Here is a 115,343-nt window from a genome sequence, read left to right as displayed (position 1 = left end):
TTTGATGCGGCTTGGGGAGAATTGGATTTTTTACTTTTGGATTTGCCACCGGGTACTGGAGATATTCACTTATCGATTATGCAGTCTTTACCAATTACAGGAGCTGTGGTAGTGAGTACACCTCAAAATGTGGCTTTGGCCGACGCAAGAAAAGGAGTTGCGATGTTTCAGCAGGATAGTATCAGTGTTCCCGTGTTGGGAATTGTAGAAAATATGGCATATTTTACCCCAGAGGAGCTTCCTAACAATAAATATTATATCTTTGGAAAAGAGGGTGCTAAACACCTTGCAGAAGATATTGATGTGCCATTTTTAGGAGAAATACCATTGGTACAAAGTATTCGTGAAGCTGGAGATGTAGGTAGGCCCGCAGCGTTGCAAACGGCCACTCCAATAGAGAAAGCTTTTGAAGAATTAACCAGGAATGTGGTACAGGAAGTAGTGAATAGAAATGAAAGTTTACCACCTACCGAAGCGATTAAAATAACAACAATGGCAGGATGTTCTGCTGTAAAAAAATAGAAAATGACTTCTGAAGAATTAAGAGTTAATGTAGAAAAAGCACTAGATGAAATTCGCCCTTTTTTAGAAAGTGACGGAGGTAATATTTCATTAGTGGGTATTGAAGATGATAAAAGAGTTAAGGTTCAGCTTGAAGGAGCTTGTGTAGGTTGCAGTGTAAACCAAATGACACTAAAATCAGGAGTAGAGATGACCATTAAAAAATATGCACCTCAAATTGAAGAGGTAGTAAATATCGAATAGCATTATTGCTGTTTGTATTATAATCATATGCTCAAGAAGATTGTTTTTCTTGAGCATATGTTTTTTTAGATCTAATTTAAGAATAGATTCATATGAAAAAGTTTATTTGTACACCGATTTTTGGCTTTGCATTAATTTTTTTATTTACTGATTGTAAATCAAAAACGGAAGAAAGAGTTGATATTACAAATAAGCTATTTGAGAACAATAAACATCTAGAAGTTAAAAAAACAAATAAAAACACTACGTATACAGGTCTTATAACAAACTCTAATTATGGAACAAGTCATCATTATAGTTATAAACTTACAGTAAATAACGGAGATGTAAATTGGAGCGGAGGTACAGCAGAACCAAAACATCTACTATTTTGTAAGGACTCTATTTACATTCATTATCTCAAAGAAAAATACATTCCGATAAATGCTAAAGATTCCATAGAAAATAAAGTTGAAAAAGGGGGTTATTATGAGGTTCAGGATGTATTTGAAGTCTATGTAGATAAACGTTATTTTTTTAAATTCTTTGGAGATGACTATTGGTTAGAGATCTCGTCAGAAAGATATAATCTTCAAAAAGAATCCTGTACTGAATATAGCATCCCAAATGACAATGAGTTATCAATATCTAATACTATAATAGATTAATAACTATTTGGTTTTTTTAGACCAAATAAAGGATGTAACACTGGAATCTTTAAGATAATACAGTGATATATAATCCAACTTCCTCCAAACGTACCTATCACCAATATCATAAATTTTGGCAAGAATCCCCATTCAAGATTCATAATGTAATATCCGATGGTTATAGTGATCGTTTGATGTAAAATATAAAACGGATAGACTGCTCTATTACAATAAGCAAGTAGATTACTTTTTGTATTTAAAAATTTAGCTCCATATCCTAAAAAAACCAAAATCCAAGACCATAAATTGGCAACCTTAACCAATGCTTCAGTGCAATGAATAAGAAGACTATCTTTACCTTGTATCCATATGAAAAGCTGAATAGAGAAAGCAATAATTCCGATCAGCAGTGCTTTAGACTTTATACGATTCAGGCTTTTCCAAAAGGCTTCTCCTGAAGAGATGAGTATAAAACCAAAAAGGAAGAATGCCAAAGAGTTAATAAAATTGAACCAATCATTAATTAAGTCGTGTGTAATATCAAAAAAGGGTTCAATCGCGACCTCAAAAAGATATAGTGGTATTATAAATAAATAAAATCCATAAGGCTTTTGAATCTGTCGTTGCATCCAACTTGTAAATCCCGGAGCATTTCTTTTAATTTTTATAAATAAAGGAGAAAGAATTATAGAAAACACCAATAGGTATGGTAAAAACCAGAGATGATGCCAACTGATATTTCCTTCGGGATATACTCCGATAAATGCTTCTGTAGTGAAATACTCAACATAAGATCCGCTGAATTGATTATTAGCCAATCTTTCAAAATAAACCTGTGGAGGAACGATAAATAACATCCCAAATAATAATGGGATTAATAACCTTTTAATTCTTTCCCAATTAAATTGCCGGATATTTCTATACGACAATGCATAAAAGGTTCCCATACCCGAAATAACAAATAAAATTGGTAAACGCCATTGATTTAGAAATAACATAGGCCAGCGGATCCAATCGTAATTTACATTGTTTTTGATGTGCCATCCCCAGGGAACAAAAAACATTCCTACATGATAAAAAATGAGTAACCCAAATACAATAACTCGTAACCAATCTAGATCGTAACGACGAATTTTTTTATTCATAACTTTTGAAAATGTTGTTTTGTCAAAAGTGAAATAATTACCTTTTAATTAGATAGAAAATGAACCGAATTACGTCCGGAATTGTAATTTTGGACGTTTTTGAGATACTACTTGTTCGATTTTTGAAGTGTAACAAATGCTTTTGGGGACATTGTTACGTGTTTTTTAAAGGCACTGTAAAATGCTGATTTCGATTTAAATCCTACAGAGTTTCCAATTGCTTCAATAGTTAGATGTTTATAATTGGGATCTGTTAAACGATTCTTGGATGCTTCAATTCTGTATTGATTGATAAAATCATTAAAATTAAGACCGGTGGATGTATTAATTACTTGAGAGATATAATTGGAGTTTGAGTTTAGCTCTTCAGACAAACTTTTTAAGGAAGTAGAGCTCTGTAGGTAAAATTTGTTCTTCTCTACAAATTCTTTGATAGTATCCATTGAAATTTCCTGATTTTTGAACCTAGAAGTTTCATACTTATCTGCAATCCAAGAGTTTTCGAAAAAGCGAGATTCTGATAATAATACGATACTGGTAAAACTCACAATCATAGTATTAAGAATGAATATATAATGATCTCCACCATCATCCTCAAAATTTAAATACACAGTAAATATCAGCACGAAAAATATAAAAAGTCCGAGAGAGATGTTTTTAGAGAAATCAAACTTGTTAATACGTGTGTTCTCTGCGCTTGCTACTTTCTTTTTTGATCTGTTTTTTATAATGAGTCGAATGGATAATATACTGTATAAAACAAAACTTGCTAAAACCAACCATCTAAACTCGTCTTTAATCCATAGATAGCCATAATCAGTATCATCAGGAACATTTACTTTTTCTATGTCATCGTAATATGCTCCTAAATATGCATTGATTTTGATAGAGATAGGCTGAAGATAATACTGTATTTGCGTGATAGAATAAATTACAGAAGGTACCAAATGAATCCAGTGTTTTTTTAGTAGTAATGGTTTTCGTGTTAACAGGGTATAAACAAAAAAGTATATGGATGGTGCCAGTAATAGTACTAAAGATTCTGTACTATCATTAAGATGTGGTATATATTTTATTAAACCTGTATAGCATAAAAAGACATCAGTGGCGATAATAGATTGTATCAATAATGACCATCCATAGATTCTAAAGGAATTACTTTTATTCGAGGCACGAAGTAATATCACCAAACTTAGCAATAATCCTATAGCAATGCCCAGGCTTATGAAATAGGATACAAAATTATGCCGGATCGGAATCTGATCGAGTATATCTTGGATATTCTCCATTATTAAAACAAGTTATTCTATAATAAAATCGGTTAGTTTTTGAGGTCCTTCCAGAGGAACTCTTATAATTTTAAGAGTTCCATCTTCGGTAGTAGCGATTTGCCATTTGATGAGGGTAATGCTTCCGTTTTCAATTTCGATTCCGGTAATAGATCTTGGGTGGACACAACTCCCATCATTAAAAAGTGCTAACTCCCCTGCTTCAGGAAAACGAGGGCGATGTGTGTGACCAATAATAGTAAATTGGTTTTTATGGTTCGCGATCCACTTTTTCATTCGTCTCTCTACCTTAATCATTTCTGTATAATTCTTTGCAGGACTTGTAGGGTCAGAGATCCCTATTACTTGTAAAGGTCTCCATAAGAAACGAACTAAAAACCTATTAATTCTCCAGCCTACATAATTCATGAAATCTACTTGATGTCCGTGTATTAAGAAAATTTCTTGCTGAGTGTTTTTGTGTTTGAGAATAATCGCCTCGTGATATTCGATACCAGGAAATAGAGGAACATCTTTCCCTAATTTAGGGTCAAAGTAAAAAGACAGATGTTTTTTTACATATTTTGGGTCACGATACACCATGTCATGATTTCCCCAGATCATATGTAACCTGTTTTCTACGTGTAATTTCTGAAGTAATCCATACACATTTTTATGAGCTCTTAGGATAGTTTCGAAATGTAAGTTTTCCCAGAGTTCATCCCCATCTCCCAATTCGCAATATGTAAAACCTTCATTATAGTAATGTTTTAATGCGTGGAAGTAAATGTTTCGATTATTGGCAAAATCATCTGCAAAACTATTATCACCTCTATGGCAATCGCTAAACAAGATGAACTTAGAACGGTCATCAAAAGTAATGACTTTTGCATTTTTATAAGCACGATCCAGTCGGGATTGGGAGGACATATAGCATTCTTTTTGTATAAATATACAATACTATATGTTTTTTTGTGGATGCCGTTTGATAAAATAGCTTTAATGACTGAATGCCTGCTTCTTTTGTAAATGAAAATTACTTAAAATCATTAAAAATGTTACAATATATAACCACCAGGTTTGGTTATAATTAAGATAATACGCGATTAACAAAATAGACAAGCCAGAAGTGTATAGCAGGATATTGATCCAAGATCTGTTCTTATAATGTTTATACATCAAAATAATACTTCCCGATAAAAACATAATAAGAATAATATATTTCCATTTCGAATTGTATTCCAGTTGTTCGAATCCTATAAAGCTAAAGAACGAAGCATATGCTGCCCAGCAAAAGGCACATTTTGGGAATAAAAAAAACACAACAGCAGATAAAATATTCAACACGCTCATTTTCTTTGTGCGACTCCCAGTTTGTTTTTTTGAGCTACTGGTAGTACAAGAACAATAAGTTTTTTTAGAAAAGTACATTTGCTGCTGTGTTTTTAGGATTATACATGATGTAAGGCAAAAAAAGGGATATTACTAATGTGCAAAGCAAAGCAATCAAACGAGGAGCATACAGTACTTTGTAAAAACCTCATTTGGATTTTGATTATTAATCAGTTAGTTAGAGGGTTTTTTAGGTTTTCCTTCTTCCCATTGTGCTTTACGAAGAAGCCAGCTAAAATCTCCACTTAATTGATCTCCTGATACCGCTTTCCCATTTTTATATTCATAAATTCCTGCACTAGAGTGACATCCCATACAACTTTCTGTACCAAAAATGGTAATATCGCTCACCGGATTTGCTTCTATAAGATTAGCCGCTGATTGATTTCCTATTTGGAAAAAAGTTTCCATCGTGATATTGGTCAGTAATGCCAAGTTAGGATTTCCACCAGGTTTATTAACCACAGATTCTGGAACTTTGTATCCAGCCTCAGTATGATTTCCTGGAGGTACATCTTGATCTAGTGGATATTGAGTGTCGATCAACTGATAATACTGCCAAACACTATTTTGTTGTCTAAAATAGGTTTGCATTTTTTCATTTACTCTCTGTACTCGCACAGGGATGTCGACCATACGTTTAGCCTGAGTTTTCATAACATCACTATTGGCAAAATACTTATCTGTATTATTATTCGAAATGGTCCAAAAATCACCATGCGCTCCTTTATTATGAGTATAGGTTGTACCACCATTGGTTACGTCTATATTTACAGGACAGATCTCGCAGTTTGGATCTGTTAGTGAAGGAGGAATTACTGTTGTTTTCCCATCTTTTTCAATAACATTTTGATCTAGATTGTCAATATGTTCGAATGTAGACCAAACCCATTGCTTTCCAGTTGGTGTTTTTTGACTGATATGAAAACCAATCATTCCTAAATCTGTAGGGATTGAATCTAATTTACCGGTAGTTTGATTGATCAAATACCCTTCTTCTCTATAATATCTTTCTTTATGATCATTATCCGTAAGAACTTTCCATGCAAACTTGATTTCTATAGCACCAAGCTTATTGTCCTTGTAATCTCCTTTAGGAAAATTGGCAATACCACTTTCAGAAAATTTTGTTTGTCCATTTTTGTTATACAACTTATTAGTAACAATATAATCAAACTCCTCTTTGTTCATTAATACTTCATACACCACTACGTTACCGTTTTGGTCAAATAGTTTTCCTGCAAATGCCTGATCAACTTCATCAGCAATATCAAAGTTTTTTGGATGTGTGGGTGTTGCCGAAGAAAGAACTACTCGGGCATCCTCACTTAATTTGTCCTCTTGTATACCTAAGCCGGAAGCTGTTCTTGGGCTTCCCCACGGAGCGGGTGTTTTTCCATCCTTGCGATATACCTGGAAAGCTTCTTTCCAACCTAGCCAAGTAGGTTCTCCTTTATCTGTGAATTTTTCTGTAGGTTTTCCTTTTTCGTCCCTTGGCCACATAATTCCGATAAATGCTTGCCAGCTATATTCATTAAATTTCTCATTGAGCTTAAATATATTTTTTTTGTCTTTTAGTTTTTTTTGAATCACTGGATCTACGTCTACAGGAATGTCTGGTGAGAGTTTCACTGGTGCGGGTATTTTTTTGTAGTCATCAGTATTAACATTGACTTCTGCGGTATCATTATTTCCTTCAATCGTTACCTTATCATCACAAGAAAACAGTATAAACGAAATACATAAAATCAATGCGATCTGTTTCAAGTTTGAGTAGAAAAGTTGTAATGCGTGTTTCATGGTGTAGAAAATTTTAAGGTTAATTAGTTATCGTTTTTGTAGTGTGTCTTCTCTTCCAGAAAAGAGATGTAGTGTATCTATCTTCCTGAGTATAATACTCTTGTCTTTTCTTCATATATGCTCGATAATCTTGGGTAATGATGTGTTGATATTTTTGTAATCCGGTTTTATTTCCCTTTAAGTAATCTAAAGTAGCATATGCGGCAAATTGGCTTATAGCTAAGGATTTAAAAATTCCCAAAGACGAAATAGGGTCATAGCTTGAAGCTGCATCACCCACTGCAAGCCACGAATCTCCGGTTACAGCACTGAGGTATTGGGTATGAGCTGCGGTTATCTGAGGGTCTGAAAGTGTTGTCGTGTTTTTTATTCTGCTTTGCGTATATTTAGAATGGTTTAATAGGTAATTAAAGGTTTCTTTTTTTCCGAGTTTTAATTGATTTGCAATATCTGCATCGGTCATATAAGCAACTACGATAGTTCTATTAGGTAATGCGGCGCTATACCACCAACCAAATGGATCGGTTTCAACACAAGTTCCGCTACCGATTCCAGAACGATCTTTGTGACAATCTTTAGAATTGTAAAATTGATAAACCGCTACCATTTGATCTTCTTTAATTTTGACAGATTTCTGCAGATTGGAAAAAGCTGCTTTTTTACCGGTAGCATCTATCACAAAACCGGATTTTATGGATTGGTTATTTTGTGGAGATATAATTTCTAAAAACCAAGATCCACATTTCTTTTCCGATGATATAATGCTACTTTCAAAATAAAGTAAAACACCTTTTTTTTGTGCTTCTTTCATCATAAACTGATCAAAAGCTACTCGATCTAGATGCCAGCCATACCCAAAAGGAGAGTAGATATATTCATTATGATATAACTCTGAAGATCCCCAGGCAGCAGAGGTTCCGTATGATGTGTCAAATTTGCATTTTAAAAAAGAGTTCCATATCCCCAGCTTTTGTAATTGTTGAGAAGCGTGTGGTGGTAAGGTTTCTCCTATTCGATGTGTAGAGATGCAATTTGATTTGAAATCCGCTTTGCGTTCAAGAATAGCAATCCGAAGATTAGGAACTTCATTCTTTAATGCAATTGCAGTGGCGCATCCAGCTACTCCTGCACCGACAATTACAACATCATATATGAGACTGTTTTCGTTCATAAACTGGGATCTTGTTTTACGGCGATCCATTGGGCAACAACTCCGGCAGGAGCAGTTGATTTTCCATTTGGTCCTGTAGGATGAGGAATGGCTCTCACAATAGATCCAACAATTGCAGGACGTTGATCGACTCCATTCATCCAGTTGGGCACATAATATCCCAGATAGTTATAGATCCATTCGGCACCACCTACAATTCCTTTTCCTTGAAATTGTAAAGTAAATGGATTACCATATCCAATGGAACCACTTAGTTTTAGTTCCCATCCCGGACCGTATATCAAACCATCCAGAGTTTGCATAGGAGCTTCGTTGATTTTTATATTTCCTCTACCGAATTCTAAAGAATTAAAGTCTGCGTCTACATTCGGGTTGCTTAAGAAACTTCGATAGGTCCAAATTCCGACAAGAATTTCAGGGACCGAATTAGTTATTGCGCTCATACCGGTTAATTTTTATTGTTTTCTTTAGTAGATTCTCCAAAACTTTGTCCTAATAAACGGTCTCCCGGTTTTACAGGATCTCCTAGTGCTTCGTTATTACGCTCTATCTGGTAGAATTGTCTGGTGATTCCTTCTCCTTCTGAAATTAGAAATCCAAGATCTTTCCAGGCTTGTACCATTTGTAAATCTCCCGCTTTATTATTCGGTATTCCAGATGCCCAATATACCTGTGCCCCTTCTTTAGATTCTGGAACCACGATAGGCCTGTGAGCAGGCCACCAAGGGATGTTATATGCTATTTGCTGTTCTACAGGATCACCTGTTGATTCTGGATAAATATTATTCCATTTTTCATAAGTGATATTAATATTCTGAAACGTACATTCATGAAAATCCGCTTGCCAAGGAATTCCAATATATTTTGTCAAATCACCTGGTTCAAGACCCGCTGGTAGATTGGGGGCAGTACTACCATCTTTGCTAGCTATCGGTTTAGGAATACTTAACCCTCCAGCGATATAATCAGCGTGCTTAATTCTATAGGGTTCACTATAGATCGCAGGGTTATCTACGATCCACGAAAGCTCACCACCTGGACAAAAAGCACCTCCTAATACATTGCTCAATACGCCTCGATCAATTCCGATACCTGTTGTGGGAGGATTGGCCCAAGGATTTGTACATTTCTTATTACTTTCTCCCCATTCTGTGCATTCATTCACAAATTTTCCGTTGGCCCATTGTTTTAAAAAGAATAACTGTGTCTCTGTCATGGAAAGAAACTTTTGAGGAGCTGTATTACTTAGCGGATTATCACCACAAAGCATTGGCATAAGACGAGGTTTATTAGAAGTTGAATTATAATTTCCTTCTACCTCATAATCATTAAGTTGATTGGTTTGTCTCATAATTCCCAAGACGAATTGTCTCAATCGGTAATAAGGATCTTTTCCATTTTCTGGTGGGATGGAGAGTGTCTCATAGTTTAGGTTTCCTCCTGTTCCTCGATTATGAGGATCACCTCCACCAAAGAAGTCAAAAACGAAGGTGTATTTAAAGTCATCAGGTCTTCTTAGTTGAGGCCATAATTCTTTATAAAATTTTGGATAATAATCGGGATTGTATCGTGCTTCGTTTCTCCATATATCTAATTCTTCCTGTGTTCTGGGACTGTTATTTTCTCTGGTAAAAGGAGGTACACCAAACACCTGTGGGTCATATGCCATTTTACGAACAAAAAGATCATACATCTTTTCGTCCATAGTGATCATATCTTCCATTTCAGGGACATACCTTGGATATCCTACTACTACCCAGGCAGGAATCTGAACATCCATCGTACCGGCAGTTTTGGTTTTTATTTCCTTATCTCCATCATAAGTGATATCAGTAAATGTATATTCAATTTTAGCAGTTACAGGTCCATCAGAAATATCATCAAACCAACCATCATTATTCACAAAACTTTCTATAACAGGAGTTCTTGTAGATCCTGAATTTCCATTTCCCCCTAATACAATTAATCGTATATTTTTTTCCTGTTCATGAACTAGAAGACTACCTAATGTTTCAATAGAATTAGGTTGTATATCTGAAGGCGGGAACGTTTGTGGATAAGATACTTTTTTATATTTACTGGCATCCATCTTCTTACTTTCTGAACCAAATTTGGCAAAAGCACCTTTGTTGTTTTTAAGGTTTACCGTTAGAGGTCCAGGATCAATGATAAGTTGTCTTCTTAAATCGGGTTGAGTGACTTCGGGATTACGAAGCGGGTGATCTGGCGCATATCCCTGCTGTCCGTTGGTTTCCTGAAACTCGTACCACGAAGCTTTTTTATTTGCTAAGTGTACAGTCCAATCAATGTCGGTAACTTTTCCCTGAACCATTCTGGGAGCTGTTACCGCAGTTTGATATACAAAATTATAAGTACTTCCAATTTTAATTTCCTCTCCATCTGTATCGTCTTCATTTTTGTAAGCAAAGACTTTAAAACGGGCAGCTTGTTTTTTAATTTTAGAAAGATCGCCACTATCTTTAAAAGAGCTTACTCTAATTGGGTTTCCTTTAGAATCCTTTTGTTCTCTGCCCATCTCATCACAAGCTATTGGTAATGTTCCGGGTTGCTCTGGAGTCAAATAAAAATCATCATCAGTGTTACCAAGTCTTGCAATTCCGATACTTGGATGAATTTTGAAAGTCGTATATGTATTGTCCATTATGTGTTGCTTTAATTTAGTCCATGAAGTTTAAGGATACACCATCGATATATACAGCGTTATCTACCTGTTTTCCGTTAATACCCAAAATCACCAATTGTATAGTAATGTCTTTCGCACCATTATTTAAGACACGTTGTACTGCTTCTGTTGCATTGATCTTATAATTTCTAGGTTCGTGGTGATGTAATTGTCTAAAATCAAATTGTCTTGTTTTATCCAGTGGCAGATTACAATGTCCCGGGCCTCCATAACAGCTTCCGTGAAATGTGGAAATTTCTTCAACAAAGTGATCGTTTCCTGTTGTTTGGGTATCGATAGTCGCATCAGGGGAATTTAGGAATACTCTGATATGTGCGTTTTGAAGATTTCCTCTTTGAACTCTATGAATTTTAATTTCTGCTTTGCGGTGTGTATCTAATGTATTTGTTGAAACTTTAGTAGGTGCACTATTAAATTTTACCAATCCTACCTTGTTGGATACATCATAGAACACAGAATCTCTCATATAGGCATACCCTAGTTTTTGAATACTCATAGCATCTCGAACTGTCATTGACCATGGTGCTAAAACAGCATCCATTTCTTGTGGAGTTCCGGTGTGTAATTCTTGCCATCGTGCCCATATGCGGTCAACATTAGAATGATGTGCCCAAAATAGTGGATCAAAAGCGGTTATTCTATTGTCGGTCATCCACCCATACACTGGGTTTTCCTTGCTTTGTGGATCAGCAGTAAGCTTTAGTTTTTGATATATTTTTTTCCACTCATCACTACTATCGGGATAACAGGGGTTTGTACCACCAGAGAAGTTATGCATACCATTATGTACTTTTTCTAAAGATCCATAATGATGGTCATAAGAAGGTCCTCCTCCAAAATCCCCGAAATTATCCATGGAAAGGAGCAAGTTTATATCATCCTTTGTTGGATATTGTGATAATGGACCCATAGATCCAGGCCATCGATTCGGAAACCATAATGGATTGATTTCTTTCAAAATATCATAAATAGCACGTATTTTATCTGACCATACGGCGACATTATTTACATTGATAATTTCGTAAGGGATACCAGCTGCCTTTAAAAAACGTAAACCAGAATTGTATACAGATCCTTTTTTGACAATCTTTTCTAATGAAGAAATCTCTTTCTTAGTTAATATGGATTTCCCATCTGTAGTTTTTTTGTCTTTAAGCTTGTCCAGTCCTTTTTGGGTAAGGTAGCAACCATAGGCTTCGGGGAGTACCCCCAGATCATATTCCTTATTATTAAAAGTATTTTTGTTTTGATCTGCATAATCGCTCCAAGACCAGTACGGTAAAGAAATGTTTTTATCGTAATCTTGTAATTTTTGTTCGAAAAAGTAAAGGTATAATCTATGCCAGGTTGTAAATTGTTCCCATCCGTGCTGACAGGAGTTGGTATGAATCCTGGCCCAAAAATCGAAACTTCTTTCATCTTGCCAGAAATCAGTATATTGAAACATACAATTTAAGGCTTCTCTAAAAGTTTTTAATTCTTCAGGAGTAAGAGAGCTTACCTCTTTTCTTACAGTAAGTCCTTTATTATCTCTATGATCCTGATTGGTTTTATTCGTAGATACCTGGTGAAGTAGCTCTCCATTAGCCAATGCTAGATGATTATTGGAAGTAGTGACCTGAAGCAACTTTGAAGCATTTTTTTGCTCTTCTTCTAATGTCAATGGACAATCAGCATCGATCCAATTAGCAATAGTTTGTATTTGATCTGAAGAGGCGCTGGAGGCTGCATCCCATAATAGTTTTGGAAAAATACTGCCATCAAAGGGGTATAAACCTTTTAACCCTATGATGATAGCGGATTGATCACTTCTTTTTGGATGCGGAATGGTTCCTCCTCCACCCGATCCACCAGATGGCCAACAATCTCCAATGGAGGTACTGGTAGGAGGTTGTTCTACCGCAGATACAGCTGGTTGTAAAGAAGCCGTGTCAGAAGATTTTTCTTCAGATCCACAGCATCCGCTACTTTGTGTAGTTCGTTTGGAAGAAGATGTAGAAGCTGAATCTTTAGATCCACAACAACTGCTTAATTCCTGACTAGAATTAGGGTCTTCTTTTGGAGCGATTAGGCGTTGTCCATATAAGGAAGCATTCATAAAAGTTTCCGGATCCAACCAAAAAGCATGTAAACCTTGATAACTGGGAACTGTTTTTCCTTGTAGTGTATTGAGAATCTCTTTTACTTCTTCGTATTGAGAGTTTTTTTTCTTTTTACCAGACATAATATAGAGTTGTAAGTTTATTTGAGCCGTGCTTCTCAAAGCTACATATATCAGGGAATTTTTGGTATAGGTGTAAACACCTGTTTTCTTAATTTTTACTGTTTTTGTTGATCAATCCAGGTTTTTGAAGAAAATAGTTAAAACCCATTTACAAATCGAAAAACAGGGGTTTATACGCTTTTTTTTCTTTGAAATAATCACAGAACTTTGGGAGGAATCCCCTTTTTAGAACTCACAACTTTTAAAAACTAAATAACATGTCTATTTCAACCTTTAAAGAAATTTCGGATAATGATGATGTGGATATCGCAATTATAGGAGCAGGTATTTCTGGTCTGTATTGTGCATATCGATTAATTAATGATGCAAAGTATTCAGGAAAAAAAATTGCAATTTATGAACGTCTTAACCGCACTGGAGGTAGATTACAATCCGATTTGATACCTATTCGGGGAAATCATAAGGTTTCTGATAAAAATGAGATCACTAGTTTTTATGATCATATACACATTGATTTGGTTAAAGAGGAGCAAGGTGGAATGCGTTTTAACTATAATATGGATGAATTAATGACACTTAATGCTGCATTAAATATCTGTGATGAGATAGTACCTTTTCCGATGTCAAGTACAGATGACACCAATAGATTTTGCATTAGAGGACATAGTTTTTCATTAGCAGAAGCCAATGCAGGAGGAAATATAATATGGAGTCAATTATATGATCTCGCACCAGAAGAGGTAGGACTTAGTCCTGTGCAAATTATAACAAATGCCTATCATAGAATTTTAGAAGCTAATGACATCATTTTGGAAGAAGATCAGACTCCGGAATATTGGCAAAAATTCAGATTACATTTTAAATGGAATGGGATACCTATGAATGAATGGCAACTTTGGGGATTATTACGTGATATGGGATATTCTGAAGAATGTATAGAAATGCTTACCAATACGATTGGATTTGCAGGTCCCTTTAAGTCATTACCTAATGCTGGTGATGCTTGGCAGATTCTGGCAGATTTTCCAAAAGATCCAACCTATTATACTTTCAAATATGGTTTCAGCACACTACCCGATGCTATCAAAAAAGAATTAGAAGGAAAAGTTGATATTTATTTAAGTACCAATATAGATAGCATACACGGAGAAGAGAATGATTTTATTATGCATATTACCGAAACACCAAAGGGACAAAATTCCAGACCAAATGTTCCTTGTGGTGAGCATAAAAAAGTAAAAGCGAAACAAATCATATCTGCAATTGCAGCAACAGGGTTTAAATCTCTTTACTCTAAATCCCCGGCGCTTTACACCACGAATAAGAATCAAGACGGAATGAAATTGTGGAAAAGTATTCACGGAGTTTTAGGAATGAACTTGATGAAAATAAACTTTTACTTCAGAGAAGCATGGTGGTATACAGGATCAACCGGTAGACCAAATATAGAATTTGGACCTAACTTTACGGATTTACCAATAAACTCCATATATCCTTTCTATTCTGTAGAAGACTTGGAGGTTGACTCTAAGAAGGGTGCCGTTTCTATTATTAGCGGAGAAGAACCAGCAGCCCTCACTTTATATTGTGACTTTAATCATACTAATTTCTGGAAAGGATTACAAAATGTAGGGCCAAAGTTTACTTCGCCATTACAGGAAAAATATAATAATATGGAATCACCAACAGTCTTTGCAGCTTCACAAGCAGTGGTTGCAGAAGCAAGAAAACAAATGGGACTTCTATTTGGAGTCACTAATATTCCTGAACCTATTTTTACAAGTTATCGATTATGGAATGGTGAAGACGATTTCGAGCATGCGTATCATCAATGGCAACTTAATGTAAATGATAAAGAAACCATAGAATATCTGTCCAACCCTTTACCTGGATTTTACATGTGTAACGAAGCCATTTCTGATATGCAGGGTTGGGTAAACGGCTCTTTAAGATCGTGTAACTTGGCTTTGGATAAAATATCTAAAGGAACTATAAAACCTATGAATAACAATCCTTGTAAAAGTTCTGTTGCAACAAAAAATGTTGCTGATACAAAACCCTCTTTGCGGGTGGCAAGAGGGCATTGGGGATAATAATCTAAGTATTGAATACATAATATTTTAACTTTAAACTTATACAATCATGTCAACAAAAGATACTACCTATATTGGAAAAACTTCTGGAATCACACCGCCTGTTTTTCCTGATTCACTTATCAATGAACCAGTTCAGGCTAATCCAGCTCCTAATATTGACAATTTGGGGCCGCTTAGTCATTTGGTTGGAACTTGGACAAATCAAAATCTGGGATCAACAAATAGTGGAGGAACAGCTTCGCCATATTCTTATAATATTATGCCATTGCCAACTTCATCTGAGTCGAGTGGATACATTTTAAAGAATTTTAAATACTACGAAGAAATTACATTTTCTCCCATAAATGGTACAGCTCCAAATAGAGGTGGTGATTATATTCAAAATGCAAATGTGCTGTTCTACGAACAACGAATTTACTTTGCAGACGGACCTGCAAAAGACAGACTGGTTCACGCAGAAAATGGTTCCTGGTTGTTTTTAGTAACAGGTCCGCAGTCTGAAGCACCTTATGCCGGTACTCCGGTTGTGCCTCATAACGGACCGATTCCTGATCAATCTGTTACGACTAACGTAGCAAAACAAATTTCTGTGCCTCATGGAAATTCAATTCTTGCGCAAGGAGGAATTGTTGGATATCCTGGTTTTTTTCTTCAGAATGGTCCTGCTGCAATTAATGCTTATTCAGGAACAATAATCCCATCAGGAATAGATAGTACTCAGTATACAACACAAAGTATAGGTAATCCCTTTCCAACATTAAATAATAATCCTAATCAACCACTACAGGATGGTGCTGCAGCAAGTCCGTGTGTTCAATATATTCAGTGGAGCGTAGATACAGAAAATCCGAAAGCAAAAGGTTCTGTAACCAATATTCCATTTGAAAAACAGAAAGCAAATGTAGTAGATTACAATGCTACCTATTGGCTACAAGCACTAACACAAGGAGGAGCTTTTACTCAATTAGCGTACAATCAGACAATTTTTATGAACATTCCTATCAATGGTAAAATTGTAAAGTTTCCACATATTACGTGCAATACATTGACTAAAAAATAAAGAGTATAAAACAATGCTAGCTGAGAGGGGTAATTTGTTAAAGAAATTACCTGTAACGCTATCATTAAACAAAGAAAAGTTTATGATTGGTTATTGCTAGAGTTTGTTTCTGAAATCAGGTAAACAGATAAGTTATAGAAAACCGCATTTTGCGGTTTTTTTACTTCTAATAAGAATAAAAATATTTAAAAACTATAGGATGGTCCTCTCAATATAGCTCAGAAAACAAGAGATTCATAAATTTATTTTATGTTTTGTATTATAGATATAAATAAAAATATATTAAAAATTGTTCTCACTTTTGTACGCAGTTTAGTCAAAATTTTACCTAAAGTATTGTATAGTTTAATGATTAAAAGCGATAGTAAATAACTATCCTATTTAAATTAAAGTCCAATATTTTGATTTCATGTCTTGTAAAAATGCAAATAGCTAATAAAGTATTTCTAATAGGTTCATTTATCGTGCTATTATTTTTATACTCTTTACAATATTTTTTATTTATCACAGAATCAGTGTTATCAAGTTCAATAATGCTAAGTGCTATTATTTTAGATAAAATAGAAAATAGAGAGTATCAAGAACTAAAAACTCATTAAGAAAAGTAAACTAAAAACAATTAATAAAAACTAAAATTATGACACTTACAGATCAAAAAGTGAAATTAATGGATGGAACTTTTACGCCATCAGAAGCATCAGACATTCTTACCATGTTTATCGACAAAAAAATTAATTTTCATAAGCTTCAACGATTAAGCATTACTGAGCAAGATTGCAATGATGACACGCCGCATCTCTACAGTAGGATGGATGAACTATTAAAGGCAAAAGAGTCGATAAGAGAAACGATTATGGAGGCTAGACGAGAAGGCTTGGAGCTACAGATTGAAAGCGATATACATATTACGTTGGTCAAAAAATAGCTGGATAAAGGATCTCTGAATTTGTTAAAGCTTAAAAATAGGCAGTAATGTCCTCATTATGGATTTACATTTATTAATTGATAATTTAACTAATCCTGCGTTATTATTTTTTTTCCTTGGTATAATTGCAGTAAGGTTGAAAAGCGATTTAGAAATCCCTGTAAACTCTTCAAAATTTATTTCTCTCTACCTATTATTGTCTATTGGTTTTAAAGGAGGACAAGAACTATCACATAGCGAGTTGACCTTAGAAATAGTCTGGTCTCTCGTCTTTGGGGTAGTGTTAGCTTTAGTAGTGCCAATTTACACCTTTTTTATCCTGAGGCGTAAATATAGTATTGAGAATTCTGGAGCGATAGCTGCATCCTATGGTTCGGTAAGTGCGGTGACTTTTGTTACCGCACTTTCTTTTTTAGAAATAGAACAAATACCATTCGGGGGTCATATGGTTGCTGTAATGGCCATTATGGAAGCTCCTTCAATTATGATCGGAGTGCTTTTAATGTCCATTATGAACAAGAACAACAAAGATGCGATCCCATTAGGTAATGTGCTTAAACATGCATTGACGAATGGTAGTGTTTTACTTATTATGGGTAGTCTTGTAGTTGGTTTTTTGGCAAGCGAAGAACAAGCTGCTGGCATCAAACCTTTTACTACGGATATTTTTAAAGGTTTTCTTGCAGTCTTTCTGTTAGATATGGGAATTACCAGTGGGAAAAAGATTTCATCATTTCTGAAGAAGGGATGGTTTGCAGTATTATTTTCAATATTGATTCCGTTATTCAACGGTATAGTAGTTGCGCTTATCAGTATCACCTTTATAGAAAATATCGGGAACAGATTTTTGTTGGCAATTTTAGCGGCTAGTGCATCTTATATTGCGGTTCCTGCTGCGATGAGATTAGTGGCACCAAAAGCCAATCCAGGGCTATACATACCTATGGCACTAGCGATTACTTTTCCGTTTAATATTACGATAGGATTACCATTATATTTATGCTTGGTACAAATATTTGATTAGAAAAAAATTATATAAACGAACAGGTTCATAAAAGCTATTTTTTTGTACCTGTTCTTGCTAAATAATTTAAAGAAATAAGGGTTATTTTTTGTTCAGATACCTTCTTAATATACCTCCTTTAATTCTGTTTACATCATATTCCAGTATGAATGCATCCGGATCAATGGTGTCAATAATTCTGTTGATCTTTCTTATTTCGAATCTGTTGATAACTGTTTGGATGACTTCAAAATCTTGTGTGGTACCATTTTTACCATAACCATTTACACCCTGAAATACTGTCATCCCAGCTCCTAGCTTTTCTGTAATCGCATTTTTTAACTCCTTGGATTTTTTGGATACAATCATCACTCCTATAAAATCTTCAAATCCTTCTATGGTGAGATCCGTTATTTTTGCCGTCACTAAGAAGGTCAAAATAGAATACATAGCGGTTTCTTTAGAAACAATAACAGCAGTTATCGCAAAAAGTATAAAATTGAAGAACAAAATTACCTGACCAATACTAATTCCAAAAGCATTATTAATATAAATACCCAAGATTTCTGATCCGTCTAAAACGGCTCCGTTCTTTATGGTAATCCCTATTCCTAAACCAAGAAAAAGACCACCAAATATTGCTGTGAGCAGCTTATCGTTGGTTACTACATCAAAAGTTTCTAGTTCTATAGAAATGGCAAGGCCAATAATGGCTATTATAGACTTGATAACCATAATTTTTGATATAGAAAAGTACGCGAGAATCAAAAAAGGGATGCTTAATAGAACCAAAATAATGGAAGTATTAATATGCAAAGTAGAATTTAGAAGAATAGCAATACCGGTTACTCCACCATCCAGAAAACCATTGGGTAATAAAAATGCTTTTAACCCGATACTTGCTAACAGTACTCCAACAGAAATTTGGAAATATTCAGATAATCTTGAAACCAGTAATGTAGTCATTTTTATATTTTTATAGATAGTATAGCTCTCTCTTAGTTACAAAAATGAATAAAATTAGTCATATATTTTTATTTATATTAATGATAGTAATTATAATGAATCATTATAATATCAACATTCTTTTTTGATAAACAGAGGATTTTAAGATTGTTCTAAAAAATGAAATTTATCTTTAATGATTTCGTCCTTTTTATCCTCTACATATTTCAAGAATGCTTCTGCTACAAGTGAGAACTTTTTATTTTTTAACCAGATGAGATTCCAGATAGACTTTATAGGAAAACCTTGTACCGGGATAATTTGGAGACGTCCGGCCTCTAGATCATTTCGGATCCCTATTAAGGGCATTATGGAATATCCTAAACCTGCAATCACTGCTTGTTTTACAGCTTCGTTAGAAGTAAGTTCCATTTTCTTTTTAACTGGGATGTCATTTTCTTCTATATATTTCTCCATAGTATGTCTTGTTCCGGATCCCGGTTCTCTATAGATCAAAGGAAGTTCAGAAAAAATGGACTTATTATACTTTTTCTTGGTAAACTCTTCTGAAGTATTTCCAACCAAATACAATTGGTTTTCCATCAATTTTGTTTTCTCTATTTGTAAATTTTTCGGCAAAACCGAAACAAGCGAAAAATCAACAGTATTTTTTTCTAAACTTTCAATAACTCTTTCTTTATTTGTTACATCCAAAACCAGATCTACGCCTTGGTGTTGTTTCATAAAATCAGAAAGGAAATAAGGGATAATATATTTTCCTGTAGAAACGACAGAAATTTTTAAAACACCAGACAATTGGCCTTGATAGGCCATGGTTTTATAACTAATTTGATTTACCTCGTCCACAATTTTTTGAGCAGCAAGCGCAATTTCTTTACCAAAATCAGTAATGTAAAGTTTTCTGCCTATTACTTCGGTTAATGGGATAGGAAATTGATCCTGAAAGTTTTTTAGCTGTATGGATACGGCAGGTTGTGTTAGGTGCAAATCTTCAGAAGCTTTTGTAATACTTTCTTTTTCTGCGATTTTAAGAAAGATTTGTAATTGGTGGAGAGTATAATTCATAAAATATTTTAATGTTTATGATTACGAATATAAATAAAAATATATGAAAATAATAATGTAATTTAGAGAGAACAAAAAGATGAAATCTATTAGAAAAAATAGATTAATCAGAATTGATAAATATTGTTTTTTAAAAATATTAAGGTTTGGTTTATAGTAGTTTACATCAAAACTTAAGTCTTATAAGATTAAAAAAAAAGCAAAATATTTTCTGAAGAAACACTTGTGTAATATGAATATAAGTGATGATCACAGCTCGGCAAACGAGTACAAGGTAAGAAGTATTTTTAACTATTAAATTGAAATGATATGCAAACCGTATTTGAATATAAAAGTGTAAAAGCTAACAGATATCTAGAGACATTTGCCATCAAAAAGCTAATGAATCTTGCTAAAAAATATTCATTTATTATAAGAGCGGATATCTTTTTCAATAAGGAACAGAAGAACAATAAGAAAGGAAACGTTTGTGGAATCAGACTTAGTCTTCCGGGTCCCAGAATTTACGCATCTTCTGATGAATATAGTTTTGAAAATGCCATTAATAGCACGATAAAAGATCTTAGGGATCAGTTAGAAAGAAGAAAAGTAAAATTATATCATAATTTGAGTTAGCCGGTAAACTATCGAAGCCCGAGATAGTTTTCTGTTTATGATGTTTTCATAGTTGATTGTTTGAAAAGTAGCTGTTTTGCCAAGCAGCTACTTTTTTTTGGATACCTATACAAAATGTTTGGCACGAATATATTTTATTTCTTTCCATTAATCTGATTAACACTCTTGTTCTTTCTAAAAGCATTTTAGATTTCTGTCGGAAATGTTACAGTTATAGTATTTTTCCCCGGTACAATGTCGGAAATCTCTGCGCATTTGGCGGACTTGTTCTATATGAAGAGTAGCACTCTAAACTACCTTTGAAACCATAAAAGTCGAAGAATCTAAAGCGTGTATTATGGTAGATGTAGTGTTAAGTGTTTTAAAAGACAAACTCAATGAATATTTCAAAAATGTAGTGGGAACTACAGAGTCAAATATCATAGAGTTTATTAGTACTACTAATAACGATCCGGTCTCTTTTACGAACGATAAGATAACACCCTTTTTAATCAATATTTCAGAAGATAGGAAATTCAGAAATCCTGATCAATACGCAGGTGTCATACGAAATGGAATTCGCACGCAGACCAATCCTGAAATTCGAATAGAACTTTTGATTCTTTTTGTATCCAAATTCAGTAAGTACGATCAGGCGCTTAAGTTTTTATCACACGTCATTAGGTTCTTCCAGGTTAATAGGATTTTCAACCCGCTCAATTCCCCACAGTTATCTGATGAGAATATAGAGAAATTAGTGGTTGAACTAATTTCAATTCCCTTAGAAGAACAGAATCAGGTATGGCATTCATTGAACACCTCTTATTTACCTTCTGTATTATATAGAGTACGTCTGTTATCATTTATTGATGATCAGAGTATAGAGTTTGTTGGAGAACAAATATCAGGTGTGGAGCTAAAAATGAATGAAAAATAACTGGTGCAAATTGGATGCAAAATCTAAGGAGTCGAACAAAGAGAAAGTCAAATATTGAATTCAAACAAATTATGCCGTGGAGTATCGAGAAATTTTTGAAATAGAAGTCATTCACCCATATTTTTCGGTGATATCGACAGACCTGGTGCTTGTCGCAGATATTGAAACCGGAAAACGTCTTATAAATCTGGGATACGTTCTGAAAAAGACAGTGAACGGGGTAAAAGTTTTGGCTCCATTTCTTCCGGAAAGCAATGCGTTTAGAGATTTGGGCGAAGAGGATGACTTTACATTTTTCGTGTATCCCACCTCAGAGCATACAAAGGAAATCACAGATTTTTCTGAAGTAGCAAAAGGAAGTATGATCTCCTTTTCTAATAAAGGTCAACAACAAAACAATTCAGAATTAGGGGCTAGTACAGTACTACAAGAAGGGTTTTTCGGCGGCTATCCTGCTCTGGCAAGTATCGTTATCAAAGGCGCTGAGATTGACCTTTCCTCTTTGGATCAATCTGTTAAGTTTAAGGCCATATTTGGCGCAAAGTCCATAAAATGGAAGTATTACTTTGTCTCTAATGTTGAAGATCCCGATATCGCCATTGAGTCCAGAGATGACCAAATTAGTTTCAATGAAATTGTAGTGGACGAAAACACAACTGATCAGATTATAAATTCCATTCAATTAAACTTCCCAAATACACAAGTAAAAGTTTTTGAGTCTAAAGACTTAGTTCCCTATAGCAGAAAACCGATTAAAAATATAAAGCTATTGCAAAATGGGGATGTTCTTATCAATCATTTACCTAACCCTCGAGCAGAACAACAAGGAATCCAAATAATTAAAATTAAATAAGAAAAGGCATTTCGAGAGAATCTATAGATTTTTTGGAAAAGCACATTACAAACATTTAAAACTATTAGAATATGTCTAGATTTTTAACACCAGATGTGTACACTGAGGAAGTACCTCTATTACCACAATCTGTAGCAGAAGTTTCTACTGCGGTACCAGCTTTTATTGGATATACAGAAAAAGCAGTAAAAAATGGTAAAGATATGAGAAACAAAGCCGTTAGAGTGTCTACTTTATTGGAGTTTAAAGAAGCTTATGGAGGTGCACAATCTGCATCTTTTGAGGTAAGTGTTGTTGAAGGTGATACTTTAGGGAGTGTAACGGTCAGGGCTCCACAACACACATTGTATCATGCTATTGATCTTTATTTTAAAAATGGTGGAGGCGATTGTTATATTATTTCTGTTGGAAGTTACCAGGATGATTATAACAAAGCATCGTTCTTAAGAGGATTAGAAGCGTTAAGTAAAGAAGACGAACCTACGCTGATTATGCTTGGTGAAGCAACAAAATTAGAAGCTGCCGATTATCTTGAAGTATGCCAAAGTGCTTTGGCTCAATGTGAGGAATTAAAAGACAGGTTTTGCATTTTTGATATTAAAAAAGATGATGAAGATGGAACATCTTTTAGAGATGGAATAGGCACGAATAATCTAAAATATGGCGCAGTTTATACACCCTATCTGCAGACTACGCTCAATTATAAGTACAATGATGATGACGTACAAATCAGTAATACTTCTTCCACAACAGAATCTGGGTTTTTTCTGGTAGTTCATGATGGTATCCGAATTACCTATACAGGTAGTGTTTCAGATGATCCGAACTATAGAATCAACGGGGGTAGTGGAGATGCCCTGGAATTTTCGGTTTCTGCCAACAAACTGTTAACTATTTCAAAGGTTCCTGCAGAGGGGATATCAGCTGCCGATTTACTAACAGCTTGGAAGGCATTTGATGGGAAAGCAGGTTTTGATATAGAAGTCCTTGATACCAATGGGCTAGTTATTCAGACTTCAGGAACCGGAGGAAATCCATTAACAAAACAAACCAGTGGTGTAGGATCTTTTACCTTAGAGAGCATCAAAGGCACTCCTTTGTATAGCAGCATAAAAAGCGAGCTGGCCAAAGAAAGAATCATTTTACCACCAAGTGCAGCAGTAGCTGGTGCATATGCTACCACAGACAGAGAAAGGGGTGTGTGGAAAGCGCCAGCAAACGTGAGTTTAAATGCTGTGATCGGTCCTATCTCAAAAATTACTTCTAGAGATCAGGAAAAGCTAAATGTAGATACTACAAGTGGTAAATCCATCAATGCTATCCGCAGTTTTGTTGGAAAAGGAACTATGATTTGGGGAGCTCGTACCCTAGCAGGAAATGATAACGAATGGCGATATGTACCAGTACGAAGATTATTCAATATGATCGAAGAATCTACCAAGAAAGCATCTCAGTTTGCAGTTTTTGAATCAAACGATGCTGTGACTTGGTTGAAGATGAAGGCTATGATCGAAAGTTTTTTATATGGAGTTTGGCAGCAAGGTGGATTAGCTGGAGCTACCGAAGAACAAGCTTACTTTGTAAATATCGGATTGGGGAAAACCATGACACAGCAAGATATTTTGGAAGGAAAGATGATTGTAGAAATTGGACTGGCAGCTGTGCGTCCTGCAGAATTTATCATACTGAAATTCTCTCATAAACTACAAGAAGCATAATTAGTGTAGAAAATTTAATGAACAAGTAAAAAGTAAAACAATGGCTTTAACTAAAGAACAAATAAAGACAGATTACCCGTTAGTAACCTATAATTATAGGGTAGATATCAATGGAGTATCTATAAGTTTTTCAGAGGTGTCAGGTTTAGAACTATCCTTCGAGACCACAACATATAAGGAAAGCTTTGCTACAGGAGGAAAAGTAGGACCAAATATTATGTACATGCCTGGACAGATCCAACCCGTAAATATATCAATGAAAAAAGGATTGGTAAAAGGAAAGAGTATTCCCGTCTTTTATGATTGGATCAATGACATACAATTGAATCAAGTAGATAAAAGAGATATCGTAGTGCACCTTTTAGATGAGACGGGTAGTACTGTAGTGAGCTGGAAAGTTATAGATGCTTTTCCAACCAAATTGACCGCTCCTTCTTTTGATGCAAGCTCTAATGATGTAGCTATAGAATCTATGGATTTAATGGCATTTAGAGTAACTATGGAAGAAGCATAATAGATAAGTAAACTAAGTGCTATTCTAGGAAATAACACCAGAATGATAAGTCAGTATAAATTTAAAAAACCAAAGTATTGTGGCAATTGATAAACAGAAAATTAGCGAAACCTATCCGTTACCGGTATACAATTATCAAGTAACCATTAATGGAGTTGAAATCATGTCGTTTTCAGAAATTTCAGGTTTGGAGATTGATCACGATCATGTGTTGTATCGACACGGTTTTAGTTGGGCAGTCGGTGATCATTTGATCCGTGGACAAAGAAAGCCGATTAATATTTCTTTAAAAAGAGGGTTGATCAAACGTCGAAGTGATTTATATGATTGGATTACATCTGGCACAAAGAAAGACATTAGAATAGAACTTTGTGATGAAGCTGGGATGGGCATCGTAGTTTGGGAGGTTTCCCGAGCATTACCTTTCAAATTAGATGCTCCATCGTTTAGCGCTAGCAATAGCGAAGTAGCCATCGAGAGCCTGGATTTAATAGCTCATAATCTACGAGTAAAATACAATTAAAGAGTTACCATATGTTAGATGTTTTAAGAGCAATGAATTTTGCGGATAAAGAACCTACATTATCACACAGATTTGGAGTGTTCTTTCTATCAGGAGGTGTTATTCCTAATCCTATAGATCTTAGGTTTCAAAAAGTTAGTGGTATCAGTACCGAAGTACAACTGGACACGATAAACGAAGGAGGACAAAACCTACACTCACATCGCGTACCCAAAAAGATTAACTATAACAATTTAGTATTGGAACGAGGCTATGTGGCTAGTAGTTTAGATAATTTTGGACTCCCAGTACCAGGCTTAGGCTTTATAGGCTCTCCTCTAATAGCTGAGTTCAATACGACATTTTCATTTTTTAAGTTTAATCCGTGTAATGTGTTGGTCACATTATTTAACGAAGAAGGGATTCCGATTGGAGGATGGTTATTCCTCAAAGCATATCCGGTAAAATGGTCGGTGTCCGATTTGGATGCACAATCCAATACTGTAGCTATCGATACTATGGAGTTGGCATATACACGATTTCAAATTTTAAGAGTATAAAAATGGCAGTAGAGATCAAAGAAATTGTCATTAGAGCAATCATATCAGATGCTTCGCAGACAGATGAAGCTAGCTCATCTTTGAATACCAGAAAAGAACAATGCGATGTGGTACAGGAATGCGTGCATCAAGTACTAAAAATATTGAAAAAGAAAAACCTTAGATAGATCATGGCATTATTAAGTGAATTAAGTTTTAAACTACAAAAACTAAGAATTTTATCTTTCGATAATCAAGAAAGAACCACTGGTAAAAGTGAATTAGAGGTGATGTTTAATCCCGAGTCTGTACGACGAAGTTTCGTAAATAATTTCAATAAAGAAGCCAGTAATCCTCAAAATGAAGCTAATACAACGTTTACATATGGTAGTCTATCTACGGTAAGTATGAGTCTCATTTTTGATGGAACCGATGTAGATCAATATGGAGCTGAGATAGCGCTTAGATTGTTAAGAGGAACCCAAAAAAGTGTTGCAGAAAGAATAGATAATTTTCGAAAAGACATAGCAGAAATAAAAGGTAACATTCATGAACCACGCTATTTAGTTCTTAGTTGGGGAAAAACACTGAAGTTTAACTGTAGGCTATCCAGCTTAGATATAAATTACACATTGTTCGAAAGAAATGGAGATCCTTTACGGGCCGAACTTAATGTATCCTTCATTGGGGACGATACACCCAAAGCACAATTAGCCAAGTTGAATTTACAATCTCCTGATCTTACGCATTATCGTATGGTAAAAACAGGTGATCAATTACCATTGATGTGTCAGGAAATATATGGCACTCCCATGTACTATCCATTAGTAGCAAGTGCCAATAAACTCACAGATTTTAGAAATCTAACACCAGGTCAAGAAATTTATTTTCCACCCATAGAAAAATAAAAGATGTCATCAACTGTAGTAACAAGTACGATTAAAAGTAACGGCAAGATCCTTCCATTGGGATCGTATGAATTATTGTCGATAGATACCAGTAAAGAGTTTAATAAAATACCTGTGGCCGAACTCAAGCTATCTGATGGTTCCGTAGCAAATCAAAAGTTTACCACTTTAGAGAGCGATGCTTTTATACCAGGGGCTTTCATTGAAATCTTTTTACGGTACGAAGGAAATAATACCAATGAAGCTAAGATTTTTCAAGGTATCGTGATCAATCAGGAAATAGAACGCTCACCATACCGATCAGTACTTACAATAGAGCTTTGCGATCCGTCTATAAAAATGACCACTTTGCGTAAAAACAAAGTATTTCAGAATCAAACGGATAGTAAACTTATAAAAGAAATCATTAGTACCTACAAGGATGTAAAAGCTAAGAATATCGAAAATACTTCTTTGGCACATCCACAGATGGTTCAGTACTATGTTTCGGATTGGGATTTTATAGTATCAAGAGCAGAAGCGAATGGCCAATTAGTACAAGTTGATAATGGAAATGTTTCTGTTTTTACGCCACAAATTGGTAGTACAGATCATACCCTAACCTTTGGGATAGACCTGGCCCATTTTGATCTAAAAATTAGTAGTCGTCATCAATATAAGAAAGTACATTCATTTGGTTTGGATACAAAAAAGGATCAATTAGCACTTAGTGTTCCTAAAAAGGGTAAAGAGCAAATACTTACAAGTATTGATTATAAAACCTCACAACTGTCAGATGCGGTTGGTGCTGAAGAAACAAACTTGGTTCATGCGGTACCTACAGATCCATTAGAATTACAATCGTGGTCAGATGCGCAACTTGTAAAATCAAGACTTGCACTTGTACAAGGAACGATTAGGATTAATGGTAACGGAAAGGTAGAAGTAGGTCAGACCCTAAAAATCGAAAATGTAAGTCGATTTAATGGGGAACATATTATTACTGGGGTTCGACATGGATTTGTAATGGGTTCAGGATGGTATACTTACTTGCAGATTGGAATGGATGCCCATTGGTTTAGTGCCCAATCTGATATTATGGAGACACAAGCTGCAGGATTATTACCTGGGATTAATGGATTACAAATAGGAACAGTGCTGGGTCATATAGAAGATTCGAAACACGGATTCCGAATTAAAGTACATATCCCGGCTTTTGATCAAGAAGCAAAAACTACCGAAGTATTAGCTATGTATACCACCTTAGATGCCGGAATAGACCATGGTATTTTCTTCCCTCCAGAAAAAGGAGATCGTGTAGTGATTGGTTTTTTAAATGATGATCCCAGACAAGCAGTTGTTTTAGGAGCGATGCATAGCCATAAAGCACCACATACCGTAAAGAAAAAAAATACCTACAAGGGGATTTTTACCAAGTCTAATTATCAATTGCTTTTTGATGAAGGAAAAGAAACCGTAACACTTTCTACTGCAGATAAGGATCAGTCTAACGAGCAGCTATTAGCCATCAATCAGAAGGAGAAAACAATCACATTAGAAGATGCTCATGGTAATAGTATTCTAATGGGTAAAGATGGGATTAAAATAATGAGCGCTAAGGATTTTTCAATAGAGGCTGCGGGAGACTTTGATATCAATGCTAAAGGAAAAGTAAAAGTAAAAGGGAAAAAAGTGGATTTAATATAAGTGCTATGAATAATAAATTTTTAGGAAACGGATGGTCATTTCCTCCTGCTTTTGGAGTTGGAGGTGCTGAGGTCGAACTCACTTCAGGAGAAGAAGATATCAAGCAAAGTCTTCAGATTTTGTTATCAACATCACTAAAAGAACGGATTATGCATCCGGATTTTGGGTGTGACCTTACGCAATTTTTGTTTGAAGAGTTGGATCACAAATTTGCCAATGAGTTAAGCGGGATTGTATCGCGTTCCCTGTTGCTATACGAACCAAGAATTGAAGTAAATAATGTTTCAATAACAGATATAGATCCTGAAAATGGTATAGTGCATATCGATATCGATTATATAGTAAGAACAACAAATAATCGATTTAATCTCATCTATCCATTTTATATAAATGAAGCTTCTAGTATAGCATTTGATTTGTAATAAAATAGATAATTATTAAAACTAAATGAAAAATGGATCTAATAGTGATAGATGGAGATACGGTTAATTTTTTACCAGCTTTTGGAAGTGCCGTTGTTAGTGTACAACCAGGTAAGATAACGGCATCAGGAAAAACCACTGTCAAAGGTAAAAAAGTATGTGTAGCAGGAGACGAATCTAAAGTGGAAGTTAAAAATTGTTCTTATGTAGCACCTCCATTTATAATTCCTGGTCAGGGAACATTAACCATTAAAAAATTAGGTCCAGATCAATTAACAACAAAAAGTAAAAGTGGAAACAAAAGCATTATCATAAAGGGTAGCATTTTTATAGCGGAGTTTAAGGTTACTTCTCCAGCAAAACAACCACCTCCAGCAAATACACCAGATCCTTTACCTATGTATCCTGGACAAGGTAAACTAGTCCCCTCAAATGCAAAAATTAAAGCTACTTAAAATCTAAATAACCTAAAGTTGTAAAAAGAGATGAATACTATTCAGAATATAGATAACATACTTCTTAGAGACGGGACCAGTCAGAACGATCGCAATTCGGATGCTCTGAGTACTGATTATGTGGCTATCGAAGGACGTAGTTTAGAAGAATTGATTACAGAAGCACAACGATTAGCCAAAGAACTTCAGTTTTTTGATACACAAAATAGACCTACGGGTACTTGGGAATCATTTCTTATAGATGACCCCAATATTTTTAATCAAAATTCAATAGAAGGTAGAAAAATACAACAAAAACACTGGGCAAAAGAACTAGCAGCATATGTAGAAAACCCAGAATTGTCTTATAATAACGCCGAAAAGAAGGCGAAATTATCAAAGCCTCACGTAGTGTTGTTCATCACTTTTCTTAAGTTAATGAATCATGTAAAGTCTAAATTGAATGGACTTACCGAAAGGCATCTCGATTTTTACTATAGAAAGTATCTTCAATTAGACCCAAAACAATCAGTACCAGATATGGTGAATGTACTTTTGGAATTGGAGGAGAATACTCAATATCTCGAAGTACAAAAAGGAACCATATTACAGGCAGGAGAAGACACTGAAGGAAACGAATTACAGTATGTCACTAATGAAGATACGGTGATTAGTAAAGCTCAAATTGCACAATTAAAAAGTGTTTTTGTAGCTAAGCAAGTACGAACTATCCAAAATGTACATCAGGAGCGAAGAAAAACAAAGGATACTGCATTTGTAGACATGATGGAAATGGCATTAGGGCATCCAAATCCTGGTGACGCACTACCAGATTTTCCAGAAGAATCACAGATAGAAGATCTTTTTCAATTACAAGGAGCGGTAAAAAACGAGAATGCTGAGGCACTTGCTTATGTAAAAGATGCATTGTTTTTAGAAAGAGATGAGTTTGACAGGATTTTTTTAAAGCACCAAGAAGATAAAGAAGGAATTCCTATAGATTGGGAACCTGAGTACCAGCTATTAGAAAAAGCGTACGAAAGAAAAGTAATTCACCAGAGACAACAAGGTTTAAAAGAATTGCACAATACCAATGGATTTGATGCCCTGCTAAAGAAGGTCTATGGGAATCCAAATCCAGGAGATTCTTTGCCGTTATACAATGGAGAAACAACATCTTTAGAAAAAGTACTTGAAGATTTAGAGGCCTCAAATGAAAACTCTGAGCTAGCATTAGAATATGTGGAAGTAGAATTATTGTTAAGAAAACAAGATTTTATCCATCTCATGCAAACCAATAGTGATGGTGCTATTTCCGAAGAAGATAAAAATAAAGTATATCGTATTTTAGAATTTTCTGAACGTCAGCTGCGCTCTGTGGTTATTCCTTCTCCAGAAACAGAACAATTATCAGATATTTATGATACTTCCAATGCTAAAGGTTTTCTTTTTAGTCAGTATGATGAGGAAGAAGAAAGTAAAAGATTCAAAACTTTTGGGGATAGACTAACTGCTATTGCAGATAATTCCTTAAAACCATCAGAGATTGGATTTGCGATTAGTTCTCCAACCTTATTACTCAAAGACGGAAAACGTACTATTGAAGTATTGTTAGATCTGAATCTCAGCAGCCAAAAAATAAAAGATTTACGAGCTGTTTTTGATACAAAAGATCCTTTTCAAACCTATCTAAGCAGTGCAGAACAATGGTTTACGCCAGATGCGGTTCAGTATTCTTTCGGGAATTATGTAGGCAGTTCATCAGAGAATAATCTAAATGTTGAAATAAAGGATCAAACCATTACTCGATTAGATACGACTAATTTTAATGTAACTGATATAGGCGATTACATCGTAGATAACTCTCAAAAAATTTATGAGATCGTAGCCTTTAAGGGTGTAAAAATTGTAGAAGTGAAAGAAGTTGGTGTTATAGAAACGCCTATAGAAAATGCACAGAAATACAGCAAGGATCAAGTATACTTAAATGCTCTGAGAATCCAAATTCAGCTTCAGGATAATGATTTACCAATTATTTCATTTCCATCTTCGTCATCTTTTATAGCATCTGATCACCCTGTTATGATCTGTACATTACATTCTTCAATAGAAGGGCAAGATGATCAAAATCGTTTGGTAAGTAGCTATCAGCACTTAGTAGATGTAGCATTACAAAAAGCTCATATTCGAATAGATGTTCAGGATATGCAGCATAGTATCGTAGAGAACGATGAAGGAACAATCGATACCAACAAACCTTTTGAGCCTTTTGGCTTTCAACCCGAAATTGGAACTAGTTTTTATATTGCTAATGACGAAATATCGCAGAAACGCTTGCAAGATGTACAATTACATTTAGAATGGATCAAACAGCCCACATCTTTTGTGGATTATTACAAAAACTATTGGCTTATCCAAGCAGATCATACAGAGGAAGAACTCGCTGCACTAGATGATGCACAATTGGCTGAACTTATAGATCAAAAGTTAGGTTTTGATGCTGCTATCATTGAGAATGACCATGATTTTAAGGCGGATGTCTTTTTACGTGATCTCAACGCAGAATTGTTACTTTCTACCAAGATAGAAGATGAGCAAGGCAATGAAGTAACAGAAGGATTTCCGCTTTTTAATCAGGACAATCGGATATCTATCGATGATATACCCGCAAGGATAAAAAATACTAGTCCAGATTATGAATATAAAGAACGTTTTGGAATACAGAGGGACGAAGAAGAAGCATTACTTTGGGATCGCTATTTTAGAATAGAATTAACTCCAACAAACTTTCAGCATTCGATATTCAATACCTTATCTGTTAAGCAAGCAATATCGGAGAAGGTAGATATAAAAAGCTTAAAGATTAATCCACCATATCAGCCTAAGCTTAAAAAACTAGGAATCTCATATACGTCTTGTGATACTATTCTAGCAAAAACTGCCGTGGATAGTACGAATAAGATATTTCATATACATCCTTTTGGGTATGATGATATAACTCCTGGAGCAGAAAGTACGCTAATTCCTACGTATAAGGATGAAGGCTCATTATATCTGGGAATCGCTGAGTTAGACACCCCACAAGTACTTTCAATTTTATTTCAAATGGCAGAAGGTAGTGCAGATCCAGAAGTAGAAAAACCAATAGTGCAATGGAGTTATCTGCGAAATAACGAATGGATAGCATTGGCACCTTCTAATCTACTACAGGATGGTACGAATGGATTATTAAATACAGGGATCGTAAAAATCAGAATACCAGAAGATGCTACCCAAGGCGGTACGCTGATGCCATCGCATTTACATTGGATGAAGATAAGTACCTTTAAAAATATTGAAGGAGTCTCTGATACCATTGATATTTGTACTCAGGTGATCAGTGCTACACTGGCTAGCAAAACAGTAGCGCTAGCACATTTCGAAAATCCGTTACCGATAGATACGATTACAGAAGCGCTAAATCAAATACCTGAAGTAGCAAAAATCTCACAACCTTTTACTTCTAGTAAGGGGAAGCCGGCAGAAAAAGGAGATGCCTTATATAAACGAATCAGTGAACGTTTACGACACAAAAACAGAGCGCTAACGATGTGGGATTATGAACATATGATATTACATAAGTTCCCAGAGATCTATAAGGCAAAATGTCTTCCGGCTTCGGATCGTATCGGTGGTGTAGACGTGATTGTAGTTCCGGATATTAAAGGAAAATTACCATTTAATCCTTTTGCTCCAAAAGTAGCAGCTGATACACTTTTTAGAATTAATTCGTATTTAGAAAATCTGGCTCCGACCTATGCAGAGGTATCGGTTTCGAACCCTTCTTATTTACAAGTTTCTACAGAATGTGTTGTAAAATTTTATTCTGGATATGACGAAGTTTTTTATAAAGACAAGTTAATAGAAGAAATTAAACGCTTTATGTCCCCTTGGGCATACGGAGAAGATAGTGATATTCAAATCGGGGGATCACTTCATGCCAGTGTGATTATCAATTTCATTGCAGAACGTCCGTATATCGATTACGTAGCGAATCTCAAATTATTTCAAAGCGAAGATGGAAAAACATTTACGGATGTACGAAGTCTGAATGATGGTAAATCTATTGTCACGCCTTTACTACCGGATATGATTATGGTAGCTGCTCAAATACATGAGGTATATGTCGTAAACGAAAATGGATTCGAAGAAGACAGTTTTGAAGGAATTAATTATATGGAAATCAGTAAAGACTTTATCGTAAGATAAGATCTTAAAACTAAAGTAATAAATATATTCTTATGGAAATCAATAAAAGAAATAGAACAGAACTCAAAGAGTATTTTAAGATCAATGACAAACCTACACAAGAAGAGTTTTCAGATTTTATAGAAGCCAGTATTAATCAAGCGGAAGACGGGATCGCGAAAGTACAAGGTAATCCGTTGTCTATACAAGCTGAAGGAGAACGAGTAGGCACACAAGAAGTATTAGATCTATATGAGAGCTTCGCTGACGACAACCCACAATGGTCTGTAAACCTAAACCCTAGAGTGAATTCGGAGGAGCCTGCTAGTAATCAGCTAGGACTCAATATCAAGGACGCAACGGGGCAGAGTCGTTTGTTTATCAAATCAGGGCAAGGGAACGTGGGGATAGGAACGATTGAGCCAAGTGCCAAACTTACGCTAGAAGGGCAAAATACCTCGCCCTTATTATCTGTCATTGACACTACTGACCAACGTGATACTATTTTCGAAGTTTCTAAAAAAGAAGGAGTTGCTGTAAAAGGTATGTTGCAAGTAGAAGGAGAACTAAAAGCGACTAATATTTCGGATAATGAAGAGCTGGATAATGCTGCGACCAGTCATGGTAAACTCGCCACCCAAAAAGCAGTAAAAACATATGTAGATACACGAATGCCAAAAGGAGTGATTGTCATGTGGTCTGGAAATATTAGTAGTATTCCTATAGGATGGGCATTATGTGATGGAAATCAAGGTACTCCCAACTTATCAGGAAGATTTATTGTAGGATTTGAAAAAGATAACCCAGAGTACCAAATTGGAAATAAAGGAGGTAAAGAACAAGTAACGCTAACCACCGGGCAATTACCTGCTCACAGTCATACTGGGACCACTGATGAAAAAGGTGAACATTCACATAATTTTACGGGTGCTGCTAAAAGAGGTGATGGATCTGGTACAGGGAGTTCTAATGACTATTATAAGCCATTCGCTAGAACTACCGAAGCTTCAGGCAAACATAGGCATGGCTTTAATACTAATAATACTGGAAATAATCAACCTCATGAAAACCGTCCGCCATATTTCGTATTGGCATACATCATGAAATTATAACCATTTCAAAATCTATAGTAATAGCTACCTATCGTTTTGGAGAAATACAAACAACAATTACCTTTTACAATGACAAATACAATCACCATACCTAGAGAAGTACCACAAGGTAGCGCATTGAGCTATGAATTCCTAAGAGAAGAAGGAATGCAATTGATCCAAAAAATGGCAGGCGACACCTGGACCGATCATAACATTCATGATCCTGGCATTACGATTTTAGAACAACTGTGTTATGCAGTCACTGATCTGGCGTATCGTATGGAATTTGATATTCAGGATTTGATAGGAAATAACCACAAGAGTTTGTACAGTCCAGCGACCATATTAACTACAAATCCGGTAACCCTTATAGATATTCGTAAGATGGTGATTGATATAGAGGGCGTTAAAAATGCCTGGGTTGAAAAGGTAGTTCCTAAAAACAGTAGTGAACTTGGACCTGGTATTCCCAAAGGATTGTTTCGTGTATTTATAGAAAAGGATGCATTATTCGATATTCCTGGTAGTAAAATCATTACTGCTGTCCGTGAAAAATTATATAGCTGTCGTTCGATCTGTGAAGATTTTGAAGAAATCAAACTATTAGATACGCAAGAGGTACGATTACAAGGTAGTATCGAAATTGCTGATACCGTAGATGATATCCACGAATTGGTAGCCAATATGTTACATAGTGTGGGGGCTCATTTTTCACCACGTATTCCTTTCTACACCTTACAGCAACAGCTGGAAAAAGGGAAAACAACGGATGAGATTTTTGATGGTCCTAGATTACATCATGGTTTTATGGAAGATCAGGATATCGCCAAAGCCTATCGTAAAGAAGAAATACAAACGTCGGATGTGATTAAAGAAATAATGGATCAACCGGGTATATTGGTAATCGATAAATTGGCACTTGCTACCGGAACGAATACGGTAAAAAATTGGATCTTACCATTGGATACTTCCAAAACACCTATTTTGGATGTGGATGGTACCCTATCGCAATTATCATTTACGTCCAAAGGGCTTACCGTAAGTGTTGAAGCAGAACGTATCAAAGAGTTATATAATCAAAAAAGAACTGAAGAAGTTTCCGGATTAGGATCATTATTTGAAAAAGACATCATGCTACCTACATCGGATGCGCCTCGATTAGATCAATACTATCCGATTCAGAATCAATTTCCGATGAATTATGGTATCGGAGAAATAGGATTACCTGATTATGCTTCTGCTACCAGAAAAGCGCAGGCAAAACAATTGAGTGGCTATTTGTTGTTTTTCGAGCAAACTTTGGCTAATTATTTTTCGCAATTAGCAAGTTTCAAAAGACTAATGGGTTTTGATGGGGATGATACCAGTACATATTTTAATCAAAATTTATTGGATTGCGTTCCCGGAATGGCAGACTTACTTAGCAGTCCGGAGAGCTATACTTCGTATCTAGAGGAAATGACGGCCGATACGACTACAGGATTGTTAAGAAAAAATAAATTCTTGAATCATTTGTTAGCTCGATTTGCCGAGAAGTTTACTTCTTACGGAATGGTAGTAAAAGATACTGCCGATGATCAGGATGCTTCGGACAAAAAATTAATCAAAGATAAAGCACGATTTTTAAAAGAATATCCTGTGGTTAGTGGTTGCAAAGCAAAAGGATATCATATCAAAAGTGATCTTTGGGATACCAAAAATGTCTCTGGATTAGAAAAAAGAATTGCATTAAAAATAGGGGTCGAGGATTACAGCCGCAGAAATCTGGGAGATGGCGATGCAGCCGGATTGCATATGATAGAGCATGTACTATTGCGATCCAGAAAAAACTATCCCTATCCTTTTGTGGCCAGATACAATACAGCACCCATTACAAAATTTGAAATTGCTATTACCGAGGAGTTTACACGATGTATCATTGGTGATCATGATTTGCTATCAGGTGAAGAAGTAGTAATTACTAACAATGATCACTATAATGGTGTATATACAATACTGGCTGTTGGGGATGATTTTTTTGAGATCAAAGCACCTTTTCAGGAATCAGAATCGGGAGCCGTTTGGAAACGTACGAACGATATACGATATTATTTGCGATCGGCTGTGGTTCAAGGTTTTAGAGCAGCAACCAATACCAATCATACGTTTTGTCATATAGGAGCACATTCTTTAAAAGTTGGCGACCTTATAGAGATTACTAAAACAACCAATTATAATGGAGAGTATTCCATTATTTCGATATCCAACGATGGTTTCGAAATCGATGTGCCTTTTGTAGAGGAAGAGGAAATAGGAAGATGGATGTCCAATGATACTCCACAAGATCAGTATTCTTTACAGCTCACTTTTATACTTCCTTCGTGGATAGAAAGATATCAGGATAAGGATTTCAAAAAATTCATTGCCTTAACCATTCGAGAAGAAACTCCTGTGCATATCAGAACAAACATTCAATGGTTGGATCAAGAGGAGATGCAAGAATTTGATCATGCTTATCATCGTTTCCTTACTGAAATTCAAAACGGATAAAAGAACGGATTATGGCACAGCAAAAACACATAGTTAATAAACAGATATTAGAAATTCATGTATCAAAACATGCAGATACATCAAAGATACAGCATGAATTGAGTTTGCTGTGTAGAAATCAATTAACGACTGCGCTGGATCGTGTGCTTAACCAAGCGAATGTATCAGAATCATCGCTTCAGATTGAGCAGCTAACATTGGATTTAGGAAATGTGTCTTTACAAAATTTCGAAACTGCTTTTACCGAAAAATTACAGGAAGAACTCATAGAATATCAACAAGCCGATGTAGTTTCAGAATATCAAAAAAGTAACACGGCAGATGAAGAAACACCACTAAGAGCGATCATTCATTATCTAAAGACAGGCATATTACCTTGGTGGGCAAAACAAGGAAACAAAAATGATTTTCAGGTACAATTGGCACTATTGTTACAACAACCAAGTAATACATTTATAAGATTGCTAAAAGAGTTACCTTGGAATCTTACATATCTTCAACGCTTTGTATATGCGAGTACAGAAGACCAATTACTCACATCTTTTAAACTGCTTACAACACTTTCATCTACTCAGATTCTAAAGATTAAAAACAGTATTCTGGATAATATTCAAAAGAAATATACTTTAGAACGCAAAAAAACAACACATAGCTTTTGGAAAACAGCTTTCTTAAGAAATGCCATTGCCAATACCGATTCCGCATTCCTAAAACGATGCGCCAAAGAGGTGCTTCTAGATCTAGGTATTGATGATAAAGAAGATGCTTCAAAAGATAATAGTTGGTATGCACATCAGATTAAAAGATTAGTAAATTCTTGTACCTCATTATATGCACAAAATGCTATAGGGAAGGAATTTCTTAAACAAGTTTCATCTTTGGTAAATCATCCTTTTTTTGATCAGTTGCCTACCAAGAAGTTGAGAGAGACGAAGAAATTACTTATGGATTTATATAAAACGTCTAAGCAAACCATACAAACCAAGGATATTAATAATTTGTTGGAGCCTTTAGCATTGCATCTACAGGGATTACAAAAAGAATTGAAGCGTTTAGGATCAAAGTCTAAATCCATCATCGCAGAGCAGTTGTCTTCACCATTTGATGATACGGATTTTGTATCCATACAGAATGCAGGATTGGTATTGTTCAGGCCATTTTTAGAACGCTTTTTTGAGAATATAGGTGTCATGAAGGATAAGCATTTTATAGATGAAGCAGCGCGCAATAAGGCGATTTGCGTAATACAGTATCTATGTGATACCAAAGAAGAGGAATTGTTTGAAGGTGCCTTATTACTTAATAAAATACTATGTGGTTTGGATATGGATACGGTAGTATCCCCAATTGAATTATCAGTAGAAGAAAAAGAAATCGTTGAAGGATTGGTAAACGCTATGATAGCAAAAGTACCCAAATGGAAAAACCTATCTCCAGATGGATTGAGAACTTCTTATTTATGCAGGCAAGGCTCCCTGAGAACTAGAGATGGACATTGGTTATTGCAAGTACAAAGAGAAACACATGATATCACTTTAGAAAAATTACCATGGGGATTTCATACCATAAAATTACCGTGGATGCAGGAGATTCTGGTCGTAGAGTGGTTGTAAGTTGTAAATAGAAATATGAAAACAAGGGCTGAGGTTCTCGAAGTCCGGTTGAAAAGAAGTAAGGGAGTAAGGTAAAGGATGGAAATTATAAATGTGAGATGAAGAAGAACGATTGATTTTGGAGAGGTTTTATTGTCACACTGAACCTGTCGAAGTGTTGTCGAAAGTGTTGAGCAATGCAAAAAAGAAGGATCATCAGGATAATAGAAAATAGAAAATAGAAATATGAAATAACTAAAAGAGGGCTGAGGTTCTCGAAGTCCGATTTACAAACAAGAACCCTAGTAGAGTATAAAGAAATAACAATATGGAAAAATCAACAATCATAGAAACAAAAAATCATAATAAAATTATTACAAACGTAAATGGTAGTAATGCCCAAGTTTTGCAAGCTGAACTTGCATGGTTAAGTTTAGTATTACAGACTCGCTTAGAACTGCATTTCCAACAGGAAACACTATATGAATCTGTTGAAGAATTAACTCCTCCAGATATAAAGGGTAAGGAAGGAAGTTATACCAACTTTATCCAAGAATACAAACTCAACTTTGCTGAAAGACTACTGCTAATTCTAGCATTAGTTCCACATCTAAAACCCGAAGTATTAGATATTCTATTTACTAAAAATAAGGATTATGACAGAAGGTACAGTGAGTTTGGTGGAGTATTATTAGAAGGACATTTGGGCTTAATACCTACCGCAGAAACCGCGATGTTTTTATTGGCAGGAGATGACCTCCAAAAACGATTAATATATCATGGATTGGTCACTCAGTATTTTATAGGCATTCGACAAGGAATGATCAGTACGACACAGACTAAAGGAAACAGTCCTTTATTGAGCAGTATATGGATGATATCTAATGAATATGTAGCCTCCATACTAACGGGAATACCCTATCAAGCAGTATATAGCCCTGATTTTCCTGCGCAACAGTTACATACTAAGTTATCGTGGCAGGATCTCATCGTCTCTAGATCTACAGCACGTAGCTTGCAGGAAATCAGGGATTGGGTAACCCATGGGCAAACAGTTTTAGAAACTTTAGAACTCGGCAAGCGATTAAAACCTGGCTACAAAAGTTTGTTTTACGGATCACCAGGAACAGGTAAAAGTATGGCTGCCGCATTATTAGGAAAAAGTACAGGAAAACAGGTGTATAAAATAGATCTGAGTATGACGGTTTCTAAATACATAGGAGAAACCGAAAAAAACCTCGCCAAAGTATTTGATCAGGCACAACAACACGATTGGATTTTATTTTTTGATGAGGCAGACTCTTTATTTGGACAACGTACTCAGGTTAGTAGTGCTAATGACCGTTATGGAAATCAGGAAATCGGGTATTTGTTGCAGCGCATTGAAGATTTTCCGGGAGTAGTCATTCTTGCAAGTAATTTGAAAGATAATATAGATGAGGCATTTACTCGAAGATTTCAATCGATGATCGAATTTAAAATGCCGGGAGCAGAAGAACGCTATCAGTTATGGCAACAATCTTTTGCAGACAAACTACCATTGGATGCCAATGCAGACTTATGGAACATTGCAGAACACTATGATATTTCTGGTGGATTGATGATGAACGTGATACGTAAATGTACCCTGCAAGCAGTAACTAATGAAAAAGCAACCATCTCTCAACAAAACCTGGAAACAGCTATAAAGCAGGAGTTACAGAAAGAAGGAGTGATTATAAGTTAAAAAACGTCAGTTCGAGTGATCACCTGAAGTGTAATGGAAGGTGATTGTATCGAGAACCTTTTAAGGTACAAAGTAAAAGTATTTAGATAGTCACACTGAGCTGTCACACTGAGCTTGTCGAAGTGTTGTCGAAGTGCTGTCCAAGTAATAGAGAAGAGCTCAATATAAATACGATTATAAATTTTAATGAATGGATCAAAACATCCCTCCCTTTTCTTGCACTACAGCTCACCTATCACTAACGTGATATCGTCTTCGAAGGGAGGGAGCTCAAAAAGTCCCTCTTTGAAGAGGGATTTAGGGAGATGTTTTTGAAATTAGTCGTGATCTAACTCGGAAGATGCTAATAAATAATAGTTAACAGAGAAAACTATGAAAACACAAACAGATAAAACTCAAGAACAGCAGAACTCGATTACCCCGAGAGTTGCTAATCAATCTAGCAACGGAGGTACGGCACAATTAAAAGATAACCGTACCTCTTCTATTAGTCAAAGAAAATTACGATCTGGAATGGATAGTATGGATAATAGTAACAATCCGATCCAACGAAAAAATAAGACCGGTTTACCCGACAACTTAAAATCCGGAATCGAAAACCTCTCTGGGTATAGCATGGATGATGTAAAAGTACATTACAACTCCAGCAAACCAGCTCAATTACAAGCACATGCTTATGCCCAAGGAACAGATATCCACTTGGCACCAGGACAAGAAAAACACCTACCCCACGAGGCTTGGCACGTGGTGCAACAAAAACAAGGACGAGTAAAACCGACAAGGCAGCTAAAAAGTAAAGTAAATATCAATGACGATGCTGGGTTGGAAAAAGAGGCGGATGTGATGGGAAAGAAGGCTAATTTTTTGCTGGCGAAGCCTGTTACATATAACAGTCGAAATTTGAATATGGAAGGGATGTCAAACCATATACCGAATATAAGGTCGTTAAGCCAAGATATTCAGCCAATTCAGAGGGTGCCTATACCAGTTAATCATGGTGAGTTTGAACAAATTTATTTTGATAGTGATAATTATAAGTCGAGTACATACGATATCCGTAAAGCTAGTATTACAATAAAATTCACACCTGAAAATGATTTTGGTGCAGATGGAGATCGAATAAGTTTAGTACAGACGGTAAACGATACTATGACTTATGCTAGAAAGAATAAAGAACCTGAAGAAAATTGGAGAAAAAATAAAAGAGCAGAATTTGAAGGCAGGAGAACGGATGATGGATGGGCCATAGATCAACAAATCATTGATGAAAAAAGTCGCACGAAGGATAACATATTTATACCAAAAAACGAAAGACCAATAATAAATTTAGATCCGCGTTATGCTGAACAAAGAAAAACGATAGAAGCAACAAATTGGAAGGAGCCTTTAAGTGAAGAACTTAGAAGTGATAAGTTAAAGCAGAGAGGCGTGAAGCATTCCGGGCAAATTTTGCAAGGCGAAGTTCAATCTGCATTAAAATCAAATGGAGCATGGAGACATGCGCTCTTATCAGATGCTCCAAGCACTAGTTCTATAAAAGAAAAACAAGTGTCTGGTAGGATGCTCTTTGAAGTCGCTGCATTATACGAACCCCAAGACGGAGCCGCACAATGGTTAGGAACAGTTTCTTGGGGATGGGAGATCAGTGAAGAAGGAGATATAAGCTTAATACACCTAGAGCTAAAATCAGATGATGGATTAACAGCCGAATTTACGGATGCTAAAAATGAATGGAATGAGCAAACGATACTTGGAGAATCAACATTACCGCTACCATAATTAAAAAAAATTGCCGATGGCGCGGATTTGCAATCCGTGCTTCCAATACACATATATAAATTAATAGGAATTGAAAGTAATGAAAGCATCACTAGAAAACACCCAAGAGCCACAACAAAAAACTGTGCAACGTGTAGAACAAGAACTCGGTACTGGAGGTGAAGCTACCATTGTCGACAATCGACCAACAGTAGCAGTACAATGTAAGCTGAGGTCTGTAATGGGTGGTCTTGATAGTAGTAACAACTCGATCCAACGAAAAAATAATACTGGCTTACCAGACAACCTAAAATCAGGTATCGAAAACCTCTCTGGTTATAGTATGGATGATGTAAAAGTACATTATAACTCCAGCAAACCGGCCCAATTACAAGCCCATGCCTATGCACAAGGCACGGATATCCATCTGGCACCAGGGCAAGAAAAACATTTGCCTCATGAAGCTTGGCATGTAGTACAACAAAAACAAGGGAGGGTTCAACCTACGATGCAGTTTAAGGGTAAAGTAGCGATTAATGATGATGCAGGTTTGGAGAAAGAGGCCGATGTCATGGGTGAATTATCTAGTAAACAATCATTTAATCCTTATCAAGCAAAAATGTTAACATCAAGTTACCATGGGGACAGAGTTACTCAACTTAGATTTAGAGGAGGACCAAACACTGCAGGAAACGGGGTTACCGTTTATGATGTTCAAGGTAATGTTCAAGGAAGGCTTATTCCAGGAGCAGAATTTGATCTACACGATTTTAGAAATATTCGTAGTTTGGGTAGACTGCGTAAAATTGTAGCTATGAATCGTGAGGATTATGTTCCCATAGGAGCTTATAATAATAATGATAAATACGTAAAAGTAGCACACACAAGAAATGTTGGGGGTAATACTTATACAGCTGAAAAGGAAGCACATGATCAGGCAGCTAATACTATCACAAACAATATGGGGTTACAACATGGAAATACTAGATACGCAGTATCAGAAACCAATTTACCTCCTAATGAATATACACAAGCTTGTTATAATTTTGCCGTAGGCTCTTTCAATGCAATAAATGGAATAAAACATCTTCAAGCTGCAATACCAAGTTATATCGACATAAGGTGCGGAGGACTTGGAGGGGTGGTACTGAGTGGACCCAATACATTAAATCTTATGGATGTAAATTTTGCTAATGCTATTACTCCTGCAATTATGGCTCAAGTAGACCAAGAGATAGCAAATGCGGGTATAAATCTTGTAGTTGGAGCGAATGTACCAGGAGGATTGACAGCTGCACAAAGAAACGTACTATGGTTGCCATTACAAAAGTTGATCCTTCGACTTAGCGGGTTACGTCCTAATCCAGATGGTCAGTGGGCTATAGGCTTCAGGGGGCATAACAACGCTCTTGGAAGCGACCATGCCTGGATAGAGGCCTACAGTAATGCACACTTTGGCTATATCTCGTTTGATACCTTTCCTAATGCCACTATGAGGGTTAGCCGAAATAGGCATTCAGATCCTTTCATTGTTCCGAACGGTCAGCTTGAAAATAGAATAAGGATAACAGGCCCTACTGCTGCTCAAATGGCATTGATCAACCTTGCACCTAATCGTGGAGGATTAAATGAGGGGCATGTTTTACCTTAAATAGAATTTTGCTAAATAATTATTTAAAAAATCAAAGCAATAAAATTATGTAAAGCTGGCGCGAGTTTGTAACTCGTGTCCGTATAATGATGAAAACATCTAAGTAAGTACAAAATTTTACGAAGTTACAGATATTCGAAGAGGTCATTAACTTTAAAAAGCATTCTTACTGGGAGTCACTTTTAAAGAAATAAATCAGATGATTTTGATATAGATGTACAAAGTTTGTCTATCTGCGATATACTTTTTTAAAGCCCACAACTCCATCTAACAATAGGGTCTACCCTTTACCTAAGTACTTCCAAGTATTAAAACAATACTTCCAACAATCACTTTAATAGTTCGAAGAGATAGAGCAAGGGTGATAATCCCAAAAAGAAGCACTTTTAATGATCAATGTAATGCTTATATGAGATAGGTTTAGGGTTTTAGGGCTTCATCTTAGGGCATTAACGCCTTAACTAACTACTTAGAAGGATTAAAATGATCCTTCTAAGTAGTTCTTTATCCTTTCGAAACAGTTTGTAATGGGGTAAAGACTGGTAAAATTACCCTAGTATGGATCATAGTAATCCGTATTTGTACTTCTTTATAAACTATAAGCCTTATCAGTATGCCTATAGTCGGATTATTGTAGGATTGTCGTAATTTTCCCTCTATTTGCCGTTTTTGTGATAGCTGTTCGGTCTATGGCTGTACTACTTTTGTAGGAACATAAATCAGTATATCATGGAACATAAAACATCACTGTATTCACTAAGAAAAACAATAGGAATTTTAGGATTGGCATTGCCATTATTACTTCTGGCAGCACATCAGGATTTACTCTCTAGTATGAGTCATTATTATTATACCGCTGGGAGTGTATTTTTTATATTAACCTTATCCGCTTTTGGCTTGATTTTAATCAATTATAAAGGCTATCCCAAAAAAGAAGGAGAGTTGCTAAGCGATCGGTTTGTTACTACTGCCGCAGGTATTTGTATTTTAATTACCGTATTGATACCTACGAAATCAGAGAATCCATTGGGTCAATTATATTTCACAGGATCTCCATATTTGTTTGGGCACGAGTCTAATGGATTCCTAGGGGCTATCCATTTGTTAAGTGCCGCTTTATTCTTCATTTTGTTGGCTTATATGAGTTTTTTCAAATTTGTCTTAAATCACAATGCATCAGCATCCAGAAATCGATTGTTTAAACGATGTGGTATTATCGTTTGGGCATCTGTAGGAGCGTTGGTTGCTATTTTTGCACTAGAAGCCATTTTAGGAATTAATTTCGATGATATTATTCCAGCCTATACCTTTTGGTTAGAGTGGGTAGCGGTATATGCCTTTGCAGTCGCCTGGTTGGTAAAAGGGAAAATTCATAAAGATTTTGAAAAAATGATCAAGACTTTTAGTCCGGAAAATAGTTTCGAAAAGCGTTAAGATATTGTAAGAACTTTTTCATCTGTATAACTCCCTATATCCCTCTTTCATTTCAACAAAATCAATGACCTGAGGGACTTTTTATTCTCTCTCTTTGGATACGATATAATATTAATGATAGATTGATTGAAGACTTTTAAAAGATCTCTTCCTAAGAAGACGATATCAGGTTAGTGATAGGTGGGCTGTAAACTTTTAGAAGTTTCCTTCCTTTAAAGACGACATAACAATAGTTATGGGCGAGATGATGCGCAGGGCAAGGGATGGAAGTTTTCAAACTCATAAAATAGTTGTCGTAATATTCCCTCTATTTACCGTTTTTTTGATAGTGATTAGATAGAACTACCGGTAATTTTGGTGTCATAGTAATCGTAAATCCAATAAGGTATGAAAGCCATCAGTATAGCCAAGCACGAGAAAAATTTTTTTGATACCGGAAGAGACACCGCCGGTAAAGAATTTATCTTAACACCAAGTTCCGTGCCTATCAAAGGAAGTAACCAACAGATGTCCTATCTAAAATGTCGTACAAAGAATGGAGACACCTCTTTTTATGTAAAAGAAAAACATACCAAAAATCAGATTGTATTGCATTACACAGCCGGATATCTAAAAGGAGATGTAGCAGCTTTATCCAGACCCAATCACAGAGTATCCGTACCTTTTATCATCGCCAGAAATGGGACGATACTAAACATGTGGTCCTCGGCTTATTGGGCATATCACTTAGGTTCCAGTGCAGTAGGTGGTAATACCGCTGGCGGTAGGAGAACCATTGCGATCGAAATGTCTAATATTGGATTTCTTAAAAGAATAGGTGACAATCTGGTGACAGTATATAATGATAAAGATGTGTATTGTCATATCAGTGAGCCACAGTTTTATACAAAATTGGATATGCCGTTTCGAGGAGAGCAATACTTTGCTACGCACACAGCAAAGCAATACCAAAGCCTGGCTACCTTACTTCGATATTTAACCGCAGAGTATGATATCCCTGCAACCTTTTTACCAGAAGAAAAGCGATATGGAATCGTTGCCGAAGATGAGTTGGTAAACTTTAGGGGAATTACTTCACATTTAAATTACCGATCTTCCGGCAAATGGGATATTGGTCCTGCATTTGATTGGGATCAGATTATTAGAGCTTTATAGTACCTCGATCACCGTCGGAAAATTACCGCCATTTGCCGTTTTTGTGATAGCAAGAATGGAGTGATTCACTATAATTTTGAGTCAAAATAAACCCATCAAAATTCATTAAAACTCCCTAAAAATGAAACAAATAAAAATAATACTGTCGTTGATTACGGTCCTGTTTTATAGCTGTGCCAGCTACGGGCCTAAAAACAAAGACCTTTCATTGGTGTTGGCTAATACCCAAATAAGTCTTGTCAGTTTACAGGAAAAAATTAATGCTTCCAAGGAACCAAAGCTTAAAAAAGCATATGATCAGTTAGGTCTTATAAGTAAAGAACTATTTCCAGTATTGGAAAAATGCAACGACAAATATGCGTTGAGCCCTGAATATGTAGCTACGCTAAGAGAAACAGAGAGAACATTAAGATATCTGGTAAAAGAATATGAGACGGTATCCGATAAGGAATATATCATTAATACCATTTATAAAGATTATGATGCCAAATTACAGACTATTAAGAATACGGCAAAAAACGACGCAACTACAAAAATTAAAGTAATCGTAAATTCAAATGAAGAAGAAGGATTTTTTGTTTTCGGAAAATTGTCCTACGAGCAGGGACAGGATATTAAAAGATTTCGGTTTAACCAACCTACTCAGAATGCTGTTCAGGATTTTGTGCCTGGGTATTATCTATTTTGGCTAGAAAAGGATGGACGGGTTGGAGAACCCGAGCTACACCTCATTATGAGTAGTAGCGGAGAAGAAAAGAAAACTCTGGTATTACAAACCCCAAAACTGTAAGCCCATGTTAGTATCGAAATTAAAAGAAGTCTGGAAAGAAATTACGTTATTAAGTGCCTGGATAGGTGCCGTAGCCGGAGCTTTTGTGATCCCTTTGCCATCGTGGTATGCATCCGATGATAATACAGCTTTTTTGATGAAATTCGGAGTATTTATTGCCACAGCATTGGCTGGTTTTCTGATTTTGTATTCCTTAAAAAACAAAACAATTTCAGTATGGATGCGGTTGTCAGTATATTTCATTGCAATTTTAATTGGAACCTATGCAGCTTATCATTTTTCTCGGGAAGCCAATACGCTGCCCTATTTAGAAAAAGACATCGTTATTGGAGACGAATTTATAGATACCAATCCTTTTGAAGCGTTCGAAGCTACTCACGGATTTTTACCGGCGCGAAATGAACAGATGATGATCTTATTAGGAGATCCGGAAAAAGCCTGGACCAAAGAAAGCATTATGAACAACAGAGTGCAATTGATGGTATTACTTTTCTTATGCTATATGTTTTCTGCCGGATTTATTATCTCCTTTTGTAATCTGATGATTTTATACAAGGAAAAGTATACGATAAAAGTAGAGGAAAAAACGATATAAAAGCCTTTGTTCTTTAGTAAATTTTATTGTTGTTTTTATAAAATGCAGACGAGACGGATTGAGAAGTTGAAGCCTCATTTTAATTATTTAGCTAAGTTTTGTTGAAGCATATTTCTCTTATCATCTCGAGCCCTTCAAAATGGGCTTAGGATGTGCACAGTCGATAGAATTGTTCAATACCACTTAATCTATTTAAGCGATACTTGTGCAAACAGGTTTGACAGCCTTTTGGAATTGAATACTTATTTAAAATTCATATTAATTTAGCTCTAATAGAGAAATGCTTTCTGGTTTGTAATAACTGAATCCAAGTCCCATTAATTTTGTTTTAAAAAATTAAAGATTGAGTTCTCATTCTGGTTAAATAGGCAAAATCCGTATTCTTTTCATCGCTGATTTTTCACTTTCAAGGCTGTTTTTTCCTTCTCACCCACATTGTTTTGTCAGGCAATCATCGCTAGATCTACTTTAGCCAAAAAAAACAATAACCCTATAAACCCGTAAACATGAAAACGATTTTAAAATTAAGAGTGCTTTTTACAACGATTATCATTTTTATGAAAGAATTGCCTACAGCAGCTCATTATGCACAGCAAAGATGATTTGTGCAACAAAACTTATTGTCAAAAATAAACTGAATTATGAATGCACAAGATATGTCGGTTTTTTACCAACATTGTACGGTTTTGTCACACTTTGATTAAGTGCTTACCCGTAATTTTGACCTTCAAAACGAGGAATTTAAAATCTTTTTTTTCTCATTTATTGTGTTTTTTCGGCTTCAACCAGCTTTTTTTCGAATCACTAGTGAAGACATGAAATTGCACCGGTAAGCAAAAAATGTAAACTAAAATTATTTTAACAATGAAAACCAAACTACTAATTATTTTTACCTTGCTATGGTCGATAGCAGGTTTTTCACAAACCTTTCCCTTTGGAAATTTAAATTATGAGATCATTGATGCGGACCTTAAAACCGTTCGGATCATCGGAGGCTCTAATTTACTGAGTGATTTAAGAATCCCGGAAATCGTAGCGGATACCGTTAATTCAGGTGGGGTCTTTACTGTTACCGCAATCGGTAGAAATGCCTTTAGAGAAGAGGGACTTACCAGTGTTAGCATTCCCAATAGTGTAACTGTTATCCAAAGTGATGCTTTTTTTAACAATGAATTCATCAGTGTTACCCTGCCTAGTAGTGTCTTATTTATCGGTGATCGGGCTTTTGCTGAAAATACAGAGTTAGAAAGTATTATTTCGGAAGGAACAGTTCCTGCAACGATACAAGCCAATAGTTTCGGAAATCGATCGAATATGGATTTGTTTTTACCTGATGACACATTTGATCTTTATGCAAACGCCAATTGGAACGGTTTCCGGTCTGTAAATCCTATTTTTCCTTCTCTGCAATGTCAGAATGTAACCCTGCAATTAGATGAAAATGGAGAACTGGTACTAACAGAGGCAGTTATAAATTTGGGGTCTGAAAACAATGCCCCTACCAATATAGTCACGATTGTTCCCGATGTTTTAGACTGTTCTAATATCGGTGATAATGAAATTACGTTAACATTAACTAATGTGATCGGAAATACCACTAATTGTACTGCGATTGTAACCATAGAAGATACCCTTGCTCCAACCATCCAATGCAGGGATCTTAGCATACAATTAGATGATAACAACAGGGCTACCCTTGCTGTCGAGGATCTATTGATCGATAGTGTAGACAATTGTACTGTTGATACGATTAATATCGATCAAAGTGCGTTTGGCCTTGCCGATATAGGAGAGAATGAAGTAACTTTAACCATTACTGATACCAGTGGCAATGTTGCTTCCTGCGTGGCTACGGTAACGGTGACGGCCAACGATTTTCCTTTTGCAATTTGCCAGGAAATAGCGATAGTATTGGATGCATCAGGTCAGGTTACCATTTCGGGAATCGATGTAGATGGTGGGTCTACAGATGCCGTAGGGATTGACTCTTTTGCCGTAACTCCCGATACTTTTGATTGTTCTAATGTAGGTGATAATGAAGTGGTATTAACTGTAACCAACACTCGTGGAAATTCTTCAACCTGCACTGCGATTGTTACCGTTGAAGAGGAAACCCTTCCTACAATCAATTGTCCTGCAGATATTATACAAGATTGTGCTGGATTTATCACTTATCCCCAACCTACATTTTCTGACGATTGTTCAGCATTCCCCGAAGTTCCTGCCACGGTCGATGGATTTGCATTGCTTGGTGCTTTAGGGAATAGTACCTATTTTATTTCAGAAGATCCGGTATCTGCGGCACAAGCATTTGCGGATGCCGAAGAGCGCAGATTTGATATTGTTACAATCAACAACCAAGAAGAAAATGAATTTATTAGAGCGCAGATAGGTGCTTTGGGGTTAGGTGCTGTGCTCATTGGATATAATGACAGAATTACTGAAGGTGTGTTTGAATGGCAAAGTGGACAACCGGCAAGCTTTACGAATTTTAGAGAAGGAGAACCTAACAATGTAGGTGATGAAGATGTAGTAATATTAATCGCAGAGTCAGGATTATGGAATGACATACCACAAAATAATAGTAGTAGACTATACATTATAGAGTTTCATGATTATGCTTCCGGGGAGCCTGTTTTCATTTCCGGAATTCCTTCGGGTGGATTATTTACCAATGGCACCGTAGTGAATACCTTTTATGTAGAGGATAGATTCGGAAATGGCAGTACCTGTTCGTTTACTGTTCAGATCAATGATACTACCGCTCCCGATCTTTTTTGTGGGAGAGCTATTACGGTAGCTAATGATCCTGGAGTCTGTGAAGCTTCCGTTACAGTTCCTGCACCAAGCTTTATCGATGAATGTACAGGTGGGCTGATTCCAGATACGTTTAATGTGAAGTATGTTTTTAATTCTTTTTTAGGAGAATTACAAAACACACCAAGTACCTTGAAAAATGTTTCTACGAGTACCAAAGATGTTGAACTGGAACTCATCTTTAATGGAGATCATGATGCCATTGCAGAGAGTTTTGTTTTAGTAGGGCCGGATAGTTCTGTTGTTTTTAGCGGTTCGGATTTTGATCCTGTATGTGAGGATGTACGTCGTACTATCATTGTTCCACAAGATACCTGGAATAATTGGATTACGGTCTTTGGGAATGACCTTGTGTTTACCCTTCAGGGTGATACGGATGTAGACAGTGGTCAGTGTACTAGTGAAACGGGCGATTTTTATAGATTGCGTTTACCGGAGTTTGGCCAGATTTCACTTTCAAACGATTTTACAGGTACATTAGATGCCACCGCCCAGTATCCTGTAGGAATCACTACAGTTACCTGGACCGCAACGGACTTAACAGGGAATAGTGCTACCTGTACCCAGACCATTACTGTAAACGATACTGAAGCACCCAATGTACTTTGCCAAAATAGTACGATACGTTTAGATGCAACCGGGCAAGTAACCATTACTGCAGCAGATATTGATGCAGGCAGTACGGATAACTGCGCTATCGATATCATTTCGGTGAGTCCGGATACCTTTACCATCGATGAGTTGGGAGATAACGAGGTTACTTTAACCATTACAGACCCAAGTGGCAACGAAGCGAGCTGTACAGCTATTGTTACGGTAGTAAATGATAATTTTCCTGTAGCGGTTTGTCAGGATATCACGGTGCAATTAGATGAAAACGGCACTGTTACCATCGCCGCTGAAGATGTCGACGGAGGATCATCTGATTCCGTGGGTATCGACACCATAGCGGTAACTCCTAGTAGTTTTAATTGTTCCAATATCGGCGAAAACACGGTAACCTTAACGGTGACCAATACCTTGGGTAATTCCATAAGCTGCGAGGCCATCGTAACTGTTGAAGACGTTACACCACCTGTAATTACGTGTCCGTCCGATATCACTATTTCTAATGATACCGGATTATGTGAGGCGGAGGTTGTGGTTCCTTCGGTATCCGAAGTAGCAGATGCTTGTAGTAACCTATCCATCATGCCGGATACCGGGATGGTATCGTATTTATTTGATAATGAAGGGTTGATTGATACTCCGGCAGTTTTATCGGGGGTTAGCGCTGCAAGCGAGGATGTGATTTTGAAATTAAATTTTAGCGGGGATCATAATGCGTCCGGAGATGAATTCAGATTAAACGGTCCTGATAATAGCCTGATCTTTGGAGAAGCAGATATTGATCCCGTTTGTGTGCTGACCGAACGCTTGATTGTCATACCACAAGCTACCTGGAATACTTGGATTACTACCTTTGGAACCGATCTTACCTTTACGCTACTTCGAGATGTTAGTGTAGAAAGTGACCAATGTGATGTGAACGAAGATTTTTATAGATTACGGTTACCACAGTTTGGAAATATAAGTGTGATCAATGATTACACGGGGACTGCCGATGCCTCTGGGGTGTATACCCTGGGAAGTACCGAAATTCTCTGGACAGTAGAAGATCTGGCTGGTAATGTTACTACGTGTATCCAGACTATTACAGTGAATGAGGGAGCAACTTCCATTACCTGTCCTGCAGATCAAACTGTGGCATCAGATGAAGGAACTACGACATACTTGTTGCCAGACTATTTTGCAACCGGAGAAGTGACCGCTAAAGGGACTTGTGCCGATCCATTGGTAACTTTTACGCAAGATCCACTTCCCGGAACTCTAGTACAGGAAGGAACTTCTACAGTAACTCTTTGTGCTTCAGACGAACTAGGAAATGAAATTTGCTGTAGTTTTGAGCTTACCGTTGATCCAACGTTAAGTACAGAAGAATTTGAACTTTTTGCTGGAGTCTCCTTGTATCCAAATCCGGTAATTGATGTATTGCATGTAACAAACCCAGATAGAACTACTCTAAAGAGAATAGAAGTATATGATATCAACGGTAGATTGGTGCTAGCTTCTGCAAATGAAGGTGCCAATGAAAATCTTCAAATTGATGTAGCTAAATTAGAAAGTGGTCCTTATTTTGTAAGACTACAAGGTGAAGAAGGAAGTATTACAAAACAATTGATAAAAAGATAAAATAAAGGGAATTTGTAACAAAAAAAACAAATCAGGTAATATTAATTTACAGATGGGGATGAAGCTCTGAGTATTATATTCAGGGCTTTTTCTTGCAATGATTTTTTGTCGGAATATTACACGAATTGTCCGTTTTTGTCATAGCATAATCATAACTGTATGTATACTTTTGGAAAGAGGAAATGAAAGGAAATAAAAATGTAGTAGCAACAATTTTTTGAGAAAAATAGAAAGCTGGAAACAGTCATATTTTTGTAATCATCTAAATAATCAGTCAATGAACACTTTAAATATCAGTACCATACTTCAGATAGTAGCAGTAATCTTTTTGATCATTATTGGTTATATGACTTTTAATAGCAGCGAGAACTGGAAAGTGGTGACTTCAGAATTAGAGAAAGCCAACAAGGAGCTTCGAGTATCTAAAGATACGCTGGCAGTCACTAAAGGTCTTTTAGAGAATTCAAGAAAAGCATTTAAGCAAATGAAAGTCCAGAAAGATTTATTGATTCATCAACGAGATTCTTTGCTTTTTGCTTTCAAAAGAAAAAATGCAAAAGACTGGAATGAGTTACAAAATATCAAAGACTCTATACAAGTAAACAATAATCAATTAGCAAAAGATAGAATATTATTAGAAGGCCTTTTTGGAGGAAATCAATAGATAAAGCTTACGCAATAAAAAGTTATATTATGAATAAAATAATCACACTAGTCTTCATTTTGTTAATACCTAAACTTTTTGGTCAGGAGTTAGATTCTATTCAGGTAATCAAAATTCCTCTATCCTATGCCGATCATACCGGAGAACCATTTATGGTAAAAAAGGATAGTCTGTATATGTTTCAGACTGCTGATGTTTTTTTAGTAAATAAAAAATCATTTTTAGCTATTAAAAATGTATACCAAAGTACAATAGACCAGGATCGGATGACCAAGGAGTTGGTAGAGAAGTATACACAAACATTACGCAGAAATATGGATTTAGAGCGTAGACTAAGCTTCAATTTTACCAAAAGTGATAGCTTGGATCTGTTGGTGTATCAAAAAACACAAACGACATTAAACCATACACAAAAAGCACTAGATTATACGATCCATAGTTTAGACAAAGCAACCAATAGTCTGGAACTTGTAGAGAAGGGATCTAAAAGACAAAGAAGAAAGACTGTTTTCGAAAAAATACTAATTGGGGTTGCTGGTGTAGGCGCTGGAGTATTATTAGGTATTTCATTATAAATTGGAAGATAGAAAGACGATATGTAAATACGTTTTTATTGAATTAAAAAGCGAATTATTAGCAAATTTTCAAAACCTGTAGATTCTTACAGGTTTTAACAATATGTACAGGTATGATTAAAGAAATGATAAGTAGTTTTGTTTGCATTCTAAACAAGTTATTCCTGTAACCCTGATATTAATGAGTTTTTTTGAGGTTTCATTATATTCATACAACCATAAATTAGTTGGTAAAAAGTTAAGTATCTCCATCGCTATAGGAGTCTTATCTTGTATGAATATTTCATTTGCCACTCAGAAAACCCAAAAGATTGATAGCTTAAGAAACAAGGTTCAAAATTATACTTCGGAAGACACAACAAAAGTGAATCTGCTTAATGATATTGGCTATGAATATTGGATAGTAGATGCTAATGAATCTATAAATTTTGGCTCACAAGCACTACAGTTATCAGAAAAACTGTCCTATCCAAAAGGAATAGCAAGAGCTAATCGTGTTGTGGGAGTGGCCTATTGGGCTCAGGGTAACCTCACACAAGCTTTACTGTTTTTAAACAACTCTTTTAAAGCTTATCAGCATATACAGGATAAAAAAGGGATGGCTAATACTACACTCAATATTGGAATGGTGTATTCGGATCTCAAAGAATACAAAAAAGCTCAACAATATTATGAAGAGGCAATCAATGAATTTACTGCATTAGGTTTGAAGGGCAGAATAGCGACTACCTTTACGAAAATAGGAACAATGTTGGTTGAGCAAGGCAAATATGAAGAAGCTTTAAAATATTTAACCGACGCATTAAAAATGCATACAGATGCTAATTTTACCTATGGTATTGCAGAAGCTCATAATAAACTGGGAATTCTATATTTATATAAAGATGAAATAGAACAAGCCTATTATCATATTAAACGATCCAAAGAATTAGGGAGTAAAGTCAGTGATATCGATGGGTTAACGAATAATCTGATTATTCATGGCAAAATTCTAAGACTATCTGGAAAATTCGACGAGGCTGTCAAAGAGATTAGTAAGGGGTTAAAACTGGCCAAGGAAAATAATTTAAAGAAATATGAACTGTTTGCATATGAAGAATTAAAAGAGCTAAAGAAACAACAATCCAAACCCGAAGAAGCGTATTATTTTTATGATAAATATATAGTGCTTAGAGATTCTCTGTTCAATCTTGAAAAATCTAAACAAATCGCTTATATAGAATTCGCGAATGAACTCGAAAAGAAGGATAAAGAACTGGTGTTATTTAAAGCACAAGAGGAAAAAGATGATATTATTCAGCTTATTTTGGTGCTAAGTGTAATTATCATATCCATCAGTGGTTGCTTTATTTATATCATCTCTAGACAACAGGCTAAAAAAAGTAGTCAGTTAGCGATAAAAACAAATGAGCTGTTAGAATCAGCTCATGCCTTAACCCAGAAAGAGCTTGAAAATTCAGAATTAAAACAGAAGGAATTAAAACAGCAACTGGAATTTAAAAATAAAGAACTAAGTTCTTATACGCTTAACTTCATTAAGAAAAATGAAATAGTTCAACACATTCAACAAACCATACAGCAAATCAAAAAGTCTCCTTCTATAGAAAAAGCAAAATTGATTGCTGATTTAAATAAAATAGTTCGAAAAAATCTAAGTATCGATAAAGACTGGGAGGATTTTCAAAGGTTTTTTGAAGATGCACATCAAGGTTTTTATACCAAACTGAAATCGAAACATCCCGACCTTAGTACCAACGATTTAAAAATATGCTCCCTTATCCGATTGAATCTTAATGTAAAAGAAATGGCCGGTATTTTAGGGATCTCACCTGATAGTGCCAGAACAGCCAGATATCGACTTCGAAAGAAGCTACAACTAGCTCCCGAGCAAGAAATTCTCTCCTATTTGGTTCAGTTAGAACAGGAGGATGTCTAAATACAGTTGTTTTCGGGGAAATCGAAAATAAACACAATTAAACACCTGAATATCAGTTTTTTAATTATAAGTTGTCTACATATTGTATACGCTTTTTTAACAATTTTGAAATCTCGGTATACACTTTGTAAGCCTCATTTTGACGTGTTTAGAGTTGTTGCTTTTTAGCTTTGCCGAAGTAAGTTTTATTAACCATTTTAAAACGACAAGAATGAAAAAACCGAAGACAGCATATGCAAAGAGTGGAGATGTAAATATAGCCTATCAGGTATTTGGTTCTGGACCAGTAGACTTGGTATACATTCCCGGATGGGTTTCTAATATAGATCTAATGTGGTCTTGTCCAGAATTGGTTAATTTCTTCGAAGAATTAGGAAAATTTGCCAGAGTGATTCTTTTTGATAAAAGAGGAACAGGGTTGTCGGATAGAGTGGTAGAATTCGCAACACTCGAAGAGCGTATGGAAGATATCACAGCGGTAATGGATGCTGCAGGATCAGAAAAAGCGATTCTATTTGGACATTCTGAAGGTGGTAGCGTATCTGCATTATTTAGTGCAACGTATCCTGATCGGGTCATTTCGTTAATTGCCTTTGGGATCTTTGCCAAACGAAGATACTCAGAAGAGTATCCATGGGCACCCACAGACCAAGAGCGTCAGCAGATATATGATTTGATAGAGAATGAGTGGGGAAGTGGCGCTATGAAGCTGGAGTCTTTGGCTCCGTCTAAAGCAAATGATAAAGTGTTTATGGACTGGTTAGCAAATTATTTTAGGTCCGGAGCAAGTCCCAGAGCAGCTATGGTGTTGACCAAAATGAATACCCAAGTGGATATTATAGACATCCTAGGATTGATAAAAGTACCTACTTTATTGTTACAAAGAGTAGACGATATTGATGTAAAGATTGAAGAAGGAAGGTTTATTGCAGATCGTATTCCTGATTCAAAACTAATAGAGTTAGAAGGTAATGATCATTTATTCTGGGCAGGGGATACTCAAAAAGTATTAGAAGAGATAAAGTCGTTTGTTGATACCATAAAAATTGCTTCTCAACCTGTCTATGAAAGAAAGCTGTATACTTTTGTAGTAGGTCATTTAAAAGCAGCTGAAGCTTATCAATATTCCGTTCAAAATTTAGTTAAGAAGTTAGCAAATAAGTATAAAGGTAATTTAGTTATTGATACTAAAAAGTCGTTTACAATAACTTTTGAAGGACCGAGTAAGGCAATGTACTGCAGTACAGAACTTGTAGAGGCTGTTCAAAGCTTTAATGCTCAGGTTTCAATTGGTATTGATATTAAGGAATGTTCTGTGGTGGATTGTATTTGCGAAGAAACGGAAGATTTTGAGAAGCTGATAGCTAACCAATCAAATCCAAATCAGATTATACTTACACAAACAGTAAAAAACCTATTAATAGGTGTCGATATTGATTTTACACCAAACAAATCAGTATATAAAACAGAATTAGGAACTTCTATGCTTTTGTATACTGCTGCTAAAAAAGCAACATCAGAAATAATAACAATTACTAAAGATATACCCCAAATAAAAAATCCTATTGAAGATTCCTTTTTACAAATGGTGATTCAAAACATAAACAATCATTTAAGCAATGATTATTATGGGGTAAATATACTTTGTAGAGAGATAGGTGTAAGTGAGCGACAACTACAGCGAAAACTGAAAGCAATTACAAATAAATCTCCAAATCAATTGATTTCATCGATTCGCTTACATAAAGCCAAAGAACTGCTCATGAGCAAAGAGAGTACCGTGGCAGAAATTGCTTTTCAAACAGGGTTTTCTAGTCCTTCTTATTTTTCAAAATGTTTCAAAAAAGAATTCGCAGTAAGCCCTTCAGATTTAGTATATGAATAAGGATTTTTGTAATCAGTTACGAGCTAACAAAGTTTGGGAAACAAAAAAGCTTCTCTGTTAAGAGAAGCTTTTCATTCGGCTTGCACTGAGCTTGCCGAAGTGTGCGGGCGGGGAGACTCGAACTCCCACACCTCGCGGCACTAGATCCTAAGTCTAGCGTGTCTACCAATTCCACCACGCCCGCATTAAAACCTTTACAAAACTTAGGACTATTTGCAAAAGCGAGTGCAAATATACATAATATGTATAAAACTCAAAGAACTTAGATTATTTTTTTACAAAAAAAATGAATTACTCCCGAAGCCATTTTTTCATATGAGGAAAACTAGACTCTTCTGTATCTAAATAGGTGAGTCCCATCCATTGTAATAAGGGTAGCCCTATATAAACTTGATTACGATATTGATTAAGAATCCAATCACTTTCTCCTTTATATCCATCCGGATGAAAAACTATTTCAGCGGCTAAACCCATTTCCAAAATGGCGGCATAGGACCATAGCATAGCGGCTAATTCTTCTCCCTCTTTCGTTGTATTATTTTCAGTCACATTGTTATTCAGATGTATTCTTTCTTCGGGTATTGAAACGGCAATATGTCCGGCTTCGTGAAGAATGTCTCCTGGATGTGTAAGCTTATTCGCATCAACTAATATTGTACCCTTTTCAATTTTTATACCAGGCAAAAAAGTCTCAGTAGGTATTTCAGAAAACTGAATAGGAATTGGCAAAGACTCAAGAAATTGGAAAATTTTCTTTATAATATCTTCTTTTATTACACCTTCTCTCATTAGGATCTTGATCTTAATGAGAGAAGTATTTCTTTAGAAGCTTCCGTATTCATACGTTCTAATTCCTCAATCATCCTTAACGTAGTATTTTGATCATATTCTACAGTCCGTTTTTCGAATTCAAAATCATAACCGATTGTTGAAAATAATTGGTCAGACCATTCATTGCGGATACAATCCATAATCAAATGAATGCGATCTTCAGCTCCATTATTTTCCACTTTATGCGGTAAATTAAAATTTCCATACCAACATTCTCCTACTTGCATCGAAACTTTTTCATCATTGATATAAAAATGGACGTCTAAGTTTGTTGTAATTGGGATGTGTATTCTAAAGGTTCCGTCTTCATACCCCAAATTATGATCCGTATGTTCTTTTATCTTACTATTTGGCGAAAGGTTTAGTAAACGAATGGATTCCTTTTCACATCGAAAAGAATCAATAATTTCTTTGAAGTATGGGCAAGCATCTAATAAAGGAGTATTCTGAAACTTTTCTGAACCCGAAGCATGTGCGTAGATCTGATTAGGATCACCATTAAGTGATCTAAGCGCAATAGATTTCCAGGATCCTATATAATCTGATGTATTGTAATGAGGGCTGAATGTATGCGATGTACATACTTCTAAATCTTCCAAAAGAAGCTTTTCAGAGAATACAAAAGGAAGTTTAAGAAATGCATTTTTCATAAGATGTTAAGCTTGGTTCTAAAGGGATTAAATTACTGCATTTTTACTACTTTTAGACAAAATTAACTCAATCCAAATGCAAAATACTAAATCTTACGTTCAGGAACATAAAGATCGTTTTATTAACGAACTTGTTGAACTACTCAAAATACCATCTATTAGTGCAGACTCAGCATATGAAAAAGATGTTATCAAAACAGCTGATGAAGTCAAAAAAAGTCTGGAGAATGCGGGTTGTGACATTGTAGAAATATGCGAAACTCCCGGATATCCGATTGTGTATGGAGAAAAAATCATAAATCCTGATCTACCTACGGTTTTGGTATATGGTCATTATGATGTACAACCACCAGATCCAATTGACCTTTGGGATAGTCCTCCTTTTGAACCAGTCATCAAAAAAACAGAACTACATCCAGAAGGTGCAATTTTTGCTAGAGGTTCCTGTGATGATAAAGGTCAAATGTATATGCATGTCAAGGCAATGGAATTCATGACCAAAACAGATCAGCTTCCTTGTAATGTAAAATTTATGATAGAAGGAGAAGAAGAAGTAGGAAGCAATAGTCTAAGTTGGTTTGTAGAAAGAAATCAAGAGAAATTATCCAATGATGTTATCCTAATTAGCGATACGGGGATGATCGCTATAGATGTTCCGTCTATCACTACAGGATTAAGAGGATTAAGCTATGTAGAAGTTGAGGTTACTGGCCCAAATAGAGATTTGCATAGTGGGTTGTATGGAGGAGCCGTGGCTAATCCAATTAATATCCTGACTAAAATGATAGCCTCCTTACACGATGAGAATAATCATATTACGATTCCTGGTTTTTATGATAAAGTAGAAGAACTTTCTAAAGAAGAGCGTGCTGAAATGGCAAAAGCACCATTTTCTCTAGAAGCGTATAAAAAGTCATTAGATATTAAAGCGGTATACGGAGAAGAAGGGTATACAACTAATGAACGTAATTCTATTCGTCCTACACTGGATGTGAATGGCATTTGGGGCGGATATACCGGAGAAGGTGCCAAGACTGTGATTGCGAGTAAGGCGTATGCTAAAATTTCGATGCGTTTGGTGCCTAATCAGGATTGGAAAGAAATCACTGAGCTGTTCAAAAATCATTTCGAAAGTATTGCACCAGCAGCAGTAACGGTAAAAGTTACACCGCACCACGGTGGACAAGGATATGTAACACCAATAGATAGCATTGGGTACCAAGCAGCGAGCAAAGCTTATCAAGATACTTTTGGTAAAACTCCTATCCCTCAAAGAAGTGGAGGAAGTATTCCTATCGTTTCTTTATTCGAGAAAGAATTAAAAAGTAAAACCATTCTCATGGGATTCGGACTGGATAGTGATGCCATCCATTCGCCCAACGAGCATTTTGGTGTTTGGAACTACTTAAAAGGTATTGAAACGATTCCGTTATTTTATAAGTATTTCACGGAGCTGAATAAGAAAAATTAGGGCGTTACCTCAATTTTGATTGAGGTCGGGCTATCCGCTATATCTTATGTGTCAAGTACTCTGAGGTTCTCGAAGAGTACTTGACACATAAGGATGTCACTTCTATCCCTAACGCAAATAATATCACACAGACTTGTCAGGTTTTTTAAATTTGACAAGTCTTTTTTTATAGAAATATTTGGAATTATGATTTTTTATTCTACATTTGTAGAGTTAATTCTAATAATGTAGAGTAATGCAATTATCCAAAGCCGAAGAACAATTAATGAAATACCTCTGGAAACTAGAGAAAGCTTTTATGAAAGATTTACTAGATGCTTTTCCAGAGCCCAAGCCTGCTACTACTACTGTAGCTACTTTACTTAAAAGAATGACAGACAAAGGGTTTGTTGATTATACCTTATATGGAAAATCTAGAGAATATTTTCCTTTGATAAAAAAGACGGATTATTTTTCTAAACACGTAAATGGTTTGATCAAGAATTTTTTTAATGATTCTGCATCGCAGTTTGCATCTTTCTTTACTTCAGAAACGAACTTGTCGACATCAGAATTAGAAGAGCTTAAGAAGATTGTAGATCAGGAACTTTTAAAGAAACAAAAATGATAGCCTATATTATTAAATCATCACTTTGTTTAATGCTCTTATGGGCATTTTATAAGTTGCTTTTAGAAAAAGAGAATATCCATTTTATAAAACGGTTTTATCTTCTTTTTAGTCTGGGAATTTCATTCATTATCCCAATGATTACACTTACTTACGAAGTTGAGGTGATGGTTAGTCCAGAAATGATTTCAGAAAATACTATTCCGATGATAATGTCACCAGAAACCGTAGCGATAGTAGAACCTATCGATTATACCTCATTTATTCTTTGGAGTATATACGTAATGGGAGTTTTGGTGTTTGGTTTCCGATTCATCCAAAACATTACTGATATTTCTAAAAGAATTAGAACTAACGAACAATTGAAAGAGTCTTCACATATCAATGTATTGGTTTGCAGCGCTATAGTTCCACATACATTTCTCAGCTATATTTTTGTTCCTAAAAAGGATTTTCAGGATCATAATATTCCAGAAGAAGTATTACTTCATGAAAAAACTCACGTTTCCCAAAAACATACACTAGACATACTGTTTGTAGAGATACTGCAAGTAATCTTTTGGTTTAACCCAATCTTTATATTTATAAAACGATCAATAAAGTTAAACCACGAGTTTCTTGCGGATCAGAATGTATTGAAACAACGGTTTTCGATACAAAACTATGTTGATTTACTCCTTAATTATCCTAACAGCTCTAATCAAGCTATATTATCGAGTCCTATTAATTATTCATTAACTAAAAAACGATTACAGATGATGACAAAAGAGTTTTCTAAAAAAAGAGCGATGTTAAAGCTAATCACTTTAGCACCTATTTTATCACTATGCGTATTATTTTTTAATAACGAAATAGTGGCTAAAGAAGTAGAGCGACCAATGGAAGAAGTTATGTTTCCTGATATTGAAGAATTGAATACGCTCGAAAAATCTTCAATTATTGTTTTAAAAGATAAAGAAGAGAGCAGTTCCCTAAATCAAAAACAAAACAGTGTTCAAGAAGGGGTGACTAAGGAAATGGTAAAAGAATATAATGTCTGGGCAAAAGATTTACACGCTAAAATCAAAGGAAATAAACCGATTACCATTAGCGAGAGCGAGATTTATCGTATGATAAATATTTACAGGAACATGACTACTGAGCAGCGTAAAGGATCAGAGCAGTTCCCTGATATTCCACCGCCACCTCCTGTCCCAGAGGCACCAAAAGTAAAGAAAGGAGAAAAAAGTGATATTCCACCGCCACCTCCGCCACCAGAGGCTCCAAAAGTAAGCAAAGGAGAAAAAAGTGATATTCCACCACCACCTCCGCCACCTTCTAAGGCTCCTAAAGTTAAGAAAGGAGAGAAGAGTAATATTCCACCACCACCTCCACCTACAACGCCAAAAGGGAAAAATGGTACGGCAGAACAATCTAAAAAAGCTAAAAAGATTAAAACTAAAGATGGCTATGCAGAAATTCTTTTGTCAGAAAAAGAGGATTTGACAGAACAGGAAAAGGCAGAACTAAAAGAAAGAGTTCAAAATGAATTAGCGAGAGAGCGAGCAGAGGTTGAAAGGGTGCGTGCAGAAATTGAAAGGGAAAGAGTTCATCTGCAAAGAGAGGAGGCAATCGCTATGGTTGAAGAAATTAGACAAGAGCAAAAACAAGCTTCGCAACTGGCAATGCTCAATGCAGAAGAATCCAGACAAATTGCAGAAAAGGCGCGTGCAATTGCAATAGAAGCAGCAAGTAAGGTAAAAGATGATAATGGAGATCGTCAACAGGTGCTAGAAAATGCAAGAATAAGTAGAGAAGCAGCAGAAAAAGCTAGAGTTATGGCATTAATAGCATCTCGAGAAGCTCGGGCTAGATCCGAAAAAGAAATCAAAAAAGCCCAAAGTGAAGCGCTTAAAATAGAACGAGAGATTCGTAAAGCGGAGATGCAGGCAAGAAAAAAAGCCTTGGAGGCCGAAATGGAATCTAGAAAAGCAGTGAAAAAAGCCGAAATGCAAGCTCATAAAGCTCAAATGGAAGCAAGAAAAAGTGCTAGAGAAGCCGAAATGAGGGCTAGATTAGCATCTAGAAACCATTCTTCTGAAAAATTGATTGAAAGTATGGCTAAAAAAGATGCCGATTTTTATTACAACGGAAAAGAAATTTCGGCCAAAGAAGCACTTAAATTAGTAGAGGACTCTAATAACAACCTTTCCATCGATGCGTCTACAAAAAATGGGAAATCAAGAGTGAAACTTAAAGATTGATCGCAAGCTTTAGTGATTGATTAAATGTATTAATTGTTTAAAACCTCACCTCGGTGGGGTTTTTTGCGCAACATTTAGTTAGAAATCAACGTTATAAGTTTATTGTCGATCAAAAAACACCCTTAGATTATGTTAAAACGATTTTTTATAATGTGCTCTGGCGCAGATGCCGATATATTGGCAAATAGTTCCCAAGGAGAACAAAACAAGTATGCAGGTATCGGTGCAACGGTATTTTTTACAGCGCTTATGGCTTTTTTAGCAGCCAGTTATGCACTTTATACCGTATTTGATAATTATTTCACCGCCATTTTCTTTGGATTGGTATGGGGATTATTAATTTTTAATCTGGATAGATTTATTGTGTCTACCATAAAGAAAAAGGATAATTTTTTAGATGAATTTTTACAAGCATCTCCTAGAATTGTATTGGCTGTGATCATTGCGGTGGTTATCTCAAAACCATTAGAATTAAAGATTTTCGAGAAAGAAATCGATCAGGTACTTCTAGAACAAAAGAATGATTTGACATTAGCAAATCAAGAACAAATAGCAATACAATATACACCTATAGTAGAAGGTATTGATGAACAAATAGCGAGATTAAAAGAAGAGGTGAGTACTAAGGAAACAGCAGTAAATGAACTGTATGAAACCTATATTGCCGAAGCCGAAGGCAGAAAAGGAACTGAGATTGTAGGTAAGGGCCCTGTTTATAAAGAGAAAAGAGAAAAACATGATGCAATGCTGGCCGAACTGGTAGAGCTTAAGAAAACAAATGCCGAAAAGATCACAGATTTAGAAAAACAAAAAACCGAGCTTTCATCAGCTTATGAGAAACAAGTTGAGGCTTCTCAACCAATCATTGATAATTTTGACGGATTAATGGCGCGAGTAAACGCCCTTAATGAATTACCGTGGTTGCCTTCATTTTTTATCTTTTTATTGTTTTTGGCTATTGAAACTTCTCCTATTTTTGCTAAACTACTTTCTCCAAAAGGAGAATATGATTTTAAACTGGAAGATATAGAGGGAGAAGTAAGAACCTGGACTGCACAGAAGGCTGATCAACGCAAAATATTATTAACTACTGATCATACGATTAATGATAGAGTATACGGCGATATAGCAGAAGAAGATGAATTATATCAATACAAAAAGAAAATTGCAAGAGAGTTAATGCAGAAACAACAGGATGCTTTTTATAAGAGACAAACTGGAATTTTGTAAGTACTATTTATCATTCCGGCATAGGCCGGAGTGATAAACTAATGAGAAATTAAAACTTCCGATCAGGGTGGTAAACACCTAAATCCAATGATGGTTTTTTATCAGAAATAATTTCGGATACTAATTTTCCGGTAGAAGGTCCCATACTCCATCCTAACATTGCATGTCCTGTAGCAATGGTAAGATTTTTACATTTTTTTGATTTCCCGACGTAAGGCATCCCATCTGGAGACACAGGTCTCAGACCACAAGCAGCATCATTTTTTTCGGTCTCTGTAAGGGTAATATCCGGATAATAGTTATGAGTAGCTTTTGCTATTGCATCCACCCTTACTTTGTTGACTACGTGGTTGATTCCTGCAATTTCCATAGTTCCGGCAAAACGAGTAAATCCGTCCATCGGTGTAATCGCTACTTTGGCCTCTGCCAATATCGCCGGTATTGTAATTCCTAAGTCCCTTTTAGAATTAATTCGATATCCTTTTCCTGCTTCTAACAGTAGTCGAATCCCCAGTTTTTTACTTAATAATTTTGACCACGAACCGGCAGCCAGTACAAATTCATCTGCAATATAAGAATGAGAATTGCTGGCGACCGAAACGATTTTTTCATTGAGGACGGTAAAATCCTGTATTTTTTCATTTTTTATAAATGTTACTCCAGAAGACTGTAAATGATCTTTTATCTCTTCCATAAACGTTTGAGGTGTTGTATGTGCATCACATTCGTATAATACTGCTCCTTTAGCTTGTATTCGAGTGTTGGGTTCTAGTTGTTTTAGTTCGTTCATGGAAAGCTCTCTAACTGGTAATCCTTCTTTTCTGGCAATATCAGCAACGTTTACCTCTTCTTCTAGCATTTTTTCAGTTTGGCAAATCATAAGCAAACCTTTTTGCTCTAGCTGAAATTTAAAACTTTCTTGCCTTTTGATGTCATTATAAAGATCTCTTCCCAATAAGGTAATATCTTTGATCGCCGTAATACTGCGATTTACATTTTTGACAGAACACGATTTATTGAAAGCCCAAGACCATTGTAAGAAATCGATATCGAGTCTTGGTTTTATAAAAAGAGGACTACTTGGATTAAACATCCATTTGAGTCCTTTTTTCATAACTCCGGGCGCTGCCAATGGGATGATATGACTAGGAGTAATATATCCTGCATTGACATATGAGGCACCAAAATCCATAGAAGATTGATCTATGATCGTTACCTTATGACCTTCTTTCTGTAAAAAATATGCAGAACAAAGTCCGATGATTCCGCCTCCGATGATAACACAATTTTTCAATGTTTTAATGTATAAATGATAAAATGAATTAATTAAAGATCGTATTTTTTCTAGCTTTTGAAACTACTTTTAAAATTTCTTCGGCTTCCTTTATAAGCGGATTGATTACTTTTTCAGAAGCTAATCCTGAATCTTTTAGAACTTCTAACCAAAAGATGGTTTCATCAGCTTCTTCAGTAGTAATAGAAATTTTAACATAGAATTCTTTCTTTGACCGAGCAATACAAGATGCTCTGTAGTTTGCTGCAGTCGATGTAGCACTTTTTATGATTTGATAACCAATAACTTTGGTGGCTTCTGATTTATTTAGATTGTTATACAGCAAAATGATGTCTACGGATAATTTTTTAGTTCTATTCTTAAACTTTTTAATGAATTCTGCTTTCTCCATATATCATTTCTTGTATTGTATCATTCTTTCATTTTCACATTGTATCATTGATAACCTAGATAACCTGAAAACCATGCGCATAGGGATCGTCTATTTCATCAATAATAATAGTGTTGTATCCATATATCTTTGCCCAACCCTGAATACTGGGAATGATTGCTTTTTTGCCCATCAGCGCAGTCTCTTCTTCTATTCTTCCTATAAATTTAGAACCAATGAAACTTTCGTGGATAAATTCTTCTCCTTTTGTTAGTTTTCCTTTAGCATATAATTGTGCCATTCTTGCGGATGTTCCTGTTCCGCACGGTGAACGATCAATCGCTTTGTCTCCGTAAAAAACTGCGTTTCTTCCGGATGAACTAGGATCGATGGGATCTCCTGTCCAAAGGATATGACTCACATCTCTGATAGTTTTATTTTCTGGATGTATGAAATGATCAGGATATTTTTTATTGATTCTTTCTCGTATAACCTGCGCGTATTGGATTAATTTAGAAGCAGTAAAATCTTGTACTCCACTAAAGTTTTTCTGAGGATCTACAATCGCATAGTAATTACCCCCGTATGCGACATCAAAGGTAACTTCTCCAAGTTCAGGACAATCTACTGTTAGATATTCACTGGCTAAAAAAGACTTTACATTCTTTAATTTTACCCATTCTACTTTACCATCTTTTTGTAGATATTCGATTTCTACTAATCCGGCAGGAGCTTCCATTCTTATTTTTCCGGGGATCTTGGGTTGAATTAAACCTTCTTCGATTGCAATGGTAATGGTTCCGATAGTTCCGTGACCACACATAGGTAAACAACCGGATGTTTCTATAAATAAAATGGCAAAATCATTTTCTGACTGCTGAGGTTCAAATAGAAAGCTACCACTCATCATATCATGACCACGAGGTTCAAACATCAGCCCTGTTCGTATCCAATCATATTCTTTTAAGAAATGCTGTCGTTTTTCACTCATAGAATTTCCTTTGAGATCTGGGTGCCCCGTGGTTACAACTCTTACAGGATTGCCACAGGTATGAGCGTCTATACATTTAAAGGTCGTTCTGGACATGATCAAATTATATCAGTAGTAGGATTACCATTTACTAATCGGGATATTCCTAATGGATTCTCGTTTTTAAGTTCATCCGGTAATAAGAAATTTGGCCAACTTTGGTAACTAAAAGGTCGTACCCAACGTTTAATCGAATGAATTCCTACAGCGGTAAATCTGCTATCTGTTGATGCAGGATAAGGACCTCCATGTAGCATAGCAGGACAGACTTCTACTCCTGTTGGCACGCCATTATAAATAATTCTACCTACTCGGCTTTGAAGCGCGTCTATTACAGAAGTATACTTATTAATTTCTTCATCGTCTGCAAGAATAGTTCCGGTAAGCTGCCCTTCTAAATCACCCAGAATTGCTTCTAATTCGTTAATATTTTTGCACTGTACTACTAAAGAAAAAGGTCCAAATACTTCTTGGTGTAGTGTAGTGTTTTGCATAAATGTTTTTCCTTCTACAGTAGTCACTGCTTGTCTGGCGTAATTGACTGCCACATCATTTCCATACTCAGCAGTGATCTTCAATCCACTCTGTTGTGCCACTTGGGTTTTATTTTTCTCATAATTGCCACTGATATTAGGATGTAGCATACAAGACGGTTCTATTTTAACAATTTCATTAGAAAGAATGGTAATAAAGTTATCAAGAGCTTTTCCTTTGATTCCTAGGATCAAACCCGGATTGGTGCAAAATTGACCTGTTCCAAGTGTAATGGATTGGGCATATGTCTTAGCAAGACCTTCTCCTTTAGAAACTGTTGCTTTTGGCAAAAGAACCACCGGATTAATACTTCCCATTTCTGCAAAAACCGGAATCGGGTTAGGGCGTTGACTGGCTAAATCAAAAAGAGCTCGTCCTCCTTGAATACTTCCTGTAAACCCAACTGCCTTTATTTTAGGATGCTTAACTAATTGAACACCAACTTCTATTCCTGCACTGTTTAGGTTAGAAAATACACCGTTTGGCATTCCCGTTTTTTGCGCAGCTTTTATAATTGCAGAGGCAACAAGCTCTCCGGTTCCAGAATGCATAGGATGGGATTTTACAATTACCGGACATCCTGCTGCAAGCGCAGAGGTCGTATCTCCACCGGCGGTTGAGAACGCTAACGGAAAATTACTTGCACCAAAAACAACAACAGGACCTAAAGGAATCATCATTTTGCGAAGATCCTGTTTTGGAATGGGTTCCCTTTGTAGATCTGCAGTGTCGATTGTGGCTTCTACCCAAGAACCCTCTGCTACTAATTCTGCAAACATTCTTAATTGCCCAATTGTTCTGCCCCGTTCTCCTTTTGCTCTGCCTTCGGGCAATCCGGTTTCGGTGATATATGCTTCAATAAGAGTTTGATCTAAAGCTAAGATTTCATCAGCAATAGCATTTAGAAATGCCGCTTTTTTCACTCCCGATATTTTTTTGAAAGATTCGAATGCGTCAGAAGCTAATGATACCGCTTTGTTTATTTCTGCTGCTGTAGCCTCATAGAAAACAGTATTGTTTTCAATATTTAGTTTTGGATTAAAAGTTTTATAAGTTTTTGTTCCCTCAGAAGAAAGTTGATTTCCAATGTAGCTTTTACCAGTGATCATGGTGAATGGATTAGTGAGTTAGTTTTAAGATTGTTTAGTAAACTAAGGTTTTGTAATCTGGTAAAACAGGTCGTGTTTTTAGTCCATTTTCTATAATTTCCAAAACTTTTTTTCGTTCTTCTCCTATCAAAGGAAGTCTTGGTGCACGTACGTTTTCAGTTCCAATTCCGGTGGCAACTTCTGCCAGTTTAATGTTCTGTACTAATTTAGGGTTTATATCTAATTCTAGCAATGGTAAAAACCAACGATATATTGCTAGTGCTTCTTTAATTCTTCCTGCTTTTTGTAGTTCATAAATTGCAACCGTTTCTTCTGGAAAAGCACAAACTAACCCTGCTACCCATCCATCTGCTCCCATCAGTAAACTTTCTAATGCTAAAGTGTCAACTCCACAGAGGATTTTCAATCGATCTCCAAAACGATTTTTTATACGTGTAACATTAGAAATATCTCTAGTAGATTCTTTTACGGCCTGAATGTTATCTAATTCTAAAAGTTCATCGAACATATCTAAAGTTACTTCAATTTTATAATCCACCGGATTATTGTAGATCATAATAGGCAAGTCTGTGTTTTTAGCAATTTCCTTAAAATACGTCACCGTTTCTCTATCTCCTGCGTTGTAGCGCATCGGAGGAAGCATCATTAGTCCATTGGCTCCATCTTCTTGAGCTTTATGAACCGCTTCAATAGCACCTTTGGTACTTTGTTCTGCAATGTTAATTATCACCGGAACTCGATTTTTTGAAAGGCTTACAGTCGTTTTAACCAGCATACTTTTTTCGGTATTACTTAAAGTACTGGCTTCGCCTAAAGTGCCTCCAAGAATAATGCCGTGTACCCCAGCATGTATTTGAGCTTCGATATTTGTTGTAAACATTTCCAGATCTAAAGTGTCCTGATCTGTGAACTTTGTAGTAACCGCTGGCATAACGCCTTTCCAATCTATTGTCATTCCTTTTAATTTTAATTCAAATATATTGTCATTTTAAATGTGAGTATATCTAGAAATTATCTTATAGTAATACTATATTACCTCTTATTGTGTTTCTTTATTAAAATATGATTAATATTGAAGTATATATTGCTATAGATGAAAGTTTTACCCTTTAAAATACCTAAATCTTCTACAGATACGCTAATTGTTCAAGAAGATAATGAAATTGTCTTATATGATAAATTTCATCAACACGAGGAAATACAGATATCTATCATTATTTCAGGAGAAGGGAGCTTAATTGTAGGAGATACAATTACAGATTATAAGCCAAATGATATATTGGTTTTTGGAAGCAACGTTCCTCACGTTTTACAAAGTGCTGCTTCGGATTCTGAATCCTATATGATTTCACTTTTTTTTACTAGAGAATCTTTTGGGAATATGTTTTTTGATCTTCCTGAGTTTGAAGATTTTTCTAGTTTTTTTAAAAATTCCGCATATGGAATTAAGGTGCTTTCAAAAAAACAAAAACTAAAAAGAGAATTTCTTAAAATCGTTAAGAAAGAGGAAAGGTTAGACCGATTTACAGTTTTCCTCAAAATATTAAAACTACTAAAAACTGCTAAGATAGAAACGATATCTTCATTTATTTCAAAGAGAGCATATACGGACAATGAAGGAAAGCGTATGGCTACCGTTTTTCAGGCAGTGATGAATGAGTTTAACCGAGATTTTTCATTGAAAGAAGTAGCAGACTTGGCTAATATGACTCCAAATGCGTTTTGTCGTTATTTTAAACAACGTACAAATAAGACGTTTTTTCAGTTTTTAATCGAAGTTCGAATTGAGAATGTTTGTAGATTATTGTCAAAAGAAACGGAGATTACGATTTCTGAAGCTTCTTATAATAGTGGTTTCAAAAATTTATCCAATTTTAATCGAAAGTTTAAAGAAATAAAAGGGGTAACCCCTTCTGACTACAAAAAAAGGTTACACGATTCCCATTTTGTTTAATAGGAAAGAAGCATTCATATTTTGACAAATACCCGTTTTGAATTTATAATCAAAATATAATTCGTCGTTTAAAATTTGTGCATCAAAGAACCTGTTTTTCACCTGATCCAATTCTGAAGCTATTTCACATAAACTCAAATCGTGGGTTGCAATAATTCCTGTGGCTTTAGCCTGAACTAACTTCTCTACAAATTTGCGAGATCCTTCCGCCTTATCTTTACTGTTTGTTCCTTTTAAAATTTCATCAAGAATGATAAAGTATTCATCTTTTTCTAATGCATCAACGATCCTTTTAAGCTGGGTTAATTCTGAAAAAAAGTAGGAAGCATCATCACTAAGTGAATCAGATGTTCTCATACTTGTGATCAATTTTATGGGGCGATAGGAACAAGATTTTGCACAAATAGGAAGTCCAATATTAGACATTACAATCTGTAATGCTACAGTTCTTAGAAATGTGCTTTTACCCGCCATATTTGCTCCGGTGATGATAAAAAATTCTTTTTGATTAATCTTGATATCATTATCCACCCTTTTCTCAGGTTGTAGCATAGGATGCCCTAATTGATCAGCCTGAAGAATAACATCTGCAGAGGTCAATTGTGGAAAGATATAATCAGGATTATTAAAAGCAAAATTACCCAAGGAATTATAGGCATCAAAAAATGCAATAACCTCAAACCACTGATCTACTTTACTTTGATGGGAGGTAATCCATTTTTCGATTCGATAACACTGGATAATATCCCAAAGAATAAGACCATTGGCAAAAATACCAAACATCATATTGTTACGTTGATCAAAGGCACTTAAAATGCTAGCAAACTGTTTCAGTATATCTGAAGCTTTTTCTTGGGTATTGATTACGTCTTGTTGTTTTTGTTGAAGCAGTGCAGATTCAAAATCACTGTTTTCAATCTTGTCTACCAATTTGTAATATTGTTCGAAGGTATCTTTGACTTTATTGGCCTCATTATATAAAATGTTAATTTTTTTAAGTTGTGATCCGGTGATGCCCAGACCAATAAAAAACCACAATAGAAAGACCTGAAAGGTAATAACTTCAAGAAATAATAAAACTAACATCACCGCAGAAATTGTTGAAACAATTGCAGGAAGCCATCTCATTATTTTAGGAACAAAAGGAGTATAATTTTGTAACCATTTTTGAATCGTAGACACAGGAACAGAAACGTGAACCAGAGAAGCTATAGCACTAAATTGTTGACGCCATGCAGGAAGTTTGGAAAGGTTTTGAACAGCTTTTTGTTTGCGCTCGATCATTAGGATATCATTACTTCTTAATAATGTCGCGAGTTTATTTTTACCGGCTGCTGTTGTGGTTCGGTTTATATACTGAAAGAAGGACCGATTTCCGAAAAGATCAATATCATGACTATATGGATGCGAAGGATCTATATATTCTCTACCACTTGATAGTTTACTATAATCCCCATTAAAAACATCGAGTTCCAGTTGGTTGAGGTCGATTAATTTCTGAAGTTTATTTCTGGCATAAAATAGATTGCTATGACGATTAATCATAATGATAAAAAGGATAATACCTATCACAATACTCCCAATAATAATTTGTGTATTTGGATATCCAAAGTAAATCCCTGCCGCAATGGCTAGAAATAAAAAAAGTCGAATGGTACTGGAAATAGCAAGTTGTTTTTTTATCTTTTTTAAAGATAGATGATGAAGATCAATTTGCGATATATAAAATTCTTGTGGGTTTTTCATTGTATTTTATAAAATAGAAACAAGGATAGAGAAAAGATGTACTTTGGTATATTCTATTTACTTTTAAAATTAAAGGTTTTCTAATTCTGTTTTTGCTTTTTTGGTTAAACCGCTTACTACTAGGTCATAAGAATGATCTATTAATTCACATAACATATCAGTAGCCAAACTACCCGAAAAGTTAACAGTATTCCAATGTTTTTTGCTCATATGATATCCGGGCTCGATTTCCGGATGGAATTCTCTTAGTTCAACAGCTTTGTCAGGATCACATTTCAAGTTGACACTAAAAGGAACTCTGTTCAATCCGGTTAATGCAAACATTTTGCTCATTACTTTAAAAACCAACGTTGTTTCATCAAACGGAAACTCTTCAGTAACTCCTTTTTTTGATAAACAATAGTCCCTAAAAGTTTCTATATCCATACTTTATATTATTATTGACTTATCTTTCCCATAATCATATTTGGATCGGGTAGCGCATCAAATCCAAATTGTTGATATAATCCATGAGCATCTGCGGTGGCTAGCATCCAACGTTTAATCCTTTGCAATTCGGGATGTTCTAAAATCGTTTTTATTAGTATCTTCGAATATCCTTTTCCTCTGTGTTTTTCTATTATAAAAACATCCATTAAGTATCCAAATACAGTATAATCAGTTAACACTCTGGCAAAACCAATCTGCTGCTCATTCAAATAAACGCCAAAATTAAAACAGTGTTCTATACTGGTTATCACTTCTTCTTTTGTTCTTCCTTTTGCCCAATACGTATTGGTGAGGAACTGATGAATAAAGTCAATATCTAACTTTGAGTTTTCTGTAGAAATGGTAATGCTCATAGTTTAATTTATAAGCTTTTGATCAAGATCATTGTTTAATTCTAAAGCAGAATAGTCTAATGACCAGCCAATAGATTCTGCAACGGTTTCCATCAGTGAAATGACCGTAAGCAGTTCTCTTCCTGCAGATTCTATTAACCCACTCTCAGGGATTTTATCAATGATAAATTGTTTAGCTTCTTGGTTTATATCGGTAAGATCGTTAGAGGTCATAGGATTTAACCAACCCTCTTGTTTATCATAATATTTAAAGTCTGTTTCTATGGTGAGTAATTTTGGTCTCGGAAACTGAGTCAAGATAATTCGCTTATTTTTAGTATCGCTTTCCAGTTTTATTTTAGAAAGATCAAACCCTACATGAGCTTTTGCGTCGATAAGTATCAAGGCTTTTTTCTTTCCTCTTATAGTTTTGAAAAATTTTTCTTTAACACTTTCATAATGATAAATCTCTGCAAAATCACCCTCTACCGTGACCAGCTTACAGACACTTCTTATTTTTTCCATTAAAATGGTAGATTGTGTTTGTATACCCGCTCTTTTTTTTGCGGCATTGAATCTTGCAAAAACAAAATACGCCAAAACAGAACCTATCAATAATCCAACAAATAACAACTCCATATTAATTCTTTTTACCTATTTCACCAAGGTGTGTAAATTTAAAACCTTTTTCATACTTCAAACCATATCCCAAAATTCTATCAAAGGCAGCATGCGAAAATAAAATAATTCCGCATAGTTGTATATGCTCATTTGATGCATATATTCCAACACAGTACAAGAAAAAAGCTAAACCTTTATGATGAAAAATGTTGTAGGTAAGCGCACCAATTTTCTTGTTCACAAGATATCCTAACATTCCTACATCCGGCACCAAAAATAATACTAGAAATAACCACCAGGAAAAAGATAGTAGGCTGAATAGATAAATTCCTAATCCCAACATCGCCAGTTCTTCTAGTTGCAAAGTCGCTTTCATTACTGGTTTACTATTTTATAGAGTATCGGTTTACTGGGAGACGCATCATTTTCAAAGGATGCAATCTGAAGATTTAGGATGTACATACCGTCTTCTACTTCGCTATTTACAAAAATCATTTCGGTAATAGTTGCTTCAAATCTTGGCGATTCTGGATAGTTCCAGAAAGCTTTATGAGCTACTAATTTACCATCGTCTTTTTCTTTATCTACAGATGGTAAATCAATTAAAAGGTGCTTAATACCGAGTTCTCGAATAAATAGTGCAGCTTTTTCAGAAAGATATGACCAATTGGTATGAGAATATTGCTTGTTTAATTTTTCAATGGTATTAGGAAGTGTTCTTATAATTAGAGCTTCTGGATTAGATTGTATAGCTTCTTGGATTATGTCTTTCGTAATAACAAAATCTTCTCCTTGTTTTTCAGGTTGAACACTAATAAGTTCAGCAGTAAAAAAGAATTGTTTTAATGTTTGATTAATACTGTAGAACTCTTTGGTGATATGCCCGACACATTCTGTGTGTGTTCCGTGTCCGTGTGGATTAAAGTAGATGTTATTAAAGTTTGTAGAAGCACCTTCAGAAACTTTTCCTATCCAATCTCCATCCGTAACCGGTTCAATTTTTGGAGCCGGAATATACCAGGCATTCACATTTTCATCGGTCGCTCTTAGTGGGATTGATATATCAAGAGGCTGAGATAGATCAACTTTATATGTAACGTTTTTATAATGTATACTAGTAATCATTAAATTCTTAATCTACAGTTTTGACTACAAGAAGCAGATAATCTCCATCTGTATTTTCATAGTTTTTTATAACATCTTTTATTTCACCTGAATTTATATCTTTTTCTAAAGCATTTAGACCATTTTCTACTTCTGAAGCATTAGAAAGGGATGAGAAAGATGATATTCCATGCCTTACTTCAGCTTTAAAGTATAGTTTTGGATTATGTTTTCCTGAATATAGAAAAAGATCTTCTATATCGGGTTTAACAAAGTACTTTTCTGTCTTCTCTATGACCAATCCATTTTTATGTAAGCTCTTTTTGACAGCATCTAACGAAGGCATTTGATTCATTGAATCTTCTAACATTTTTGGAAAGTAATTGCATAACCAATAACCTTTCATTTGTTTTGGAGTAGCGGTGAAAATCACAATATTCCCTGCTGGTTTTAAAACTTTACGAAGCGATTTAAAACCTTGATCCAGACTATCCCAATGATGCAGCGTCAAACTTGCTACTATTCCGTCGATACTATTTTCTGAAAGCCCTAAAGTTTCAGCCTTTCCAATTTCCCAAAGTACATTATTGCTTGGGGTTTTAGCTTTTTCTAGCATCTCGGAAGAAGGATCAATACCTATAAAACGATATCCTTTTTTGTCAAATTGTTTTGTGTAATTGCCTGTACCGCATCCAATATCTAAATATGTTCTGTTGGTTGAAGGATTAAGAAGTGTATGTAATCTATTAAAAAGATAAGGATCTGCTTTACGAGTGGTATTATAATTGGTTCCTATGACATCATATTTTTCTTGCATGATCCTGATTTTGGTTTAGGAAATAGCTTACCCTAAATTTAACAAGAAAAGATCACTTGCGATACCATCACTTAAAAACTTTCCTTTTTTAGTAACAGCCAATATATCTCCATCAAGAAATAAAAGATGTTCATCAAGATGTTTCTGTGCTTGCTTCAACAAATATTCTTTATAGGTAAGTCCGAAATTATCTTCTATTTTTTGTAGAGAGACTCCCCAAATAGTTCTCAATCCGGTCATTACATACTCATTATATTTGTCTGTAGTTGTTAGCGTTTCAATCTCTCTTGGGAGTTTGTTTTCCTGAAGTGCTTTGATGTACTTTATATTGTTATTAATGTTCCAGCTGCGTTCTTTTCCGTTATAGGAATGTGCAGAAGGACCAATACCTAAATAATGTTTGCCTTGCCAATAGGCCGTGTTATTTTTGCTAAAATATCCGGGTTTTCCAAAATTAGAAAACTCGTAATATTCGAATCCGGCGTGTTCCATGGTTTCTACAAGAATGTCGAAATGTTCCTGAGCCAGTTCATCCTCTACCGGTGAGATAATTCCTTTTTCGATGAAAGACGATAATGCAGTATTTGGTTCTACTGTTAATGCATAGCTGGAGATATGCGGGACTTTGGTGTCCAAGGCTATCTGTAGATTTTCTTTCCATCGTTCTGAAGACATTCCCGGAATTCCATAAATCAGATCTATTGATATATTATCAAACTCACGAGTTGCTATAGACAAACAATCCAAAGCCTCCTGAGCATTGTGGGCGCGATTCATTAGTTTTAGGTCTTCCTCGAAAAAAGATTGAATGCCAATACTAAGACGATTTACTTCCGTGGCAGCTAGTGATTTTATATATGCTTCTGTCAAGTCATCAGGATTAGCTTCTACTGTGATTTCTACATCATCGGAAACAAGGTAGTTTTCGTAAATTGTATCAATGATAAATTTTAATGCAGAAACAGAGAAAATACTTGGAGTTCCACCACCAAAATAGATAGTTTCAATAACTTGGTAGTCATCAATTTCTGATCTTCGTAATTTGATTTCGTTACATAATGCAAAAACCATTTGATCTCTTTTCTTAGTTGAAGTAGAAAAGTGAAAGTCACAGTAGTGACAGGCTTGCTTACAAAATGGAATATGTATATAGATGCCGCTGATGATATTCGATTTTAGAATTATGAGACACGATTTCGATTCTCATATCAAAATTCGTAATTCTTAATTACTTTTTTACTCTTTTTTCATTCTGTTTTACAAAAGCTGCCCAACCAGTGTAATTTTTACCAACAATGTCTGCTCTGCCCATATTGTAGAAATGACAGACAGCCGCCGCCAATCCATCTGTGGAGTCTAGGTTTTTAGGAAGGGTTTTTAATTGCAAAAGACTTTGCAACATTTTTGCTACCTGTTCTTTACTGGCATTACCATTACCGGTGATTGCCATTTTGATTTTTTTTGGAGAATATTCTGTAATTGGAACCTCTCTGCTTAATCCCGCAGCCATTGCGACTCCCTGAGCACGGCCAAGTTTTAACATCGATTGTACATTTTTACCAAAAAAAGGAGCCTCAATAGCTATTTCATCCGGATGATAGGTGTCTATGAGTTCTACGGTTCGTTCAAAAATTAGTTTTAGCTTTAGATAATGATCATCATATTTGCCAAGCTGCAACTCGTTAAGTTGTAAAAAAGACATTTTTTTCTTCACCACCTTGATCAACCCGAATCCCATAATGGTAGTTCCTGGATCGATACCCAATATTATTTTTTCATTTTCCAACAAATCACGAATTTCTACAAAACTAAGGAATTAAGAATAAGAATTAGTCCTTAATTAATACGAATTACTAGTGGTAATTTATAGCGCGTATTCACAGGTGTACTTCTTGTATGGGCAGGCTCAACTTCAGGAAGTTGATCTATGCTTTCTTCTAAAATATCCTTAAAATCAGGAATTTGGGAGGTGATAATATCCGGAACCAAGAAATCTTCGAGAACAATGTCTCCTTCTTTGGTAATAAGCAAAGGAACCCAAATCGTATCGTTAATAGATTCTGTTACGGTTATCGTGTGATCTGTAAGATGATTGCTGATGTGTTTATTTATCAAGTTCTGAAAACAGTTCTTCTGCTCCTCTTCAGACGCATGTTTACAAGCTTCAAACAAAGGAGGTTCATCCACTTGGTTTTTATCAATTTCGTTCCACTTTTCTTTTAGGACCTCTTCTTGATTCTCTTTTTTAACAATTAAATGATCACAAGAACAAAATGTGAATATCAAAACATATATAAAATAGAACCTTTTAGTCATCGATAATTTTATTGGCTATTAAAACATTGAATGGTATTCATAAGCGCATAAAATTAAAGCTTTTTATTTAGAAGAAGAGAATAATCAGAAACGGAAGATCATATTTGATATGCCTGAAAGACTAATTTCTTTGCAAGTTTTGTTTATTCTCTTCTATTTCTTCTTCTAACGCTGCAACTCTTTTTTTGACGATAAAATTGAAATAATTTTTTTTATCAGTATCATCACCAAATTTTTCTAAGAATACGTTATAATATTTTAATTTGGCTTCTGGATCTTTATAGTAAGCATCGGCAAAAGTAGCTAACTGATATTGTGCCCTCATATAATTTGGATTTTCTTTTAGCGCCAGTTTTGCTTGTGCCATCGCTTTTTCCCATTTTTCTTGATGTCTGTAAACCATAGCGATGTTAAGAAGATCTTCTTCTATTGGTAGATCTTTTAAGGTCAAAGCCGCTCTATAACTATCCAAAGCTTTATCATAGTTTTTTACGGTAACGTATGCATCACCCAAACGAGTATATCTTAAAGGAATTTTATCATTGTATTGTAATGCCATCTGATATTGCTCTATAGCAAGATCATAATCGTAATTTTTATGATAGCACAAAGCCAAAGAAGCATGTATGAACTCATTACTATAGTTTAAAGAAAGTAACTTTTCGAAATAGGGTATAGCTTCTGGATAATACTTTCTAAGCAAATAGTTTTGTGCTAATACATTAAGCAATTCGGGATTTTCTGGATAAGATGATAATCCTTGGTTGGCTATGTCAGATACTACGTTGTATTTCCTTTTTCTAAGATAATACATAGCAACTTCGAAACAACTTTTCTGATGGGTACTATCCAGCTTAAAAGCGGTTTCAAAATACTGTATTGCTGTAGAATCTTTGAGTTTTTTTTTAGCCAAACCCAAGCGATATTGAAAGTTAGGGTTGGAGTTATATTTATCTACTAAATTAGAATAAACACTATCGGCTTTTTTAAATTTATTGGTTGACATTAACAGCTTAGCATATGCTAATTTTACAGAAGTTAATGTGGTATCCCGACGTATGACTTCTTCGTAATATTTTAATGCTTCCGAATAGGTTCCTTTAGCTTTATGAGCTTTAGCAATTTGTAGAAATACATGTATATCCTTCGGGTTTATTTTTTGATAGATATTGATCGCTTCGGTGTAATTTTCAATATTATATAAACTATCAGCAATTTTTATATCAGAAGTTTGCCCCTGGACTTTTACAAATATCAGTGGTATAATTAGTAAAAAGGTTTTCAGACCGTTACGAATTATCATTATTGTTCTTATTGATTTCTTTAAGTATGGTTTCTAAATCTTTGATATTCATATCGTTTTTCTTTACAAAAAAGGAGACCATATTTCTAAAAGAACCATTGAAGTAATTGTTCATTAATTTATTTAATGACTGATTACTATATTCCTCTTTTTTGACTAAAGGAAAATATATATATCCTTTACCTTCTTTACGATGAGACACAAATTCCTTATTCTCTAAAATCCTAATGATTGTAGAAATAGTATTGTATGCCGGTTTGGGTTCCGGCATTTTTTCTATAATGGCAGCTACGTTTCCTTCATTGAGCTCCCATAGGAGTTGCATGACTTCTTCTTCTGCTTTGGTGAGTTGCTTCATTTAATTGATTGTATTGAGTCTTATGTTAAGTTTATTATTGAATTTTTAATATATAAAGGTCTCCTTTATATTGACCATTCATATCAGAAGTTAACATTGCTTTTGCTTCTTCTAAAGTGTCATATCTTTCCAGATATACATATAGATACGAATCTTTAGGGTTTGCGAAAAACTGAGGATTTAATCCTTGTTTTTTAAGCTTTTCCATTCCCTTTTCAAGATAATTTTTATGTTTGTATATGTTGGTTATCAAATAGTAACCAGTTTTAATATTGTGTCCTTCTATATATGATAAAGACTCTGTAAGTACTGCTTCACCTTTAATAGGATGTTTAACTCCTTGTTTTTGTAATTTTTTTTCGGCTTCTTTTCCAACATTAAAAACAATAGGTAATGAGTATAGTACATTTACTTTTTCTCCTTGAGATTCTCCCGGGATCATTTTTGGTAAAGAACCGATGACTCTTTTCGCTTCTTCTTCTAATTCGATAGCAGGGGCTCTGGATTGAACTTCTACAATATTCCCGGTAGTATCAATTTTAAATCGTACGTAAATTCTATTGACTCCTGTTAAGCCAATAGATTCTGCAATTTTGGTATTGAAGTTTCTATTTACAAATTTCTTAATCTCTTCAGATACACATTTCTTAATTAAGGTTTGATCCTTTAGGTCTTTACAGAATTCTGTTGTTGGAACTTTTTCGACAGCCGCAAAAGGAATGTTTTGTTCTCTTAAGATTAAAATATGCCTTATATCACGTTCCTGATCTTTAATTTTCTCTACCGTAAGAATATGCCATCCAAACGGAGTTCTAAAAGGTTCAGAAATTTCTCCTTCTTTTAGGCTAAAAGCGACATCCTTAAATTTTTGGTGGAAAGGATCATCTGGTTTTATAGAGTATAGTCCGCCATTTCCTTTAGACCCGGGATCTTCCGAATACAAAACAGCACGGCTAGCGAAGCTTTTTCCGTTTTTGATAATGTCATTTTTAATTTCTAATAGTTGGTCTACTATTTTTTGGTCTATTTTTGATAAAGAATCTCTATTTATGGTTTGCTGGTAAGATTTCTCAATAATTTCTTTTTTTGGGTTGTTTTTCTCAGTATCCAACACCTTTTTTTCCTGGATTGGATCTTCTAATTCTCTGTCAGTAGTAGATTCTTTCTGAGAAGAAACCTCATTTACTTCTTGATTATCAGATAATGAATTAGTGAACTCCTCGATTTCATTAGTGATTTTTTCACTTGAAATACTAGCAAGAGTCATTGCCTTTTGTGAAAACGCAGTGAAGGTTACCATTACAATAATGAGAGGAACAATTGCTAAATATTTAAGCTTAGCATTAGCTTTTGATTTCGTTTTTTGAAGCATGATGATTCTTTTCTTAAGTAATTGATGATTGAAAAAATTATTAGCAAATTTTACATCTGTTGTCTGAAAATTTGCGTTGAGTAATTGCTCATAGTATTCACGTTTGCCTAAAAGTTTGATAGCAGATGCATCCGAAATGTACTCGTGCAACGCAACAATTCTGGAATGGTAGATGTAGGTCATTGGATTAAACCAAAATATGATTTTAATAATCTCAAACCATATAAGATCCAAGGTATGTTTTTGTTTTAGATGTACAATTTCATGTATTAAGATTTGTTCTTTTTCTGTGTCAGACAATTGGTTTCCTATATAAATAGTATTCCAAAAAGTAAACGCATCTTTAGTGTTAATTAATACTCTTACAGGAAATTCATTAATACTTCCTTGCACAGAGCGTTTCTTTAGAGAACGGATAATGAGTATTTTCTTTATAAAGAAGTACACCGCGACTAAAATACCGATTGTATACATTACCAGCCACCAGTTGATGTCCAAGGATGAGATAGTAGTAGTATTTGCTACTTGGACTACATTGTTGTTTATGATATTTTCACCAATAAACACCGTTGGTAAATCAATAACATAATCATCTGGTATAGTTTCTTGTATGCTTTTAACTTTTATAAAAGGTAAAGTCAATGATAGCAAAGAAGTAATCAAAAGATATACCCTATTCACAGTAAAAAAAGTATCCTTTTTATGAAACAGATCGTAAGCCAATAAGAATATTAGCTGAAATATCACGGTTTGAATAATGTATTGTAGCATATCTTTTTAGTTTTAATTTTTCTAATGTGTTGTATTAGTGGTTGTGTTCCTCTAGCATGTCTAAAGTGATGGAGTAGGAGGGTACATTCATCCCTTGTGGTGTTGTAATCACATTGAAATCAAGAATATCTTCTCCTTTTTCTTCCATTAGTTTCTTTTTGAAGGAAAGTTCACACTTTCCATTATTCGAGTTTTCTTCATAACCCTCTCCATAGACAATGTTCAAATGATAAATACCATTAGGAATATTTCTAGCATAATACTCAGTGTTTTTAGGTAAATATACTGTTCTTATGACTTCAGAAGTCTCAGTAGTAACTATGTCAACAATCAGTTCAGCATTTTTTCCACTGGTAAATTTTAGATAATTATCAATGTTGTAGTCATATTTGTTATCTCCCAGATTTGCACAGTAAGGTTCTGCTTCTTTTTTAGAGATTTCATTTGCTCCCGGAGATATTTTATTACGATATTGTTCAGCCAGTTTTTGAGCCATTTTCTTTCTTTCTTCACTATCATTATTGTAATCATTTGATAAATCTAATGCCAAAGTGTAGGAGGGGACATTCTTTTCTTTACCATTCATTATTATCCGAAAGTCTAAGACATCCTGTCCCATTTCAGAGGCTAATATTTTTTCAAAACTTCCACTACACACCCCATTGACTTCTTTTTCTATATATTTTTCGCCGTATACAATATCAACTCGATAGACTCCTTCAGGAATGTTTCTAACAAAATATTCTTGAGATTTTGATAGCAACACAGTTCTAATCACTTCCTCATTTTCCAGAGATACTAGTTTTGCAATAAATTCGGATTTTTCACCATTTTTCAGTTGTAAATAATTATCTAATCTGTAATCAAATGAAGATCCCCAAACAAGGCATTTGGGTTGTTTGGTGGTATTAATATTGTCCTGCTGAGCTGTTTTTGAATCCTCTTGTGTTAATGCATTCTCATTTGATTTTAAAGCTGAGGTGTCCTTACACGATGTGTAAGTAAGAATACCGGTAATCACCGGAATTAATAACAGGTATTTAAATTTTGCAATAGATTTGGATTGGGACTTTTGTAACATAAGTATTCGTTTTTTGATTAATGATTGATTAAAAAATTGATTGATGAACGTTATTTTTTCTGTCTGAAAGGCAGCATTTAATAACTGTTCTATATAATTTCTTTGATTGACTTTGTTGATGGTAACTGAGTCAGCAATGTATTCGTGCAGCAAAGTAATTCTTGCTTGATAAAAATAAATTAAAGGATTCCACCACAATACTATCTTCAATATTTCGATGGCTATTTGATCAACAGTATGCTTATGATTTACATGAACAAGTTCGTGTGAGATAATATTTTTCTTTTCTTCTTCGGTTAAAGTATCTCCTAAAAATATGGTATTCCAAAATGAAAAAGCGTGAGAACTGTTCGGTAGTATCACAATTCTTTTGTCAAATGCTCTGGAAATATTAGAAACATTTTTTAAAATATGAAGTTTATGAAACTTAAGAACAAGATGCACAAGACTAAGAACTATCCCAGTTACATATATTACTAACCACCAGTTAGTAGGTTGAGAAGTATTTTCTACATTAGTTTGAGCGGTATTTATATTGGAAATTATACTATCCGTAGATGCGATAATCGTACGCTCAATATTGGATACATAACTCAAGGTAGAACTTGAGCTTAAAAAATCAATTTCTATAAATGGTAATATCAAAGATAGAAATGGTACCACCAATAGATACAATCGATTCCAGGTAAAAAAAGTGTCCTTTTTGTGAAATATATCATAGATCAATAGGAACAATAGCTGGAATATTAAGATTTGAAGCAGGTAATGAAACATTTTTTCTTTTACTAATAATAATTTAGAGTATTATGTCAATCTTGAGCCTGTGCAGCATTAATTTATTTTGATAAAATAAGGCAAAGACTCAGATTGACGACCCCAATATGATGATTTAGACAATTAGATCTTTTCAACTAAGATATTAGTTGAATGACAAATATAGGTTTTTTTTTGATTTAACTAAACTTTTAGTTAAAAAAATTAAATAAAATACTAGTTTACAAATATGTCTTTTATCCGTAACAAAAAATGATAATTATAGTCTTATAGGGAAGTATGGATATAGCATTGGTAATTATAGGTTTCATTTTGTGTCTGGTTGGAATTACAGGAAGTTTTCTACCAGTCTTACCAGGTCCTTTTACCTCTTGGATAGGTTTGGTAATATTGCATTTCACCAATGTTATTCCGCAAAATTGGACATTTCTCGGGATTACACTAGGTATAGCCTTACTAGTATGGGTGCTGGACTATATTGTTCCTGCTTGGGGTACGAAACGCTTTGGAGGCACAAAATATGGAATGATAGGTACTTCTATCGGTCTTATTGTCGGATTACTTTTTTTTCCTCCATTTGGTATCATTATTGGTCCTTTTGTAGGTGCATTTGTGGGTGAATTGATCAAGGATAGTAATAACTCTTCTAAAGCTTTAAAGGCTGCTTTTGGATCTTTTCTCGGTTTTCTTGCCGGGACTTTTATCAAGTTTGTAGTCTCTATCGCTTTTATTATTTTATATATAAATAAGGTTTGGCAATATTGGGGAGAGCTGTTTTAGTTAGGGAGACCAATTATTTACATAAAATTTAATTGTTAGAAAACAAAAAAGAGCGTCTCCACGCTCTTTTTCTTCACACAAATCATCTTAATTTAGGGGCTTATTCTAAAATTAAAACTCACTTTTATAAAAGCTTTCATCTTGGGGATAATGAAAGCACTAACTCATTTTCACTTTGTAAAGATAATACAAAATTTATAACAACCAAACTTTTTGTGTATTTTATCGTAAAAAAAGTACATTTTAACATTATTTATATAGGATTTAATCACTATTGTAAGAAATAAGCCACATATAGATTGAAATATTTTTAAGGAGAAAATAAAAGATCAATTTTTGGAAGTTTAAAATGTAGAAGATATTACTATTGGAGTAGTCAATGGATTTCAAAAAATAATTTGCACAATCACTACAATTGATTTCGATCTGCTAGGAATTAAAAAAAGCCTCTCCATTTTTCAGGAAAAGCTTCTCATTGGTTTACTACTAAACCACCCACGCAACAGGCGTGGGACAACACAACTTTGTTCATTGCAAAAAAAAGCTTCAATGTTAGTTGAAGCTTTTGCAATTTTGCGGTCTGGACGGGACTCGAACCCGCGACCCCCTGCGTGACAGGCAGGTATTCTAACCAACTGAACTACCAGACCATTGCCTTATTGCGGATGCAAATATACACCTCATTTTAATACTCACAAATGTTTTTCTAACTTTTTTTGAGTTAATTTTCTTTATTTTATACAAATTTCTGCCTTTCAACTAAATAGGTAGTGAGGATTTTATCAAAATCTTTTGTAATATCAGCTTCTACATACTTTATTTTATACTGGGAACATTTTAGTTTTAGATCATAAAAATAAGATGCCACAGCTTGCTTGTAGTTTTCCTTAATGTTATCAGCATAAAGATTTACGTGTTCACCTGTTTCTACATCTATAAACCTAGTGGGGCGATTGCTAAAATCAAAATTTAACTCTCTCTCACTATCAAACGTGTGAAACAATACCACTTCGTGTTTATTGTACTTAAGATGTCTTAGTGCTTCAAATAGTTTTTCCGGACTCGAGGTGGCTTGTAGCATATCGGTAAACAGGAAAATTAATGACCTACGATGAATTTTTTCTGCTATCTGATGTAAAAAAGTGTAAGTGTCTGTGTTTTTTGCATCTGGTGTATCGGTTACGATTTGACTTAATTTGCTCAAAAGCATTTGATGGTGTCTCTCGCTTCCTTTTTCTTGGGTGTAATAATCAAAGGTGTCACTATAAATACTTAGACCAATGGCATCCCTTTGTTTTTTTAAAATGTTCATCAGACAAGCCGTAGCAAGCACAGAAAAACTTATCTTGTTTAAGGACCCCAGATGATGTTCTTTTATCTCTGGGTAATGCATAGAGGATGAATTGTCAATGATGATGTGACATCTTAGATTAGTTTCTTCTTCATACCTTTTTGTAAATAACTTATCGGTTTTAGCATAAAGCTTCCAATCAATATGTTTAGTGCTCTCTCCGTTATTATAAACTTTGTGTTCTGCAAATTCTGCCGAAAATCCGTGAAAAGGACTTTTATGCATTCCGGAAATAAAACCTTCTACCACTTGCTTTGCTAATAGCTCAAGATTAGTGAAACCTCCCGTTTTATTAATTTCATTTTGAATATTCATGATCCTAAAGGATTATGTAATAGATTATAGACTAATAGCAAACAATATACGGATAAGTAGGGTACATTTCATAAAAAAGGGTTGACAATCCGCCAACCCTTTTTCGTTTAATTTGTAATTCTTTTAGATCAATGAATCTAATGCTTCTGCATATACATTCTTTGGAGAAACACCTACTTGACGACCCACTACTTCTCCGTTTTGGAAAACTAATACAGTCGGAATGTTTCTTACACCATACTTAGCTGCAAATTCTTGGTTTGCATCTACATCAACTTTACCAACAACTGCTTTTCCTTCGTATTCTTCGCTGATCTGTTCTATAATTGGACCTACCATTCTACAAGGACCACACCATGCTGCCCAAAAATCAACTAATACAGGTTTGTCGCTTTTAAGTACCACTTCATCAAAAGTAGCATCTGTTATTTCTAATGCCATGTTATCTATTGTTTAAAAATTCTTATTCTTTTTAATTTCACAAAATTAGTCAATAATTCTGCCAAAGCTTACAATCATAATATTTGTTTTGACTATAGAGTTATTGAGTTTTCTGATACCAAATATATAGTAAATCAATTAGACGCAGAATTATTCTTTCAATCTTTGGTTGATTTACACTTATGTTGAATCTTTTAATAAAGCAAAAAGAACAACCAATATTAGATAAAAATTAACATTATATTTACAGCGATAAAAATAGAATGAAAGAAATCGAACTTCCATATTGTAATCTTGCTTTTAAAGAGTGTCACGCGATTTTAGAAATGAAGCCTAATTCTGCAATTACAATGGAAACAGCTGCAGAGATTACAAAGTATCTTGAAGATTTTTATAAAAGAAGAAATTTTATATTTATTACTCATAGAAAATACCCTCACGATATTGACCTAAATGTTTACAGTGGCCGAATATTAAAAAATATGATCGGTTTTGCTATTGTTTCTAAAAATCCCGAAGAAATAAAAAGGGCTTTGATGGAGCAGCCTTTGTGGAATGAAGCATTTACTTTCTTTGAAGAACTTGCAGAGGCAGAAGACTGGGCCAGAAGTTTTTTTGATTAAATGCTTCCTACTCGTAAATACCTATTAGATGGGTTCTAACATCAACCGAAACTTCATTTCCTTCAGGTAACTGTATTTTCATTGTTTTACTTTTTGCTAATGGCATATGGCATTGCACACAATCATTACCCATTTTTTCAATTTCCTTTGAGTCTCCCGAACAACGAAAAGGTTTTGGTAATTTGGAGTGACAATCCATACATTTTTGATTAAACATTGTAAGATTTCCCCTTTCCTTTTTATGTGGATCATGACACGTGGTGCAGTCAAGAGAGTTGCTGTTCGTAAAACATTTGCTGGCTTTTAGCAAACCATACTGATTTCCGTGTACGTCCAGCTCCCCAAGACTTGACTCATCGTAATCAGGAAATGAAAAATTTTTAAGTGTATCCCCCACCATAAAAGAAAAAGCACGTTCTGTGGTTTCTGTTCTTAAACCAGAATGACATAGGGCACATGCATCTAATCGTTGTTGTCTGGATAATGAGCTGTACTTCATGATGTGTTTGGCAATCTTATCTTCTGGATTTTGTTTGTGATATTTAACGTGATCCTTTACAGGTCCGTGGCAGCGTTGGCAATCAATTCCATATACCAAATTTTCTCGATGAAACTGGTTACTGTTTTTATTATCTGATATATTTTGGGCATAAGTAGTATGGCATTCCAGACAACGTTCTAAAACGGGTCTGGCAGGAGCTAACTGATCCGGAGCACCTGGGCTATTGATCCAGCTATCTGTGGGAGTAAAATATGAAGCTTGTAATTGAAACAAGTTATTTTTATTCCACATTAAATAAGATTGTCCTTTTGTTCCTGATCCTACCACTAAATCCATTTTGGCTGAGTAAAAAGGTGCATCCTGATTGCCGATTACAGGTTCTTGGTAAAAGCCAGAATTCTTTTCTATGAATTTAAAAGTGACATTATCGTTTAGCTGAAAAGTATTTTTGCCTAGTTCAAAGCTACCTTTGATCGTATTTTTTGTAGCAGGCTGAAAGGAATTAAAATGTGCTGTTTGATAATGATTTTCTACAATCTGTTGATGACATTCAATACAAATAGAAGAATCAATAAACTCCATTCCGTTAATGTGTGTAGCGACCGGAGTGATGGCAATATATTCACTTTTGTTATTAGCGTTTTTTGGATTGAAAACGAAATACAATACAATTCCAAGAATAATAATACCAATACTTATAATGTATAATGTATTCTTTTGCATAAGCTCTGATCTGTGATTCTTTTACAAGATAGGATAATTTTAAAATAGACCCATTTATAATGTATTTAAGAATTGGTATAGGTCTGTTTCTTTATCCAGGTTTAATTTCTTTTTTAATCGATACTTTGATTTCAGAACACTATCGGGCAGTACATTAAGCATAGTGGCAATTTCTTTGGTAGTAAGATTCATTCTTAAGAATGAAGCCAATCGTATTTCTTTTTCAGAGATTTCGCTGTAGATGGATTTAAGCTTGTTGTCAAAATTATTGTGTACATCAGCAAAGTAAGATTTAAACACCTCCCAGTCTTTGTCTTCAGCACTTTCTTTTTTTAGAAGCATGACCAAACGTCTAAATTCTACTTTAAAAAGTTCAGGAGAATTCTTAATACGCTCCAGATTATCCTTTAATTCCTGGATGAAACTATTTTTTTGAACTAGATGTAATGTTTGCGAAGTCAATTCTTTCTTTTTAAACTCGATTTCTTGTTTATAAATCGCTTCTTGGTTTTCACGTTCAATTCTATTCTTTTTTAATCGTTGTCTGAATCCAAAAAATAGTAATCCCGAGACGGCGATAAATGAAATCATTCCTCCTGCATATAAAGTTTTACGCAGGTTGCTTATTTCTACTTCTTTGTTCAAATTTTCGATTTCTTTTTCTTGAATTGCTAGAGTAGCTTCTTTCTTTTCGGTTTCGTATATAGTTTGAAGTTCTCTGATTTGTTTCTCACGATCTTTATTATTAATACTGTCGTTTAAGGTTAGAAATTGTTTGTATAATTGTAGCGAGGTAGTCACGTTGCCCAGCTTTTCTTCAATAATAGCGCTAGTCTCTAAAGCATCTTTCTCAAGTTTTAGATTTCCTATACTCTGAGCAATAGCTAATCCTTGTTTTATATTGGCTCTCGCTTTTATCAATTGATTTAGGTCGTTATTGCATTTTGCAATCTTAATATGAGCCTCTGCACGGTTGCGATCATTATTGTTATTGGTATTATTTTCTAAAACTAAATTATATTGTGATAATGCTTTTTCGTAGTTTTTCATTTTGTAATGTGTGTCACCTAATCCAATTATAGCAGGCATCAAAACCTGTTTTGCATTGAGCTTTTTTCTAATTACTGCTGCTAACTCATAGTATTTTAAAGCTTCTTGATACTCTCCAATTTTCAGATAAGTTTTACCTATTCCTATTTGTGTTGCTCTAATTTGGTATTCATTACCTTCATCCTTTGCAATTTTTAAAGCTCTTTGGTAAGCCATTAAAGAATTTTGATAATCTTTTTGTTCAAAATAAATCTTGGCGATACGAAGGTAGCCTCTTCCTACACTTTCATTATTTGACACTTCTTCATATACTCCAATCGCTTCGTATATAAACTCTATAGATTTTTGGTAATGACCCATGTTCAGGTATGCTAAACCAATATTTTCAGTAGATTTGGCTGCGGCTAGGGTGTCTTGCATCTTTTCGAAAACCATCTTTGACTGTTTATAACTTTCTATAGCATCGAGGTATTTATCCTGTAACATCTGTATAACTCCTATTTGGTTTAATGCAGATGCCTCTCCCCACAAATGTCCAAGTTCTTTATTAATAGCGAGCGCTTTTCTAAAGTTTAATGCAGCAGAATCATATTCTCTTTGATAATAATAGACAATTCCCAAGGTATTATAAGCACCTGCTTCACCTCTTGGTCTGAAAGTTTGTTTTGCCAAAGACAGCGCCTTTTTGATATAATTTTTGGCTTTTTCGGCATCAGAACTTGCATATTGATATCCCAAATCATTGTATGCTTTAATCTTTGTGGTATCCGAAGTTTTTTGATCGTTAATTAATCTTAACAAACTATCTGATACTTTCTTATTTTGAGCATGATTTTGATACGTAAATACTATAGAAAATGCGATGATCAAGTAAAAAGATTTCATTGTGTGGTGCGCTTTTATTTTTAACTAAGTTAACCAATTAATCAATTGGTTATATCAAGTTGTCTACAGTGCTTAACCATAATTTATTCTGTTGAAACAAGCTTTTTATTGATTCTTTTTCAATCCTTTTACATTCTAAAGGCTTGTAAATAAAGGTTTTTTATTGAGTTGATCTTTGAAAATATTGTTGAAGTTATTTTTTCATAAATATCTGATTTTCAATCCTTGTCCATACTTTGTCCATACCAAAAATTAGGTGTTAGGTGGCTTTTAGAATAGTTTTGACTCGTTGAATCAAAAAAAACACAAATCATGAAAACTTCAATTTTAAAAATGCCCCAAGCGTTTATGTTAATTTTTGCGATAAGTACACTAATTGCATGTAGTTCTTGTAGTAAGGATGAAGATGCTATTCCTTCAGAACCTACGAATCCCGAAGCAAATACTATTAACGATTTTATTAACAATCTTGATTATGATCCTAATCAATTATTGGGGGTAGAAGAAACAGGTGGAGAGGCTTTATTAAAAACCGCCGGAGATAGTTCTACAGATACATCCTATGGCGAAGGAATCAATACAACATGTGTTAGGGTAAATTACAATTTGAAAGCTAATTTTGAAGATGTAGCTATTCTTCGTCCTACCAACGGAATAATTTGGCCTGGAGCACTGGTAATAGGTAACCAAACGATGAGAGATGGTCTGCCTGAAGCATTTACATTAGGAAGAGCGCCAATGACGATCCGCCTGGACTTGCCTGGTATTGGTGAGGCAGGAAATATAAGAGTAGAAGATCCTAGAAACTCTAATGTGCAATCCAAGATCGATGAGGCATTAGAATATTGGAATGCTAATGCCTACCAAGAAGGTTACGTAAATGCGGCAAATTCATCCTATGCAGCAAGTACTTCGTATTCATCTAAGCAAATGAGTTTAGAGGTAGGTTTAAATACCGAGTGGGCGACAGGAGATGTATCTGCTCAATTTAATTATGAAACTACTTCGACCAGAAGAGTGGCTATTATGGTATTTAAACAAGTTTTTTATACCATAACTATGGATACGCCCGATAATCCAGCCGATGTTTTTAAAGCTGATGTGCCATTGACACAAATTGAGAATGCACTTAATTCTTCAACACCACCGGCATATGTGCATTCGGTAAATTATGGTAGAATTATTATGTTTAGAATGGAGACAACGGCAGAAGCTACTGAGACTGAGTTAACAGGTGCTTTTAATTATGCAAGTGGAGTGACTAATGCCTCAGGTGATTTGGCATTAAAATATAAGGAAATTTTAAATGAATCTAATATCACTACCGTCACTATTGGAGGAAATGCAGCTGTTGCCTCTGAAGCAGTATCAGCAACAAATTTTGGTGACTTGCAACCTATTATCAAAGGAGAAAATGCAGTGTATAGCAGAAATAATCCAGGAGTTCCTATTGCTTATACCATTCGTTTTTTGAAAGATAATACGTTGGCAAAAATGGGATATTCTACAGATTATGTTGCATTGAATTGTACTACAGCGGGACGAGTACATAATGAAATCCGATTTATCAATAGGTTGGCAGATAATTTTAGAATTGGAATAGAATATAAAAGCAAATTAAGCCCTACTGGAAATGTAACCTATAATGATATAGATTGGCAAGATAATACTACTGATGGGGCAATTACCTCAATTACGCCCCCTGATGGTGCTTATGCTATCTACTACCACGTAGAGCGAGACAGGTTTGGTAATAGTGGTTATGAAAGTAAACTTAGGGATAATATGAATGATTATGTGAATGAAGAAGAAGATTGCTGGGAATCCTATAGAACGTTTGCAGGTTCTGCTGAGGTAAGAGTGTGTCAATAAGTCAAATTTATTATTTTTAAAGTCGGCATTATAAGTTGTGATTCAACAACTTGGTGCCGGCTTTTTAGTGAAACTATATTTTAAATTTACTGTAAGTAAAGAATTAAGATAGCTAGTTAAACTAATCTCGCTGTATAGCGGGATCTTTTAATTTCATTGATTCATATATATCTAAAGTTAAACAGCACTTTGACTCCCGATAGCTATCGGGACAGTGTGACAAGAAGGGTGCAACATAACCTGTGTTTCTAATTCAACTTATAATACACCGAATCATTTTCTAGAGCTGTCAGTAACTCTGGAGATATGTTTACTTTTTGTTTGCGACTAGGCATATGTAGTTTTAGCTTTTCTGCCATTTCAAAGATCACAAAATTCAAGGTATGATTTCCAGAATGCTCTGTCAATAATTCCTTTAAGCCTTCAATTCTTTTGTCAGAAAGGTCATTGATGTCTAATTGTATTGTAAGTTTTCGTGCATACGTTTCCATAACGTCATGTAACAACTGGAAACTATTGAACTGTATTCTTGGATCTCCTTTTTTGCCGGTATCTCTATTTACCCAGCCTTCTTTAATAAAAGCTTTTGCATATACAAAAGTGTTTTGTACCAGAAATGGTCTATGCTTTAGATAATCCTCCCCAAAAATTCTAAATTCGTGAGCCGTATTGTAGTCTTCGATCGTAAAAGTGGCCCAACCTTTTCCATTTTTCGAAGTGCGATGTTCTACTCCTGTGATGACACCACCAAATGAAATTTCGCGATTTAAGTTGTTTTCTAGATCAGCAAAATTTACTAAAGTTCCGTTACAGAAATATTTCATTTCGTATTTGAAATCATCCAAAGGATGACCTGATAAATAAATACCAACCACTTCTTTTTCTCTGGCCAATTTTTCCATGGTTCCCCATTCTTCGCAAGGCGGAACTACAGGTTCAGGTATCTGAACATCACTGGCTTCTCCAAATAAACTTACTTGAGAGGAATTTTCATTTTCTTGATACTTCGATCCATATTTCATCGCTTTTTCAAGGAAGGTAATTCCGTCACCATCTTGGTGAAAGTATTGTCCTCTATGTGTCTCAATAAATGAATCAAAACCACCTGCCAGCGCTAGACTTTCGAAAGCTTTTTTGTTTGCGGCACGCAAATCGATGCGTTTTGCCATATCAAAAATAGATTTATAAGGTCCGTCTTTTTTTCTGTTTTCTACAATGGTGGCAACTGCTCCCGTACCAACGCCTTTGATCGCTCCCATACCAAATCGTACGGCACCATCTTTGTTTACAGAGAATTTTCGGTAAGATTCGTTAACATCAGGTCCTAGTACTTCTAATTTCATTCGTTTACATTCCTCCATAAAGAACGTAACCTGCTTGATATCGTTCATATTGTTAGAAAGTACTGCGGCCATATACTCTGCCGGATAATGAGCTTTTAGGTAAGCTGTTTGGTAGGCAATCCAAGCATAACAGGTAGAGTGGGATTTATTAAAGGCATAGGCAGCAAAAGCTTCCCAATCTTTCCATATTTTTTCTAGTTTATCTTCTGGGTGACCTTTGGCAGCAGCTTGTTCAATAAACTTTGGTTTCATTTTGTCCAAAACGGCTTTCTGCTTTTTACCCATCGCTTTACGAAGGACATCGGCTTCACCTTTTGTAAAATCTGCTAATTTTTGAGATAATAGCATCACCTGCTCCTGATAGACCGTGATCCCGTAGGTTTCTTTCAGGTATTCCTCGCAAGCTTCAAGATCGTAGATAATTTCTTCGGTACCGTGTTTTCTATTAATAAAACTTGGGATATATTCTAAAGGCCCCGGACGATACAATGCATTCATCGCAATGAGATCCGCAAAAACTGTAGGCTTTAACTCCTTCATATATTTTTGCATCCCTGGAGATTCATATTGGAAAACTCCAACGGTTTCTCCTCTCTGGAATAATGCGTAGGTTTTTTCGTCGTCTAGTGGAAAATTTTCCGGGTCAAGCTCAATTCCGTGTTTGGCTTTGACAATTTTTACCGTGTCCTTGATTAAAGTTAACGTCTTTAGTCCCAGGAAGTCCATTTTTAATAAACCGGCACTTTCTACTACAGAGTTGTCAAACTGTGTACAATACATGTCGGAATCCTTTGCCAAGGCAACAGGGACAAATTTGGTAATATCATCTGGCGTGATGATAACACCACAGGCATGAATTCCGGTGTTTCTAACCGAGCCTTCCAGTACTCTGGCTTGATTTAGTGTTTCCGCCTCTAGATCGCTACCTTCAGCTATGTTTAATAATTCATTTACCTTTTCTAATTCGTCACTTCTAAATTTCTTTTTAAGAATAGCTTCATCAACACCAAAAATTTTACCCAATTTGGACATATTCGGTATCAATTTGGCTATTCTGTCTGCATCACTTAGTGGTAGATCCAGTACACGAGCAGTATCTCGTATTGAAGATTTTGCAGCCATAGTCCCATAAGTGATGATCTGTGCTACTTGATTAGCGCCATATTTTTCGATTACATAATCCATAACGCGCCCACGTCCTTCGTCGTCAAAATCAATATCGATATCAGGCATGCTCACACGATCAGGATTCAAAAATCTCTCAAATAGTAAATCATATTTAATTGGATCGAGGTTGGTGATCCATAAGCAATAGGCTACTGCTGACCCTGCAGCAGATCCACGTCCTGGGCCAACGGATACTCCCATATCTCTAGCGGCTCTGATAAAGTCCTCTACAATTAAAAAATATCCCGGATACCCCGTGTTTTCAATTACTTTTAACTCGAAATCCAGTCGCTCATCAATTTCTGGAGTAATTTCTCCGTATCGTATTTTAGCACCTTTATAGGTAATATGTCTAAGGTATGCATTTTCGCCTCGTTTACCCCCATCAATCTTATCTTCTTCAGATTGGAACTCTTCTGGGATATCGAATGCTGGTAATAATACATCTCTGGCTAGAACAAATGGTTCTATCTTATCTATGACTTCCTGAATATTAATAATGGCCTCGGGGAGATCTTTAAAAAGATTTTTCATCTCTTCAGATGATTTGAAATAATATTCCTGATTGGGTAAGCCATATCGATACCCTCGTCCGCGACCTATTGGAGTAGCTTGTTTTTCTCCATCTTTTACACACAATAAAATATCGTGAGCATTTGCATCTTTTTTCTCGCAATAGTAAGTGTTATTAGTGGCAACGGTTTTAATGTTATGTTTTTTAGAAAAATTAATTAAAACCTGATTTACTCGATTCTCGTCTTCCTGATTATGACGCATAATTTCGATATACAAATCATCACCAAACTCTTTTTTCCACCATAATAATGCTTCTTCAGCTTGTTTTTCACCAATGTTTAGTACTTTACTAGGTACTTCACCGTAAAGATTTCCTGTAAGGACAATGATATCTTCTTTATACTGCTTGATCACTTCTTTGTCAATTCTAGGTAGATAATAAAACCCATCGACAAAACCGATAGAAGACATTTTTGCTAGATTATGATAACCATTTTTATTTTTAGCAAGTAGTACGATCTGATATCCGTTATCTTTTCTTGACTTGTCTTTATGATTTTCACAAACAAAGAATTCACAACCTACGATTGGTTTTATTTCGACTTCTTTGGGTTCCTCGCCATTTTCTATTGCTTGTTGGTTTGCAGCTTTTACACTTTTATTATGGTTAGTAACGGCCTGTACAAAATGAAAAGCACCCATCATATTGGCGTGGTCGGTCATAGCAACGGCAGTCATCTTATGCTTAGCGGTTTCTTTTACTAAGTCTGGTATACTAGTGGTCGATTGTAATACAGAAAAACTGCGTATGATTATGGAGATGTGCAAAATTTACCGAATCAAGTATAGCAATATTGTCCCTAATTTCTTGTTTAGAAATATCAGAGCTATCCTCTTTGTCCAGCGATTCCCGGATTTTTTTCGAGGCTTTTTTTAGATTGATATGCTTTAAACCTATTAGTTGTATAGGTTCTGGATTGGCTTGATTAAAGTTTTCAAAATAATCTGCTTGTACATCAAGCTCTTCTTTGGTAAAAACTTGTTTACGAATCAGTTCTAGAAAGCATCGGGTGGTGGCTTCTACATCGGCGGTTGCATTATGTGCTTCGCCAAAAGCTGTTCCGAATAAATATTCATGTAACTCGGTAAGTGTTGGGAGTTTAAATTTTCCTCCACGACCTCCAGGAATTTGGCATAAACTGGCTGTGGTTTCGGTACAAGTATCCAAAACTGGTAAGTCTTGTAGCTGGTTATCAATACCGAGTCTGTAGAATTCGGCTCCCATAATGTTAACATCGAAACCTACATTCTGACCTACTACAAATTTGGTTTTGGATAAAGCAATATTAAACTTTTCTAAAACATCTTTTAATGTGATTCCTTCTTGTTGGGCTAATTCGGTAGAAATTCCGTGGATTTTCTCTGCATCATATGGAATGTTAAAACCATCAGGTTTAACTAAATAATCTTGATGTTCGATACAGTTACCCATTTCATCGTGAAGCTGCCAAGCAATTTGTATACATCTTGGCCAGTTATCAGTGTCACTTATTGGGGCATCCCAGCGTTTGGGTAAACCTGTTGTTTCGGTATCAAAAATTAAATACATAAAAAATCAGTTTCGACAGGGTTTTACTTTTGAAAAAAAGTACTTACAAAAATAAGTAAAACAGATGCTTGTGTAGCGAAAAGTTGTTTACAGTTATTAACGATAGTATATAATAAAAAAAACCGAAGTCTAAATTTCGGTTTTCATAACTATAAATGAAATGTACAGTGAACATGTCTGTGTTAAGTACATTTACTTTTCAAAATAATTTTATGCCTCGATGCTTTCAAATTTCTTAACATCTTCTAAGGCGCTTAATGCTACACTTCGATGTTTCAAAATTAATCTTTTGGTACTTTCTGGTAAAGAGGACATTTCTAAAATATCATTATATTCTTTTATAAAAGATTTTTCTCCTCTAATGGTTTCCTTTAGAATGGCTTCTTCGTCATTATTTGATAGGGCAGCTCTAAAATTCATCCATACTCTGTGCGCATCTGCCGTAAAACTGGTTCCTTTTTCTGGCGTCTCTCCATACAATTTTATTTCATTTTTCAGCTCGTGTCCAAAATCATAGCGCTCTTTCGCTCGACTCTCAAAATAATTTTTTAGCGCACTATTATTGACATTATTTGCAGCGGTCTGATATCCTTTTTCTGCGTCATAATTTTTTTCCAATAAATCATTTAATCTTTTTGTAATTTTTTCTGTGTACTTCATAATCTTTTGCATTTTTAAATTTCAATAAGTTCTTTAAAGATGTTTATTGTTTAACATCATTTATAACCTAAGGCATAAAAACGCCTATGTCAAGCGGTTTAACAGGGTTTATGATTATTTAACGACTATTAACAAATAGTAGGCTATCTATTTGTTAAATATGTTAAATGAAAAAGCGTTCATCATAACAATAATGATGAACGCTTTTCGAGCTATAGTTGAGTAATGTAATTTAATATCCGTAATCAAATCGCCCTTCGGTGACAGCTACTCCGCTTGCAGTGGCGAATTCAAAACTTCCACTAATACATTTGGATTCGGTGTCGTGCGATGTAATTGTAAGAGTTCCTCTTACTGCTGATGACTTATCATTATACAGGCTATAAGTTGCGCTAAAATCTCCTGACCCAGCTAGTGAGTATGTTCCGACTGTAACATCTATAGGAAAAACAATGGTTATCTCTTCGTCCTCATTATTAGCTTTGATAAGGATAGAAGGGTTATTTACTCCAAATGGGATAGCGTCATGATCATCAGTGATCATTTCGTTTCCATTAATCAAAGCAGTTAAAGATGCGTTAAGTAAACAAGGGTTGATTTCTTCTTCCTCTTCTTCCTCTTCTTCGACATTAATAATAATTTCTTCCTCTTCCTCTTCAACTTCAGGAACAAAATTTTCTATGGGTAGTTTATAAAACCATCCATTTCTGAAGCTCTTGGATTGTCCATTACTTCCTTTTAAATCTTCAAAATAAAAATTACCAGAAACCTGATTATTATGGATTTCAGTAATTTCTATTTGGCCATTGCTTATGCCATCTTCCGAAATAAATTTTACATTATCTTCCTCAAAACTCACTTTATTAATGGCTTGAGATTCTAATCGGTAAGTTCCAACATTTGTAGATGATGTTGTGAAACTGATCGATTCGGTACCTGTATTTCCAACAATTACTAAGGTACCGTCATCGTGTATAATCGCTTTTCTTATATCAGGTCTAAATAATTTTCCATCAATAGTTGCTTGTAATCCGGGTGTATTAAATTCTACATCGGTGGTGCAAGAATTAAAAAGTAAGCAGATAACTGCTATCAGAGGAGTAATTTTTTTAATCATACGCTTGGGGCTTTAAAAATCTAATCACGGTAAAACCATCACTAAATATTTAAGTACAAACATATAATGAAAATTTCAGGAAAACAATTTTTTTCAAACAAAAAACATAATTTTTGACGACTAATGATTAAAAACATCGGTGAAATACACAAAAAATTAATTTCATTTAAATAAAAGTAGGTTTTTTACAGACACGTCTTTCTTTTTAATTTTATCTTTTTAGCGTATTTCTTTTCTCGTAAACTGTAGTGGATTTCTAGAACAAAAAGAAAGGCGTTGTATTTTGATGCTAATTTGTTAAAAATGATTACATTTGCGCACTTAATTATAACCGGGGTCGAGTACCCAAAAATTAATTCATATGTCTGTTAAAATTAGATTACAGAGACACGGTAAAAAAGGAAAACCTTTTTACTGGATCGTAGCAGCTGATGCTAGAGCAAAAAGAGATGGTAGATTTTTAGAAAAAATCGGTACGTACAATCCAAATACGAACCCTGCAGCAATCGATTTAAATATCGATGGCGCTGTAAAGTGGTTACAAAATGGTGCTCAACCTACTGATACTGCTAGAGCTATCCTTTCTTACAAAGGTGCGTTGCTTAAGAATCACTTAGCCGGTGGAGTTAAAAAAGGCGCATTAACTGAAGAGCAAGCAGAGGAAAAATTCAATGCTTGGTTGCAGGAAAAAGAAGGTGCCGTAGGTGCTAAAAAAGACTCTTTAGCAAAAGAGGAGGCTGATGCTAAAGCAAAAGCACTTGCTGCCGAAAAAGAAGTGAATGCTAAGCGTGAGGCTGAAGCTGCAGAGGCCGAAGCCGCTGCAAAAGCAGAAGAAGCCGCCGCAGAAGCATCAGAAGCAGAAGTAACTGAAGAAGCTAGCAACGAGGAAGAATAGTTGCATTATTGACGATGAAGAAAGAAGATTGCTTCTATCTAGGCAAAATCGTAAGCAAATTTAGTTTTAAGGGTGAGGTGTTGATAAAACTCGATACTGATGAACCCGAAAGTTATGTAAATTTGGAATCAGTTTTTGTTAGTTATAACAAAAATCTGGTTCCATTTTTTATAGAAAAAAGTTCACTTCACAAAAGTGATTTGCTTCGTGTAAAATTTGAAGATGTAGATTCTGAGGAGGATGCAGACGATTTGATGAAGGCTGAAATATATCTGCCCTTAAGCCTTCTGCCTAAACTTGAAGGTGATAAATTCTATTTTCACGAAGTAATAGGTTTTAAGATTGTTGATAGTTCATTTGGAGAAGTCGGTGTTATCAAACATATAAATGATAGTACAGCTCAGGCACTTTTTGAGATAGATCGAGAAGGTATTGAAATTTTAATACCGATGAATGACGAATTTATTGATAAAGTGGATAGAGAAACAAATACTGTTTTTGTAAATACTCCAGAAGGATTGATAGATCTTTACTTACAATAGGAATGTCCAAACCGTTTCAATTTAAACAATTTACGATACATCAGGATCGTTGTGCTATGAAGATTGGTACAGACGGTGTTCTGTTGGGTTCGTGGGTTCCTATTTCTGATCAGGTGAATGCAATTCTTGATATTGGAACAGGAACAGGTGTTATTGCATTAATGATGGCTCAACGATCTAACGCAGAAATCATTGATGCAATGGAAATCGACGACTCGGCGTACGAACAGGCGGTAGAAAATTTTGAAGCTTCAGATTGGGGAGATCGGCTATTTTGTTACCATGCTTCCTTTCAAGAGTTTTTTCAGGAGATAGACGACCAATATGATTTATTGATCAGTAATCCTCCATTTTATACAGATGATTATAAATCTGACGATGTAGGTCGTGATACAGCACGCTTTGAAGATGCATTGCCCTTTGAACATTTATTTATTGGAGCAGCTCATTTATTATCAGAAAAAGGAAAGTTTGCAGTAATACTGCCTTATAAGGAAGAAAAAAATTGCACAGACATTGCAGAAAAAGTAGGTTTGTACCCTCAAAAAATTACGAGGGTGAAAGGAAATCCTTCTTCAGACATTAAAAGAAGTATGTTATTGTTTGGTTTTGAACGTTTAGATTTGGATCCCGAAATATTGATTATAGAAGAAACTAGGCATCGGTATACTCAACAATACAAAGCGTTAACCAAAGATTTTTATCTCAAAATGTAGGATGAATTGATGTCAAAAAAAAAGGAGAATCATAAGAATCCTCCTCTTTTCCAAATTCAATCACTCTACGAAGTTTAATTGTATTTCTACAAATTAACGCTCTTAAGATTTTTACAAATTAGTCTTGTCCTACCCAGTTTCCTTCGGCATCACAAAGTACTTCTACTGTTTCTCCGTCTTCTTTTGTAAGCTCTAGTTTAAATTCTGAAGCATCTTCTTTTGCAGCAGCTTTACTAATAGTAGCTCCTTTAAAATCTCTAGCTACTGCATCAAGAACAGGTTGTGGCAAATTCTCCACTGCTAAGTCGATATATTTTTCCTGCATTGTTACTTCTAATGTCTCTTCAGAAGAAACTTCGTTTGCATTGATACTTTGAGTTCCTACTAAAAGTCCGAAAGCTAATACTGGTAATACAAATAAATTTTTCATTTTGTTTTTAGGTTTTAATTATTCTTCATTTTGTTGTTTAATAAAATGGAATAATTGTGCCAGATGATTTTAGAATCATTGTAGTGGCTTAAAAATCTGATAAACAGAATTTTAAACAAATTCATAATAATGTTAAGAGTATCAGAAATGTGTAGAAGATGGTTTCGAAATGCGGAAATTATCCACATTTAAATAGTAATTTATGATCTTGTCGATGTAAATCTATGACAGATTTCCTACTATTAAATATCTCTAATAAATTTAGTTTTATTTTAAGAAGTCAAAAAAAATTGGTTGCTCTTTTTTCATTAATTACATTTGTTAGCGGTTTAGAACCTAAGATTTTAAAAATAGTTTAAAAATTAAATACAGAGTATAATGAAGCCCGATCTTTTTGAAGCACCAGATTATTATAATTTAGATGAACTTTTAACAGATGAACATAAATTGGTTCGTGATGCTGCACGCAGTTGGGTAAAAAGGGATGTGTCTCCGATCATAGAAGAATATGCCCAGCGTGCTGAGTTTCCAAACCAAATTATTAAAGGGCTTGCAGAAATAGGAGCATTTGGGCCTTATATTCCTGAGAAATATGGAGGAGCAGGATTAGACCAAATAAGTTATGGATTGATTATGCAGGAAATAGAAAGAGGTGATTCTGGAGTACGTTCAACAGCTTCAGTACAGTCATCATTGGTGATGTATCCTATTTGGAAGTATGGAAGTGAAGAACAACGAAACAAATATCTTCCCAAGTTGGCTTCGGGCGAATTTATGGGATGTTTTGGACTTACAGAACCGGATCACGGATCTAATCCCGGAGGTATGACGACCAATTTTAAGGATAAAGGGGATCACTATTTGCTAAATGGAGCCAAATTATGGATTTCTAATGCTCCTTTTGCAGATATAGCAGTAGTTTGGGCAAAAAATGAAGAAGGAAGAGTTCACGGATTAGTCGTAGAAAGAGGAATGGAAGGTTTTTCAACTCCAGAAACCCATAATAAATGGTCATTGCGTGCATCTGCAACAGGAGAGCTTATCTTTGATAATGTAAAAGTACCTAAAGAAAATTTATTGCCAGGCAAAAGTGGACTAGGAGCTCCATTAAGTTGCTTAGATTCTGCTCGATTTGGAATTGCCTGGGGAGCTATTGGAGCAGCAATGGATTGTTATGATACTGCTTTGCGATATTCTAAAGAGCGGATTCAGTTCGATAAGCCTATCGGAGGAACACAGTTACAGCAAAAGAAATTGGCAGAAATGATTACCGAAATTACCAAAGCACAGTTGCTTGCTTGGCGATTAGGCGTATTAAGAGAAGAAGGAAAAGCTACTTCTGCACAAATATCCATGGCAAAACGTAATAATGTAGAAATGGCTATAAAAATTGCCAGAGAAGCAAGGCAAATTCTTGGCGGAATGGGGATTACAGGAGAATATAGTATTATGAGGCATATGATGAACTTGGAAAGTGTGATTACCTATGAAGGGACTCACGATATTCATTTGTTAATTACAGGTATGGATATAACTGGAATTGCTGCGTTTAAATAGTGCTAAAAAAGTATAAAATCATAGCGTCTTAGTTTTTCTAAGGCGTTTTTTTGTGCATATTTGACTTTTAAAAAAAATCAATCAATGAAAAAAGTAATTTTAATTTTAGTGTGTAGTTTATTTGGGTATTCATCTTTTGCTCAGGATGTAGCAAAAGTAGAACCGGTACAATTTCGAATAAATTTTTTAGCTCCGGGAGCAGAAGTTGAGTTTGGAGTAACAAAAAGTTCAACCATACTCTTAAATGCCGGATTTTTATGGGGTATTGGAACCAGTGAGGATTTTAACGGAAATACTGAAACCAATTTTGCAATTCTTCCTATTATAGATGGCCAATACCGATACTACTATAACCTGAAACAAAGAGAAGAAAAAGGTAGAAATATATCCAAAAACAGTGGTAATTTTATTGCGCTAAAAGGAACCTATTATTTTACAGAAGGCTTTCTTGAAACTCTTGAAGGAAATGAAGAGGATCTTTTTACTGATGAAAGTGATTTATCAGTAATTGGAGTAACTTACGGAATACAGAGAACTTATTTTGACTGGCTTCATATAGGTTTTGAAGGCGGAATAGGATATGGGCAAACACGTACCGATAATGTAATACTTCCTATCCTATCATTCACAATAGGATATGCTTTTTAGTAATTCAGAAAAAAAAATTTTAAGTAAATGAAAATATTTGGACATCGTGGGGCGGCCGGGTTGGTAGCCGAGAACACATTAGAATCCATAACTGAAGCCTTGAAATATAATATTGATGGTATCGAAATTGATGTACATAAATGCAAATCAGGAGAACTGGTAGTTATTCATGATAAAACATTAGAGAGAACTACCAATGGTAAAGGAAAGGTATCAGAATTTACCTGGGAAGAACTTAAAAGATATAGAACTGTAGAAGGTTTTAAAATTCCTACATTGAACCAAGTGTTAGAGCTTATAGATGCTAAGTGTGAACTAAATATAGAACTAAAAGGAATTGGAACCGCTTTGCCAGTTATAGAATTGTTAGAGAAACGAATTAAAGATTCTAACTGGAATCATGATCATTTCATTATATCTAGTTTTGATCATTCTCAATTGTTTCAGATAAAATCAATGACTTCCTTATTTAGGTTAGGAGTTTTGACAGAAAAGAAGGTTACTAATGTTCTCAACGTAGCAGAAGAGTTAAAAGCATTTTCTGTACATCCGCCGATCTATTCTTTGACGAAAGAGGATGTTTTAATGGCACAGAAAAAAGGTTATAAAATATACACTTGGACAATAAAAGAGTCGGCTCAGGTTGAATTGTCAAAAAATTGGAATGTAGACACTATCATTACAGATTTTCCTAATTTTGCGTAATGCATTATGATCTATTGATAATTGGTGGCGGAGCCGCAGGTTTTTTTACGGCGATAAACGTAGCAGAGAACGATCCAAACCTGAAAATAGCCATTCTTGAAAGAGGAAAAGAAGTGTTGTCTAAAGTTAAGGTTTCAGGAGGAGGTAGATGTAATGTTACTCACGCAGAATTTATTCCGGATGCATTGACTAAAAATTATCCTAGAGGCGAAAAAGAACTAAAAGGGCCTTTTCATACTTTTATGACAGGCGATACAATGGAATGGTTTGATAGTCGAGGGGTAGCATTAAAAATAGAGGATGATGGCAGGATTTTTCCGGTTTCTGATTCATCACAGTCTATTATAGATTGTTTTTTATCAGAAACTAAACGATTAGGTATTGAGGTTCTAACGAATCATTCAGTAAAAGATTTTTATCAAGAAAAGGAAGCCTGGAAAGTAGTTACAAGTCAAGGTAATTTTGAAACCGTAAAACTGATGATCGCTACGGGAAGTAATCCTAAAATTTGGACAAAACTTAATTCCTTAGAACACCAAACGATTGATGCAGTTCCGTCATTGTTTACCTTTAACATAAAAGATAATAGAATCAAAGGTTTACCAGGAATAGCTACAAATGCTTCGGTTCAAGTAAAGAACTCCAAATTATTAAGTGATGGTCCGTTACTTATTACCCATTGGGGGATGAGTGGTCCGGCAATTTTGAAACTTTCTGCTTGGGGAGCAATAGAGTTAAATTCCTATCAATATAATTTTGAGATCATTGTTAATTGGATACAGGACTATTCTCATGAAGAAGCATTGAATATACTCAAAGTGCTAAAAAATAAAAACCCAAAACAACAAGTTTCCAAATATACTCAGTTTGAACTACCCAAAAGGCTTTGGCAAAGTTTAGTTGCTGCTTCGGGTATGGAGAGTACAACTCGATGGGCAGATACTAATAAATCCCAACTTAACAAACTTTCAGAAGAACTAACCAAAGGTGTTTTTCAGGTAAATGGGAAAAGTACATTTAAGGAAGAATTTGTCACAGCTGGAGGAATAGATCTTAAAGAGGTAAATTTTAAAACTTTTGAAAGTAAGAGACATAAGAATTTATACTTTGCAGGAGAGGTGTTGAATATAGACGCCATAACAGGCGGATTTAATTTTCAGAATGCCTGGACAGGTGCTTATATTGCTGCTCAGGCTATTACGTCAGGATAAATGAATACATACATAGCTTTACTTCGAGGAATTAATGTGGGTGGCCATAAAAAAATAAAAATGGCAGACCTTAAACAGTCTTTTGAAGATTTAGGTTTTAGTGATGTTCTAACCTACATCCAAAGTGGAAATGTAATTTTTAAAGATATTTTAGATGATCCTTCTGTTATACAAACAAAGATCAAGGCAGGAATTAAAAAGCAGTTCGGGTTTGATATTTCTGTACTTGTAATCACTCGCCAAATTTTAAGTGAAGTTTTGCAAAACAATCCTTTTGCGGATACGTTGAAAAAGAGCGAAATGGATGGTAAAAAGATGTACTTTATGCTTTTATTTGATCAACCGGATCCAGCCGTAGTAAAGGAATTCACTTCTATTTCTTTTGATCCTGAGGTGTTTGTAATTACTAAAAATGTAATCTATTTGTATGCTTATAATGGATACGGAAAGACAAAACTTAACAGTAATTTCTTTGAAAAAAAATTAGGTTGTGATGCCACTGCTAGAAACCTAAGTACGATGAGTAAACTGTTGGAATTAAGTTTTTTAACTTTATAATTACAGCGTATTTATCGGAAATCTGTGTAAATTTTTGTACCTTAAAAAGGTTTAACCATTACCTTATTAACTATGAAAAAAATTACACTTGCACTTACCGTTATTTTTATTCTCAATAGTATGTTTTTTGCTCAGGCCAGTACCGAAGAGCATATAAAAAAACTATTGATGGATTATATAAATAAGATCAACGATCTGGAAAGAGGGGCTAAAAAAAATGATGTTTTATACCTATTTGACGAAAAGTATAGCGGTAATACCGTTTATGTCAATTTATCAGGTGCTTTAGTCAGAAAAAACTATGACAAAAAGAACGTTTCCTCTCAATTAGATGATATTATTAATGATGATAACTATAACTTTCGACTTACGTTAGACAAGGTTGTTTTTCAAAGTCAAAAAGATAATGCCGGAATCATTTCTGCCGTGGTAACCTTTGAATCTTTTATCAATAAAAAACTAGCCGAGAAAGGAACGATGTTGATGGATATGGTCGGAGTTAAGATCGACGACCGATGGAAGATAGTTCAAAATAATATGGTTCGCGTCTCTGAGGCCAAGGATATTGGAGAATGTGTTTGTTATATGTATGGAAATGGCGATACTAAGTTTGTTACAGAAGTATATTTTCCTGCCGGATTAGAGTACAGCCAGAAATTAGAATCTTTTCAGATTACAAGAAAAGATGGTTCTAGATTAATAAAAACTCATAGTGAAGAGTTTTCTTGGAAAGGAAATGGTAGTTTGTATTATAATGGAAAATCTATTGGTCAGACAAAAGACGCTAAATTGGCGATACAAGCGGCAGTTAAGAATTTATACAAGGACTCTTGCGTTAAAGTGATATTTAACTAATCTAGAAGCCTGATTGTCATAATTTCTGAAATCAGAACTCAAGATATCCTGCTAAATTATTATTTGGCAGGATATTTCATATTAAATTTTAAAGATTAGAAGGGCATTCAATCTCTTAAAAAACCTTTCCAAGATATTTCAATTGCTTGATTGATATGTTTATCCAATAATTTTACTTTTTCATTTTCGTGAATTTTTACAATAGAAACTACGTTGCCAAAAAAGAGTTCCTCCATAACCATAGAGTTATATGATTTAAAAACTTTTTGACGAATCCCAGATTTAAAATAATTCTCAATTTCACTGTAATACTGTCTTGCTTGATCTTTTAGGGATTGCGGTATCTCTGGAGATCTTGCTATTTGTTCAGAAAATATGAAAGCAAGTGGATTGTTCACAAAATAATGAAACAGGTTGAGCCACATTGTAGAAAACTGTTTTTTGATATCATCTTCTGGTATGTTACGCATCACCACAGTTCCAAAATCTTGTGTAAGCATTAAATAGAGTTCGGTTATGATTTCTTCTTTGTTTTTAAAATGATGATACACAGTTCCATTAGCAACACCAGATTCTTTGATGATTTGCGAAAGAGAAGTTGCCTGTATTCCTTGTTTTGTAATTAATTCTAAAGTAGTCTGTAAGACGATTGACTTTTTGTTCATAAATAATTTATTCCTTCATTCTTGGTTTAGTTAAGTTGCCATATACTAAAATTCAATGCAGTCGCAAAAGCAACCCAAATCAAATAAGGGATAAGTAGGTAAGCGGCCGTAGAGTTCACAACTTTAAACCACTTGATTGTAAACAATAATAGGATAAATAGGGCAAGTATATCCACAAGTGCAATCAATGGATTGCGCATTCCAAAGAAAAAAATGGACCACGCAGCATTGAGTAAAAGTTGAAACCCAAAATGATATAACGCAGTTTTTACCCATTTATGATAAAAACCTTTACTCCAAACAATTCCTGCTGCAATTCCCATCATAATATAAAGGGTTGTCCAAACTGGAGCAAATAGCCAATTAGGTGGTGTAAAGGAAGGTTTTTTTAAAGTTACGTACCAAGTGTTAATCGATGTTTGAGTGGCAATACTGCTCATAAACCCTATTAAAAGGCATAAAAATACAGCGACACCAATGCGAAGTAACTTTTTTTTCATTAGGATTAGTTAGTTAAATACTAAAATAGCAATTTATTTTTACTAGCTTACTCTAAAAATCACATAACCGTTTATCTTTGCCAAAATTATTTTTGCATTATGGGTGATTATAGTCAATTTATCTCTAAAATATCTTCAATATTACCAAACAAAGGATCAACTTCCTGTGCATCACCAAGCAATATAGCATTAGTAAAATATTGGGGAAAACGACCGGTTCAATTACCAGAAAATCCATCCATAAGTTTTACGCTGGATCATTGTAAAACTGAAACTACTTTACGATATGAAAAATTAGAAAATGTTTCAGAAGACTTTCAATTTGAGCTGCTTTTTGAGGGAGCGTCAAAACCGGATTTTAAACCAAAAATTAAAAGTTTTTTTGCCAGAATTTCTGATTTTATTCCATTTCTTAATCATTATAAATTTGTTATAGAAACTAGCAATACTTTTCCGCATAGCAGTGGTATTGCATCTTCTGCAAGTGGTATGAGTGCATTGGCCTTTTGTTTAATGCAGCTAGAAAAGAAAATGAACCCTGAGATGACAGAAGAAGCATTTTTACAAAAAACCTCATTTTTATCGAGGCTAGGATCCGGAAGTGCCAGTAGGAGCATAGAAGGGCCAATAACGATATGGGGGAGACATCATAAAGTGGAAGGAAGTAATGATGCCTATGCTATTAAATTTCCTTATCCAGTTCACGCAAATTTCACTAATTATCAGGATACTATTCTGCTGGTTGATAAAGGAGAAAAACAAGTAAGCAGTTCTGTTGGTCACGATTTAATGCATGGCCATCCTTTTTCTGCAGAAAGATTTAAACAGGCAAATAAAAATATTATAAGGTTGAAAGATATTTTAATGTCAGGAGATTTAGATGGATTTATTGAAGTAGTGGAAAGTGAGGCATTAACATTGCATGCGATGATGATGACTTCTCTGCCCTATTTTATATTAATGAAACCGAGTACATTATCCGTGATCAATAAGGTTTGGGAATATCGAAAAGAAACAGGATCTAAGATCTGTTTTACATTGGATGCGGGAGCAAATGTCCACCTATTATATCCAAATGCAGAAAAGGAGAATGTAATGGATTTCATTAAGAGTGAGTTAGTTGTATATTGTCAGAAAGGACAGTATATTTGCGATAAAATAGGATTAGGTGCAAAATTGTTGTAACTTTATCCTAAATCGTTAGACAAATTAGATATAAGGAGAACAAGCTGATGAAAGGACCACTGTTTTATTCGAAAATACTTTTATTTGGTGAATACGGGATTATTAAAGATTCTAAAGGTCTTTCTATTCCTTATAATTTTTTTAAGGGTGCTTTAAAAGTATCTGATCATCCAGATGAACAAGCCATTAAGTCTAATAAAAGTCTTACAGATTTTACAAATTATCTAGAAGAAATTCAGGAAAAGGGAATTGTTAAATTCGACTTACAGCGTTTGAAAGATGATGTTAAAGCTGGAATGTATTTTGATAGTAGTATTCCTCAAGGATATGGTGTAGGAAGTAGTGGAGCATTGGTTGCTGCGATTTATGATAAATATGCAGAAAACAAAATTACGGTCTTAGAAAATCTAACTCGTGATAAACTATTAAAACTAAAAGAGATTTTTGGATTAATGGAATCATTTTTTCACGGTAGCAGTTCAGGATTGGATCCTTTAAATAGTTATTTAAGTTTGCCTATACTTATAAACTCTAAGGATAATATAGAACCAGCAGGTATTCCTTCTCAAAGTGTCGATTATAAAAAAGGAGCTGTCTTCTTGTTAGATAGTGGAATTGTGGGAGAAACGGCACCTATGGTTAGTATTTTTATGGAAAATATGAAACAAGAAGGTTTTCGTTCAATGCTTAAAAACCAATTTGTAAAACATACAGACGCCTGTGTTGATGATTTCTTGAAAGGTGATATTAAATCTTTGTTTTCTAATATAAAACAGTTGTCTAATGTTGTGTTGGATAACTTTAAGCCAATGATTCCTAAACAATTTCACGAGTTATGGAAGAAAGGTATCGAAACTAATGAGTACTACCTAAAACTATGTGGCTCTGGTGGTGGAGGTTATATCTTAGGATTTACTCAGGATTTTGACAAAGCCCAGTCAGCTCTTAAAGATTATAAATTAGAAGTAGTATACAACTTTTAATAGGTTTACAACAGAATGTTTTCCAGAAAAAATAAGCTCATCCTTTTAAAGCTATTGAGCCTTTTTTCTATTGTGCGTGGTTATAATATTCTGATTATCGTACTAGCGCAGTATCTTACTTCTGTGTTTATTCTTGCTCCTAATATCCCATTAAAAAAAGTACTTTTTGATACAAATTTATTTGTTATAGTATTGGCATCAGCAGGTGTTATAGCAGCGGGATATATTATTAATAATTTTTATGATCGAGAAAAAGACCTGATTAATAGACCACAAAAAACCATGCTGGATCGTTTAGTAAGTCAGCGCACTAAGCTTACTGGATACTTTGTGCTTAATTTTCTTTCAGTCATCTTAGCCAGTTATGTTTCTTTCCGGGCTGTTATTTTTTTTTCCTTGTATGTTTTTGGGATCTGGTTCTATTCTCATAAACTTAAAAAAATGCCTTTTTTAGGAAATTTTGTTGCCTCAACATTATCTATAACACCGTTTTTTGCAGTATTCATTTATTATAAAAATTTTGATGAAGTTATTTTTGTTCATGCTACTTTTTTATTCTTGATGCTGGTGATGAGAGAAATGGTTAAAGACCTTGGGAACTTGAGAGGAGACGTTGCCCAGAATTATAAAACCATACCGATAATTTATGGAGAGACAACTTCTAAAAGATTAATTAGTTCACTCGTACTAGCCTCTTGTATTCCTATTTATTTGCTACTTACAAAGTATGAGGTTGGCTATATGTACCTGTATTTCTATATATGCTTAATACTCTTAATTTTGTTTTTGATATTTTTATGGAAATCAAATAATAGAAGTCATTATATATGGTTGCATAATATTCTGAAACTGATGATTGTTTCTGGAGTGTTTAGTATTATATTGATTGATGTTCATCTGATTTTAGACAGAATTCTCCGTTAAAAACAAAAAGCAGCTGTATTTTTAAATACAACTGCTTTTACCAATGTTTTTTAGTAGCTGTTAAGCCTCTGGGTTCAATACCTTAAGTTTTAATTTAAAAACTTTATTGCCAGTTTTGATTATATTAGAATTAACTTTTTTATAATTCAATCTGGACTTAACATAAGATTCTACAGCTTCTTTCTCTGAATCTACAGTAAGAATTACGATTTCACCCTTACCATTAAGAATAAATTCGATATTTGCTTTAATTTCATCACTATCTAATTCGATTTGTGGCTTGTCTAGTAAAAGTGCAATTTCACTTCTTAGTTTTTGCTCATTAGTTTCGTCTGTATTTTTGTCATTGGCAAAAATCTGTGTTGATGCTAAAATCGCTACTGCTAATACAATTAATTTTTTCATTTTTAGGCGTTTTTGATTTGAGTTATAAAATGTTGTTTGTTTAAATTTTACAGGACAAATGTAGTCTTGATAGATGGTTTTTTTTGAGTTTGAATTTTATTAGAATGTGTTCCTAAGTTTACCATTGTGTAAAAAAGTGAACGTTTTAACATAAATTGAACTTTGAATAATATATACTTTTTATAAGTTTACTTTAGGAGTATGAAGGAGGATTGATTTGTTTAGTGTTAAATTCTCAAATCTTGATATTGTTGAAGTGCGAATAATTAAATTTTTGTAGCTAATCTAATGTTAACTTAAGGTTATCAAAGGGTTTGATGACCAGGTTAATTTTATATCCAACTATTTGAAATTCAATTTTTTAAATGTTAATTATTCGTTAACTAAATTCCTAAAATTTGTAAATCCTGACAAAAACCAAGACATTTTTATGGAGAATCATTTACTCACTGTTGCATTGGCACAGATATCACCGGTTTGGTTAGATAAAAAAGCTACTATTGAAAAAATTAAAAATTCAATTATAGAAGCCGCATCAAAAGAGGCAGAACTAATTGTGTTTGGAGAAACCTTGCTTCCAGGATATCCTTTTTGGGTTTCGCTAACCGATGGTGCTCAATTTGATAGTAAGGTTCAGAAAGAAATTCACGCCCATTATGCTCAGAATGCTGTGATAATAGAACACGGAGACCTGGATGAGGTTTGTGATTTAGCAAAGAAAAATAGTATTGCAGTTTATTTAGGAGTTATTGAGCGACCAATTGATCGTGGAGGGCATAGTTTGTATGCATCTTTGGTATATGTAAATGAACAAGGAGAGATCAAGTCTGTACATCGCAAGTTACAACCCACATACGAGGAACGACTAACCTGGGCTCCGGGAGACGGTAATGGACTTAGAGTACATTCGCTCAAAGCATTTACGGTTGGAGGCCTAAATTGTTGGGAAAACTGGATGCCACTACCAAGAACAGCATTGTATGGACAAGGAGAAAATTTGCACGTAGCCGTTTGGCCTGGAAGTGATTATAATACCAAAGATATTACACGTTTTATAGCTAGAGAATCTAGATCCTTTGTGATTTCGGTTTCTAGTCTTATGCGTAAAGAAGACTTTCCTCGAACTACACCTCATTTAGAAGAAATCTTGAAAAAAGCACCTGATGTTTTAGGTAATGGAGGTTCATGTATTGCAGGACCTGATGGAGAATGGATTCTTGAACCCGTACTTTATACAGAAGGATTATTAATAGAAACCTTGGATTTTAATCGTGTTTTACAAGAACGTCAAAATTTTGATCCGGTTGGGCATTATTCCAGACCCGATATTACACAATTGAATGTAAATAGAGAACGCCAAACTACAGTCAGGTTTGGTGACAAATAGTAGTTATTTCTAAAAACTAAACAACTATCTTTGCAAAAAATGTAAGATATGAGTCGTGGAGACAATTCCAATAGAGGAAAAGGGAGTGGAAGACAAGGAGGTAATCCAAAAAGGAAGTCATATGCCAGAGGTAATGCTCCCATAAAAAATAGAAATAACTCACCAAAGAAGATTTCTGATTCTGATGAAATCCGATTAAATAAATTTGTTGCTAATTCTGGAGTTTGTTCTAGAAGAGATGCTGATTTGTATATTAAGACCGGTAGTGTTTGGGTAAACGGAAAACCAATTACAGAAATGGGGTATAAAGTGAAACTAACTGATGAAGTTAAGTTTGACGGTAGGCTTATTACTCCGGAGAAGAAAGAATATGTGCTACTTAATAAGCCTAAAGGTTTCGTGACTTCTATGAGTCCTGAAAAAACCAGAACCGTAATGGATTTGGTAGCGAATGCTTCTAAATCCTTATTGAAACCAGTTGGGAGATTGGAAAGAAATACAACGGGATTGCTATTGTTTACTAATGATGTGGATTTAGAAAAAAAATTGACACATCATAAAACAGGAGTTCGCAAAATATTTCACGTAGAGTTAGATCGTAATCTTAAATTTGAAGATTTTCAGAAAATCGAAAAAGGAATCAAATTAGAAGAGGGTTTTATACAAGTGGATGAGATTTCATACATAGAAGGAGCTGCTAAAAATGAAATAGGCATTCAGTTAATGTCTTCAAAAAATGGAATCGTAACTAAAATTTTCGAGCATCTTAATTATAATGTTGTAAAACTCGATAGAGTTATTTTTGCAGGACTGACCAAAAAAGATCTACCCAGAGGCCATTGGCGAATACTCACCGAACAAGAGGTTATTAACTTGAGGATGATGTAATTTGAAAGGGATTTAACAAATTTAAAAATAGAAGCGATGGATAATTATCCATCGCTTCTATTTTGTTAATACCTCGCCAGTAACTCCTTCAATTCATCATAATACTGTTTGGTAAGATGCACACTATGACCTGCACCTTTAATGAGAGTGCGCTCAATTTTATCCGGATACAATTCTTTTAAGCGTTTAGAATGTTCTTCTGGTTTGATCAGAAAATCTCTGGTTCCGTGAAAAACCCTTATTGGACACTTTACCTCTCCTAAAAATTTATATGATGGGATTTCATAGTTGATTAATGCTTGCGGAACTGGAGCCATGCTGGCAATAAATTCATTCCACGCATAATACGGAGCTTCTAGGATGAGCAATTTAGGGTTATTCTTGGCCGCAGTATAGGATGCAAATCCGGTTCCTAGTGAAAACCCTAACACGATCACATCTTTTTCTTCGTAACGAGAAAGGACATAATCATATATTTTCTGAGCATCATTATATAATTCTGATTCTTCTTCATAAAAGCTATCACTTTTACCATATCCTCTATAATCCACAAAAAGAACATCAAATTTGTTTTCTGTATATAAATATGCGCGCTCTCCCCATTCGTGGATTGCTCCGGCATTACCGTGGAAATAGAGAATCAACCCTTTGCTAACAGAATCGGTTTTGAATAATAGAGCATTTAAATTTACATCATCGTCTACCGCAATATTGATCTCTTCAAAAGGTTGCTCAAACGAATAGGCATAGTCTTTAGGTAGTGTTTTTGGATTAAAGAAGAAACGTTCCTGCTTGACATATAGAAAAATATAGCCACAGAGAATGAGGATGATAATAAATGCCAAGAATCGTAATAATCTTCTTCCTATTTTTCTAAAATTAATTCTCAAAATGCTATTGTATTTTTCTTAATATAAATAGATTGGTAGGTGACTCTGTCAAAAGTAT

At 34.9% G+C, this 115,343-nt stretch carries 101 protein-coding genes, 2 tRNA genes and 1 pseudogene (2 of these 104 only partly in view); 57 read left to right on the top strand and 47 right to left on the bottom strand.

The annotated features are described in order from the left end of the window. The 3 genes from ACE94K_RS02040 to ACE94K_RS02030 form a co-directional block, all read left to right on the top strand. Positions 1-522 carry the end of a P-loop NTPase gene (locus ACE94K_RS02040; RefSeq protein ID WP_378179242.1) on the top strand. Its footprint begins 621 nt before the window's first position, so 522 of the gene's 1,143 nt are visible here — the last part of the coding sequence; its start codon lies beyond the left edge, outside the window; the stop codon is at positions 520-522. 3 nt (positions 523-525) lie between these two features. Next, the gene (locus ACE94K_RS02035; protein ID WP_378179239.1) at positions 526-765 is read left to right on the top strand and encodes a NifU family protein; all 240 of its coding nucleotides are present in this window, start codon (positions 526-528) and stop codon (positions 763-765) included. 92 nt (positions 766-857) lie between these two features. Next, a complete protein-coding gene (locus ACE94K_RS02030) occupies positions 858-1,412 on the top strand; it encodes a hypothetical protein (RefSeq protein ID WP_378179236.1) in 555 nt (184 codons plus the stop codon). Here the strand turns inward: ACE94K_RS02030 and ACE94K_RS02025 are convergent. The 9 genes from ACE94K_RS02025 to ACE94K_RS01985 all read right to left on the bottom strand — a co-directional run bounded on the left by ACE94K_RS02025 (position 1,409) and on the right by ACE94K_RS01985 (position 13,098). Continuing rightward, positions 1,409-2,539, bottom strand: coding sequence for an acyltransferase family protein (locus ACE94K_RS02025; RefSeq protein WP_378179232.1), 1,131 nt, complete (start codon positions 2,537-2,539; stop codon positions 1,409-1,411). The genes ACE94K_RS02030 and ACE94K_RS02025 overlap by 4 nt on opposite strands. A 107-nt stretch (positions 2,540-2,646) precedes the next feature. Then, on the bottom strand, positions 2,647-3,828 hold the full coding sequence (locus tag ACE94K_RS02020) for a helix-turn-helix domain-containing protein (RefSeq protein ID WP_378179229.1): 1,182 nt from the start codon (positions 3,826-3,828) through the stop codon (positions 2,647-2,649). A gap of 12 nt (positions 3,829-3,840) precedes the next feature. Beyond that, positions 3,841-4,737, bottom strand: coding sequence for a serine/threonine protein phosphatase (locus tag ACE94K_RS02015; RefSeq protein ID WP_378179226.1), 897 nt, complete (start codon positions 4,735-4,737; stop codon positions 3,841-3,843). A 69-nt stretch (positions 4,738-4,806) separates the two neighbouring features. Further along, positions 4,807-5,160 (bottom strand): hypothetical protein, encoded by a 354-nt coding sequence (locus ACE94K_RS02010; RefSeq protein ID WP_378179223.1) that lies wholly within the window; start codon positions 5,158-5,160, stop codon positions 4,807-4,809. A 213-nt stretch (positions 5,161-5,373) separates the two neighbouring features. Then, the gene (locus tag ACE94K_RS02005) at positions 5,374-6,999 is read right to left on the bottom strand and encodes a hypothetical protein (protein ID WP_378179220.1); all 1,626 of its coding nucleotides are present in this window, start codon (positions 6,997-6,999) and stop codon (positions 5,374-5,376) included. A 19-nt stretch (positions 7,000-7,018) separates the two neighbouring features. Beyond that, the gene (locus ACE94K_RS02000) at positions 7,019-8,170 is read right to left on the bottom strand and encodes a tryptophan 7-halogenase (RefSeq protein ID WP_378179217.1); all 1,152 of its coding nucleotides are present in this window, start codon (positions 8,168-8,170) and stop codon (positions 7,019-7,021) included. After that, on the bottom strand, positions 8,167-8,613 hold the full coding sequence (locus ACE94K_RS01995) for a hypothetical protein (RefSeq protein WP_378179214.1): 447 nt from the start codon (positions 8,611-8,613) through the stop codon (positions 8,167-8,169). Before ACE94K_RS01995 ends, ACE94K_RS02000 begins: the two co-directional genes overlap by 4 nt. Before the next feature lie 5 nt (positions 8,614-8,618). After that, entirely contained in the window at positions 8,619-10,832 is a 2,214-nt protein-coding gene (locus ACE94K_RS01990) for a LodA/GoxA family CTQ-dependent oxidase (RefSeq protein ID WP_378179211.1), read from the bottom strand. 16 nt (positions 10,833-10,848) lie between these two features. Then, positions 10,849-13,098, bottom strand: a complete 2,250-nt coding sequence (locus ACE94K_RS01985) for a tyrosinase family protein (protein ID WP_378179208.1) — start codon at positions 13,096-13,098, stop codon at positions 10,849-10,851. Positions 13,099-13,355: 257 nt separating this feature from the next. Between ACE94K_RS01985 and ACE94K_RS01980 the strand changes: the two genes are divergently transcribed. From ACE94K_RS01980 to ACE94K_RS01965, 4 genes are all read left to right on the top strand, one after another. Continuing rightward, a complete protein-coding gene (locus ACE94K_RS01980) occupies positions 13,356-15,191 on the top strand; it encodes an oleate hydratase (RefSeq protein ID WP_378179205.1) in 1,836 nt (611 codons plus the stop codon). Between the two features lie 49 nt (positions 15,192-15,240). Beyond that, positions 15,241-16,254, top strand: coding sequence for a heme-binding protein (locus tag ACE94K_RS01975; RefSeq protein ID WP_378179202.1), 1,014 nt, complete (start codon positions 15,241-15,243; stop codon positions 16,252-16,254). Positions 16,255-16,891: 637 nt separating this feature from the next. Then, on the top strand, positions 16,892-17,179 hold the full coding sequence (locus ACE94K_RS01970) for a hypothetical protein (RefSeq protein ID WP_378179199.1): 288 nt from the start codon (positions 16,892-16,894) through the stop codon (positions 17,177-17,179). Between the two features lie 58 nt (positions 17,180-17,237). After that, complete coding sequence (locus ACE94K_RS01965) at positions 17,238-18,203, top strand: sodium-dependent bicarbonate transport family permease (RefSeq protein WP_378179196.1); 966 nt, start codon at positions 17,238-17,240, stop codon at positions 18,201-18,203. Between the two features lie 81 nt (positions 18,204-18,284). Here the strand turns inward: ACE94K_RS01965 and ACE94K_RS01960 are convergent, their stop codons facing one another. Together ACE94K_RS01960 and ACE94K_RS01955 are read right to left on the bottom strand one after the other, a co-directional pair. Then, a complete protein-coding gene (locus ACE94K_RS01960; RefSeq protein ID WP_378179193.1) occupies positions 18,285-19,148 on the bottom strand; it encodes a YitT family protein in 864 nt (287 codons plus the stop codon). A gap of 141 nt (positions 19,149-19,289) precedes the next feature. Next, positions 19,290-20,213, bottom strand: coding sequence for a LysR family transcriptional regulator (locus ACE94K_RS01955; protein ID WP_378179190.1), 924 nt, complete (start codon positions 20,211-20,213; stop codon positions 19,290-19,292). Positions 20,214-20,522: 309 nt separating this feature from the next. On the opposite strand from ACE94K_RS01955, the gene ACE94K_RS01950 reads away from it, so the two are divergent. The 28 genes from ACE94K_RS01950 to ACE94K_RS01815 all read left to right on the top strand — a co-directional run bounded on the left by ACE94K_RS01950 (position 20,523) and on the right by ACE94K_RS01815 (position 57,980). Further along, the gene (locus ACE94K_RS01950; RefSeq protein WP_378179188.1) at positions 20,523-20,828 is read left to right on the top strand and encodes an HPF/RaiA family ribosome-associated protein; all 306 of its coding nucleotides are present in this window, start codon (positions 20,523-20,525) and stop codon (positions 20,826-20,828) included. Between the two features lie 337 nt (positions 20,829-21,165). Next, positions 21,166-21,744, top strand: coding sequence for a DUF4255 domain-containing protein (locus ACE94K_RS01945; RefSeq protein WP_378179185.1), 579 nt, complete (start codon positions 21,166-21,168; stop codon positions 21,742-21,744). A gap of 76 nt (positions 21,745-21,820) precedes the next feature. Continuing rightward, entirely contained in the window at positions 21,821-22,597 is a 777-nt protein-coding gene (locus tag ACE94K_RS01940; RefSeq protein ID WP_378179182.1) for a hypothetical protein, read from the top strand. A gap of 71 nt (positions 22,598-22,668) precedes the next feature. Then, complete coding sequence (locus ACE94K_RS01935; protein ID WP_378179179.1) at positions 22,669-24,315, top strand: phage tail sheath family protein; 1,647 nt, start codon at positions 22,669-22,671, stop codon at positions 24,313-24,315. Positions 24,316-24,355: 40 nt separating this feature from the next. Then, a complete protein-coding gene (locus tag ACE94K_RS01930; protein WP_108805100.1) occupies positions 24,356-24,829 on the top strand; it encodes a phage tail protein in 474 nt (157 codons plus the stop codon). Positions 24,830-24,908: 79 nt separating this feature from the next. Beyond that, a complete protein-coding gene (locus ACE94K_RS01925) occupies positions 24,909-25,352 on the top strand; it encodes a phage tail protein (RefSeq protein ID WP_378179176.1) in 444 nt (147 codons plus the stop codon). A gap of 11 nt (positions 25,353-25,363) precedes the next feature. Further along, positions 25,364-25,891: a phage tail protein gene (locus ACE94K_RS01920; RefSeq protein ID WP_378179173.1), complete on the top strand. Its 528-nt coding sequence runs from the start codon at positions 25,364-25,366 to the stop codon at positions 25,889-25,891. A 2-nt stretch (positions 25,892-25,893) separates the two neighbouring features. Then, the gene (locus ACE94K_RS01915) at positions 25,894-26,058 is read left to right on the top strand and encodes a DUF5908 family protein (RefSeq protein WP_378179170.1); all 165 of its coding nucleotides are present in this window, start codon (positions 25,894-25,896) and stop codon (positions 26,056-26,058) included. A 3-nt stretch (positions 26,059-26,061) separates the two neighbouring features. Beyond that, positions 26,062-26,778: a hypothetical protein gene (locus ACE94K_RS01910; protein WP_378179167.1), complete on the top strand. Its 717-nt coding sequence runs from the start codon at positions 26,062-26,064 to the stop codon at positions 26,776-26,778. Between the two features lie 3 nt (positions 26,779-26,781). Then, the gene (gene vgrG, locus ACE94K_RS01905; RefSeq protein WP_378179164.1) at positions 26,782-28,464 is read left to right on the top strand and encodes a type VI secretion system tip protein VgrG; all 1,683 of its coding nucleotides are present in this window, start codon (positions 26,782-26,784) and stop codon (positions 28,462-28,464) included. Positions 28,465-28,469: 5 nt separating this feature from the next. Then, positions 28,470-28,886 (top strand): GPW/gp25 family protein, encoded by a 417-nt coding sequence (locus tag ACE94K_RS01900; RefSeq protein WP_378179161.1) that lies wholly within the window; start codon positions 28,470-28,472, stop codon positions 28,884-28,886. A 32-nt stretch (positions 28,887-28,918) separates the two neighbouring features. Beyond that, on the top strand, positions 28,919-29,341 hold the full coding sequence (locus tag ACE94K_RS01895; RefSeq protein ID WP_378179158.1) for a hypothetical protein: 423 nt from the start codon (positions 28,919-28,921) through the stop codon (positions 29,339-29,341). Between the two features lie 30 nt (positions 29,342-29,371). After that, the gene (locus ACE94K_RS01890; RefSeq protein WP_378179155.1) at positions 29,372-33,568 is read left to right on the top strand and encodes a baseplate J/gp47 family protein; all 4,197 of its coding nucleotides are present in this window, start codon (positions 29,372-29,374) and stop codon (positions 33,566-33,568) included. 32 nt (positions 33,569-33,600) lie between these two features. Further along, on the top strand, positions 33,601-34,659 hold the full coding sequence (locus ACE94K_RS01885) for a hypothetical protein (RefSeq protein WP_378179152.1): 1,059 nt from the start codon (positions 33,601-33,603) through the stop codon (positions 34,657-34,659). A 69-nt stretch (positions 34,660-34,728) separates the two neighbouring features. After that, on the top strand, positions 34,729-37,170 hold the full coding sequence (locus ACE94K_RS01880) for a hypothetical protein (protein WP_378179149.1): 2,442 nt from the start codon (positions 34,729-34,731) through the stop codon (positions 37,168-37,170). Between the two features lie 11 nt (positions 37,171-37,181). Beyond that, positions 37,182-38,783, top strand: a complete 1,602-nt coding sequence (locus ACE94K_RS01875) for a contractile injection system tape measure protein (protein WP_378179146.1) — start codon at positions 37,182-37,184, stop codon at positions 38,781-38,783. Between the two features lie 307 nt (positions 38,784-39,090). Further along, entirely contained in the window at positions 39,091-40,488 is a 1,398-nt protein-coding gene (locus ACE94K_RS01870) for an ATP-binding protein (RefSeq protein WP_378179143.1), read from the top strand. Between the two features lie 372 nt (positions 40,489-40,860). Further along, the gene (locus ACE94K_RS01865) at positions 40,861-42,267 is read left to right on the top strand and encodes a DUF4157 domain-containing protein (RefSeq protein ID WP_378179140.1); all 1,407 of its coding nucleotides are present in this window, start codon (positions 40,861-40,863) and stop codon (positions 42,265-42,267) included. Positions 42,268-42,346: 79 nt separating this feature from the next. Beyond that, positions 42,347-43,897, top strand: coding sequence for a DUF4157 domain-containing protein (locus ACE94K_RS01860; RefSeq protein WP_378179137.1), 1,551 nt, complete (start codon positions 42,347-42,349; stop codon positions 43,895-43,897). A 729-nt stretch (positions 43,898-44,626) separates the two neighbouring features. Then, a complete protein-coding gene (locus ACE94K_RS01855; RefSeq protein WP_378179134.1) occupies positions 44,627-45,331 on the top strand; it encodes a hypothetical protein in 705 nt (234 codons plus the stop codon). Positions 45,332-45,718: 387 nt separating this feature from the next. Next, the gene (locus ACE94K_RS01850) at positions 45,719-46,486 is read left to right on the top strand and encodes an N-acetylmuramoyl-L-alanine amidase (RefSeq protein ID WP_378179131.1); all 768 of its coding nucleotides are present in this window, start codon (positions 45,719-45,721) and stop codon (positions 46,484-46,486) included. Positions 46,487-46,607: 121 nt separating this feature from the next. Continuing rightward, entirely contained in the window at positions 46,608-47,276 is a 669-nt protein-coding gene (locus ACE94K_RS01845; RefSeq protein WP_378179128.1) for a hypothetical protein, read from the top strand. A 4-nt stretch (positions 47,277-47,280) separates the two neighbouring features. Further along, positions 47,281-47,871, top strand: a complete 591-nt coding sequence (locus ACE94K_RS01840; RefSeq protein ID WP_378179125.1) for a hypothetical protein — start codon at positions 47,281-47,283, stop codon at positions 47,869-47,871. Positions 47,872-48,735: 864 nt separating this feature from the next. Beyond that, positions 48,736-52,920, top strand: coding sequence for an HYR domain-containing protein (locus ACE94K_RS01835; protein WP_378179122.1), 4,185 nt, complete (start codon positions 48,736-48,738; stop codon positions 52,918-52,920). A gap of 277 nt (positions 52,921-53,197) precedes the next feature. Then, the gene (locus tag ACE94K_RS01830; RefSeq protein ID WP_378179119.1) at positions 53,198-53,584 is read left to right on the top strand and encodes a hypothetical protein; all 387 of its coding nucleotides are present in this window, start codon (positions 53,198-53,200) and stop codon (positions 53,582-53,584) included. Positions 53,585-53,613: 29 nt separating this feature from the next. Beyond that, entirely contained in the window at positions 53,614-54,159 is a 546-nt protein-coding gene (locus tag ACE94K_RS01825; protein WP_378179116.1) for a hypothetical protein, read from the top strand. Positions 54,160-54,340: 181 nt separating this feature from the next. Beyond that, entirely contained in the window at positions 54,341-56,095 is a 1,755-nt protein-coding gene (locus ACE94K_RS01820) for a tetratricopeptide repeat protein (protein ID WP_378179113.1), read from the top strand. 211 nt (positions 56,096-56,306) lie between these two features. Beyond that, a complete protein-coding gene (locus tag ACE94K_RS01815) occupies positions 56,307-57,980 on the top strand; it encodes an alpha/beta fold hydrolase (RefSeq protein ID WP_378179110.1) in 1,674 nt (557 codons plus the stop codon). 102 nt (positions 57,981-58,082) lie between these two features. On the opposite strand, the gene ACE94K_RS01810 is transcribed toward ACE94K_RS01815, so the two are convergent. From ACE94K_RS01810 to ACE94K_RS01800, 3 genes are all read right to left on the bottom strand, one after another. Then, positions 58,083-58,164, bottom strand: a tRNA-Leu gene (locus ACE94K_RS01810). A gap of 107 nt (positions 58,165-58,271) precedes the next feature. Further along, positions 58,272-58,769 carry a hypothetical protein gene (locus tag ACE94K_RS01805; RefSeq protein ID WP_378179107.1) on the bottom strand — a complete coding sequence of 166 codons (498 nt, stop codon included), beginning with the start codon at positions 58,767-58,769 and terminating at the stop codon, positions 58,272-58,274. Then, on the bottom strand, positions 58,769-59,461 hold the full coding sequence (locus ACE94K_RS01800; protein WP_378179104.1) for an aspartyl/asparaginyl beta-hydroxylase domain-containing protein: 693 nt from the start codon (positions 59,459-59,461) through the stop codon (positions 58,769-58,771). Before ACE94K_RS01800 ends, ACE94K_RS01805 begins: the two co-directional genes overlap by 1 nt. A 76-nt stretch (positions 59,462-59,537) precedes the next feature. Here ACE94K_RS01800 and ACE94K_RS01795 point away from each other — a divergent pair, with 76 nt between their 5' ends. The 4 genes from ACE94K_RS01795 to ACE94K_RS01780 all read left to right on the top strand — a co-directional run bounded on the left by ACE94K_RS01795 (position 59,538) and on the right by ACE94K_RS01780 (position 65,012). Beyond that, entirely contained in the window at positions 59,538-60,932 is a 1,395-nt protein-coding gene (locus tag ACE94K_RS01795; RefSeq protein ID WP_378179101.1) for a dipeptidase, read from the top strand. Between the two features lie 235 nt (positions 60,933-61,167). After that, complete coding sequence (locus tag ACE94K_RS01790) at positions 61,168-61,539, top strand: BlaI/MecI/CopY family transcriptional regulator (protein ID WP_378179098.1); 372 nt, start codon at positions 61,168-61,170, stop codon at positions 61,537-61,539. Further along, positions 61,536-63,782 (top strand): M56 family metallopeptidase, encoded by a 2,247-nt coding sequence (locus ACE94K_RS01785; RefSeq protein ID WP_378179095.1) that lies wholly within the window; start codon positions 61,536-61,538, stop codon positions 63,780-63,782. Before ACE94K_RS01790 ends, ACE94K_RS01785 begins: the two co-directional genes overlap by 4 nt. A gap of 129 nt (positions 63,783-63,911) precedes the next feature. Next, the gene (locus ACE94K_RS01780) at positions 63,912-65,012 is read left to right on the top strand and encodes a DUF4407 domain-containing protein (protein ID WP_378179092.1); all 1,101 of its coding nucleotides are present in this window, start codon (positions 63,912-63,914) and stop codon (positions 65,010-65,012) included. Between the two features lie 49 nt (positions 65,013-65,061). On the opposite strand, the gene ACE94K_RS01775 is transcribed toward ACE94K_RS01780, so the two are convergent. Genes ACE94K_RS01775 through ACE94K_RS01755 form a run of 5 tightly spaced genes read right to left on the bottom strand, consistent with a single transcriptional unit; the run spans position 65,062 to position 70,304 of the window. After that, positions 65,062-66,306 carry an NAD(P)/FAD-dependent oxidoreductase gene (locus tag ACE94K_RS01775; protein WP_378179089.1) on the bottom strand — a complete coding sequence of 415 codons (1,245 nt, stop codon included), beginning with the start codon at positions 66,304-66,306 and terminating at the stop codon, positions 65,062-65,064. A gap of 28 nt (positions 66,307-66,334) precedes the next feature. Beyond that, entirely contained in the window at positions 66,335-66,697 is a 363-nt protein-coding gene (locus ACE94K_RS01770) for a four helix bundle protein (protein WP_378179086.1), read from the bottom strand. A 55-nt stretch (positions 66,698-66,752) separates the two neighbouring features. After that, complete coding sequence (locus ACE94K_RS01765; protein ID WP_378179084.1) at positions 66,753-67,763, bottom strand: 4-hydroxyproline epimerase; 1,011 nt, start codon at positions 67,761-67,763, stop codon at positions 66,753-66,755. A gap of 2 nt (positions 67,764-67,765) precedes the next feature. Then, the gene (locus ACE94K_RS01760; protein ID WP_378179082.1) at positions 67,766-69,349 is read right to left on the bottom strand and encodes an aldehyde dehydrogenase (NADP(+)); all 1,584 of its coding nucleotides are present in this window, start codon (positions 69,347-69,349) and stop codon (positions 67,766-67,768) included. A gap of 34 nt (positions 69,350-69,383) precedes the next feature. Beyond that, positions 69,384-70,304 carry a dihydrodipicolinate synthase family protein gene (locus ACE94K_RS01755; protein ID WP_378179079.1) on the bottom strand — a complete coding sequence of 307 codons (921 nt, stop codon included), beginning with the start codon at positions 70,302-70,304 and terminating at the stop codon, positions 69,384-69,386. Between the two features lie 138 nt (positions 70,305-70,442). Here ACE94K_RS01755 and ACE94K_RS01750 point away from each other — a divergent pair, with 138 nt between their 5' ends. Further along, on the top strand, positions 70,443-71,303 hold the full coding sequence (locus ACE94K_RS01750) for a helix-turn-helix domain-containing protein (protein WP_378179076.1): 861 nt from the start codon (positions 70,443-70,445) through the stop codon (positions 71,301-71,303). Here the strand turns inward: ACE94K_RS01750 and ACE94K_RS01745 are convergent. The 14 genes from ACE94K_RS01745 to ACE94K_RS01680 all read right to left on the bottom strand — a co-directional run bounded on the left by ACE94K_RS01745 (position 71,280) and on the right by ACE94K_RS01680 (position 84,387). Next, positions 71,280-73,049 (bottom strand): DNA mismatch repair protein MutS, encoded by a 1,770-nt coding sequence (locus ACE94K_RS01745; protein ID WP_378179073.1) that lies wholly within the window; start codon positions 73,047-73,049, stop codon positions 71,280-71,282. The two genes, ACE94K_RS01750 and ACE94K_RS01745, sit on opposite strands and share 24 nt — an antisense overlap. Positions 73,050-73,118: 69 nt before the next feature. Continuing rightward, positions 73,119-73,475 carry an MmcQ/YjbR family DNA-binding protein gene (locus tag ACE94K_RS01740; protein WP_378179070.1) on the bottom strand — a complete coding sequence of 119 codons (357 nt, stop codon included), beginning with the start codon at positions 73,473-73,475 and terminating at the stop codon, positions 73,119-73,121. A gap of 11 nt (positions 73,476-73,486) precedes the next feature. Then, the gene (locus ACE94K_RS01735) at positions 73,487-73,891 is read right to left on the bottom strand and encodes a GNAT family N-acetyltransferase (RefSeq protein ID WP_378179067.1); all 405 of its coding nucleotides are present in this window, start codon (positions 73,889-73,891) and stop codon (positions 73,487-73,489) included. A 3-nt stretch (positions 73,892-73,894) separates the two neighbouring features. Then, positions 73,895-74,509, bottom strand: coding sequence for a DUF4230 domain-containing protein (locus tag ACE94K_RS01730; protein WP_378179064.1), 615 nt, complete (start codon positions 74,507-74,509; stop codon positions 73,895-73,897). Between the two features lies 1 nt (position 74,510). Next, positions 74,511-74,867, bottom strand: coding sequence for a DUF4260 domain-containing protein (locus ACE94K_RS01725; protein ID WP_378179061.1), 357 nt, complete (start codon positions 74,865-74,867; stop codon positions 74,511-74,513). Beyond that, entirely contained in the window at positions 74,867-75,616 is a 750-nt protein-coding gene (locus ACE94K_RS01720) for a cyclase family protein (RefSeq protein WP_378179057.1), read from the bottom strand. Before ACE94K_RS01720 ends, ACE94K_RS01725 begins: the two co-directional genes overlap by 1 nt. A 7-nt stretch (positions 75,617-75,623) precedes the next feature. Then, the gene (locus tag ACE94K_RS01715) at positions 75,624-76,412 is read right to left on the bottom strand and encodes a class I SAM-dependent methyltransferase (RefSeq protein ID WP_378179055.1); all 789 of its coding nucleotides are present in this window, start codon (positions 76,410-76,412) and stop codon (positions 75,624-75,626) included. Positions 76,413-76,439: 27 nt separating this feature from the next. Further along, the gene (hemW, locus tag ACE94K_RS01710) at positions 76,440-77,576 is read right to left on the bottom strand and encodes a radical SAM family heme chaperone HemW (protein ID WP_378184194.1); all 1,137 of its coding nucleotides are present in this window, start codon (positions 77,574-77,576) and stop codon (positions 76,440-76,442) included. 64 nt (positions 77,577-77,640) lie between these two features. Continuing rightward, positions 77,641-78,198: a crossover junction endodeoxyribonuclease RuvC gene (gene ruvC, locus ACE94K_RS01705; RefSeq protein WP_378179052.1), complete on the bottom strand. Its 558-nt coding sequence runs from the start codon at positions 78,196-78,198 to the stop codon at positions 77,641-77,643. A 50-nt stretch (positions 78,199-78,248) separates the two neighbouring features. Then, positions 78,249-78,728 carry a hypothetical protein gene (locus ACE94K_RS01700; RefSeq protein ID WP_378179049.1) on the bottom strand — a complete coding sequence of 160 codons (480 nt, stop codon included), beginning with the start codon at positions 78,726-78,728 and terminating at the stop codon, positions 78,249-78,251. A 121-nt stretch (positions 78,729-78,849) separates the two neighbouring features. Continuing rightward, positions 78,850-80,031 carry a tetratricopeptide repeat protein gene (locus ACE94K_RS01695; RefSeq protein WP_378179046.1) on the bottom strand — a complete coding sequence of 394 codons (1,182 nt, stop codon included), beginning with the start codon at positions 80,029-80,031 and terminating at the stop codon, positions 78,850-78,852. Further along, positions 80,018-80,389 carry a BlaI/MecI/CopY family transcriptional regulator gene (locus ACE94K_RS01690; RefSeq protein WP_378179043.1) on the bottom strand — a complete coding sequence of 124 codons (372 nt, stop codon included), beginning with the start codon at positions 80,387-80,389 and terminating at the stop codon, positions 80,018-80,020. Before ACE94K_RS01690 ends, ACE94K_RS01695 begins: the two co-directional genes overlap by 14 nt. Before the next feature lie 34 nt (positions 80,390-80,423). Continuing rightward, positions 80,424-82,532 (bottom strand): peptidylprolyl isomerase, encoded by a 2,109-nt coding sequence (locus ACE94K_RS01685; RefSeq protein ID WP_378179040.1) that lies wholly within the window; start codon positions 82,530-82,532, stop codon positions 80,424-80,426. 34 nt (positions 82,533-82,566) lie between these two features. Then, positions 82,567-84,387, bottom strand: coding sequence for a M56 family metallopeptidase (locus ACE94K_RS01680; RefSeq protein WP_378179036.1), 1,821 nt, complete (start codon positions 84,385-84,387; stop codon positions 82,567-82,569). Between the two features lie 279 nt (positions 84,388-84,666). Here ACE94K_RS01680 and ACE94K_RS01675 point away from each other — a divergent pair, with 279 nt between their 5' ends. Further along, positions 84,667-85,167, top strand: a complete 501-nt coding sequence (locus ACE94K_RS01675) for a DUF456 domain-containing protein (RefSeq protein ID WP_378179033.1) — start codon at positions 84,667-84,669, stop codon at positions 85,165-85,167. A 576-nt stretch (positions 85,168-85,743) separates the two neighbouring features. On the opposite strand, the gene ACE94K_RS01670 is transcribed toward ACE94K_RS01675, so the two are convergent. The 3 genes from ACE94K_RS01670 to trxA all read right to left on the bottom strand — a co-directional run bounded on the left by ACE94K_RS01670 (position 85,744) and on the right by trxA (position 87,274). Next, a tRNA-Asp gene (locus ACE94K_RS01670) sits at positions 85,744-85,817 on the bottom strand. Between the two features lie 86 nt (positions 85,818-85,903). After that, complete coding sequence (locus ACE94K_RS01665; protein ID WP_378179030.1) at positions 85,904-86,833, bottom strand: DUF58 domain-containing protein; 930 nt, start codon at positions 86,831-86,833, stop codon at positions 85,904-85,906. Positions 86,834-86,956: 123 nt separating this feature from the next. Then, positions 86,957-87,274, bottom strand: a complete 318-nt coding sequence (trxA, locus tag ACE94K_RS01660; protein WP_299605517.1) for a thioredoxin — start codon at positions 87,272-87,274, stop codon at positions 86,957-86,959. A 263-nt stretch (positions 87,275-87,537) separates the two neighbouring features. Here trxA and ACE94K_RS01655 point away from each other — a divergent pair, with 263 nt between their 5' ends. Beyond that, positions 87,538-87,897: a hypothetical protein gene (locus ACE94K_RS01655; RefSeq protein ID WP_378179025.1), complete on the top strand. Its 360-nt coding sequence runs from the start codon at positions 87,538-87,540 to the stop codon at positions 87,895-87,897. Positions 87,898-87,904: 7 nt separating this feature from the next. Here ACE94K_RS01655 and ACE94K_RS01650 read toward each other — a convergent pair whose 3' ends face one another. Both ACE94K_RS01650 and ACE94K_RS01645 read right to left on the bottom strand, forming a co-directional pair. Then, complete coding sequence (locus tag ACE94K_RS01650) at positions 87,905-89,122, bottom strand: cytochrome c3 family protein (RefSeq protein WP_378179022.1); 1,218 nt, start codon at positions 89,120-89,122, stop codon at positions 87,905-87,907. A 54-nt stretch (positions 89,123-89,176) separates the two neighbouring features. Further along, on the bottom strand, positions 89,177-91,057 hold the full coding sequence (locus tag ACE94K_RS01645; protein ID WP_378179019.1) for a tetratricopeptide repeat protein: 1,881 nt from the start codon (positions 91,055-91,057) through the stop codon (positions 89,177-89,179). 312 nt (positions 91,058-91,369) lie between these two features. On the opposite strand from ACE94K_RS01645, the gene ACE94K_RS01640 reads away from it, so the two are divergent. Then, a complete protein-coding gene (locus ACE94K_RS01640; RefSeq protein ID WP_378179017.1) occupies positions 91,370-92,929 on the top strand; it encodes a thiol-activated cytolysin family protein in 1,560 nt (519 codons plus the stop codon). Positions 92,930-93,177: 248 nt separating this feature from the next. On the opposite strand, the pseudogene dnaE reads toward ACE94K_RS01640, so the two are convergent. The 3 genes and pseudogenes from dnaE to ACE94K_RS01625 all read right to left on the bottom strand — a co-directional run bounded on the left by dnaE (position 93,178) and on the right by ACE94K_RS01625 (position 99,341). Continuing rightward, positions 93,178-97,564: pseudogene (dnaE, locus tag ACE94K_RS01635) on the bottom strand (DNA polymerase III subunit alpha). A gap of 210 nt (positions 97,565-97,774) precedes the next feature. Continuing rightward, a complete protein-coding gene (locus ACE94K_RS01630; protein WP_378179014.1) occupies positions 97,775-98,224 on the bottom strand; it encodes a PA2169 family four-helix-bundle protein in 450 nt (149 codons plus the stop codon). A 232-nt stretch (positions 98,225-98,456) separates the two neighbouring features. Further along, on the bottom strand, positions 98,457-99,341 hold the full coding sequence (locus ACE94K_RS01625; protein ID WP_378179011.1) for a DUF6252 family protein: 885 nt from the start codon (positions 99,339-99,341) through the stop codon (positions 98,457-98,459). Between the two features lie 361 nt (positions 99,342-99,702). Here ACE94K_RS01625 and ACE94K_RS01620 point away from each other — a divergent pair, with 361 nt between their 5' ends. Genes ACE94K_RS01620 through ACE94K_RS01610 form a run of 3 tightly spaced genes read left to right on the top strand, consistent with a single transcriptional unit; the run spans position 99,703 to position 101,494 of the window. Then, positions 99,703-100,236: a 30S ribosomal protein S16 gene (locus tag ACE94K_RS01620; protein WP_378179008.1), complete on the top strand. Its 534-nt coding sequence runs from the start codon at positions 99,703-99,705 to the stop codon at positions 100,234-100,236. Between the two features lie 14 nt (positions 100,237-100,250). After that, positions 100,251-100,778 (top strand): ribosome maturation factor RimM, encoded by a 528-nt coding sequence (gene rimM, locus ACE94K_RS01615; RefSeq protein WP_378179005.1) that lies wholly within the window; start codon positions 100,251-100,253, stop codon positions 100,776-100,778. Positions 100,779-100,780: 2 nt separating this feature from the next. Next, positions 100,781-101,494, top strand: coding sequence for a tRNA1(Val) (adenine(37)-N6)-methyltransferase (locus ACE94K_RS01610; RefSeq protein WP_378179002.1), 714 nt, complete (start codon positions 100,781-100,783; stop codon positions 101,492-101,494). A 118-nt stretch (positions 101,495-101,612) separates the two neighbouring features. Here ACE94K_RS01610 and ACE94K_RS01605 read toward each other — a convergent pair whose 3' ends face one another. Continuing rightward, the gene (locus ACE94K_RS01605; protein WP_378178999.1) at positions 101,613-101,924 is read right to left on the bottom strand and encodes a hypothetical protein; all 312 of its coding nucleotides are present in this window, start codon (positions 101,922-101,924) and stop codon (positions 101,613-101,615) included. A gap of 378 nt (positions 101,925-102,302) precedes the next feature. On the opposite strand from ACE94K_RS01605, the gene ACE94K_RS01600 reads away from it, so the two are divergent. The 6 genes from ACE94K_RS01600 to ACE94K_RS01575 all read left to right on the top strand — a co-directional run bounded on the left by ACE94K_RS01600 (position 102,303) and on the right by ACE94K_RS01575 (position 107,458). Next, positions 102,303-103,481 (top strand): acyl-CoA dehydrogenase family protein, encoded by a 1,179-nt coding sequence (locus tag ACE94K_RS01600; RefSeq protein WP_378178996.1) that lies wholly within the window; start codon positions 102,303-102,305, stop codon positions 103,479-103,481. 84 nt (positions 103,482-103,565) lie between these two features. Further along, positions 103,566-104,129: a hypothetical protein gene (locus ACE94K_RS01595; protein ID WP_378178993.1), complete on the top strand. Its 564-nt coding sequence runs from the start codon at positions 103,566-103,568 to the stop codon at positions 104,127-104,129. A gap of 27 nt (positions 104,130-104,156) precedes the next feature. Then, on the top strand, positions 104,157-104,834 hold the full coding sequence (locus ACE94K_RS01590) for a glycerophosphodiester phosphodiesterase (protein WP_378178990.1): 678 nt from the start codon (positions 104,157-104,159) through the stop codon (positions 104,832-104,834). After that, positions 104,834-106,045, top strand: coding sequence for an NAD(P)/FAD-dependent oxidoreductase (locus ACE94K_RS01585; RefSeq protein WP_378178987.1), 1,212 nt, complete (start codon positions 104,834-104,836; stop codon positions 106,043-106,045). Before ACE94K_RS01590 ends, ACE94K_RS01585 begins: the two co-directional genes overlap by 1 nt. After that, positions 106,046-106,603, top strand: coding sequence for a DUF1697 domain-containing protein (locus ACE94K_RS01580; protein ID WP_378178984.1), 558 nt, complete (start codon positions 106,046-106,048; stop codon positions 106,601-106,603). A gap of 72 nt (positions 106,604-106,675) precedes the next feature. Continuing rightward, positions 106,676-107,458: a hypothetical protein gene (locus tag ACE94K_RS01575; protein WP_378178981.1), complete on the top strand. Its 783-nt coding sequence runs from the start codon at positions 106,676-106,678 to the stop codon at positions 107,456-107,458. Positions 107,459-107,565: 107 nt separating this feature from the next. Here the strand turns inward: ACE94K_RS01575 and ACE94K_RS01570 are convergent, their stop codons facing one another. Further along, on the bottom strand, positions 107,566-108,123 hold the full coding sequence (locus tag ACE94K_RS01570; protein WP_378178978.1) for a TetR/AcrR family transcriptional regulator: 558 nt from the start codon (positions 108,121-108,123) through the stop codon (positions 107,566-107,568). A 26-nt stretch (positions 108,124-108,149) separates the two neighbouring features. Continuing rightward, entirely contained in the window at positions 108,150-108,623 is a 474-nt protein-coding gene (locus tag ACE94K_RS01565; RefSeq protein ID WP_378178975.1) for a TspO/MBR family protein, read from the bottom strand. A 99-nt stretch (positions 108,624-108,722) separates the two neighbouring features. Here ACE94K_RS01565 and ACE94K_RS01560 point away from each other — a divergent pair, with 99 nt between their 5' ends. From ACE94K_RS01560 to ACE94K_RS01550, 3 genes are read left to right on the top strand one after another with little or no spacing between them, the layout of a single operon-like run. Next, entirely contained in the window at positions 108,723-109,808 is a 1,086-nt protein-coding gene (locus ACE94K_RS01560; RefSeq protein ID WP_378178971.1) for a diphosphomevalonate/mevalonate 3,5-bisphosphate decarboxylase family protein, read from the top strand. 47 nt (positions 109,809-109,855) lie between these two features. Continuing rightward, positions 109,856-110,791: a mevalonate kinase gene (locus tag ACE94K_RS01555; protein WP_378178968.1), complete on the top strand. Its 936-nt coding sequence runs from the start codon at positions 109,856-109,858 to the stop codon at positions 110,789-110,791. A gap of 15 nt (positions 110,792-110,806) precedes the next feature. Next, complete coding sequence (locus tag ACE94K_RS01550; protein ID WP_378178965.1) at positions 110,807-111,715, top strand: geranylgeranylglycerol-phosphate geranylgeranyltransferase; 909 nt, start codon at positions 110,807-110,809, stop codon at positions 111,713-111,715. Positions 111,716-111,775: 60 nt separating this feature from the next. Here ACE94K_RS01550 and ACE94K_RS01545 read toward each other — a convergent pair whose 3' ends face one another. Beyond that, positions 111,776-112,120 (bottom strand): hypothetical protein, encoded by a 345-nt coding sequence (locus ACE94K_RS01545; protein WP_378178962.1) that lies wholly within the window; start codon positions 112,118-112,120, stop codon positions 111,776-111,778. A gap of 430 nt (positions 112,121-112,550) precedes the next feature. Between ACE94K_RS01545 and ACE94K_RS01540 the strand changes: the two genes are divergently transcribed. After that, on the top strand, positions 112,551-113,507 hold the full coding sequence (locus ACE94K_RS01540) for a carbon-nitrogen hydrolase family protein (RefSeq protein WP_378178959.1): 957 nt from the start codon (positions 112,551-112,553) through the stop codon (positions 113,505-113,507). A gap of 48 nt (positions 113,508-113,555) precedes the next feature. Further along, positions 113,556-114,395, top strand: coding sequence for a pseudouridine synthase (locus ACE94K_RS01535; protein ID WP_378178956.1), 840 nt, complete (start codon positions 113,556-113,558; stop codon positions 114,393-114,395). A 65-nt stretch (positions 114,396-114,460) separates the two neighbouring features. On the opposite strand, the gene ACE94K_RS01530 is transcribed toward ACE94K_RS01535, so the two are convergent. Both ACE94K_RS01530 and ACE94K_RS01525 read right to left on the bottom strand, forming a co-directional pair. Then, positions 114,461-115,285, bottom strand: a complete 825-nt coding sequence (locus tag ACE94K_RS01530) for an alpha/beta hydrolase (RefSeq protein WP_378178953.1) — start codon at positions 115,283-115,285, stop codon at positions 114,461-114,463. Positions 115,286-115,289: 4 nt separating this feature from the next. Beyond that, a protein-coding gene (locus tag ACE94K_RS01525; RefSeq protein WP_378178950.1) for a hypothetical protein crosses the window boundary here: on the bottom strand, positions 115,290-115,343 show its 3' portion. 246 nt of this gene lie beyond the right edge of the window; 54 of the gene's 300 nt are visible here — the last part of the coding sequence; its start codon lies off the right edge, out of view; the stop codon is at positions 115,290-115,292.

Source organism: Aquimarina besae (genome assembly GCF_042434905.1).
Lineage (GTDB): Bacteria > Bacteroidota > Bacteroidia > Flavobacteriales > Flavobacteriaceae > Aquimarina.
The sequence above is the reverse complement of the archived record's forward strand: the minus strand, read 5'-3'. Positions and strand labels throughout refer to the sequence as shown.

Coding starts and splice junctions, on each gene's coding strand:
- ACE94K_RS02035 (WP_378179239.1), top strand. CDS start 526: ATGACTTCTGAAGAATTAAGAGTTAATGTAGAAAAAGCACTAGATGAA.
- ACE94K_RS02030 (WP_378179236.1), top strand. CDS start 858: ATGAAAAAGTTTATTTGTACACCGATTTTTGGCTTTGCATTAATTTTT.
- ACE94K_RS02025 (WP_378179232.1), bottom strand. CDS start 2,539: ATGAATAAAAAAATTCGTCGTTACGATCTAGATTGGTTACGAGTTATT.
- ACE94K_RS02020 (WP_378179229.1), bottom strand. CDS start 3,828: ATGGAGAATATCCAAGATATACTCGATCAGATTCCGATCCGGCATAAT.
- ACE94K_RS02015 (WP_378179226.1), bottom strand. CDS start 4,737: ATGTCCTCCCAATCCCGACTGGATCGTGCTTATAAAAATGCAAAAGTC.
- ACE94K_RS02010 (WP_378179223.1), bottom strand. CDS start 5,160: ATGAGCGTGTTGAATATTTTATCTGCTGTTGTGTTTTTTTTATTCCCA.
- ACE94K_RS02005 (WP_378179220.1), bottom strand. CDS start 6,999: ATGAAACACGCATTACAACTTTTCTACTCAAACTTGAAACAGATCGCA.
- ACE94K_RS02000 (WP_378179217.1), bottom strand. CDS start 8,170: ATGAACGAAAACAGTCTCATATATGATGTTGTAATTGTCGGTGCAGGA.
- ACE94K_RS01995 (WP_378179214.1), bottom strand. CDS start 8,613: ATGAGCGCAATAACTAATTCGGTCCCTGAAATTCTTGTCGGAATTTGG.
- ACE94K_RS01990 (WP_378179211.1), bottom strand. CDS start 10,832: ATGGACAATACATATACGACTTTCAAAATTCATCCAAGTATCGGAATT.
- ACE94K_RS01985 (WP_378179208.1), bottom strand. CDS start 13,098: ATGTCTGGTAAAAAGAAAAAAAACTCTCAATACGAAGAAGTAAAAGAG.
- ACE94K_RS01980 (WP_378179205.1), top strand. CDS start 13,356: ATGTCTATTTCAACCTTTAAAGAAATTTCGGATAATGATGATGTGGAT.
- ACE94K_RS01975 (WP_378179202.1), top strand. CDS start 15,241: ATGTCAACAAAAGATACTACCTATATTGGAAAAACTTCTGGAATCACA.
- ACE94K_RS01970 (WP_378179199.1), top strand. CDS start 16,892: ATGACACTTACAGATCAAAAAGTGAAATTAATGGATGGAACTTTTACG.
- ACE94K_RS01965 (WP_378179196.1), top strand. CDS start 17,238: ATGGATTTACATTTATTAATTGATAATTTAACTAATCCTGCGTTATTA.
- ACE94K_RS01960 (WP_378179193.1), bottom strand. CDS start 19,148: ATGACTACATTACTGGTTTCAAGATTATCTGAATATTTCCAAATTTCT.
- ACE94K_RS01955 (WP_378179190.1), bottom strand. CDS start 20,213: ATGAATTATACTCTCCACCAATTACAAATCTTTCTTAAAATCGCAGAA.
- ACE94K_RS01950 (WP_378179188.1), top strand. CDS start 20,523: ATGCAAACCGTATTTGAATATAAAAGTGTAAAAGCTAACAGATATCTA.
- ACE94K_RS01945 (WP_378179185.1), top strand. CDS start 21,166: ATGGTAGATGTAGTGTTAAGTGTTTTAAAAGACAAACTCAATGAATAT.
- ACE94K_RS01935 (WP_378179179.1), top strand. CDS start 22,669: ATGTCTAGATTTTTAACACCAGATGTGTACACTGAGGAAGTACCTCTA.
- ACE94K_RS01930 (WP_108805100.1), top strand. CDS start 24,356: ATGGCTTTAACTAAAGAACAAATAAAGACAGATTACCCGTTAGTAACC.
- ACE94K_RS01920 (WP_378179173.1), top strand. CDS start 25,364: ATGTTAGATGTTTTAAGAGCAATGAATTTTGCGGATAAAGAACCTACA.
- ACE94K_RS01915 (WP_378179170.1), top strand. CDS start 25,894: ATGGCAGTAGAGATCAAAGAAATTGTCATTAGAGCAATCATATCAGAT.
- ACE94K_RS01910 (WP_378179167.1), top strand. CDS start 26,062: ATGGCATTATTAAGTGAATTAAGTTTTAAACTACAAAAACTAAGAATT.
- vgrG (WP_378179164.1), top strand. CDS start 26,782: ATGTCATCAACTGTAGTAACAAGTACGATTAAAAGTAACGGCAAGATC.
- ACE94K_RS01900 (WP_378179161.1), top strand. CDS start 28,470: ATGAATAATAAATTTTTAGGAAACGGATGGTCATTTCCTCCTGCTTTT.
- ACE94K_RS01895 (WP_378179158.1), top strand. CDS start 28,919: ATGGATCTAATAGTGATAGATGGAGATACGGTTAATTTTTTACCAGCT.
- ACE94K_RS01890 (WP_378179155.1), top strand. CDS start 29,372: ATGAATACTATTCAGAATATAGATAACATACTTCTTAGAGACGGGACC.
- ACE94K_RS01885 (WP_378179152.1), top strand. CDS start 33,601: ATGGAAATCAATAAAAGAAATAGAACAGAACTCAAAGAGTATTTTAAG.
- ACE94K_RS01880 (WP_378179149.1), top strand. CDS start 34,729: ATGACAAATACAATCACCATACCTAGAGAAGTACCACAAGGTAGCGCA.
- ACE94K_RS01875 (WP_378179146.1), top strand. CDS start 37,182: ATGGCACAGCAAAAACACATAGTTAATAAACAGATATTAGAAATTCAT.
- ACE94K_RS01870 (WP_378179143.1), top strand. CDS start 39,091: ATGGAAAAATCAACAATCATAGAAACAAAAAATCATAATAAAATTATT.
- ACE94K_RS01865 (WP_378179140.1), top strand. CDS start 40,861: ATGAAAACACAAACAGATAAAACTCAAGAACAGCAGAACTCGATTACC.
- ACE94K_RS01860 (WP_378179137.1), top strand. CDS start 42,347: ATGAAAGCATCACTAGAAAACACCCAAGAGCCACAACAAAAAACTGTG.
- ACE94K_RS01855 (WP_378179134.1), top strand. CDS start 44,627: ATGGAACATAAAACATCACTGTATTCACTAAGAAAAACAATAGGAATT.
- ACE94K_RS01850 (WP_378179131.1), top strand. CDS start 45,719: ATGAAAGCCATCAGTATAGCCAAGCACGAGAAAAATTTTTTTGATACC.
- ACE94K_RS01845 (WP_378179128.1), top strand. CDS start 46,608: ATGAAACAAATAAAAATAATACTGTCGTTGATTACGGTCCTGTTTTAT.
- ACE94K_RS01840 (WP_378179125.1), top strand. CDS start 47,281: ATGTTAGTATCGAAATTAAAAGAAGTCTGGAAAGAAATTACGTTATTA.
- ACE94K_RS01835 (WP_378179122.1), top strand. CDS start 48,736: ATGAAAACCAAACTACTAATTATTTTTACCTTGCTATGGTCGATAGCA.
- ACE94K_RS01830 (WP_378179119.1), top strand. CDS start 53,198: ATGAACACTTTAAATATCAGTACCATACTTCAGATAGTAGCAGTAATC.
- ACE94K_RS01825 (WP_378179116.1), top strand. CDS start 53,614: ATGAATAAAATAATCACACTAGTCTTCATTTTGTTAATACCTAAACTT.
- ACE94K_RS01820 (WP_378179113.1), top strand. CDS start 54,341: ATGAGTTTTTTTGAGGTTTCATTATATTCATACAACCATAAATTAGTT.
- ACE94K_RS01815 (WP_378179110.1), top strand. CDS start 56,307: ATGAAAAAACCGAAGACAGCATATGCAAAGAGTGGAGATGTAAATATA.
- ACE94K_RS01805 (WP_378179107.1), bottom strand. CDS start 58,769: ATGAGAGAAGGTGTAATAAAAGAAGATATTATAAAGAAAATTTTCCAA.
- ACE94K_RS01800 (WP_378179104.1), bottom strand. CDS start 59,461: ATGAAAAATGCATTTCTTAAACTTCCTTTTGTATTCTCTGAAAAGCTT.
- ACE94K_RS01795 (WP_378179101.1), top strand. CDS start 59,538: ATGCAAAATACTAAATCTTACGTTCAGGAACATAAAGATCGTTTTATT.
- ACE94K_RS01790 (WP_378179098.1), top strand. CDS start 61,168: ATGCAATTATCCAAAGCCGAAGAACAATTAATGAAATACCTCTGGAAA.
- ACE94K_RS01785 (WP_378179095.1), top strand. CDS start 61,536: ATGATAGCCTATATTATTAAATCATCACTTTGTTTAATGCTCTTATGG.
- ACE94K_RS01780 (WP_378179092.1), top strand. CDS start 63,912: ATGTTAAAACGATTTTTTATAATGTGCTCTGGCGCAGATGCCGATATA.
- ACE94K_RS01770 (WP_378179086.1), bottom strand. CDS start 66,697: ATGGAGAAAGCAGAATTCATTAAAAAGTTTAAGAATAGAACTAAAAAA.
- ACE94K_RS01765 (WP_378179084.1), bottom strand. CDS start 67,763: ATGTCCAGAACGACCTTTAAATGTATAGACGCTCATACCTGTGGCAAT.
- ACE94K_RS01760 (WP_378179082.1), bottom strand. CDS start 69,349: ATGATCACTGGTAAAAGCTACATTGGAAATCAACTTTCTTCTGAGGGA.
- ACE94K_RS01755 (WP_378179079.1), bottom strand. CDS start 70,304: ATGACAATAGATTGGAAAGGCGTTATGCCAGCGGTTACTACAAAGTTC.
- ACE94K_RS01750 (WP_378179076.1), top strand. CDS start 70,443: ATGAAAGTTTTACCCTTTAAAATACCTAAATCTTCTACAGATACGCTA.
- ACE94K_RS01745 (WP_378179073.1), bottom strand. CDS start 73,049: ATGAAAAACCCACAAGAATTTTATATATCGCAAATTGATCTTCATCAT.
- ACE94K_RS01740 (WP_378179070.1), bottom strand. CDS start 73,475: ATGGATATAGAAACTTTTAGGGACTATTGTTTATCAAAAAAAGGAGTT.
- ACE94K_RS01735 (WP_378179067.1), bottom strand. CDS start 73,891: ATGAGCATTACCATTTCTACAGAAAACTCAAAGTTAGATATTGACTTT.
- ACE94K_RS01730 (WP_378179064.1), bottom strand. CDS start 74,509: ATGGAGTTGTTATTTGTTGGATTATTGATAGGTTCTGTTTTGGCGTAT.
- ACE94K_RS01725 (WP_378179061.1), bottom strand. CDS start 74,867: ATGAAAGCGACTTTGCAACTAGAAGAACTGGCGATGTTGGGATTAGGA.
- ACE94K_RS01720 (WP_378179057.1), bottom strand. CDS start 75,616: ATGATTACTAGTATACATTATAAAAACGTTACATATAAAGTTGATCTA.
- ACE94K_RS01715 (WP_378179055.1), bottom strand. CDS start 76,412: ATGCAAGAAAAATATGATGTCATAGGAACCAATTATAATACCACTCGT.
- ACE94K_RS01700 (WP_378179049.1), bottom strand. CDS start 78,728: ATGACTAAAAGGTTCTATTTTATATATGTTTTGATATTCACATTTTGT.
- ACE94K_RS01695 (WP_378179046.1), bottom strand. CDS start 80,031: ATGATAATTCGTAACGGTCTGAAAACCTTTTTACTAATTATACCACTG.
- ACE94K_RS01690 (WP_378179043.1), bottom strand. CDS start 80,389: ATGAAGCAACTCACCAAAGCAGAAGAAGAAGTCATGCAACTCCTATGG.
- ACE94K_RS01685 (WP_378179040.1), bottom strand. CDS start 82,532: ATGCTACAATACATTATTCAAACCGTGATATTTCAGCTAATATTCTTA.
- ACE94K_RS01680 (WP_378179036.1), bottom strand. CDS start 84,387: ATGTTTCATTACCTGCTTCAAATCTTAATATTCCAGCTATTGTTCCTA.
- ACE94K_RS01675 (WP_378179033.1), top strand. CDS start 84,667: ATGGATATAGCATTGGTAATTATAGGTTTCATTTTGTGTCTGGTTGGA.
- ACE94K_RS01665 (WP_378179030.1), bottom strand. CDS start 86,833: ATGAATATTCAAAATGAAATTAATAAAACGGGAGGTTTCACTAATCTT.
- trxA (WP_299605517.1), bottom strand. CDS start 87,274: ATGGCATTAGAAATAACAGATGCTACTTTTGATGAAGTGGTACTTAAA.
- ACE94K_RS01655 (WP_378179025.1), top strand. CDS start 87,538: ATGAAAGAAATCGAACTTCCATATTGTAATCTTGCTTTTAAAGAGTGT.
- ACE94K_RS01650 (WP_378179022.1), bottom strand. CDS start 89,122: ATGCAAAAGAATACATTATACATTATAAGTATTGGTATTATTATTCTT.
- ACE94K_RS01645 (WP_378179019.1), bottom strand. CDS start 91,057: ATGAAATCTTTTTACTTGATCATCGCATTTTCTATAGTATTTACGTAT.
- ACE94K_RS01640 (WP_378179017.1), top strand. CDS start 91,370: ATGAAAACTTCAATTTTAAAAATGCCCCAAGCGTTTATGTTAATTTTT.
- ACE94K_RS01630 (WP_378179014.1), bottom strand. CDS start 98,224: ATGAAGTACACAGAAAAAATTACAAAAAGATTAAATGATTTATTGGAA.
- ACE94K_RS01625 (WP_378179011.1), bottom strand. CDS start 99,341: ATGATTAAAAAAATTACTCCTCTGATAGCAGTTATCTGCTTACTTTTT.
- ACE94K_RS01620 (WP_378179008.1), top strand. CDS start 99,703: ATGTCTGTTAAAATTAGATTACAGAGACACGGTAAAAAAGGAAAACCT.
- rimM (WP_378179005.1), top strand. CDS start 100,251: ATGAAGAAAGAAGATTGCTTCTATCTAGGCAAAATCGTAAGCAAATTT.
- ACE94K_RS01610 (WP_378179002.1), top strand. CDS start 100,781: ATGTCCAAACCGTTTCAATTTAAACAATTTACGATACATCAGGATCGT.
- ACE94K_RS01605 (WP_378178999.1), bottom strand. CDS start 101,924: ATGAAAAATTTATTTGTATTACCAGTATTAGCTTTCGGACTTTTAGTA.
- ACE94K_RS01600 (WP_378178996.1), top strand. CDS start 102,303: ATGAAGCCCGATCTTTTTGAAGCACCAGATTATTATAATTTAGATGAA.
- ACE94K_RS01595 (WP_378178993.1), top strand. CDS start 103,566: ATGAAAAAAGTAATTTTAATTTTAGTGTGTAGTTTATTTGGGTATTCA.
- ACE94K_RS01590 (WP_378178990.1), top strand. CDS start 104,157: ATGAAAATATTTGGACATCGTGGGGCGGCCGGGTTGGTAGCCGAGAAC.
- ACE94K_RS01585 (WP_378178987.1), top strand. CDS start 104,834: ATGCATTATGATCTATTGATAATTGGTGGCGGAGCCGCAGGTTTTTTT.
- ACE94K_RS01580 (WP_378178984.1), top strand. CDS start 106,046: ATGAATACATACATAGCTTTACTTCGAGGAATTAATGTGGGTGGCCAT.
- ACE94K_RS01575 (WP_378178981.1), top strand. CDS start 106,676: ATGAAAAAAATTACACTTGCACTTACCGTTATTTTTATTCTCAATAGT.
- ACE94K_RS01570 (WP_378178978.1), bottom strand. CDS start 108,123: ATGAACAAAAAGTCAATCGTCTTACAGACTACTTTAGAATTAATTACA.
- ACE94K_RS01565 (WP_378178975.1), bottom strand. CDS start 108,623: ATGAAAAAAAAGTTACTTCGCATTGGTGTCGCTGTATTTTTATGCCTT.
- ACE94K_RS01560 (WP_378178971.1), top strand. CDS start 108,723: ATGGGTGATTATAGTCAATTTATCTCTAAAATATCTTCAATATTACCA.
- ACE94K_RS01555 (WP_378178968.1), top strand. CDS start 109,856: ATGAAAGGACCACTGTTTTATTCGAAAATACTTTTATTTGGTGAATAC.
- ACE94K_RS01550 (WP_378178965.1), top strand. CDS start 110,807: ATGTTTTCCAGAAAAAATAAGCTCATCCTTTTAAAGCTATTGAGCCTT.
- ACE94K_RS01545 (WP_378178962.1), bottom strand. CDS start 112,120: ATGAAAAAATTAATTGTATTAGCAGTAGCGATTTTAGCATCAACACAG.
- ACE94K_RS01540 (WP_378178959.1), top strand. CDS start 112,551: ATGGAGAATCATTTACTCACTGTTGCATTGGCACAGATATCACCGGTT.
- ACE94K_RS01535 (WP_378178956.1), top strand. CDS start 113,556: ATGAGTCGTGGAGACAATTCCAATAGAGGAAAAGGGAGTGGAAGACAA.